At 61.4% G+C, this 113180-nt stretch carries 104 protein-coding genes, 3 tRNA genes, 1 pseudogene and 1 riboswitch (2 of these 109 running past the window's edge); of the genes and pseudogenes, 24 read left to right on the plus strand and 84 right to left on the minus strand.

From position 1 onward, the window contains the following. The 3 genes in view from PSELUDRAFT_RS02140 to PSELUDRAFT_RS02150 are tightly spaced (each overlapping or abutting the next) and all read right to left on the minus strand, a layout consistent with a single transcriptional unit that may run on beyond the window. Window positions 1–723, minus strand: the beginning of a protein-coding gene (locus tag PSELUDRAFT_RS02140) for a DUF3488 and transglutaminase-like domain-containing protein (protein ID WP_088965293.1). Its footprint begins 1221 nt before the window's first position; 723 of the gene's 1944 nt are visible here — the first part of the coding sequence; its start codon is at window positions 721–723; its stop codon lies off the left edge, out of view. Next, complete coding sequence (locus PSELUDRAFT_RS02145; protein ID WP_157724985.1) at window positions 713–1654, minus strand: DUF58 domain-containing protein; 942 nt, start codon at window positions 1652–1654, stop codon at window positions 713–715. The genes PSELUDRAFT_RS02140 and PSELUDRAFT_RS02145 overlap by 11 nt, the downstream gene beginning before the upstream one ends. After that, entirely contained in the window at window positions 1638–2546 is a 909-nt protein-coding gene (locus PSELUDRAFT_RS02150) for a MoxR family ATPase (protein WP_088965295.1), read from the minus strand. Before PSELUDRAFT_RS02150 ends, PSELUDRAFT_RS02145 begins: the two co-directional genes overlap by 17 nt. Before the next feature lie 132 nt (window positions 2547–2678). On the opposite strand from PSELUDRAFT_RS02150, the gene PSELUDRAFT_RS02155 reads away from it, so the two are divergent. Then, a complete protein-coding gene (locus PSELUDRAFT_RS02155; protein ID WP_088965296.1) occupies window positions 2679–3638 on the plus strand; it encodes a histone deacetylase family protein in 960 nt (319 codons plus the stop codon). A gap of 53 nt (window positions 3639–3691) precedes the next feature. Here PSELUDRAFT_RS02155 and def read toward each other — a convergent pair whose 3' ends face one another. Then, entirely contained in the window at window positions 3692–4192 is a 501-nt protein-coding gene (def, locus tag PSELUDRAFT_RS02160) for a peptide deformylase (RefSeq protein ID WP_088965297.1), read from the minus strand. A gap of 60 nt (window positions 4193–4252) precedes the next feature. Continuing rightward, a complete protein-coding gene (plsY, locus tag PSELUDRAFT_RS02165) occupies window positions 4253–4885 on the minus strand; it encodes a glycerol-3-phosphate 1-O-acyltransferase PlsY (protein ID WP_088965298.1) in 633 nt (210 codons plus the stop codon). 68 nt (window positions 4886–4953) lie between these two features. Here plsY and folB point away from each other — a divergent pair, with 68 nt between their 5' ends. Next, the gene (folB, locus tag PSELUDRAFT_RS02170) at window positions 4954–5313 is read left to right on the plus strand and encodes a dihydroneopterin aldolase (protein ID WP_088965299.1); all 360 of its coding nucleotides are present in this window, start codon (window positions 4954–4956) and stop codon (window positions 5311–5313) included. A gap of 89 nt (window positions 5314–5402) precedes the next feature. On the opposite strand, the gene PSELUDRAFT_RS19130 is transcribed toward folB, so the two are convergent. The 13 genes from PSELUDRAFT_RS19130 to mutY all read right to left on the minus strand — a co-directional run bounded on the left by PSELUDRAFT_RS19130 (window position 5403) and on the right by mutY (window position 17939). Further along, window positions 5403–5705, minus strand: coding sequence for a hypothetical protein (locus PSELUDRAFT_RS19130; RefSeq protein ID WP_157724986.1), 303 nt, complete (start codon window positions 5703–5705; stop codon window positions 5403–5405). Between the two features lie 111 nt (window positions 5706–5816). Beyond that, complete coding sequence (locus PSELUDRAFT_RS02175; protein WP_088965300.1) at window positions 5817–6203, minus strand: group II truncated hemoglobin; 387 nt, start codon at window positions 6201–6203, stop codon at window positions 5817–5819. 243 nt (window positions 6204–6446) lie between these two features. Continuing rightward, the gene (locus PSELUDRAFT_RS02180; RefSeq protein ID WP_088965301.1) at window positions 6447–7703 is read right to left on the minus strand and encodes a D-amino acid dehydrogenase; all 1257 of its coding nucleotides are present in this window, start codon (window positions 7701–7703) and stop codon (window positions 6447–6449) included. A gap of 89 nt (window positions 7704–7792) precedes the next feature. Continuing rightward, window positions 7793–8653, minus strand: coding sequence for a protein-glutamate O-methyltransferase CheR (locus PSELUDRAFT_RS02185; RefSeq protein WP_088965302.1), 861 nt, complete (start codon window positions 8651–8653; stop codon window positions 7793–7795). 63 nt (window positions 8654–8716) lie between these two features. Further along, the gene (erpA, locus tag PSELUDRAFT_RS02190) at window positions 8717–9067 is read right to left on the minus strand and encodes an iron-sulfur cluster insertion protein ErpA (protein ID WP_088965303.1); all 351 of its coding nucleotides are present in this window, start codon (window positions 9065–9067) and stop codon (window positions 8717–8719) included. 93 nt (window positions 9068–9160) lie between these two features. After that, window positions 9161–10204: an N-acetyl-gamma-glutamyl-phosphate reductase gene (gene argC, locus PSELUDRAFT_RS02195; protein ID WP_088965304.1), complete on the minus strand. Its 1044-nt coding sequence runs from the start codon at window positions 10202–10204 to the stop codon at window positions 9161–9163. A 255-nt stretch (window positions 10205–10459) separates the two neighbouring features. Next, entirely contained in the window at window positions 10460–10852 is a 393-nt protein-coding gene (gene rpsI, locus PSELUDRAFT_RS02200; protein ID WP_088965305.1) for a 30S ribosomal protein S9, read from the minus strand. Between the two features lie 17 nt (window positions 10853–10869). Then, entirely contained in the window at window positions 10870–11298 is a 429-nt protein-coding gene (gene rplM, locus PSELUDRAFT_RS02205) for a 50S ribosomal protein L13 (protein ID WP_088965306.1), read from the minus strand. 365 nt (window positions 11299–11663) lie between these two features. Continuing rightward, complete coding sequence (deoD, locus tag PSELUDRAFT_RS02210) at window positions 11664–12377, minus strand: purine-nucleoside phosphorylase (RefSeq protein WP_088965307.1); 714 nt, start codon at window positions 12375–12377, stop codon at window positions 11664–11666. Window positions 12378–12521: 144 nt separating this feature from the next. Next, window positions 12522–13745 carry a phosphopentomutase gene (locus PSELUDRAFT_RS02215; protein ID WP_088965308.1) on the minus strand — a complete coding sequence of 408 codons (1224 nt, stop codon included), beginning with the start codon at window positions 13743–13745 and terminating at the stop codon, window positions 12522–12524. Window positions 13746–13818: 73 nt separating this feature from the next. Next, window positions 13819–14586: a deoxyribose-phosphate aldolase gene (gene deoC / locus PSELUDRAFT_RS02220; RefSeq protein ID WP_088965309.1), complete on the minus strand. Its 768-nt coding sequence runs from the start codon at window positions 14584–14586 to the stop codon at window positions 13819–13821. 46 nt (window positions 14587–14632) lie between these two features. Further along, on the minus strand, window positions 14633–16843 hold the full coding sequence (locus tag PSELUDRAFT_RS02225) for a bifunctional (p)ppGpp synthetase/guanosine-3',5'-bis(diphosphate) 3'-pyrophosphohydrolase (RefSeq protein ID WP_088965310.1): 2211 nt from the start codon (window positions 16841–16843) through the stop codon (window positions 14633–14635). 37 nt (window positions 16844–16880) lie between these two features. Beyond that, window positions 16881–17939 carry an A/G-specific adenine glycosylase gene (gene mutY / locus PSELUDRAFT_RS02230; RefSeq protein WP_088968353.1) on the minus strand — a complete coding sequence of 353 codons (1059 nt, stop codon included), beginning with the start codon at window positions 17937–17939 and terminating at the stop codon, window positions 16881–16883. 122 nt (window positions 17940–18061) lie between these two features. On the opposite strand from mutY, the gene PSELUDRAFT_RS19985 reads away from it, so the two are divergent. Together PSELUDRAFT_RS19985 and PSELUDRAFT_RS02240 are read left to right on the plus strand one after the other, a co-directional pair. Next, window positions 18062–21214 (plus strand): THUMP domain-containing protein, encoded by a 3153-nt coding sequence (locus PSELUDRAFT_RS19985; RefSeq protein ID WP_088965311.1) that lies wholly within the window; start codon window positions 18062–18064, stop codon window positions 21212–21214. A 79-nt stretch (window positions 21215–21293) separates the two neighbouring features. Next, a complete protein-coding gene (locus tag PSELUDRAFT_RS02240; protein WP_088965312.1) occupies window positions 21294–21893 on the plus strand; it encodes a MarC family protein in 600 nt (199 codons plus the stop codon). A gap of 11 nt (window positions 21894–21904) precedes the next feature. On the opposite strand, the gene PSELUDRAFT_RS02245 is transcribed toward PSELUDRAFT_RS02240, so the two are convergent. From PSELUDRAFT_RS02245 to hppD, 5 genes are all read right to left on the minus strand, one after another. After that, window positions 21905–22906 (minus strand): HD domain-containing phosphohydrolase, encoded by a 1002-nt coding sequence (locus PSELUDRAFT_RS02245; protein ID WP_088968354.1) that lies wholly within the window; start codon window positions 22904–22906, stop codon window positions 21905–21907. A 157-nt stretch (window positions 22907–23063) separates the two neighbouring features. Next, window positions 23064–23139: transfer RNA gene (locus tag PSELUDRAFT_RS02250), tRNA-Phe, on the minus strand. A 22-nt stretch (window positions 23140–23161) separates the two neighbouring features. Then, a tRNA-Phe gene (locus PSELUDRAFT_RS02255) sits at window positions 23162–23237 on the minus strand. Between the two features lie 122 nt (window positions 23238–23359). Beyond that, the gene (gene maiA, locus PSELUDRAFT_RS02260; RefSeq protein WP_088965313.1) at window positions 23360–24016 is read right to left on the minus strand and encodes a maleylacetoacetate isomerase; all 657 of its coding nucleotides are present in this window, start codon (window positions 24014–24016) and stop codon (window positions 23360–23362) included. A gap of 278 nt (window positions 24017–24294) precedes the next feature. Beyond that, window positions 24295–25368, minus strand: coding sequence for a 4-hydroxyphenylpyruvate dioxygenase (gene hppD / locus PSELUDRAFT_RS02265; RefSeq protein ID WP_088968355.1), 1074 nt, complete (start codon window positions 25366–25368; stop codon window positions 24295–24297). 327 nt (window positions 25369–25695) lie between these two features. On the opposite strand from hppD, the gene PSELUDRAFT_RS02270 reads away from it, so the two are divergent. Further along, window positions 25696–26178, plus strand: a complete 483-nt coding sequence (locus PSELUDRAFT_RS02270; protein ID WP_088965314.1) for an Lrp/AsnC family transcriptional regulator — start codon at window positions 25696–25698, stop codon at window positions 26176–26178. Between the two features lie 172 nt (window positions 26179–26350). After that, window positions 26351–28168 (plus strand): diguanylate cyclase, encoded by a 1818-nt coding sequence (locus PSELUDRAFT_RS02275; protein WP_088965315.1) that lies wholly within the window; start codon window positions 26351–26353, stop codon window positions 28166–28168. A 244-nt stretch (window positions 28169–28412) separates the two neighbouring features. Here PSELUDRAFT_RS02275 and metF read toward each other — a convergent pair whose 3' ends face one another. The 3 genes from metF to metK all read right to left on the minus strand — a co-directional run bounded on the left by metF (window position 28413) and on the right by metK (window position 32374). Continuing rightward, window positions 28413–29249, minus strand: a complete 837-nt coding sequence (gene metF / locus PSELUDRAFT_RS02280) for a methylenetetrahydrofolate reductase [NAD(P)H] (RefSeq protein ID WP_088965316.1) — start codon at window positions 29247–29249, stop codon at window positions 28413–28415. A gap of 137 nt (window positions 29250–29386) precedes the next feature. Further along, a complete protein-coding gene (ahcY, locus tag PSELUDRAFT_RS02285; RefSeq protein WP_088965317.1) occupies window positions 29387–30787 on the minus strand; it encodes an adenosylhomocysteinase in 1401 nt (466 codons plus the stop codon). Window positions 30788–30891: 104 nt separating this feature from the next. Next, window positions 30892–30956: riboswitch (S-adenosyl-L-homocysteine riboswitch) on the minus strand. A gap of 248 nt (window positions 30957–31204) precedes the next feature. Further along, window positions 31205–32374, minus strand: coding sequence for a methionine adenosyltransferase (metK, locus tag PSELUDRAFT_RS02290; protein ID WP_088965318.1), 1170 nt, complete (start codon window positions 32372–32374; stop codon window positions 31205–31207). A 69-nt stretch (window positions 32375–32443) separates the two neighbouring features. Between metK and PSELUDRAFT_RS02295 the strand changes: the two genes are divergently transcribed. Both PSELUDRAFT_RS02295 and PSELUDRAFT_RS02300 read left to right on the plus strand, forming a co-directional pair. Further along, complete coding sequence (locus PSELUDRAFT_RS02295; RefSeq protein ID WP_088965319.1) at window positions 32444–33328, plus strand: lysophospholipid acyltransferase family protein; 885 nt, start codon at window positions 32444–32446, stop codon at window positions 33326–33328. A gap of 11 nt (window positions 33329–33339) precedes the next feature. Further along, the gene (locus PSELUDRAFT_RS02300) at window positions 33340–34206 is read left to right on the plus strand and encodes a lipid A biosynthesis lauroyl acyltransferase (protein WP_088965320.1); all 867 of its coding nucleotides are present in this window, start codon (window positions 33340–33342) and stop codon (window positions 34204–34206) included. A 283-nt stretch (window positions 34207–34489) separates the two neighbouring features. Here the strand turns inward: PSELUDRAFT_RS02300 and PSELUDRAFT_RS02305 are convergent, their stop codons facing one another. The 18 genes from PSELUDRAFT_RS02305 to tpiA form a co-directional block, all read right to left on the minus strand. Beyond that, on the minus strand, window positions 34490–34786 hold the full coding sequence (locus tag PSELUDRAFT_RS02305; RefSeq protein WP_088965321.1) for a DUF2818 family protein: 297 nt from the start codon (window positions 34784–34786) through the stop codon (window positions 34490–34492). 10 nt (window positions 34787–34796) lie between these two features. Next, complete coding sequence (gene nuoN / locus PSELUDRAFT_RS02310; protein ID WP_088965322.1) at window positions 34797–36251, minus strand: NADH-quinone oxidoreductase subunit NuoN; 1455 nt, start codon at window positions 36249–36251, stop codon at window positions 34797–34799. Between the two features lie 18 nt (window positions 36252–36269). After that, window positions 36270–37766: an NADH-quinone oxidoreductase subunit M gene (locus PSELUDRAFT_RS02315; RefSeq protein WP_088965323.1), complete on the minus strand. Its 1497-nt coding sequence runs from the start codon at window positions 37764–37766 to the stop codon at window positions 36270–36272. Between the two features lie 40 nt (window positions 37767–37806). Beyond that, window positions 37807–39855 (minus strand): NADH-quinone oxidoreductase subunit L, encoded by a 2049-nt coding sequence (gene nuoL / locus PSELUDRAFT_RS02320; RefSeq protein ID WP_088965324.1) that lies wholly within the window; start codon window positions 39853–39855, stop codon window positions 37807–37809. Window positions 39856–39891: 36 nt separating this feature from the next. Beyond that, on the minus strand, window positions 39892–40197 hold the full coding sequence (gene nuoK / locus PSELUDRAFT_RS02325; protein WP_088965325.1) for an NADH-quinone oxidoreductase subunit NuoK: 306 nt from the start codon (window positions 40195–40197) through the stop codon (window positions 39892–39894). A 20-nt stretch (window positions 40198–40217) separates the two neighbouring features. Further along, window positions 40218–40862, minus strand: a complete 645-nt coding sequence (locus tag PSELUDRAFT_RS02330) for an NADH-quinone oxidoreductase subunit J (RefSeq protein ID WP_088965326.1) — start codon at window positions 40860–40862, stop codon at window positions 40218–40220. A 9-nt stretch (window positions 40863–40871) separates the two neighbouring features. After that, on the minus strand, window positions 40872–41351 hold the full coding sequence (gene nuoI / locus PSELUDRAFT_RS02335) for an NADH-quinone oxidoreductase subunit NuoI (protein ID WP_197693963.1): 480 nt from the start codon (window positions 41349–41351) through the stop codon (window positions 40872–40874). Window positions 41352–41380: 29 nt separating this feature from the next. Next, window positions 41381–42427, minus strand: coding sequence for an NADH-quinone oxidoreductase subunit NuoH (nuoH, locus tag PSELUDRAFT_RS02340; RefSeq protein ID WP_088965328.1), 1047 nt, complete (start codon window positions 42425–42427; stop codon window positions 41381–41383). A 3-nt stretch (window positions 42428–42430) separates the two neighbouring features. Next, on the minus strand, window positions 42431–44788 hold the full coding sequence (nuoG, locus tag PSELUDRAFT_RS02345) for an NADH-quinone oxidoreductase subunit NuoG (protein WP_088965329.1): 2358 nt from the start codon (window positions 44786–44788) through the stop codon (window positions 42431–42433). A gap of 3 nt (window positions 44789–44791) precedes the next feature. Next, window positions 44792–46087 carry an NADH-quinone oxidoreductase subunit NuoF gene (gene nuoF / locus PSELUDRAFT_RS02350; protein WP_088965330.1) on the minus strand — a complete coding sequence of 432 codons (1296 nt, stop codon included), beginning with the start codon at window positions 46085–46087 and terminating at the stop codon, window positions 44792–44794. After that, a complete protein-coding gene (gene nuoE, locus PSELUDRAFT_RS02355; RefSeq protein ID WP_088965331.1) occupies window positions 46087–46587 on the minus strand; it encodes an NADH-quinone oxidoreductase subunit NuoE in 501 nt (166 codons plus the stop codon). The genes nuoF and nuoE overlap by 1 nt, the downstream gene beginning before the upstream one ends. Further along, on the minus strand, window positions 46587–47840 hold the full coding sequence (locus PSELUDRAFT_RS02360; protein WP_088965332.1) for an NADH-quinone oxidoreductase subunit D: 1254 nt from the start codon (window positions 47838–47840) through the stop codon (window positions 46587–46589). The genes nuoE and PSELUDRAFT_RS02360 overlap by 1 nt, the downstream gene beginning before the upstream one ends. Next, a complete protein-coding gene (locus tag PSELUDRAFT_RS02365; protein WP_197693964.1) occupies window positions 47833–48414 on the minus strand; it encodes an NADH-quinone oxidoreductase subunit C in 582 nt (193 codons plus the stop codon). The genes PSELUDRAFT_RS02360 and PSELUDRAFT_RS02365 overlap by 8 nt, the downstream gene beginning before the upstream one ends. Window positions 48415–48435: 21 nt before the next feature. Further along, window positions 48436–48912: an NADH-quinone oxidoreductase subunit B family protein gene (locus tag PSELUDRAFT_RS02370; RefSeq protein WP_047966924.1), complete on the minus strand. Its 477-nt coding sequence runs from the start codon at window positions 48910–48912 to the stop codon at window positions 48436–48438. Then, the gene (ndhC, locus tag PSELUDRAFT_RS02375) at window positions 48903–49259 is read right to left on the minus strand and encodes an NADH-quinone oxidoreductase subunit A (protein WP_088968356.1); all 357 of its coding nucleotides are present in this window, start codon (window positions 49257–49259) and stop codon (window positions 48903–48905) included. The genes PSELUDRAFT_RS02370 and ndhC overlap by 10 nt, the downstream gene beginning before the upstream one ends. A gap of 94 nt (window positions 49260–49353) precedes the next feature. Further along, window positions 49354–49439 (minus strand) — tRNA-Leu (locus PSELUDRAFT_RS02380). Between the two features lie 14 nt (window positions 49440–49453). Continuing rightward, a complete protein-coding gene (secG, locus tag PSELUDRAFT_RS02385; RefSeq protein WP_088965334.1) occupies window positions 49454–49798 on the minus strand; it encodes a preprotein translocase subunit SecG in 345 nt (114 codons plus the stop codon). Between the two features lies 1 nt (window position 49799). Next, window positions 49800–50546 carry a triose-phosphate isomerase gene (tpiA, locus tag PSELUDRAFT_RS02390; protein ID WP_088965335.1) on the minus strand — a complete coding sequence of 249 codons (747 nt, stop codon included), beginning with the start codon at window positions 50544–50546 and terminating at the stop codon, window positions 49800–49802. Between the two features lie 151 nt (window positions 50547–50697). Here tpiA and pstS point away from each other — a divergent pair, with 151 nt between their 5' ends. From pstS to pstB, 4 genes are all read left to right on the plus strand, one after another. Further along, a complete protein-coding gene (pstS, locus tag PSELUDRAFT_RS02395) occupies window positions 50698–51735 on the plus strand; it encodes a phosphate ABC transporter substrate-binding protein PstS (RefSeq protein WP_088965336.1) in 1038 nt (345 codons plus the stop codon). 170 nt (window positions 51736–51905) lie between these two features. After that, entirely contained in the window at window positions 51906–52868 is a 963-nt protein-coding gene (gene pstC, locus PSELUDRAFT_RS02400) for a phosphate ABC transporter permease subunit PstC (RefSeq protein WP_088968357.1), read from the plus strand. 51 nt (window positions 52869–52919) lie between these two features. Beyond that, the gene (gene pstA / locus PSELUDRAFT_RS02405) at window positions 52920–53783 is read left to right on the plus strand and encodes a phosphate ABC transporter permease PstA (protein ID WP_197693924.1); all 864 of its coding nucleotides are present in this window, start codon (window positions 52920–52922) and stop codon (window positions 53781–53783) included. A gap of 13 nt (window positions 53784–53796) precedes the next feature. After that, window positions 53797–54561 (plus strand): phosphate ABC transporter ATP-binding protein PstB, encoded by a 765-nt coding sequence (gene pstB, locus PSELUDRAFT_RS02410; protein WP_088965337.1) that lies wholly within the window; start codon window positions 53797–53799, stop codon window positions 54559–54561. A gap of 24 nt (window positions 54562–54585) precedes the next feature. On the opposite strand, the gene PSELUDRAFT_RS19565 is transcribed toward pstB, so the two are convergent. Continuing rightward, window positions 54586–54879 carry a hypothetical protein gene (locus tag PSELUDRAFT_RS19565; RefSeq protein WP_162291232.1) on the minus strand — a complete coding sequence of 98 codons (294 nt, stop codon included), beginning with the start codon at window positions 54877–54879 and terminating at the stop codon, window positions 54586–54588. Between the two features lie 42 nt (window positions 54880–54921). On the opposite strand from PSELUDRAFT_RS19565, the gene PSELUDRAFT_RS02415 reads away from it, so the two are divergent. Further along, the gene (locus PSELUDRAFT_RS02415; protein ID WP_231895284.1) at window positions 54922–56229 is read left to right on the plus strand and encodes an inorganic phosphate transporter; all 1308 of its coding nucleotides are present in this window, start codon (window positions 54922–54924) and stop codon (window positions 56227–56229) included. A 78-nt stretch (window positions 56230–56307) separates the two neighbouring features. On the opposite strand, the gene recG is transcribed toward PSELUDRAFT_RS02415, so the two are convergent. The 9 genes from recG to dusA all read right to left on the minus strand — a co-directional run bounded on the left by recG (window position 56308) and on the right by dusA (window position 65014). Next, window positions 56308–58356, minus strand: coding sequence for an ATP-dependent DNA helicase RecG (gene recG / locus PSELUDRAFT_RS02420; protein ID WP_088965339.1), 2049 nt, complete (start codon window positions 58354–58356; stop codon window positions 56308–56310). Window positions 58357–58448: 92 nt separating this feature from the next. Continuing rightward, entirely contained in the window at window positions 58449–58880 is a 432-nt protein-coding gene (locus tag PSELUDRAFT_RS02425; protein ID WP_088965340.1) for a DUF2147 domain-containing protein, read from the minus strand. A 95-nt stretch (window positions 58881–58975) separates the two neighbouring features. Beyond that, complete coding sequence (locus tag PSELUDRAFT_RS02430) at window positions 58976–59755, minus strand: metallophosphoesterase (RefSeq protein WP_088965341.1); 780 nt, start codon at window positions 59753–59755, stop codon at window positions 58976–58978. A gap of 63 nt (window positions 59756–59818) precedes the next feature. Next, window positions 59819–60664, minus strand: a complete 846-nt coding sequence (locus tag PSELUDRAFT_RS02435) for a PhzF family phenazine biosynthesis protein (protein WP_088965342.1) — start codon at window positions 60662–60664, stop codon at window positions 59819–59821. 142 nt (window positions 60665–60806) lie between these two features. Then, on the minus strand, window positions 60807–61442 hold the full coding sequence (locus tag PSELUDRAFT_RS02440; RefSeq protein WP_088965343.1) for a LysE family translocator: 636 nt from the start codon (window positions 61440–61442) through the stop codon (window positions 60807–60809). A gap of 163 nt (window positions 61443–61605) precedes the next feature. Beyond that, on the minus strand, window positions 61606–61992 hold the full coding sequence (locus PSELUDRAFT_RS02445) for a RidA family protein (RefSeq protein WP_088965344.1): 387 nt from the start codon (window positions 61990–61992) through the stop codon (window positions 61606–61608). 1 nt (window position 61993) lies between these two features. Beyond that, entirely contained in the window at window positions 61994–63241 is a 1248-nt protein-coding gene (gene hemW / locus PSELUDRAFT_RS02450; RefSeq protein ID WP_088965345.1) for a radical SAM family heme chaperone HemW, read from the minus strand. Beyond that, window positions 63238–63834 carry an RdgB/HAM1 family non-canonical purine NTP pyrophosphatase gene (gene rdgB / locus PSELUDRAFT_RS02455; RefSeq protein WP_088965346.1) on the minus strand — a complete coding sequence of 199 codons (597 nt, stop codon included), beginning with the start codon at window positions 63832–63834 and terminating at the stop codon, window positions 63238–63240. The genes hemW and rdgB overlap by 4 nt, the downstream gene beginning before the upstream one ends. 232 nt (window positions 63835–64066) lie before the next feature. Continuing rightward, entirely contained in the window at window positions 64067–65014 is a 948-nt protein-coding gene (gene dusA, locus PSELUDRAFT_RS02460; RefSeq protein WP_231895285.1) for a tRNA dihydrouridine(20/20a) synthase DusA, read from the minus strand. A 419-nt stretch (window positions 65015–65433) separates the two neighbouring features. Here dusA and PSELUDRAFT_RS02465 point away from each other — a divergent pair. The 3 genes and pseudogenes from PSELUDRAFT_RS02465 to PSELUDRAFT_RS02475 all read left to right on the plus strand — a co-directional run. Beyond that, window positions 65434–67901, plus strand: a pseudogene (locus PSELUDRAFT_RS02465) (type VI secretion system Vgr family protein); the annotation flags it as partial. A gap of 231 nt (window positions 67902–68132) precedes the next feature. Then, entirely contained in the window at window positions 68133–69773 is a 1641-nt protein-coding gene (locus PSELUDRAFT_RS02470; RefSeq protein ID WP_088965348.1) for a triacylglycerol lipase, read from the plus strand. Further along, entirely contained in the window at window positions 69770–70909 is a 1140-nt protein-coding gene (locus PSELUDRAFT_RS02475) for a T6SS immunity protein Tli4 family protein (RefSeq protein WP_088965349.1), read from the plus strand. Before PSELUDRAFT_RS02470 ends, PSELUDRAFT_RS02475 begins: the two co-directional genes overlap by 4 nt. A gap of 603 nt (window positions 70910–71512) precedes the next feature. Here the strand turns inward: PSELUDRAFT_RS02475 and PSELUDRAFT_RS02480 are convergent. From PSELUDRAFT_RS02480 to PSELUDRAFT_RS02495, 4 genes are read right to left on the minus strand one after another with little or no spacing between them, the layout of a single operon-like run. Then, complete coding sequence (locus tag PSELUDRAFT_RS02480; protein WP_231895286.1) at window positions 71513–72637, minus strand: ABC transporter permease; 1125 nt, start codon at window positions 72635–72637, stop codon at window positions 71513–71515. A 23-nt stretch (window positions 72638–72660) separates the two neighbouring features. Beyond that, a complete protein-coding gene (locus tag PSELUDRAFT_RS02485) occupies window positions 72661–73608 on the minus strand; it encodes an ABC transporter ATP-binding protein (protein WP_231895287.1) in 948 nt (315 codons plus the stop codon). Then, a complete protein-coding gene (locus PSELUDRAFT_RS02490) occupies window positions 73605–74582 on the minus strand; it encodes an HlyD family secretion protein (protein ID WP_088965351.1) in 978 nt (325 codons plus the stop codon). Before PSELUDRAFT_RS02490 ends, PSELUDRAFT_RS02485 begins: the two co-directional genes overlap by 4 nt. A gap of 15 nt (window positions 74583–74597) precedes the next feature. Continuing rightward, complete coding sequence (locus PSELUDRAFT_RS02495) at window positions 74598–74882, minus strand: acyl carrier protein (protein WP_088965352.1); 285 nt, start codon at window positions 74880–74882, stop codon at window positions 74598–74600. A 1029-nt stretch (window positions 74883–75911) separates the two neighbouring features. On the opposite strand from PSELUDRAFT_RS02495, the gene PSELUDRAFT_RS02500 reads away from it, so the two are divergent. The 3 genes from PSELUDRAFT_RS02500 to PSELUDRAFT_RS02505 all read left to right on the plus strand — a co-directional run bounded on the left by PSELUDRAFT_RS02500 (window position 75912) and on the right by PSELUDRAFT_RS02505 (window position 78148). Then, the gene (locus tag PSELUDRAFT_RS02500; RefSeq protein ID WP_088965353.1) at window positions 75912–76247 is read left to right on the plus strand and encodes a contractile injection system protein, VgrG/Pvc8 family; all 336 of its coding nucleotides are present in this window, start codon (window positions 75912–75914) and stop codon (window positions 76245–76247) included. Window positions 76248–76252: 5 nt separating this feature from the next. Then, the gene (locus PSELUDRAFT_RS19135; protein WP_157724987.1) at window positions 76253–76828 is read left to right on the plus strand and encodes a hypothetical protein; all 576 of its coding nucleotides are present in this window, start codon (window positions 76253–76255) and stop codon (window positions 76826–76828) included. A gap of 69 nt (window positions 76829–76897) precedes the next feature. Continuing rightward, window positions 76898–78148: a hypothetical protein gene (locus PSELUDRAFT_RS02505; protein ID WP_088965354.1), complete on the plus strand. Its 1251-nt coding sequence runs from the start codon at window positions 76898–76900 to the stop codon at window positions 78146–78148. Window positions 78149–78213: 65 nt separating this feature from the next. Here the strand turns inward: PSELUDRAFT_RS02505 and PSELUDRAFT_RS19140 are convergent, their stop codons facing one another. Beyond that, window positions 78214–78423, minus strand: a complete 210-nt coding sequence (locus tag PSELUDRAFT_RS19140) for a hypothetical protein (protein ID WP_157724988.1) — start codon at window positions 78421–78423, stop codon at window positions 78214–78216. On the opposite strand from PSELUDRAFT_RS19140, the gene PSELUDRAFT_RS02510 reads away from it, so the two are divergent. After that, the gene (locus tag PSELUDRAFT_RS02510; protein WP_088965355.1) at window positions 78404–79081 is read left to right on the plus strand and encodes a hypothetical protein; all 678 of its coding nucleotides are present in this window, start codon (window positions 78404–78406) and stop codon (window positions 79079–79081) included. The genes PSELUDRAFT_RS19140 and PSELUDRAFT_RS02510 overlap by 20 nt on opposite strands. 130 nt (window positions 79082–79211) lie before the next feature. Here the strand turns inward: PSELUDRAFT_RS02510 and PSELUDRAFT_RS02515 are convergent, their stop codons facing one another. The 25 genes from PSELUDRAFT_RS02515 to tssJ all read right to left on the minus strand — a co-directional run bounded on the left by PSELUDRAFT_RS02515 (window position 79212) and on the right by tssJ (window position 106629). After that, window positions 79212–79634, minus strand: coding sequence for a hypothetical protein (locus PSELUDRAFT_RS02515; RefSeq protein ID WP_088965356.1), 423 nt, complete (start codon window positions 79632–79634; stop codon window positions 79212–79214). Window positions 79635–79659: 25 nt separating this feature from the next. Next, the gene (gene tssA / locus PSELUDRAFT_RS02520) at window positions 79660–80736 is read right to left on the minus strand and encodes a type VI secretion system protein TssA (RefSeq protein WP_088965357.1); all 1077 of its coding nucleotides are present in this window, start codon (window positions 80734–80736) and stop codon (window positions 79660–79662) included. Between the two features lie 107 nt (window positions 80737–80843). After that, entirely contained in the window at window positions 80844–81530 is a 687-nt protein-coding gene (locus tag PSELUDRAFT_RS19145) for a hypothetical protein (protein WP_157724989.1), read from the minus strand. A gap of 26 nt (window positions 81531–81556) precedes the next feature. Continuing rightward, the gene (locus tag PSELUDRAFT_RS19150; RefSeq protein WP_162291237.1) at window positions 81557–81919 is read right to left on the minus strand and encodes a hypothetical protein; all 363 of its coding nucleotides are present in this window, start codon (window positions 81917–81919) and stop codon (window positions 81557–81559) included. A gap of 101 nt (window positions 81920–82020) precedes the next feature. After that, on the minus strand, window positions 82021–82323 hold the full coding sequence (locus PSELUDRAFT_RS19155) for a hypothetical protein (protein WP_157724991.1): 303 nt from the start codon (window positions 82321–82323) through the stop codon (window positions 82021–82023). Next, window positions 82320–82841: a peptidoglycan-binding domain-containing protein gene (locus PSELUDRAFT_RS19160; RefSeq protein ID WP_157724992.1), complete on the minus strand. Its 522-nt coding sequence runs from the start codon at window positions 82839–82841 to the stop codon at window positions 82320–82322. The genes PSELUDRAFT_RS19155 and PSELUDRAFT_RS19160 overlap by 4 nt, the downstream gene beginning before the upstream one ends. A 374-nt stretch (window positions 82842–83215) precedes the next feature. Continuing rightward, on the minus strand, window positions 83216–83479 hold the full coding sequence (locus PSELUDRAFT_RS02525) for a PAAR domain-containing protein (RefSeq protein ID WP_088965358.1): 264 nt from the start codon (window positions 83477–83479) through the stop codon (window positions 83216–83218). Between the two features lie 11 nt (window positions 83480–83490). Beyond that, a complete protein-coding gene (locus tag PSELUDRAFT_RS02530) occupies window positions 83491–84894 on the minus strand; it encodes a hypothetical protein (RefSeq protein ID WP_088965359.1) in 1404 nt (467 codons plus the stop codon). Between the two features lie 13 nt (window positions 84895–84907). Next, window positions 84908–87529: a type VI secretion system ATPase TssH gene (gene tssH / locus PSELUDRAFT_RS02535; protein ID WP_088965360.1), complete on the minus strand. Its 2622-nt coding sequence runs from the start codon at window positions 87527–87529 to the stop codon at window positions 84908–84910. Window positions 87530–87565: 36 nt separating this feature from the next. Next, complete coding sequence (gene tssG, locus PSELUDRAFT_RS02540) at window positions 87566–88609, minus strand: type VI secretion system baseplate subunit TssG (protein ID WP_088965361.1); 1044 nt, start codon at window positions 88607–88609, stop codon at window positions 87566–87568. Beyond that, window positions 88602–88880, minus strand: a complete 279-nt coding sequence (locus tag PSELUDRAFT_RS02545; RefSeq protein WP_088965362.1) for a hypothetical protein — start codon at window positions 88878–88880, stop codon at window positions 88602–88604. The genes tssG and PSELUDRAFT_RS02545 overlap by 8 nt, the downstream gene beginning before the upstream one ends. Before the next feature lie 9 nt (window positions 88881–88889). Next, the gene (gene tssF / locus PSELUDRAFT_RS02550; RefSeq protein ID WP_088965363.1) at window positions 88890–90746 is read right to left on the minus strand and encodes a type VI secretion system baseplate subunit TssF; all 1857 of its coding nucleotides are present in this window, start codon (window positions 90744–90746) and stop codon (window positions 88890–88892) included. A 397-nt stretch (window positions 90747–91143) separates the two neighbouring features. After that, window positions 91144–92580: a hypothetical protein gene (locus PSELUDRAFT_RS19165; RefSeq protein ID WP_157724993.1), complete on the minus strand. Its 1437-nt coding sequence runs from the start codon at window positions 92578–92580 to the stop codon at window positions 91144–91146. Between the two features lie 207 nt (window positions 92581–92787). Then, window positions 92788–92913 (minus strand): type VI secretion system baseplate subunit TssF, encoded by a 126-nt coding sequence (locus PSELUDRAFT_RS19170; RefSeq protein WP_197693926.1) that lies wholly within the window; start codon window positions 92911–92913, stop codon window positions 92788–92790. Between the two features lie 96 nt (window positions 92914–93009). Further along, the gene (locus PSELUDRAFT_RS19175) at window positions 93010–94350 is read right to left on the minus strand and encodes a hypothetical protein (protein ID WP_157724994.1); all 1341 of its coding nucleotides are present in this window, start codon (window positions 94348–94350) and stop codon (window positions 93010–93012) included. Beyond that, window positions 94343–94729, minus strand: a complete 387-nt coding sequence (locus tag PSELUDRAFT_RS02560) for a type VI secretion system baseplate subunit TssF (RefSeq protein WP_231895288.1) — start codon at window positions 94727–94729, stop codon at window positions 94343–94345. The genes PSELUDRAFT_RS19175 and PSELUDRAFT_RS02560 overlap by 8 nt, the downstream gene beginning before the upstream one ends. A 232-nt stretch (window positions 94730–94961) precedes the next feature. After that, window positions 94962–96026 (minus strand): hypothetical protein, encoded by a 1065-nt coding sequence (locus PSELUDRAFT_RS19180; protein ID WP_157724995.1) that lies wholly within the window; start codon window positions 96024–96026, stop codon window positions 94962–94964. A gap of 59 nt (window positions 96027–96085) precedes the next feature. Further along, on the minus strand, window positions 96086–97255 hold the full coding sequence (locus PSELUDRAFT_RS02570) for a DUF6708 domain-containing protein (protein ID WP_088965367.1): 1170 nt from the start codon (window positions 97253–97255) through the stop codon (window positions 96086–96088). A 1-nt stretch (window position 97256) separates the two neighbouring features. Beyond that, window positions 97257–99839 (minus strand): T6SS effector BTH_I2691 family protein, encoded by a 2583-nt coding sequence (locus tag PSELUDRAFT_RS02575; protein WP_088965368.1) that lies wholly within the window; start codon window positions 99837–99839, stop codon window positions 97257–97259. After that, entirely contained in the window at window positions 99836–100786 is a 951-nt protein-coding gene (locus PSELUDRAFT_RS02580; protein ID WP_231895289.1) for a DUF4123 domain-containing protein, read from the minus strand. Before PSELUDRAFT_RS02580 ends, PSELUDRAFT_RS02575 begins: the two co-directional genes overlap by 4 nt. Window positions 100787–100797: 11 nt before the next feature. Beyond that, complete coding sequence (locus PSELUDRAFT_RS02585) at window positions 100798–103479, minus strand: type VI secretion system Vgr family protein (RefSeq protein WP_088965370.1); 2682 nt, start codon at window positions 103477–103479, stop codon at window positions 100798–100800. Next, a complete protein-coding gene (gene tssE / locus PSELUDRAFT_RS02590; RefSeq protein WP_088965371.1) occupies window positions 103479–103964 on the minus strand; it encodes a type VI secretion system baseplate subunit TssE in 486 nt (161 codons plus the stop codon). The genes PSELUDRAFT_RS02585 and tssE overlap by 1 nt, the downstream gene beginning before the upstream one ends. Before the next feature lie 3 nt (window positions 103965–103967). Continuing rightward, entirely contained in the window at window positions 103968–104672 is a 705-nt protein-coding gene (gene icmH, locus PSELUDRAFT_RS02595; RefSeq protein ID WP_088965372.1) for a type IVB secretion system protein IcmH/DotU, read from the minus strand. 7 nt (window positions 104673–104679) lie between these two features. Continuing rightward, entirely contained in the window at window positions 104680–106026 is a 1347-nt protein-coding gene (gene tssK / locus PSELUDRAFT_RS02600; RefSeq protein ID WP_088968360.1) for a type VI secretion system baseplate subunit TssK, read from the minus strand. 66 nt (window positions 106027–106092) lie between these two features. Further along, complete coding sequence (gene tssJ / locus PSELUDRAFT_RS02605) at window positions 106093–106629, minus strand: type VI secretion system lipoprotein TssJ (protein ID WP_088965373.1); 537 nt, start codon at window positions 106627–106629, stop codon at window positions 106093–106095. A 164-nt stretch (window positions 106630–106793) separates the two neighbouring features. Here tssJ and PSELUDRAFT_RS02610 point away from each other — a divergent pair, with 164 nt between their 5' ends. The 4 genes in view from PSELUDRAFT_RS02610 to tssB are tightly spaced (at most 43 nt apart) and all read left to right on the plus strand, a layout consistent with a single transcriptional unit that may run on beyond the window. Next, the gene (locus tag PSELUDRAFT_RS02610) at window positions 106794–107666 is read left to right on the plus strand and encodes a M15 family metallopeptidase (RefSeq protein ID WP_231895290.1); all 873 of its coding nucleotides are present in this window, start codon (window positions 106794–106796) and stop codon (window positions 107664–107666) included. 8 nt (window positions 107667–107674) lie between these two features. Beyond that, window positions 107675–111652, plus strand: a complete 3978-nt coding sequence (tssM, locus tag PSELUDRAFT_RS02615) for a type VI secretion system membrane subunit TssM (RefSeq protein ID WP_231895291.1) — start codon at window positions 107675–107677, stop codon at window positions 111650–111652. A 14-nt stretch (window positions 111653–111666) separates the two neighbouring features. Continuing rightward, on the plus strand, window positions 111667–112686 hold the full coding sequence (tagF, locus tag PSELUDRAFT_RS02620; RefSeq protein WP_088965375.1) for a type VI secretion system-associated protein TagF: 1020 nt from the start codon (window positions 111667–111669) through the stop codon (window positions 112684–112686). Window positions 112687–112729: 43 nt separating this feature from the next. After that, on the plus strand, window positions 112730–113180 hold the 5' portion of the coding sequence (gene tssB, locus PSELUDRAFT_RS02625) for a type VI secretion system contractile sheath small subunit (RefSeq protein ID WP_088965376.1). The gene runs 62 nt beyond the window's last position; only the first 451 of its 513 coding nucleotides appear in the window; the start codon lies at window positions 112730–112732; its stop codon lies beyond the right edge, outside the window.

Below are 113180 nucleotides of genomic sequence, written 5' to 3' on the forward strand. Positions count from 1 at the left end.
ATCGAACTGATCGAACACCATCACCCGCCAGTACAGCTCGGCCGGGCGCGGCTGACGCCCGAAGAACTGCGCAGTAAACGCCGGTTCGCGCGAGGGAATCATGCGGCCAACGCTGCCGGGGCTCATGCTGTCGGCCAGCCCGGTGGTGGCACGCTGGTCCTGGGCCGGCATGCTCCACAGCGGCCCAGGCAGCCGCGGCATGGCCACGAACAGCACCAGCATCAGCGGGAACGACAGCAGCAGCGTCCGCGCCGCCAGCCGCGGGCTGATGCGCGCCTCCTCGCCGGCCAGCAGCACCATCGCCCAGCTCAGCAGGAACAGGCTGAATACCAGCCAGGCCGCCGCCAGCGGCCCCTGCTCGAACAACAGCGGCGTGGAGGCCAGGAAGAAACAGAGCGCCAGCAGCACGCGCCAGTCGCGCAGATTGCGCGTTTCCAGCGCCTTGCCGGCCAGCAACAGCAACAGAAAGGCCACGCCGCCCTCGCGACCAACCAGGGTGCGCAAGCTGAACCACAGGAACAATACCGAGCCCAGCACCAGCGGCAGCAGCAGCCAGCGCGACGGCAGCGGCCGCTGCTGCCACAGCAGCAAGGCGCACCAGGCCAGCAGCACGCTACACAGCGGCAGTACCCAGAACGGCAGCCACAGCCCCAGCGGCAGTGCGGTCAGCCACAGCGCCGCCAGTACCGTCAGGCCGGCGCGGCGCAGGTCGTCAGCTGGCATCGCGCACTCCGAAGCCGGCCAGTGCCAGCAGCCCGGGGCGGATGTCGCCCTCCAGCAGCAGTTGCTGCTGCGGCAGGTTCAGCTGTACCGCCTCGCCGTCCTGCTGTGCCTGCAGCAGCCGCCAGCACAGCCGCGACAGCCGCTCTTCCTGCGCCATCTGCGCCGGGTAGTCGAACCAGTCGAGCACGCGCTGCCGCCCCACCGGCTCGTAAGCGGCAAAATCGCGCGCCGCCAGGGTCTGGTTACGGGCGAACACGCGCCAGGCGATGCGATGCATGCCCCGCTCCGGCTGCCAGGCGATGAGGCCGGCAAACTCGTCGCCATCGAGCCGTCGCCACTGGCTGTCCTCGTCGCCACCGCCTTGCACCTGCGGGCGCTCATCCTGCAGCGGCCGCGGGTACACCCAGGCCGCGGCAGCCAGCCGCACCGGCGCGAAGGCGCGCATCAGCCCCAGCGGCGCCTCCGACCACACCCGCAGCGGCGGCATCGCCAGTTGGCCGCGCGCCGTGTCCGGCCAGGACAGGCAGGCACTGCCATCTTCCTGCCAGCGCTCGGCTGCCTCGCCGTTGTGCCAGCCAAGATGCAGCCGCCCGCGCTCCGCCCCCGGCCAGACCAGGCGCACCACGAAATCAGCCGGCTCGCCGGCAAACACCGCCGCCACCGACTCGGCGCGCAGCGCCAGGCCAGCCAGCTGCCGGTAGGCCAGGAACACCGACAGCAACACCAGCGCCACGATCCAGAAAGACAGTACATAAGCCAGGCTGACGGCGTAGTTGAGTGCGCCCACCCACACCAGCAAGGCCACCAGCAGCAGCAGCAGGCCGAACGGCGTGGGCAACAGGTAGATGCGGTTCTGGGTCAGGGTGACCAGCGGCGCACGCGGTGCGCGCCGTGCCATCCATGACTCCAGCGCCTTACGCCAGCGCGACATGATCCAGCAGCCGCAGGGCCAGCGCGGCGCTGTTGCTGCCGGGCAGGCGCGGGGTCAGCCGGTGTGCCACCACCGCCACGAACACCGCCTTGATGTCCTCCGGCAGCACGTGGTCGCGCTCCTCCAGCAAGGCCCAGGCCTTGGCTGCGGCCAACAGTCCCAGCCCGGCACGCGGGCTGAGGCCGTGCACGAACTGCTCGTTCTGCCGCGTGGCCTGCAGCAGCGCCAGCACATAGCCGGCCAGCGCTGGCGACACGTGCTGCGCCGCCACCTGGCGCTGCAGCGCCAGCAGCTGTTCCGGCGTCAGTGCCGGCTGCAGCTTGGGCAGCAGCTGGCGGCGGTCGCCATCCTGCAGCAGCTTGAGTTCGGCATCCGCCGGCGGGTAGCCCAGCGAAATGCGCATCAGGAAGCGATCCAGCTGCGATTCCGGCAGCGGAAAGGTGCCCTGCTGGCCAAACGGGTTCTGGGTGGCGATGACGAAGAATGGCGCCGGCAGCGTGTGGGTGGTGCCATCCACCGACACCTGGCGCTCCTCCATCGCTTCCAGCAGCGCCGACTGCACCTTGGGCGAAGCGCGGTTGATCTCGTCGGCCAGCAGCAGCTGGGAAAACACCGGGCCGGGGCGGAATTCGAAGCGTGCCTCCGCCGGCAGGAACACGCTGCTGCCCAGCACATCGGCCGGCAGCAGGTCGCTGGTGAACTGCACGCGGCGATAGCTCAGGCCCAGTACCGCCGCCAGGCTGTGTGCCAGCGTGGTCTTGCCCACGCCGGGTACGTCTTCGATAAGCAGATGACCACCGGCCAGCAGGCAGGCCAATGCCAGCCGTGTAGCCTGCGGTTTGCCCAGTATCAACGCGTTAAGTTGACGATTCGCAAAAGTGACCGATTGCATTTGCCCCCGCTTGCGCGCAGTATTATTTATTAAAAAAACATATCCAGATTATCCCTACAAAGCAATAGAGCCGGCCGTCTGCAAGCTGCAGCACTCACGTGACAACCCCGCGCCGGAAACAAGGAAACGCTCGTGTTGACCTGGCTGAAATCCCATCTGCCCGGCGGTGGACTGACCGCCTTCATCTCGCACTCCAGTTGCCTGCAGCACAATATGGGTGTCGGCCACCCGGAATGCCCGGAACGCCTGGTGGCGATCCGCGACCAGCTCAAGGCCTCGCAAATCTTTGATAGCCTCAATGAGGTGGAAGCGCCAGAGGTCAGTGAACAGCAACTGGCGCGCGTGCATCCGCCACACTATGTGGAATACATCGAATCCTGCGCCCCGTCGGTGGGCACCTTCCGCGTCGACCCGGATACCGCGATGAACCCCGGCACCCTGCCCGCCGCGCTGCATGCCGCCGGTGCGGTCGTGCGAGCGGTGGATATGGTGATGGCCGGCGAGGCGCCGAATGCCTTCTGCGCCATCCGCCCGCCCGGCCACCATGCCGAAAGCGCCAGGGCCATGGGCTTCTGCTTCTTCAACAATATCGCCGTCGGCGTGGCGCACGCGCTGTCGCAGCACCGGCTGGAACGCGTGGCCATCATCGACTTCGACGTGCACCACGGCAACGGCACCGAGGAAATCTTCAAGGACGACCCGCGCGTGCTGATGGTGTCCACCTTCCAGCACCCGTTCTATCCCTACTGCGGCGATGTACCGCTGGGTGACAATATGCTCAACGTGCCGCTAAAGGCCGGCAGCAGCGGCCGCGAGTTCCGCGAAGCGGTGGAATACCAGTGGCTGCCGCGGCTGCACGAGTTCCAGCCGCAGATGATCTTCATATCCGCCGGCTTCGATGCCCACCGCGAGGACGATATGGGTTCGCTGGGGCTGGTGGAAGCCGACTACGAGTGGGTAACCCGCCAGCTGATGCTGGTAGCCGCCCAGCACTGCCAGGGTCGCATCGTGTCGGCACTGGAAGGCGGTTACGACCTGTCGGCGCTGGCACGCAGCGTTACTGCGCATGTGAAGGTGCTGTCGGACGGCTAGTCCCGCGGCAACAGCAGCAAGACAGAACGGCACCCTCGGGTGCCGTTGTCGTTTCAGCGTGGCCGCAACCACTGCGGGTGGCGCCAGTACAGCCAGCGCTGCCGCCAGCGTGGCAGGTGGTCGATGAATACCCGTCCGGCCAGATGATCCAGCTCATGCTGGATGGCCACTGCCAGGAAATCGGCAGCCTTGATTTGCTGCCAGCTGCCATCCGCCCCCTGCGCCCGCAGCGTGATGCGGTTGGCGCGGCCAACCTTGCCGCGCACGCCGGGCAGCGACAGGCAGCCCTCGGTGTTGACGTCGTAGCCGCTGCTGTCCAGCAATTGCGGGTTGATCAGCACCAGCGGCGCATCGCGGTTATCGCTGACATCCAGCACCGTCACCGCCAGGCTGATGCCCAGCTGCGGCGCGGACAGCCCTACCGCGTTGCGGGAGGCGTACAGGGTATCGGCCAGGTCGGCCAGCAGCGGCAGCACGGCAGCGATGTCGCCTACCGGGCGTGCCGGCTGGCGCAGGCAGGGGTCTGCCAGGGAAACAATGGGGCGAACAGGCATGACGGGCACCGGCAGCCCGATCGCGCTGCGTACCGCCCCGGCACGCAGCGCAGCGGCAACTCAGGGCTGGCTGGAGTTGCCGGAAGACGATTTGCCGATCTTGTCTTCCTGGCCGGTCAGCAGCTTGATCAGGTTGGATTTATGACGATGGATCACCAGAATCGCAATGATGATGCAGCTGCCGAAGTACACGCTTTGCGGCCCGACAATAAAGTAGGCATAAACCGGCACCAGCACGCAGGCGGTAATGGCGGACAGCGAGGAGATCTTCACCACGAAGGCCATGAACAGCCAGGTGGCTACTGCCGCCAGCGCCAGCCATACGTTGAAGGCGAACAGCACGCCCACCGCGGTGGCCACGCCCTTGCCGCCCTTGAAGCCGAAGAACACCGGCCACATGTGACCGATCAGCACCGCGAGGCCGGCCATCGCCACCCCCTGCTCGCTCAAGCCGTAGGCCGGGCCGAAGGCATGTACCAGCGCCACCGCCACCCAACCCTTGAGGCCATCCCCCAGCAGCGTCAGCGCCGCCGCCAGCTTCTTGCCACTGCGCAGCACATTGGTGGCGCCGGGGTTTTTCGAGCCGTAGGTACGCGGGTCGTCCATGCCCATAAACTTGGACACGATCACGGCAAAGGACAGGGAGCCCAGCAGGTAGGCGCCCAAAATGAAGGCAAATGCTGTTGTGGTCATGTCTTATCCACTAGAATGCAAGGCTTGGCATTTTACGGTATCGGGCACTAAACCCAAAGCCCGCGACGATGGACATCATTTACTTGCGCGAAGTGCGCGCCGAAACAGTGATTGGCGTGTACGACTGGGAGCGCACCGCGTCCCAAACCGTCCTGCTGGACATTGAATACGGCATTCCCAGCGAAGTGCCCTGCCACAGCGACGACATCGGCGACACCATTCACTACGGCGAAGTGGTGGAGCGCGTGCGCGACTCTCTGGCCGAACAGCATTTCCTGCTGATCGAAGCCCTGGCCGAACACATCGCCCGCATCGTGCGCGAGGAGTTCGGCGCGCCGTGGGTGAAGGTGGCGGTAACCAAGCTGAACATCCTGCCCGACGTGAAGCACGTCGGCGTGATGATAGAACGCGGCCACCGCCCGCACTGAAATAGCGCCGCCGCAAAGCACATGGCCCGCGATAACGCGGGCCATTTGTCTTGTCGGGCCATTTGTCTTGTCAGGCCAGGTACGCAGCACTACCACGCCAGCTTCCAGCGCACTTCCGCCCGATGCGGGTCCAGCTTCAGTAACAGCCGTGCCTTGTTATCCAGCTTCAGGCTCGGTTGCAGGCTGAAGTGCCCGCTGCCGACATCTTCCGTCTCAAGGGCGAACGCGCCAGCCTGCCACAGCACATTATCCTGGTGGCTCTGCAACTGCTCCTGCCGGCCTGCATCTGCCGGGCGGGCACTGCCACACCATATGGCAGCCGGCATGCAGGCCCCCAGCGCTGGTGCGATAAAAAGGCCGGGTAATAGCAACCGGCCGATGACACGATTCATGGCGTTCGTCCCGCAAAGCGACAAACTGTCGTCACTTTTTCAGCATGGACCATCCACCAATACATGCAAGCATTGATTACAATTTCAATGCTTTATTTATGCTGGCTGATTTTACTCTTCCTGGTTCCGCATGAAGTCCGCAGTGTTGTAGAACGCCTCCAGCAGCTTGGCTTTCAGCCAGTCCTCGCACACCAGCTCGTCCACCGCCTGCTGCATGCACTTCATCCACATATCGCGTGCTTCGCTATCCACGGCAAACGGCATGTGGCGCATGCGCAAGCGCGGGTGGCCGAACTTCTCGATGAACAGCTGCGGGCCGCCCAGCCAGCCGGACAGGAACATGAACAGCTTTTCGCGCGAACCGGCCAGGTCGGCCGGATGCATGTCGCGCAGCGGCTTCACCGCCGGATCGCTGTCCATGATGTCGTAGAAGCGGTCGGTCAGCCAGCGCACCACGCCGGCACCGCCCAGGAGTTCGTATGGGGTCATTTCCTGCATTATCTCTTCACCATCGCGTCAAGCAGGGCGGCATGGTAGCACGTGCGGCCAACCCTGCTCTGCCCTGCATCAAACCAGGGCACCTCGAAACACCCGGCTTTCGTCGTGAGACTGCATTGCACGCAAAAAATGCCGCCCGGTATATCACCCTTATGCTGCGTCGGCAGTTGCGTTCGCGCCTTGTCTCGCCGCGACCTGGCCCTATTGGCACCCCGGGTTTTGCGAGGCCGCCACTGGCTGCACTCAGCCGCGCAGGAACGGGAAATCGAGCGCCGGCTGCTGCCCGCTGAGCAAGGCCGCCAGCGCCCGACCCGAGCCGGGGCCCTCGGTCCAGCCCAGCGTGCCGTGACCGGTATTCAGCCACAGGTTGTCAAAACGCAAGCGCCCGATCAGCGGCACGTTGCCGGGAGTGGCCGGGCGCAGGCCGCTCCAGAAGCGCGCCGCCTGCCAGTCGCAGGCATCGCCGAACAGCTCGCGCGCCCGGCGCAACAGCGCAGCGCAACGCAGCGGGTTGAGATGGCTGGAGTAGCCGGACAGCTCGGCGGTGCCGGCGATGCGCAGCATATCGTCCAGCCGCGAGAACACCAGCTTATGCGATTCATCGGTAATGCTGACCTGTGGCGCCAGGCTGCCGTCCAGTACCGGCACGGTGGCGGAGTAGCCCTTCAGCGGATACACCGGCAGGCGCAGGCCCAGCGGCTGCAGTAGCAGCGGGCTGTGGCTGCCCAGCGCCAGCACGAAGGCGTCGGCCGCCACGTTGTCGTAGCTGCCATCCGGCCCGGTGATCGACACCCGGGTGATGCGCCCGCCGGCCGGCTCCAGCGCATTGATGCGCGTCTGGTAGCGGAACGTCACCCCGGCGGCCACGCAGGCATCGGCCAGCTGCCTGCTGAAGCGGTGCACGTCACCGGATTCGTCGCTCTCGCACCAGGTGGCAGCCAGCAGCCGCGGCGCGATGGATGCCAGTGCCGGCTCGCGCGCCACCGCCTCGCTGACGCTGATCAGTTCGCGGCGTATACCCTGTGCGGCCAACAGCCGGCAGGCATGTTCGGCATGGCGCACTCCCTGCCGGTTGAACAGCAGCGCCAGGATGCCCTGCTGCCGGTGCGCGTAGCTGGGCGCCAGTTGCTGGCGCAGCTCGGAGAAGGTCTGCTGGCTGTAGCGCCCCAGCGCCACCATGGCCTTGAGGTTGGCCGCATGGCGGCTGTAACGACACTCGCCAAGAAAGCCGGCGATCCAGCGCCATTGCTGCAGATCGATGCGCGGGCGGAACAGCAGCGGCGCATCGCCGCGCGGCAGCCACTTGAGCACCTGCCACGGCGTGGCCGGGTGCGCCCACGGTTCGGACTGGCTGACGGAAATCTGGCCGCCATTGGCAAAGCTGGTTTCCCGCGCCGGGCCGCTGGCGCGGTCTATCACCTCCACCTCGTGTCCTGCCTGCCGCAGAAACCAGGCCGAGCTGATCCCGACAATGCCTGCCCCCAGCACCACCACCTTCATTGCCAACCCCCAAGAACTAACGGCCCGCATGGGGCCGTTTATTGTCAGACAAGGGCATAGTAATGCTGCGGGCGCAGCATGCCAAGCCGTCAGGCCTTGCCGGGCGTCAGCTGGTACACCGTCTTGCCCTTGAGGGTGAAGTAGTCGGAAGCGAAATAGAAGTTTTCGGAGTGGCCGACAAACAGCAGCCCGTGCGGCTTGATCAGCGGGTGAAACTTCTTCAGCACCGCGAACTGGGTATCGCGGTCGAAATAGATCATCACGTTGCGGCAGAAGATGGCATCGAACTGCTTGCGGATGCCCCAGCTGCTGTCGATCAGGTTCAGCCGCGAAAACTGGATCATGTCGCGCAGCAGCGGCTTGGCCTGGAAGCTGCCATCAGGCTGCTTGTCAAAGTACTTCACCGCATAGCCCGCCGGCAGCTTGGCCACTTTTTCCGCGCTGTAGATGCCCTTGCGGCCAGCATCCAGCATGCTGGTATCCAGGTCGGTGGCCATGATGTGGATGGGCGGCTTGCTGCCGGGAAACGCCTCCAGCGCCGTCATGGCGATGGAGTACGGCTCCTCGCCGGACGAGGCCGCCGAGCACCAGATATTGATCTCGCCCTTGCCGGTCAGCGAACGCAGAAAGCTGTCCAGAATGTGGAAGTGATGCTCTTCGCGGAAGAAGAAAGTGAGGTTGGTGGTGAGCGCATTGACGAACTGTTCGAACTCGCGCTTGCCGGCCAGGCTCTGCAGAAAGTCGATATAGGCGGCAAACGATGGCAGTTTCAGCTCGCGGATGCGGCGCACCAGCCGGCCGTACACCATGTCCTTCTTGGTGGGGTTGAGCGCGATGCCGGCTTCCTTGTGGATCAGCGCGCGAATGCGCTCGAAGTCGTGATCATTGAAAGCGAATTCGCGCTTCAGCTCGAACTTGGGCAGCTCGATTGGCGGAACCTTGTTCTGCATGCCGTTCTCCGCAAAATAAAAAACCCGGGCGCAGACCCGGGTTTCCGTGGTGCAAGGACCGGATTATACCGAGAACGAGGAACCACAGCCGCAGGTGGTCTGGGCATTCGGGTTACGGATCACGAACTGCGAGCCTTCCAGGCTGTCCTGGTAATCGATCTCGGCGCCCACCAGGTACTGGTAGCTCATCGGGTCGACCAGGAACACCACGCCACCACGTTCAATAGAGGTATCGTCTTCATTGGCGATTTCGTCAAACGTGAAACCGTACTGGAAGCCGGAGCAGCCACCACCGGTCACGAACACGCGCAGTTTCAGGTCAGGATTACCCTCTTCTGCCACCAGGTCGCGCACCTTGTCGCATGCAGCGTCGGTAAACATGATCGGGGACAGGGTTTCGGTTGCAGCAGTCATGTCTCAAGCCTTTCACAACGGGACAGGCCGCGCCGGCGGCCTTTCATCCTAGTATTTTAGTCGGATATTGGGCCGCTTGGCGAGCTTTCAAGTTCAAGGCAGCAGCGGCACGATGTCCAGACCGGCGTTTTCCGGCTGACCGAACATCAGGTTCATCACCTGCACCGCCTGGCCGGACGCGCCTTTCACCAGGTTGTCCTCCACCACCAGGATGATCAGCAGATCGCCATTGTTCGGGCGATGCACCGCAATGCGCGCGGTGTTGCTGCCGCGTACCGAGCGGGTTTCCGGGCAGCTGCCGGCCGGCAGCACGTCCACGAACGGCTCGCCGGCAAAGCGCTGCTCGAACAGCTGCTGATAGTCCACATCGCGGCCCTGCGGCTGGATGCGGGCGTAGATGGTGGAATGGATGCCGCGGATCATCGGTGTCAGGTGCGGCACGAAGGTTAGCTTTACCGGCGCGCCGTGGATGGTGCTCAGCCCCTGCTCGATTTCCGGCGAATGGCGATGGCCCTTCACGCCGTAGGCCTTGAAGTTGTCACCGGCCTCGGCAAACAGGGTGCCCACCTCGGCCTTGCGGCCGGCGCCGGACACGCCGGACTTGCAGTCGGCGATCAGGCTCTGGCTATCGATATACTGCTTGCCACCTTCCAGCAACGGCAGCAGACCAAGCTGCACCGAGGTCGGGTAGCAGCCGGCCATGCCGATCAGCCGCGCCTGTTTGATTGCCTCGCGGTTCACTTCCGGCAAGCCGTATACCGCCTCATCCAGCAGGTCGGTACAGCTATGCTCCATGGCGTACCACTTGGCGAATACCGCCGGGTCTTTCAGACGAAAATCCGCCGCCAGGTCGATAACCTTCACCCCGGCTTCCAGCAGTTCGCGCGCCTGCGCCATGGCCACGCCGTGCGGGGTGGCGAAAAACACCACGTCGCACTGCTTGAGATCGCTTTCGTCCGGCGTGGTAAACGCCACATCCACACGGCCTCGCAGCGACGGGAACATCTCGGCCACCTTCATGCCGGCTTCCTTGCGCGAGGTAACGGCGACCACCTCCGCCCCCGGATGGTTGGCCAACAGACGCAACAGCTCGACACCGGTGTAGCCGGTGCCGCCGACGATGCCCACTTTGATCATGCGAGGCTCCTTGATGTAAATAAATGTCGCAAAGGCGACATGTTAAGGAGTGCGACAGTGCAATGCAACAAAGAAAAAAGCCACCGCGAACGGTGGCTGCCGGCTGCGGCCAACTTGCGGTGGCGGGTACTGCCATACCAATAGCAGCGGCAGCCTTCCTACTTGTACTGTCAAGCCCTTCGCTACGCGAAAGCGCTTGGCCAAAACAAAAAAGCCACCGCAAGCGGTGGCTTTTCGAACATCGCAACAAGCAGATTAACGCTTGGAGAATTGCTTGCGACGACGGGCCTTGCGCAGACCAACTTTCTTACGTTCCACTTCACGGGCATCGCGAGTAACGAAGCCAGCGGTGGACAGGGTCGGCTTCAGCTCGGCGCTGAAGTCGATCAGGGCACGGGTGATGCCCAGGCGGATCGCGCCGGACTGGCCGGTTTCGCCGCCACCGGAAACGTTGACCATGATGTCGAACGATTCCAGGTGTTCGGTCAGCTGCAGCGGCTGACGGATAACCATGCGACCGGTTTCGCGAGCGAAATACTGGTCAACCGGCTTGCCGTTAACGATGATCTGACCGGAGCCCTTTTGCATGAACACACGAGCTACGGAGCTCTTGCGACGGCCAGTGCCGTAGTAGTATTTACCGTTCATCTATGTTGCCTCGAGAATCAGAATTCCAGCACTTTCGGCTGTTGTGCGGCGTGCGGGTGCTCTGCGCCGGCGTATACCTTGAGCTTCTTGATCATGGCGTAGCCCAGCGGACCTTTCGGCAGCATGCCCTTCACGGCTTTTTCCAGAACGCGCTCCGGGAACTGGTTTTGCAGTTCGGTGAAATTGCGTTCGTAGATACCGCCCGGGTAGCCGGAGTGACGGTAGTACTTCTTGTCCAGTGCCTTGTTACCGGTAACGCGCAGTTTGTCTACGTTAACGACAACGATGTAATCGCCGGTATCAACGTGCGGAGTGAATTCCGGCTTGTGCTTGCCACGCAGGCGACGAGCGATTTCAGCAGCGAGACGACCCAGTACTTTGTCTTGGGCGTCGACCACGAACCACTCGCGCTTTACCTCATGCGGCTTGGCAGAAAAGGTCTTCATGGAAACTCTTCCATCGTAATTCTTGAAAGTTCCGGATTCTATTACAGTGAGGTTATGGCTGTCAAACCAAACTGCCGGTTCAAGGTCTTGTGCGGCAATGGAAAAGCCGGAACGCAACAACAGGTGGCAAAAGCAAAAAAAGAGCGCAATCAGACGGTCTGATTGCGCCAAGTTCCACCTATTGAAGGAGGATGGAGGAGACAACACCAAAACGCACACTGAGGGTGAAACGTCCTGATGCGCTTTGATTATCATGCGGGCATTTGATTTTGGCAAGATTTTTTTGTGCGCCGCATCAAAAAGGTTGGCCGCATACCACATGCGGCCAACACCGGCTGCGTCAGACGTGCGGCTGCCAGGCCGGATTACAGCGCCAGAGCGGTTTCCAGCGCGATTTCCATCATGTCGTGGAAGCTGGTCTGCCGCGCTTCTGCATCCATCGCCTCGCCGGTGGGAATCACATCCGACACCGTGAGTATGCCCAGCGCCCGTGCACCGTATTGCGCCGCAACACCGTAGATGCCGGCCACTTCCATTTCCACCGCATTCACGTTCATGCCCTTGAGCACGTCCAGCAGCTGCGGCTGCACGCCGTAGAACAGGTCGGAGGAAAACACATTGCCCACCTGCACCGGCTTGCCCAGCCGCGCGGCGGCATCCACCGCGGTGCGCAGCAGCTGGAAGTCGGCAATGGCGGCAAAGTCATGGTCGAGAAAGCGCATGCGGTTGACCTTGCTGTCGGTGCAGGCCCCCATGGCGACCACCACGTCGCGCAGCCCCAGACGCGCGCCATCTACCGAGCCGCAGGAGCCGATGCGGATCAGCGTGCCCACGCCGTAATCCTTGATCAGCTCGGTGGCATAGATGCTGGCCGAGGGAATGCCCATGCCGTGCGCCATTACCGACAGCCGGCGGCCGCGGTAGCTGCCGGTGTAGCCAAACACATTACGCACTGAGGTCACCTGCACTGCGTCCTGCAGATAGGTTTCCGCGATCAGCCTGGCGCGCAGCGGGTCGCCCGGCATCAGCACGATGTCGGCGAAATCGCCTTGTTCCGCGCCAATATGCGGTGTTGCCATGTTTCAGCCTCCTGGTATTGCCCGGCGGCGCCCGTTACACGGCAGCCGCGGCCTGTGCCGCGCGGGATCGGTGCGCCAGGCACCGCCGGGTGGTCGCGCCGGGGAAACGTCCGTATCCGTCCGTGTATTTCCCCGGCACAAAAATCATGACGCCAGAAACGACGTCCCGTAGTCCATCGCTGGCAGCCCCAGCCAGGCGGCCACGCTCTGACCGATGTCGGCGAAGCTGGCGCGCTCGCCGATGCTGCCCGCCGCCACCTGCCGGCCGTAGCACAGCACCGGAATATGCTCGCGGGTGTGGTCGGAACCCGGCCAGGTCGGGTCGCAGCCGTGGTCGGCGGTGAGGATCACGATATCGTCGTCGCCCAGCCGTGCCAGCAACTCCGGCACGCGCGCGTCGAAGGCTTCCAGCGCGCGGGCATAGCCCGCCACATCGCGGCGATGACCGTAGCTGGAGTCGAAATCGACGAAGTTGGTGAAGATGATGCTGTGGCCGGGCGTGGCATCCATTGCCGCCAGGGTTTGCTGCCACAGCTCGTCCAGCCCGGTGGCTTTCACCTTGCGGGTGATGCCGATGTGGGCATAGATGTCGGCGATCTTGCCGATGGACACCACTTCGCCACCGGCCTCGGCCAGCTTCTGCAGTACGGTGGGCGCCGGTGGCGGCAGTGCAAGGTCCTTGCGGTTGCCGGTGCGCACAAAGCTGCCCGGCGCATCGCCAACAAAGGGCCGCGCGATCACGCGGCCGATGTTGTACGGCGCCAGCAGGCGGCGGGTGATGTCGCACAGCGCGTACAGCCGCTGCAGCCCGAACGTCTGCTCATGGCAGGCGATCTGGAACACCGAATCGGCCGAGGTATAGAAGATGGGCTTGCCGCTGGCCATGTGCTCCGCGCCCAGGCGGTCGATGATCTCGGTGCCGCTGGCGTGGCAGTTGCCCAGCCAGCCCGGCAGAACGGCCTCGCGCATGATGGCGGCCAGCAGTGCCGGCGGAAAGCTGTTCTCCCGCGCGCTGAAATAGCCCCAGTCGAACAGCACCGGCACGCCGGCGATCTCCCAGTGCCCGGACGGCGTGTCCTTGCCGCTGGACAGCTCGCGCGCATAGCCGTAGGCGGCAATCGGCGCCGCGCGCGCCATGCCCGCAGGGAAATAAGCGGAGGACAGCTCACAGGCATGCGCCAGCCCCAGCGCCGATAGATTGGGCAAGCACAGCGGCCCGCTGCGGCCGACGTTGGCCGCACCACTGGCGGCAGCGCGGGCAATGCTGCCCAGGGTATTGCTGCCGACATCACCGAAGCGGTCGGCATCGGCACTGGCGCCGATGCCCAGCGAATCCAGCACCAGCAGGATGGCGCGTCGCTTGCTCATGGCAGTCTCCTTGGCTGTTCTGTGCTGCTGTCATCGCGCATCATCGCGCCATGGCCAGGGTGCGGCAAGCGCCTCAGTAGCCGCGGCCGGGTGCCGCCGCCTGGCCGGCGATCACCGCCTGCAGATTGGCCAGCAGGCCGGAGGCGCCAAAGCGGAAGTGCGCCGGCGTCAGCCAGGCGGCCCCCATGATGTCCCGCGCCAGTTGCAGGTAGACGGCGGCATCGGCCAGCGTGCGCACCCCGCCCGCCGCCTTGAAGCCGGCGTCGCGGCCGCTGTCACGTATCGCCTGCAGCATGATGCGCGCGGCTTCCGGCGTGGCATTCACCGCCACCTTGCCGGTGGAAGTCTTGAGAAAATCGGCGCCGGCTGCCAGCGCGATCTCGCTGGCCTGGCGAATGGCCGCCGGGCTGGCCAGCTCGCCGCTTTCGATGATCACTTTCAGCAGCCGCCCATCGCAGGCGACCTTGCAGGCCGACACCAGCTCGGCGCCTAGCGCGGCATTGCCAGCCAGCAGCGCGCGCCAGGGGAACACCACGTCCACCTCGTCGGCGCCGTAGGCGATGGCGGCACGGGTCTCCGCCACCGCGATGGCGATGTCACCGTCGCCATGCGGGAAGTTGGCCACCGTGGCCACCCGCACCTGCGGCAGGCCGGCGGCGGCCAGCGCCTTGCGCGCGTCCGCCACGAAGCGCGGGTAGACGCATACCGCCGCCACGGTGCCGGCAGCGCTGCCGGCCTGGGCGCACAGTGCACGCACCGTGTCGCGCGTGTCGTCATCGTTCAGAGTGGTGAGATCCATCAGCGACAGCGCCAGCCGCGCCGTGTTTACCGCGTCCTGCATGTCTGCCTCCCCAAGGTTGGCCGCATGCGGCCAACCTTGTCGCACCTTAGACGCGGCGTGCTTCCTGCACCCCGCGCACTTCCATCACATGCGCCAGTACGCGGCTGATGTCGCGCACGTGGCGCACCTCCACCGTGAAGCGCAGTTTGGCCTTCTGGTTGCGCGACAGGGTGTTGACGCCGATGACGTTGAGCTTCTCGCGCGAGAACACGTCGGAAATATCGCGCAGCAGCCCCGGGCGATCGGCGGCGTGCACCTCCAGGTCGATGGGGAACACGCTGCTCTTCTGCTCGCCCCAGTCGGCGGAGATCAGCCGCTCCGGCGCATCGGCCGACAGGCGCTTGAGGGTGATGCAGTTGCTGCGGTGAATGGAGATGCCGCGGCCACGGGTGACGAAGCCCACCACGCTGTCCGGCGGCGCCGGCTTGCAGCATTTGGCGAGGATGGTCATCAGGTTGCCCACGCCTTCGATCAGCACGCCGCCGGCATCATGGCTGCCCTTGCTGCGGCGGATGATGTCGTCGGCGGTCAACTCCACCACCGGCGGCGGCGCAAAGCTTTCGATGGCGTTGACCATCGCACGCAGGCTCACTTCGCCGTGGCCGATGGCGCCGTATAGCTCGTCCAGCCGGTCGTAGCCCAGCTTCTCGGCCAGTGCCGACAGATTGGGCTGCACATGCGGGTGGCGCGCCAGCTCGCGCTCGAAAACCTGCCGGCCGCTCTCGCGCACCGCGTCGGCATTCTGCTGGCGGATGAACTGGCGGATCTTGGAGATGGCGCGCGGGCTCTTCACCCAGCCTTCGTGCAGCCAGTTCACCGACGGGCCGCCATCCTTGGCGGTGAGAATCTCCACCCGCTGGCCGTTCTGCAGCGGGGTGGACAGCGGCACGATATTGCCTTCCACCTTGGCGCCGCGGCAGCGGTGGCCCACGTCGGTGTGCAGCGAGTAGGCAAAGTCGATGGGGGTGGCGCCATGCGGCAGCGCCAGCACCCGGCCCTGCGGCGTCAGCACGTAGATGGTGTCGGAGAACAGTTCGGTCTTGAAGGCGTCGGCCAGGTCGTCCTTGTCGGAGCCGGACATTTCCTCGCGCCAGTCCAGCAGTTGGCGCAGCCAGGAGATTTTCTCCTCGTACTGCGCATCGCCCTGCCCGCCTTCCTTGTAACGCCAGTGCGCCGCCACGCCGAACTCGGCGTGCTCGTGCATTTCGAAGGTGCGGATCTGCACCTCCACGCCGCGGTCTTCCGGGCCGATCACCGCGGTGTGCAGGCTGCGGTAGTCGTTGGCCTTGGGGTTGCTGATGTAGTCGTCGAACTCGCCGGGAATCGGCTGCCACATGCTGTGGATCAGGCCCAGCACGGTGTAGCAGTCCGGCAGCCGCTCCACCAGGATGCGCACCGCGCGAATATCGTACAGCTCGGAGAAATCGAGCCGTTTCTTCTTCATCTTCTTCCAGATGGAATAGATGTGCTTGGGCCGCCCGGCCACTTCACCCTTGATGCCGGCCTTTTTCAGCTCGGCGCGCAGGGTGTCCAGCACGCGCTCGATATAGTCGATGCGCTCCAGCCGGCGCTCGTCCAGCAGCTTGGCAATCTTCTTGTACTGCTCCGGCTCGGTATGGCGAAAGCCCAGGTCTTCCAGCTCCCACTTGATCTGCCACACCCCCAGGCGGTTGGCCAGCGGCGCGAACAGGTCCAGCGTTTCCTGCGCGATCTGCCGCCGCACGCGCTCGTCCGGCACCTCGGCCAGGTAGTGCATGGTCTGGGTGCGCCAGGCCAGCTCGATCAGCACCACGCGGATGTCGGCCACCATCGCCAGCAGCATCTTGCGCATGGTTTCCGCCTGCCTGGCACGATCGTCCGGCGTAGCCAGCTTGTCGATGCGCGCCAGTTCGGTGAGGCGCTGCACACGGTTGCCGCCTTCCACCAGCGTCAGCACGGTGCGGTTGAAGCCCTTGGGCAGCCATTCCTGCCAGTCGCTGCGGTATTCCGGCACCGCGAACAACAGCGTGGCAGCAATCGCATCCGGCAGCAGGTTGAGATCGGCCACGATAGCGGCGGCAGCCACCGCGTGGCTGAACACGTCCTCGCCGGTGTGCGGCAGGGTCTTGCCGGCGTACAGCTCGCGCGCGGCATCAAAGGCGCGGGTCAGCATGGCGCGCTCCTCGCTGCTGAGCGAGGCGCCAAGGTGGGCCAGCCAGTTGGCTGGATCGGCGGCGTCGGCCAGGGTATCGGCCACGGAACGGACTACGGAAACCATGTATCAACTCAACCTTGCGGCCAACGCCGCGGCAAACTCATTCAGTAGGCACTTCACCCGACAAGGCCTGCAGCAGCAGGCGGCGCACCGGGGCCGGCACACCGGCATCCAGCGCCTCGCGCAGCGGCAGCCACTGCCAGCCATTGTCGGCGCAGACGCTGCCCGCCAGCCGGACCAGGTCCACACATTGGGGCGTGATGGTCAATTTAAAATGGGTAAACACATGCAGTAATGGCGGCCAGGCCGGGCGCAGCTCACCGTCGCCGTTGGCCGCAAGCCAGTCGGCCACCGCCAGCGTGGAATCGAACTGCGGCAGCGACAGCAGGCCGCCCCAGATGCCGGTGGGCGGGCGGCGCTCCAGCAGCACCTCGCCCTGGCGCAGCGCCAGCAGCATCACCGTTTCGCGCTCCGGCACCGCCTTCTTCGGCTTCTTCACCGGCAGTTCGGCGGTGCGGCCGTCGCGCGCGGCCACGCAGCCATCCACCATCGGGCACACGGTACAGGCCGGCTTGCTGCGGGTGCAGACCGTGGCGCCCAGGTCCATCAGCCCCTGGGTGTAGGCCACCATGTCGGCGTTGTCCAGCGGCAGCAGCCGTGCGGCCAACTGCCACATCTGGGCTTCCACCTGTTTTTCGCCGGGGAAGCCTTCCACGCCGAAACAGCGCGCCAGCACCCGTTTGACGTTACCGTCGAGAATGGTCTCGCGCAGGCCGAAGCAGAAGGCGGCAATCGCCGCGGCGGTGGAGCGGCCGATGCCCGGCAGCGTTTCGATCTCCTCGCGCTGGCGCGGGAATGCGCCGCCGAAATCGCTCATCACCTTCTGCGCCGCCTTGTGCAGGTTGCGGGCGCGGGTGTAGTAGCCAAGACCGCTCCAGTAGGCCAGCACGTCATCCACCGGCGCCGCGGCCAGCGCGGCCAGGTCGGGAAAGCGTTCCAGGAAGCGCGGGTAGTAGCCGAGCACGGTTGTTACCTGGGTCTGCTGCAGCATGATCTCCGACAGCCACACCCGGTACGGGTCGCTTACCTGCCACGGCAGGCCATGCCTGCCGTGCGTTTTTTGCCAGGCCACCAGTCTGGGCGCGAATTGCTGTTCCACCGCCAAACACCATTGCCTATAGAAATCGAACCGGCCATGGTAAACCAAAGGTTGGCACCAACCAAGCGGGGGGCGGGCGAATAGGCTAGAATGGTGGATTGTTTTCAAAGGATTACCGCTTTATGTCCACCTTCCGCTCCCGCCAGCGCGCCTCCCTGCGCCGTCAGCCCACCACGCCTGCCGAGCGCAACACCCCTGCCGCGGGGCAACAGCCGCCCGCCGGCCAGGCTCAGGGCAAGCCGCGCTTCGGCAACCCGGAGCGTCGTGAAGGTGGCTTCAAGCGCGAAGGCGAGTTCCAGCCGCGTGGCGATCGCCAGTTCGACAAGCCGCGTTTCGGTGGCAACGAGCAGCGTCGTGAAGGTGGCTTCAAGCGCGAAGGCGAGTTCCAGCCGCGCGGCGACCGTCAGTTCGACAAGCCGCGCTTCGGTGGCGACAAGCCCCGCGAAGGCGGCTTCAAGCGCGAGGGCGAGTTCCAGCCGCGTGGCGAGCGTCAGTTCGACAAGCCGCGTTTCGGTGGCGACAAGCCCCGCGAAGGCGGCTTCAAGCGCGAGGGCGAGTTCCAGCCGCGTGGCGACCGTCAGTTCGACAAGCCGCGTTTCGGTGGCGACAAGCCCCGCGAAGGCGGCTTCAAGCGTGAGGGCGAGTTTCAGCCGCGTGGCGACCGCCAGTTCGACAAGCCGCGTTTCGGTGGCGACAAACCCCGCGAAGGCGGCTTCAAGCGTGAGGGCGAGTTCCAGCCGCGTGGCGACCGCCAGTTCGACAAGCCGCGCTACGGCAACGAACACCGCGAAGGTGGCTTCAAGCGCGAAGGCGAGTTCCAGCCGCGAGGCGAGCGTCAGTTCGACAAGCCGCGCTATGGCAACGAACACCGCGAGGGTGGCTTCAAGCGCGAAGGCGAGTTCCAGCCGCGTGGCGAGCGTCAATTCGACAAGCCGCGTTTCGGCGGCAACGAGCAGCGCCGCGAAGGCGGCTTCAAGCGCGAAGGCGAGTTCCAGCCGCGTGGCGATCGTCAGTTCGACAAGCCGCGTTTCGGTGGCAACGAACAGCGTCGTGAAGGCGGCTTCAAGCGCGAAGGCGAGTTTCAGCCGCGTGGCGATCGTCAGTTCGACAAGCCGCGCTTTGGTGGCAACGAGCAGCGCCGTGAGGGTGAATTCCAGCCGCGTGGCGAACGCGAGCACGGCCAGCATCGGCAGCATGATCACCATGAAGGCGGCTTCCGTCGCAACGACGGCCTGAAGCGCGAAGGCAGCCAGCACCATCGCCACGAGTTCCAGCCACGTGGCGACCACGCCATCGAGAAACCGCGCACGCTGTTCGGCGGCAAAACACCTGCGGCCAACCCGCAGCCGGCAGCGGAAGATGCACCGCAGGAGAAGCGCTACACCCGCGACCGCGTGGCCGGCCGTGGCGGCAAGGCACACCCGGACTACGTGGCACCGCCGCCGCGCCCGGAGCAGGAAGACGCACCGGCCGCAGCAGCCCCGCAGGCACCCCGCACCAGTTTTCTGAAGCGCGTGAACGATGAACAGTCCGACGCACCGCGCGAGCAGGCGCCGCGCAGCTTTGATCAACCGCGCCACGGCGCTGGCGACAAGCCGCGTTTCGGCGGCGAGCGTCGTGAAGGCGAATTCCAGCCGCGTGGCGAGCGTAACTTTGACAAGCCGCGCTTCGGCGGCGAACGTCGTGAAGGCGAGTTCCAGCCGCGTGGCGAACGCAGTTTTGACAAGCCGCGCTTCGGCGGCGAACGTCGCGAAGGCGAATTCCAGCCGCGTGGCGAGCGCAGCTTCGACAAGCCGCGCTTCGGCGGCGAACGTCGTGAAGGCGAATTCCAGCCGCGTGGCGAGCGCAGCTTCGACAAGCCGCGCTTCGGCGGCGAACGTCGTGAAGGCGAATTCCAGCCGCGTGGCGAGCGTAGCTTCGACAAGCCGCGCTTCGGCAACAACGAACGTCGTGAGGGCGGTTTCCGCCGTGACGACGAGGTGCAGCCGCGCACCCTGTTCGGCAAAGGCCAGCAGGAAAGCGGCGAGCGTGGCGAACGCAGCGACAAGGTTGGCCGCACGGCATTCGTGAAGACCCAGTTCCGCGCGCTGCAGGAAAACGAGCTGGCGCTGTTCGCCAGCTGCCCGCGTGGCCTGGAAAAAATCCTGGCCGACGAAATCACCCAGCAGGGCGGCAGCGAACTGCAGCTCACCGACGGCGGCATCGCCTTCATCGGCAGCCGTGAAGTGATGATGCGCGTCAACCTGCATTCGCGCGTGGCCAGCCGCCTGCTGATGCAACTGAGCCAGGGCAGCTTCCGCGAAGAGCGCGACATCTACGAACTGGCGCGTGCCATCGACTGGCCGGCACTGTTCGCCGTGAGCTGCACCATCAAGGTGAACACCGACGGCCATGCGCGCCTGCGCAGCATGGACTATGTGTCGCTGCTGGTGAAGGACGCCATCTGCGACCGCTTCCGCGAAGCCGGCGGCGAGCGCCCCAGCGTGGACACCCGCCACCCGGACATGCGCATCCGCGTGTTCATCTCCGGCTTCGACGTGCAGATCTACCTGGACACCAGCGGTGAAGCGCTGTTCAAGCGCGGCTGGCGCGAGGAAACCGGCGAGGCGCCGCTGCGCGAGAACCTGGCAGCCGGCATCCTGCTGCTGAGCGGCTACAACGGCAGCCAGCCGCTGCTGGATCCGATGTGCGGCAGCGGCACCTTCCTGGTGGAAGCCGCCGACATCGCGCTGAACCGCGCGCCGGGCCGCGAGCGCCACTTCGCCTTCGAGCAACTGCACGGCCACAACGACATCCTGTGGCACAGCATCCGCAACGATGCCGTGCTGGCCCAGCGCAAGTTGGCCGCATTGCCGCTGTACGGCAACGACCGCGACCCGGAGCTGGTGGCCATTGCCCGCCGCAACCTGGCGCGCGCCGACATCGAGCCGCTGGTTACCCTCAGCTGCGGCGATGCCACCGAGTTGGCCGCACCGGCCGACAGCGGCCTGATCGTGTGCAACCCGCCGTACGGCGTACGCCTGGACGAACAGGACGCGCTGGCCGAGCTGTACCCGCTGCTGGCCACCTGGCTGAAGCGCAACTTCGCCGGCTGGTACGCGCACTTCATGACGGCCGACACCCGCCTGCCGTCGCTGATGCGCCTGTCCACCAGCAGCCGCCCGCCGCTGTTCAACGGCCCGCTGGCCTGCCATGTCTACGGCTTCGAGCTGGTGGCCGGCTCCAACCGCAAGGAAAAGCCGGCTGACGATAGCCAATCCAGCGATAGTCAATAAGACTGTTTGTAAGCTATGGTGCAAAAGGGCGTCTCGTTACGCCCTTTTTCTTATTGAGATCCCGCCAACGGAACGCCCGATGAACACATCCTTCCTGTCCGCCACCGTACTGCTAATCCTGATCACCGACCCGCTGGGCAACATCCCGCTGTTCATCTCGGCATTGAAAAAGGTGAAGCCGGAGCGCCGGCGCAAGGTGGTGTACCGCGAATGCCTGATCGCCTACATCGTGCTGCTGACCTTCATGTTCTTCGGCAAGGGCTTCCTGGAGGTGATGCACCTGACCGACGAAAGCCTGCGCGTGGCCGGCGGGGTGATCCTGTTCCTGATCGCGCTGAAGATGATCTTTCCCGGTGAAGGCGGCCAAAGCGCCAACCAGATCACCGGCGAGCCCTTCATCGTACCGATCGCGGTACCGCTGATCGCCGGCCCCTCGGCCATGGCCACCGTGCTGCTGATGTCCACCCGCGAACCGGAGCGCATGCTGGAATGGATAGGCGCGTTGAGCATCACCATGCTGGTAACACTGCTGGTCTTCCTGTTCTCCGGCAAGATTCACCGCCTGCTGGGCGAGCAGGCAATGACGGCAATGGAACGTCTGATGGGCCTGATCCTCACCGCCATCTCCATCGAGATGCTGCTGGGCGGCGTGGCGGCGTATATCAAGAAGCTGGGCTGACCCGCCCGGTATTACTGCGCCAGCCCCTGCGGCCCGTCGCGCAGCTGCAGGTAGACCGCCATGATCTCCTCGCGGGCAGCGAAGAAGGCATCCACCACCTGCGGGTCGAAATGCCTGCCGCGCTGCTCCTGCAGGTAGGCCAGCGCATCTTCCAGCGGCCAGGCCGGCTTGTAGGGGCGTGCGGAGGTGAGCGCATCGAATACGTCCGCCACTGCCACGATGCGGCCAACCAGCGGGATGGCCTCCCCTGCCAGGCCATTGGGATAGCCGCTGCCGTCGAATTTTTCGTGGTGCGTCATGGCGATGTGATAGGCCATTTCCAGCAAGGGAGAGCTGCTGCCGCGCAGGAACTCCGCGCCGCGGACAGCGTGCGACTGCATGGTGTCGAACTCTTCCACCGACAGGCGGCCGGGCTTGAGCAGCACGTGATCGGGAATGGCCACCTTGCCGATGTCGTGCATCGGAGCAGCCAACAGCAGCAGCTCCTGCACGTGCTCATCCAGCCCCAGCTGGGCGGCGATGATGCACGAATACTGCGCCATGCGTTCGAGGTGGCGCCCGGTTGCCTGGTCGCGCGACTCGGCCATGCGCGACAGGCGCATGATCAGGTCCTGCGCGGCTGATTCGCGCAAGCGCTGCTGCGCCTCGCGCAGGCGTAGCAGGTTGTTGATGCGCGCCCGCGTTTCCGCCGGCTCCAGCGGTTCGGTGAGAAAGTCGGTAGCCCCCAGTGCCAGTGCGTCCTGGCGCACGCCCTGCATGTCACTGGCGGTAACCATGACGATGGGGACATCGGCAAGCTGCGGCATGGCACGCAGCTCGCGCAGCAGGGCCATGCCGTCCATGTCCGGCATCATGTAGTCGGTCAGGATCAGGTCCGGGGTGTTGAAGCGGCACCAGTGCAGCGCACTCTGCGACTCGGTCATGGCCACCAGCCTGCAGCCGTCGATGCGGCGCACCATATGCGCCAGCAACAGCAGGTTGGTTTCATTGTCATCCACAAGCAGAACAGTCATGTCCATGACGGGCTTTCACTACGGATTGCCGGCAGCCGCTGTCACGGCAGCGCACGGCGAAGATCGCGAAATGGCCGCAAGCACCACCCCGCTGCTTCGAATCTAGTAGAGATGAAAAAAAGCCGCAATCCCTTGAGGATTGCGGCTTTTCATAATCTGGTGGCCAATCTCGGAATCGAACCAAGGACACACGGATTTTCAATCCGTTGCTCTACCAACTGAGCTAATTGGCCAGATGTCTGCTGCAGGAAAGAGTGGTGGCCAATCTCGGAATCGAACCAAGGACACACGGATTTTCAATCCGTTGCTCTACCAACTGAGCTAATTGGCCTCTTTGCCGCGCACTTGCGTGCTGCATCAGAGGGACGCATTAAAGCAGATCGAGATTTATGCGTCAAGGCTTTTCCGGAAAAAACCGCCGAAATCGACGGTTTTTTCAAATCTGCTGCTTTTTTATGCAGCATCCGGCTGCCGCGACGGATGCGCCGCAGCAAAGGCCGGCACGTGCTCCAGCCGGCCGGCAATGGCGGCCAGCAGCGGGTACGGCGCCATGTCGACATTAAAGCGATGTGCATTGAATACCTGCGGCAGCAGGCAGGCATCGGCCAGGGTGGGCACATCGCCAAAACAGTACTGGCCTGCCGTTGCGGCCAACTGCTGCTCCAGCGCGGCAAAGCCGGCAGCCACCCAGTGGCGATACCAGGCATTGCGCGCCTCTTCCGGCTGTTGCAGCTCGTTCTTCAGGTAATTGAGCACGCGCAGGTTGTTGATCGGGTGGATATCGCAGGCAATGCTCTGCGCCACCGCGCGTACCTGCGCTCGCAGCGCCGGGGCAACGGGCAGCAGGGCCGGTGTGTCCGGATAGGCATCTTCCAGGTATTCGCAGATGGCCAGCGACTGGGTGAGCAGCACCCCCTTGTCCAGCAGCGCCGGCACCAGCCCCTGCGGGTTCAGCGCCAGGTAGTCGCTGCCGCGCTGCTCGCCCTTCACCAGGCTTACCGGCTGCTGTTCATAAGCCAGCCCTTTGAGGTTGAGGGCGATGCGCACGCGGTAGGCGGCGGAGGAACGGAAATAGCCGTACAGGATGCGCGGGTTGGCGGGGTGGGTCATCGTGTTCTCCGTGGTATCAAAAAACGTTGGCCGCAAGCCAGAAGGCTGCGGCCACGCGTTCACTGCCTGAATTCGGCTGGCGGTGCCGGGCGGCCCAGATCGTCCACACCCTGCCACCGGCACCGCGGCCGAAACTTTGCGCATGCTCACAATCTGCTGCGCGTCGGCGATACCGCGTTAAAAACGGTTTCGGAATGCTCATTTACGCTGTGCAAATTCCGCTTCCTCAACCGTTTTTGCCTTGTCTCGCCCTGGCTCGCTAGATTGTGGACTCGTTCCTAGTCCGCGGACAGCACGCCGCGGCGGATCTGGTCTTCCTCGATGGATTCGAACAGCGCGCGGAAGTTGCCTTCGCCAAAGCCTTCATTGCCCTTGCGCTGGATGATCTCGAAGAAGATCGGGCCAATCACGGTTTCGGTAAAGATCTGCAGCAGGATGCCTTCCACCGGTGCGCCGTCGATCAGGATGCTGTTCTGCTGCAGGCGGGCCAGGTTCTCGCCGTGGTTCGGTACGCGCCGGTCCACTTTCTCGTAGTAGGTGGCCGGGGTGTCGAGGAAGCGGGTGCCGCGTGCCTTCAGGGTTTCCACCGTAGTGTAGATGTCATCGGTAGTCAGCGCGATGTGCTGGATGCCTTCGCCGTTGTACTGCTTGAGGAATTCCTCGATCTGGCTCTTGTCGTCGGAGGACTCGTTGATCGGGATGCGGATCTTGCCGCACGGGCTGGTCATCGCCTTGGACACCAGGCCGGTGAGCTTGCCTTCGATGTCGAAGTAGCGGATTTCCTTGAAGTTGCCGATGCCTTCGTAGAAGCCGGCCCACTTGGCCATATTGCCGCGGAACACATTGTGGGTGAGGTGGTCAATCACGCGCAGGCCCACGCCGGCCGGGTGCTGGTCCACGCCTTCCAGCGGTACGAAGTCGATGTCGTAGATGTCCTTGCTGCCGTAACGGTCCACGAAGTACAGCGCGGAGCCGCCGATGCCTTCCACTGCCGGGATGTTCAGCTCCATATAGCCGATCGGGCGGCTGTACGGTTTGGCGCCGTGCGCCAGTGCATATTCATACGCCTTGGCAGCATCCTGCACGCGCCAGGCCATGGCGCAGGCCGACGGGCCGTGCTGGCCAGCGAACACGCTGGCCGGCTGCGAGGATTCGGCATTGAGGATGAAGTTGATGTCGCCCTGGCGGAACAGGCTGACGTTCTTGCTGCGGTGGCGGGCTACTTCGATAAAGCCCAGCGACAGGAACAGGGCGGTGAGCCTGGCCACGCCGTCGGCATCGGGTGCGGTGTATTCGACAAACTCGAAGCCATCGGTAGCAAGCGGGTTCATCAGGTGCTGTTCCATCTTCATGCTGTTCTCCTCTGTACGGCCACGGGCGGCCATGTTGTGCTGGGTGAGCCAGGCGCCTGCAAACACACGGATACCAGGGAGATGAAAATGCTACACAGCCGCCAACAGCCGGAACTGCCAACGGTGCTGCACGCGGCTACCGCAAAGCGGCAGCACGGCGTTCTCCTCTTGTATGAAAGTACCCGGCGATCTGCTGTCGCCTAAGAAATGACTGGCTATGGCGCAGTATTCTAAGTAAACTTGCGGGCAATTTTCTTGCGATATAGTGCTGAGAAAATTAAAAACATAAAACAATATTCCAGAGCAAACCGACAATCAGGAGATAACATGCCCGTGGCTACCCTGGACAAAACCGACATCAAGATGTTGGCCGCATTGCAGGCCAATGGACGTCTGACCAACGTCGAACTGGCCGAAAAAGTGGCCCTCTCCCCTTCCCCCTGCCTGCGCCGCCTGAAGCAGCTGGAAGAATCCGGCGTGATCCGCCAGTACGTGGCACTGCTGGAGCCGGCCAAGATCGGCCTCGGCTTGCAGGCCTTTGTGCGCGTATCGCTGGAAAAACGTGGCGGCAGCCACCTGGAAAACTTCATGGAAGCCGTGCAGCGCTGGCCGGAGGTGGTGAACTGCTACGCCATGACCGGCGAGATGGACTACCTGCTGCAGGTGTACTTTGAAGACCTAGAGCACTTCTCCCGCTTCGTGATGGACGACCTGCTGCAGCAGCCGGGCGTGGAAGACGTGAAATCCAGCTTCGTGCTAAAGGAATTCAAGAAGACCACCGCGCTGCCGATTTCCCACCTGGGGCAATAAGCTTCGCGCGGCATCAAGTCACAAGGCCCGGCAATGCCGGGCCTTGCTGCTTCCTGCGACCGCGATGTGCATTTGGGCAGGCGTCGGCCAGTCGCTGGTAATATCATGAAGCGTTACCCGACCGACCCGACTATTGCGGCAGACAATCGCCGCTGCGCCGAGGAAGCCAGTGTTGAAGCTACCTACCTCCCTGCGTCTGCAGCTGTTATGGCGCGCCCTGCTGTTCTGCAGCCTGAGCGGCGCCCTGCTGCTGGGCCTGCTGCTGTACCAGGGCTACCGTGCCAAGCAGCAGCAGCTGGCCGATATTCCGCAGCGCATCGAACTGCAGCTGATGCCCATGCTGGCGCAAAGCGTATGGGACGTCGATCAAACTGCCACCCAGAAACTGCTGCAAAACCTGCTGCAGCAGGATGGCGTGCGCCAGATTTCCCTGCGCAGCACCGATGGCTCGGTGCTGCTGCAACTGGGCAGCCGCGACGAAACCGTTACCCATATCGTGGAGCTGCCAGTGCAGTCCGCCCGTACCGGCGACCAGCCGCTGGGGCTGCTGCGCATCGGTCTGTCGCTGGGCACGCTGGAACAACAGCTGTGGCGCGACAGCCTGACGCTGCTGCTGCTCATGTTGGCCGCACTGGCCGGGCTGACCCTGGTCTGCTACCGCTTTTTGCTGCAGCAGGTATTGCACCCGGTCCAGCAGCTGCAAGGCCGGCTGAACACACAGCCACCGCAGGAAGACAGCAGCAGCAATGAGCTGCAGCAGCTCTCCGCCTCGCTGCAACTACTGCAGCAACAGCACCAGGAACAGGACAGCAGCCAGCAGCAGCACGAACGGGAACAGGCGCGCCACCGCGATCAGCTGACGGAAATGGTGGCACTGCGCACCGCCGAACTGGAGCACCTGAGCCGCTTCCAGCACCTCGTCTCGGAACTGTCCACCGCCTTCGTCCACATGCCGCTGCACGAACAGCACCAGGCGGTGGCCACGGCGCTGGAGCGCATCGGCTCGCTGCTGGGTGTCGATCGCTGCTACCTGTTCCGCGTTACACCCGACATGCTGATCCGCGACAACCAGGAATGGTGCGCAGCGGGCATCGTGAGTACCGCCAGCCATTACGAAAGCTACCCGCTACGGCAGTCGCAGTGGTTCGTACAGCAGCTGCAGCGCCACCAGTTCCTGGCCTATGCCAGCCTGGCCGATATTCCACAGGAAGGCCATGTCGAGCGCGAGCTGTTCGAGCAGCACGGCATCCAGAGCATTGCGCTGGTAGCGCTGTCGCAGCAGGAACAGCTACTGGGCATTTTCGGCTGCGACGCGGTGTCCCACACCCGGGTCTGGCTCGACAAGGAGCTGTCGCTGCTGCGCCTGGTGGGCGAAATGCTCTCCGGGCTGCTACTGCGCCAGGAACAACAGGCGCAGCTGGAAGCAGCGCAGGCCGCTCTGAGCCGCGCCAATGAAAAGCTGGACGGCATTGCCAACACCGACGGCCTGACCGGGCTGGCCAACCGCCGGCTGTTCGACCAGCGCAAACAGCAGGAATTTGCCGCCGCCTGCGCCTTGAAGCAGGAGCTGTCGCTGCTGCTGATCGATGTCGACCTGTTCAAGGCCTACAACGACTGCTTCGGGCACCAGGAGGGCGACCAGTGCCTGCGACAGTTGGCCGCAGCGCTGACACAGCAGTTCGCAGGCGAAGAGCAGCTGATTGCCCGCCTGGGAGGCGAAGAGTTCGCCGTGCTGCTACCGCACTGCGATGCCCGCGCCGCCAGCCAGCTGGCGGAAGCGCTGCGCCAGCACATCTGGCAGCTGGCCATTCCGCACATGGCGTCACCGGTTTCCACCAACGTTACCGTCAGCATCGGCGTTGCCAGCCTGGATCGCCACCGCCACGACAGCATGGAAGACTTGCAAGCCGAGGCCGACAGCCGCCTGTATCAGGCCAAACACCAGGGCCGCAACCGCGTGATCGGGCCGGAGCCGGTTCGGCAGGCATGAAAAAACCGCCGTTTCCCGGCGGTTTTTTCATTATTTGGTAAAGCCCTGGAGCATCGCGTAAGGGCTTTACCATGAAACAGGCAGGCTGCCGATGCAGTCACTCGCCAGGAGCGGCCCGGCTTTGCCGGGTCCGGCAGCCAGGTAGCAGACGACTTGCGTTGCAGCCAGAAACCGCCGGGAAACGGCGGTTTTTACTTGTATGCAGCGCGAAGGACAAACCTGTCGCGCGGCTCGCCCTACCCGCTTACAGCCCCAGGCGCTGCCACACCGTGGACACGATGCCGGCCTGGTTCAGCGTGTAGAAATGCAGGCCCGGTGCGCCGCCTGCCAGCAGGCGGTCACACAGCTCGGTCACCACATCCAGGCCCAGCGCGCGGATCGACGCGGTGTCGTCCATATAGGCCTGCATGCGCAGACGCAGCCAGCGCGGCACTTCCGCACCGCACATGTCGGAGAAGCGGCACAGCTGGCCGAAGTTGGCGATCGGCATGATGCCCGGCACGATGGGCACATCCACGCCGCGCGCCTGCACTTCGTCCACGAAGCGGAAGTAGGAATCGGCGTTGAAGAAATACTGCGTCATCGCCGAGTTGGCGCCGGCCTGCACCTTGCGCACGAAGTTGTTCATGTCGTCTTCGGCCGAGCGTGCCTGCGGGTGGAATTCCGGGTAGGCCGCCACCTCGATGTGGAAATGGTCGCCGTGTTCCTCGCGGATGAAGGACACCAGTTCGTTGGCGTAGCGGAATTCGCCCGCCTCCACCATACCGGACGGCATGTCGCCACGCAGCGCCACGATGTGGCGGATGCCGTGGTTGCGGTATTCGTTAAGAATGGCGCGGATGTTGTCACGGGTGGAGCCGATGCAGGACAGGTGCGGCGCCGCGGCATGGCCCTCGTTGCGGATCTCCAGCACCGTAGCCAGCGTACCTTCGCGGGTGGTACCGCCGGCACCGAAGGTGACGGAGAAGAATTCCGGTTTGAATTGCGCCAGTTGCTGGCGGGTGGTGCGCAGTTTGCTCATCCCCTCCGCCGAGCGCGGCGGGAAGAATTCGAAGCTGAATGTCTGTTTGCGTTCTGTCATGGCAGTTCTGCTCGCTGAGTTCTGGATTCCCTGGGGCGCACCGGTCTACGCCGATTGTCGCCTTGCAGCCAACCTTGGCCGCAAAAAAGCGGGCAGGAAATTCTAGCTGCCTGCCCGCTTTTTACCGACATCAGATATCAATAACGATAGTGTGCCGGCTTATATGGGCCGTCCTTCGGCACGCTGATGTAGGCGGCCTGCTGGTCGGACAGCTCGGTCAGGCGGGCGCCGATGCGCTCCAGGTGCAGGCGGGCCACCTTCTCGTCCAGGTGCTTGGGCAGTACGTAGACTTTCTTCTCGTACTGGCTGCCGTTGGCGAAGATTTCGATCTGCGCCAACACCTGGTTGGTGAAGGAGTTGGACATCACGAAGCTCGGGTGGCCGGTGGCGCAGCCCAGGTTCACCAGGCGGCCTTCAGCCAGCAGGATGATGCGCTTGCCGTCCGGGAAGATGATGTGATCCACCTGCGGCTTGATGTTTTCCCACTGGTACTGGCGCAGCGAGGCAACTTCGATTTCGCTGTCGAAGTGGCCGATATTGCACACGATGGCGTTGTTGCGCATGCGCTTCATGTGCTCGTGGGTGATCACGCCGACGTTGCCGGTGGTGGTCACGAAGATGTCGGCCTGGTCGCAGATTTCATCCATGCGTACCACGCGGTAGCCTTCCATCGCCGCCTGCAGTGCGCAGATCGGGTCGATTTCGGTTACCCACACGGTGGCACCCAGGCCGCGCAGGCTCTGTGCACAACCCTTGCCCACATCGCCGTAGCCCAGCACTACTGCCACCTTGCCGGCGATCATCACGTCAGTGGCGCGCTTGATGCCGTCCACCAGCGATTCGCGGCAGCCGTACAGGTTGTCGAACTTGGACTTGGTTACCGAGTCGTTGACGTTGAATGCCGGGAACGGCAGCGCGCCGTCCTTTTCCAGCTGGTACAGGCGGTGTACGCCGGTGGTGGTTTCCTCGGTAACACCGCGGATGTGCTGCAGGCGCTTGGAGTACCACTGCGGATCGATGGCGAGGTAGCGCTTGATGGCGGCGAACAGCGCGGTTTCTTCCTCGTTGCTCGGGTGGCTGATCACGCCCAGATCCTTTTCGGCCTTGCTGCCCAGCATCAGCAGCAGGGTGGCGTCGCCGCCGTCGTCCAGGATCATGTTCGCCGGCTGACCTTCCGGCCATTCGAAGATCTTGTGGCTGAATTCCCAGTACTCGTCCAGGCTCTCGCCCTTGAAGGCGAATACCGGGATGTTGGCCGCAGCGATGGCAGCGGCAGCGTGGTCCTGGGTGGAGAAGATGTTGCACGACGCCCAGCGCACTTCGGCGCCCAGCGCGGTCAGAGTCTCGATCAGCACGGCGGTCTGCACGGTCATGTGCAGCGAGCCGGCGATGCGGGCGCCACGCAGCGGCTGTGCGTGCTGGTATTCCTTGCGGGTCGCCATCAGGCCCGGCATTTCGGTTTCGGCGATATTGAGTTCTTTGCGGCCCCAGTCGGCCAGGTTGATATCGGCAACAACGTAGTCGTTGAAGTCAGCCATCGTGCAATCCTTTTCACGAAGGCCGGGAGGGATGGCTCACCCGCGCATCCCGTGCCCGGCACGGGGTTTCTGGCCACCTCCGGTCGGAAGGTGGCAAGCGTATCAGCAGGTGAGCGCCGTTTTGAAGGTTCCGGGCCTGGGGACTAGCCTCGCAGCGCTCCCCGGAAGCCGGCGATTATACGTGTTTTTTCCGGGCTTTACCGCAGCTTGCGGCCAACCTTTTGCCGCCGGAAAAACAAAAACCGCCAGCACGGGCTGGCGGTTTGGTTTGCAGCGGAGAACCTGTTTACGATCTTGCGAGCTAAGGCGAGACAAGGCGAAAACGGCTGAGGAAGCGGAATTGACATGGAGCCAATGAGCATTCCGAAGCCGTTTTCAACGCAGTAGCGCCGACGCGCAGCAGATCGTAGCCGGTTCTTACAGACCGGCGTCGGCGCGCAGCGCTTCTACCTTGTCGGTACGCTCCCAGGTGAATTCCGGCTCTTCGCGGCCGAAGTGGCCGTAGGCGGCAGTCTTGGCGTAGATCGGACGCAGCAGGTCCAGCATCTGCACGATGCCTTTCGGGCGCAGGTCGAAGTGACGCTTCACCAGTTCCACGATCAGCTCGTTCGGCACCACGTTGGTGCCGAAGGTATCCACCGAAATCGAGGTCGGCTGGGCCACGCCGATGGCGTAGGAAACCTGGATCTGGCACTGACGCGCCAGGCCGGCGGCCACGATGTTCTTGGCCACGTAGCGGCCAGCGTAGGCAGCGGAGCGGTCAACCTTGGACGGGTCCTTGCCGGAGAAGGCGCCACCGCCGTGCGGTGCGGCACCACCGTAGGTATCCACGATGATCTTGCGGCCGGTCAGACCGCAATCGCCCATCGGGCCGCCAATCACGAAACGGCCGGTCGGGTTGATCAGGAACTTGGTTTCGGCAGTCAGCATTTCCGGCGGCAGCACCGGCTTCACGATGTCCTCGATCACGGCTTCGGTCAAGATCTTGTGATCGATGTCCGGGCTGTGCTGGGTGGACAGCACCACGGTGTCGATGCGCTTGGGCAGGCCGGTGGCGCTATCGTACACGCAGGTGATCTGGCTCTTGGCATCCGGGCGTAGCCACGGCAGGCGGCCGTCCTTGCGCAGTTCGGCCTGACGCTGCACCAGGCGGTGCGCGTAGTAGATCGGGAACGGCATCAGCGTCGGGGTTTCGTCGCAGGCGTAGCCGAACATCAGGCCCTGGTCACCGGCGCCCTGCTCCAGGTCCAGGCCCTGGCCTTCGTTCACGCCCTGGGCGATGTCCGGCGACTGCTTGTCGTAGCCCACCAGCACGGCGCAGCCGTGGTAATCGAAGCCCAGCTCGGAGCTGTCGTAGCCGATGCGCTTGATGGTGTCACGTGCCACCTTGATGTAATCGACATTGGCGGTGGTGGTGATTTCGCCGGCCAGAACGGCCAGACCGGTATTCACCAGTGTCTCGGCAGCGACGCGGGCGTATTTGTCCTCGCGCAGGATGGCATCCAGGATGGCGTCCGAAATCTGGTCGGCGACTTTGTCCGGATGTCCTTCCGATACCGATTCCGAGGTAAAAAGATATTCGCTCATTGTCTAGGTTCCAGAAAATGGCCAGTAAGTTGGTGATAAAATAGCGCGTTTTTTTGTCCGTCCAAGTCCATGACTCGACTCGCACGTGTTGTTCTGCAGGCGCTCGCCGCCTTGCCGCTGCCGTTGCTACACTGGCTCGGCAGCCTGATGGGGGGCACCATGTACTGGTTGTCGCCCAAGTTTCGCGCACTCATGCGCGCAAACATTGCGAACAGTAAAATCGCTGGAAGTTATCAGGTTTCGGAACGCCTCGTCAAACAGAGCGCCGCCGAGACCGGCAAGGGCGCGCTGGAGTTGGCCATTGCCTGGTGCCGTCCACCCGCCTACATCGACAGCCTGATCAAGGACTGCCGGGGCTGGGAACACGTGGAAGCCGCGCTGGCCGCTGGCCAGGGCCTGATCTTCGTCACCCCGCACCTGGGCAGCTACGATATTGCCGGCCGCTACATCTGTTCGCGGCTGCCGTTCCCGCTTACCGCCATGTACCGTCCGCCCAAGCAGGCCTGGCTGGAGCCGATCATGAACGACGGCCGCCAGCAAGGCGGCACCCGCACTGCGCCGGCCACCCCAGCCGGGGTACGGCTGCTGATGAAGGCACTGAAATCCGGCGAAGCCACCATCATCCTGCCCGACCAGGTGCCGGGCAGCGGTGAAGGCGTGTGGGCACCGTTCTTCGGCAAGCCGGCCTTCACCATGAGCCTGCTGCCGCGCCTGGCGCAGATGGACAACATCGCCGTGCTGTGGTTTACCGGTGAGCGCCTGCCGCGCGGCCAGGGCTTCGTGGTGCACATCACGCCGCAAAGCCAGCCGTTCTGCGGCCAACGTGAGCAGGACGCCGCCATTCTCAACGCCGAAGTGCAGCACCTGATCGCCCGCTTCCCGTCCCAATATCTGTGGAGCTACAACCGCTACAAGCGCCCCGCCGGCGCCCCGCCCGCTCCCGAATCCGTCTGAAAGAACCCTGCATGAAACTAGCACTGGCCTTTTTGTGGCTGCTGCGCCTGTTGCCCCTGCCCATCATCCACGCCCTGGCCTGGCTGCTTGGCCAGCTGGTCTACCTGTTGGCCAAGGAGCGCCGCCGCGTCGGCCTGATCAACCTGCGGCTGTGCTTTCCGGATATGAGCCCGCAGGCACACCGCCAGCTGATCCGCCGCCACTGCGTGGAAATGATGAAGTTGATGCTGGAGTACGGCGTGGTGTGGTGGTCGTCGCCAGAGCGCCTGCGCCGGCTGGTGGAGATTCGCGGCCTGGACAACCTGACCCGCCTGCGCGAAGCCGGCGAGGATGTGATCCTGTTCTACCCGCACTTCGTCTCCTTCGAAATCTGCGCACTGCGCCTGAACCTGGAGGTGCCGCTGGTCAGCGTCTACTCGCATCAGAAGAACAAGACGCTGGACGCACAGTTCTACCAGGGCCGCAACCGCTTCGACAACGCCTACATCGTGTCGCGCCAGGAAAGCCTGCGCAGCATCATCAAGGCGATGCGCAAGGAGCACACGCCCTTCCTGTACCTGCCGGACCAGGACTTCGGCCCGCGTGATTCGGTATTCGTGAAGTTCTTCGCCACCGACGCCGCCACCATTACCGGCCTGTCGCGCATTGCTTCGCTGGCCCGCGCCAAAGTGGTACCGGCCATTGCCCGCCGCGAAGGCAGCAAATTCGTGCTGGACATCCACCCGCCGCTGGAAAACTTTCCCAGCGACGACCTGACCGCCGACACCCGCGCCATGAACGCTTTCCTGGAGCAGCGCATCCTGGAAGCACCGGAGCAGTATTTCTGGCTGCACAAGCGCTTCAAGACCCGCCCGCCCGGCCAGCCCAAGCTGTACTGAGCCGGCAACAAATGCATGCGGCCAACCCTCAACGGGTTGGCCTTTTTTATTGCCTGCAGCAGACCACGGCAGGCCACGCCGTTGCGGGTTATCGCTAGCCCCCTGCGGCTGCTCAGCTTGCTCCCCAAGCCAGACACACAGCAGCGCCAGGAAGCAGTATGGCGGCTGGCGACCAACCCGCCAGGCCGCTCACACTACCCGGCCGCGGCTTGACCAGCATCCCGGCTAGCCACAAAGCAAAACAGCCCGCATGTGCGGGCTGTTTTGTGTGCGGCGGAAAACCTCAGCTGCCGCGCTTGCGCCAGAAGTAGCGTGCCACGAAGCCGGGGAAGGCAAACACCAGGAACAGGGCAACGGCAGTCACGTAAAACTGCCAGTGTTGCTCGTGCACCGGTGCCAGGCGCCCTTCCAGCAGGCGGGCCAGGCCGCCCAGCAGCAGGAACAGCGCCACCAGTTCCAGCAGATGCCAGCCAAAGTGCTTGTGGGCTACCTGCTTGATGCCGGCAACGCGGTTGCTGACGAAAGGCAGGTTGGCCGCAACAAAGGCCACGATCAGCAGAACGGTAACGCTGGTTTCCACACTTCTATCCTTACAGGCTGGTGAGCGACTGCTTCATCGCTTCGATGCACATGGCCACCAGGCGTTCCGGCATCACGCCCAGCACCAGCAGTGCCACGGCGTTGACGGACAGCACCAGTTTCATGTCGCCTGCCATGCCGATCGGGCTGTTGTCCTGCACTTCGTCGAAGTACATCACCTTAACCGCACGCAGATAGTAGAAGGCACCGATCAGCGACATCATCACCGCAACCACGGCCAGCCATACCAGCTTCACGTCGACGATAGCCTGGATCACCGCGAACTTGGCGTAGAAGCCAGCCAGCGGCGGAATACCGGCCATGGAGAACAGTGCCAGCAGCATCAGCAGCGCGTACCAGCTGTTGCGGCTGTTCAGGCCCTTCAGATCGTCCAGGGTTTCGCACTCGAAGCCGGCACGGGACAGGCCCAGCAGGATGCCGAAGCCCACCATGGAGGTCAGCACGTACACGATGGCGTAGAACATCGACGCGGAATAGCCTTCCGGGTTGCCGGCGATCAGGCCCAGCAGCAGGAAGCCCATGTGCGAGATGGTGGAGTACGCCAGCATGCGCTTGAGGTTGGTCTGGGCAATGGCGGTGATGTTACCGATAGCCATCGACAGTACCGACAGGATGATCAGCATGCTCTGCCAGTCGGCAACCATCGCGCCCAGGCCCTGCACCAGGATGCGCAGCACGAACACGAAAGCGGCCAGCTTCGGCGCGGCACCGATCATCAGTGTCAGCGCGGTCGGTGCACCGTGGTACACGTCCGGAATCCACATGTGGAACGGAACGGCACCCAGTTTGAACGCCAGACCCGCCACCACGAACACCAGGCCGAATACCAGCAGTGTCTCGTTGGCCTTGCCGCTGGCAATCACCTTGGCAATCTGCGCCAGATCCAGGGTACCGGTAGCACCGTACAGCATGGACATGCCATACAGCAGCAGGCCGGAAGCCAGCGCGCCCAGCACGAAGTACTTCATCGCCGATTCGGTGGCACGCGCGGAGTCACGCTGCAGCGCGATCAGCGAGTACAGCGACAGCGACAGCAGCTCCAGGCCCAGGTACAGGCTGACGAAGTTGCTGGCGGACACCATGAAGTTCATGCCCAGCAGTGCAAACAGGCTCAGGGTGAAGTATTCGCCCTTGAACATGCCGCGGTCGGCCACGTACTGGCGGGTATACACCAGTACCGAAGCGGTGACGCCGTACATGGCGATCTTGACGATGCCTGCCAGCGGGTCTTCAACGAACATGCCGCTGAAGGTGTAGACAACTGTCGGTTCGAAAATCTTGATCTGCAGGAAGGCAGTCACCGCCAGGGTCACCAGGGACAGGCCGTAGGTGATGGCGCGCTTCTCGTCCGTTACAAACAGATCCAGCATCAGGATGACCAGCAATGCTCCGAGCAGAAACATCTCGGGCAATGCCGGCATCAGGTTGAGATCAGCCCAATTCATTGCGTTGTCCTTGTTGGCTTAGAGCTTGCTGATCGCAACGTGCGCGATCAGGTCGTTGACGGAGAGGTGCATCTTCTCGACAAAAGCCTGCGGGTACAGACCCATGCCCAGTACGGCAAGCGCCAGGATGGCCAGTACCAGGAATTCGCGCTTGTTGACGTCGGACAGCTCGGCCACGTGGGCGTTGCCGACATCACCGAAGATCACGCGCTTGTACATCCACAGGGTGTAGGCGGCGCCGAAGATCAGGGTGGTGGCAGCCAGGCCGGCAACCCAGAAGTTCACCTGCACCGCACCCATGATCACCATGAATTCACCCACGAAGCCGGAGGTAGCCGGCAGACCGGAGTTGGCCATGGCGAACAGCATCATGAAAGCAGCGAAGATCGGCATCTTGTTGGCCACACCACCGTAGTCGGCGATGTTGCGGCTGTGCACGCGGTCATACATCACGCCGATACAGAAGAACATGGCGGCGGAAACGAAACCGTGCGACACCATCTGTACCAGTGCACCTTCAACCGCCCAGTTGTTGAGCTGGCTGCCGGAGAACAGGAACATGCCCAGGGTCACGAAGCCCATGTGCGAAATGGAGGAGTAAGCCACCAGTTTCTTCATGTCGCTCTGCACCAGAGCCACCAGGCCGATGTACACCACCGCGATCAGCGACAGGGTAATAATCACCGGGGACAGCTGCAGCGCGGCATCCGGCACGATGGGCAGCGCGAACCGCAGGAAGCCGTAGGCACCGATCTTCAGGGTGATGGCAGCCAGTACCATGGAACCGCCGGTCGGCGCTTCCACGTGGGCATCCGGCAACCAGGTGTGCACCGGCCACATCGGCACCTTCACCGCGAACGACAGGAAGAAGGCCACGAACAGCAGGATCTGCACGTCACGCGGGATCTTCGCCAGCGCCTGGAAGGCAGCGATCTCGAAGGTCTTGCCAGCCTGGAAATACAGGTAGATGAACGCTACCAGCATCAGCAGGGAACCCAGCAGGGTGTACAGGAAGAACTTCACCGACGCGTACACGCGGCGCGGGCCACCCCAGACACCGATGATCAGGTACATCGGGATCAGCATGCCCTCGAAGAACACGTAGAACAGGATGGCATCCAGCGCGGCGAACGCACCGTTGATCAGGCCGGACATGATCAGGAACGCCGCCATGTACTGCGCAGTGCGTTTCTGGATCACTTCCCAGCCAGCCAGCACCACCATCAGGGTGGTGAAACTGTTGAGCACGATGAACAGCATCGAGATGCCGTCCACGCCCAGGTGGTAGTTGATACCCAGCGATTCGATCCACGGCTTGTTCTCGACATACTGCATGCCGCCATGCAGCGTGTTGAAGTCGGTGAACAAGGGCAGCGATACCAGGAAGCCGGCCAGTGCGCCAGCCAGGGCCAGCCAGCGCGCGATGGACGCCCGCTGGTCCCCCCCGGTGGCCAGCACCAGCAGGCCGGCCACGATAGGAGTCCAGATCACCAGACTCAAGGTATTAGCAAACATATCGATAACCTATTCTTTTTACGATTCCGGTAACCGACCCTTAGCGCAGGATCAGCGGCTTCAACCAGTAGGTCATCAGCACCAGCACGCCAACGATCATGATGGCGGCGTAGCTGTAGATGAAACCGGTCTGCAGCTTGCGAACCACGCTGGAGAAGAAAGCCACCAGGCGGGCGCTGCCGTTAACCAGCAGGCCGTCGATCAGCAGCATGTCGCCCACCTTCCAGAAGAAGGTACCCAACAGGCGCGAACCCTTGGCGAATACGGCGAAGTAGATCTCGTCCAGGTAGTACTTGTTTTCCAGCAGGGTGTGCACCGGGGCGAACTTCTGCTTGATGGCGGCCGGAATCTGCGGCGCCTTCATGTAGAAGAACCAGGCAACGGCAACGCCGGCTGCGGCCAACCAGAACGGCAGGCTGGACAGCGCGTGCATGGCCATGGCCACCGGGCCGTGGAACTCGTGACCCATTTCTTCCAGTGCCGGGTGCAGTTCGTGATTGATGTGAATCACACCCTTGAAGAAGTCACCGTACAGCAGCGGATCGATGGCGAAGAAGCCGATCAGTACCGACGGAATCGCCAGCAGCACCAGCGGCAGGGTTACCACCCACGGGCTTTCGTGCGGTTTGTCGTTCGGGCCCAGACCGTGATGATGGTCATCGGACGGCTCTTCATCGTCGTGGTCACCGTGGTGAGCATGCTCGCCATGGTTCTGCATCCAGCGTTCCTTGCCATGGAAAACCAGGAAGTACATGCGGAAGGAGTAGAACGCGGTCACGAACACGCCGGCGATAACGGCGAAGTAGGCAAAACCGGCAGCCGACAGGTGCGAAGCATGCACCGCCTCGATGATGGAGTCCTTCGAGTAGAAGCCGGAGAAGAACGGGGTACCGATCAGCGCCAGCGAACCCAGCAGCGAAGTGATCCAGGTAATCGGCATGTACTTGCGCAAGCCGCCCATATTGCGCATGTCCTGATCATGGTGCATGCCCATGATCACGGAACCGGCGCCGAGGAACAGCAGGGCCTTGAAGAAAGCGTGGGTCATCACGTGGAACATGGCCACCGAGTAGGCGGAAGCGCCCAGCGCCACGGTCATGTAACCCAGCTGCGACAGGGTGGAGTAAGCCACCACGCGCTTGATGTCGTTCTGCACCACACCGAGGAAGCCCATGAACAGCGCGGTGATGGCACCGGCAGTCATGACCACGTTCAGCGCAGTATCGGACATCTCGAACAGCGGGCTCATGCGCGACACCATGAAGATACCGGCGGTCACCATGGTCGCGGCGTGAATCAGTGCCGAGATCGGGGTCGGGCCTTCCATGGAGTCCGGCAGCCACACGTGCAGCGGGAACTGTGCCGATTTACCCATCGCGCCGATGAACAGCAGGATGCAGGTTACCGACAGCAGCGACCACTGGGTGCCCGGGATCAGGCTGATGGTCTTGTTTGCCAGGGCCGGAGCCGCAGCGAACACGTCGGCGTAGTTCAGCGAACCGCCGAAGTAGGCCAGCACCAGGCCGATACCCAGCAGGAAACCGAAGTCACCCACGCGGTTCACCAGGAACGCCTTCAGGTTGGCGAAGATCGCGGTCGGACGCTTGAACCAGAAGCCGATCAGCAGGTAGGACACCAGACCAACCGCTTCCCAGCCGAAGAACAGCTGGATGAAGTTGTTGGACATCACCAGCATCAGCATGGAGAAGGTGAACAGCGAGATGTAGCTGAAGAAGCGCTGGTAGCCCGGATCTTCCTGCATGTAGCCGATGGTGTAGATATGCACCATCAGCGACACGAAGGTCACCACGACCAGCATCATCGCGGTCAGCGAATCCACCAGGAAGCCGACGGAGAATTCATACCCCCCTACCGTCAGCCAGGTGTACACAGGGCCGTTGAATACATGAGCGCTGCCATCAAGGAAGCCCTTCAGTACTCCGATCGACAGTACCGCCGATACCGCCACGCCGAGAATCGTCACAACGTGGGCAGCACGGCGACCAATCGCCCAGCCAAACAGGCCTGCAATAAGCGACCCCACCAGCGGTGAGAGCGCGATCAGCAGGTATAAGCTCTTCATATCCATGTTTGTCGTGCTTTTTAGAATTGAAATCCGGTTTTGTTAGCCTTTGAGGCTGCCCAAGTCTTCCACGTTGATGCTGTTCAGGTTACGGAACAGAACCACCAGGATCGCCAGGCCGATCGCCGATTCGGCGGCCGCCACGGTGAGGATGAAGAAGACGAAAATCTGCCCTGCCGAATCGGACAGGTAGTGCGAGAAGGCGATGAAGTTGTAGTTCACCGCGAGCAGCATCAATTCGAGCGCCATCAACAGCACGATGAGGTTTTTCCGGTTCAGGAAAATACCCAGCACGCTGATGGCGAACAGGATGCCGGCCAGCACCAGGAAGTGAGTCAGTGTAAGCACATTTACTCCCGTTACGGCCGTCAGGCCTGTTGCTCGTTATTGGACTCGGATGCGGTAGCCACTTCCGGCTTCACGGCATCCATCTTGACGATGCGAACGCGATCGTCACGACGGACACGCACCTGCACCCCCGGATCAATCGCCTTGCTGTCCTTGCGCTGACGCTGGGTGATACCGATGGCAGCCACCATGGCAACCAGCAGGATCACGGCAGCCGCTTCGAACGGCAGCAGGTAGGTGGTGTACAGCTGGCCGCCCAGCAGGCGGACGTTGCTGATCTTGGCCATGGCATCAACCGCCGGCTGTACCTTGGACAGGCCTGCTTCCGGGCTGGACAGCACCAGGATGATCTCGGCCAGCATGATCAGCGCCACAGTGGCAGCCTGCGGGAAGTTGGACCAGAAACCGGCGCGCAACTTCTCCACGTTGATGTCGAGCATCATCACCACGAACAGGAACAGCACGGTTACCGCCCCCACGTACACCAGTACCAGTGCAATGGCCAGGAACTCGGCCTGCAGCAGCAGCCAGTGGCCGGAAGCGGTAAAGAAAGCCAGCACCAGGTACAGCGCAGCGTGTACCGGGTTTTTCGCCGTGACCACGCGGAGACCCGCGAAAATCAGGATCGCCGACAGAATATAGAAAACGACAGCCTGAAAGCTCATGGGTCCCCCTTAGCGGTACTTGGCGTCCGCAGCCTTGTTGGCCGCGATTTCAGCCTCGTACTTGTCACCCACCGCCAGCAGCATCGGCTTGGTGTAGTAGAGGTCGCCACGTTTTTCGCCGTGGTATTCAAAAATGTGGGTCTCGACAATGGCATCCACCGGACAGGCTTCTTCGCAGAAACCGCAGAAGATGCACTTGGTCAGATCGATGTCGTAGCGCGAGGTGCGGCGGGTGCCGTCATCACGCTGCTCCGACTCGATGGTGATGGCCATTGCCGGGCACACGGCCTCGCACAGCTTACAGGCGATGCAGCGCTCTTCACCGTTGGCATAACGGCGTTGGGCGTGCAGGCCACGGAAGCGCGGCGAGATCGGGGTCTTCTCTTCCGGGAACTGTACGGTGATCTTGCGGGCGAAGAAGTGACGACCAGTCACCATCAGGCCCTGCACCAGTTCTACCAGCAGGAAGGTTTTGAAAAAGTTGCGGATCATTTCCATGCTAATTCACCCAAGCTCCATCACTTCCACAGCGACAGCGGAGACAACATCCACACGCCGAGTACCAACACCGAAACCAGCGTCACCGGAATGAACACTTTCCAGCCCAGACGCATGATCTGGTCGTAGCGGTAACGCGGGAAGGTGGCGCGGAACCACAGGAACAGGAACAGCACGAACGACATCTTGGCGAACAGCCACAGGATGCTGCCCGCGCCGAGCGCGCCCCACGATGCCGGGAACGGCGACAGCCAGCCACCCAGGAACATGATGGAGGTCAGTGCCGCGATCAGGATCATGTTGGCGTATTCGGCCAGGAAGAAGATCGCGAACGCCATGCCGGAGTATTCCACGTGGAAACCGGCCACGATTTCGGATTCGCCTTCCGCCACGTCAAACGGTGCACGGTTGGTTTCGGCCACGCCGGAGATCAGGTACACGATGAACAGCGGGAACAGCGGCAGCCAGTTCCAGGAGAAAATGGAACCGCCGGCAATGCCGTGGCCCTGCTGTTTCACGATGTCGACCAGGTTCAGGCTGCTGGATACCATCAGTACACCTACCAGTGCGAAGCCCATGGCCAGTTCGTAGGACACGATCTGTGCCGAGGAACGCAGCGCGCCCAGGAAGGAGTACTTGGAGTTACCGGCCCAACCGGCCACGATCACGCCGTACACGCCCATCGAGGTGATGGCCATGATGTACAGCAGCGAGGCGTCGATGTTGGTCACGTACAGGTTTTCACCGAACGGAATCACCGCCCAGGCGGCCAGCGCCGGCATGATCGCCAGCACCGGCGCCAGCAGGAAAAGACCCTTGCTCGACTTGGTCGGCAGGATGATTTCCTTCAGCAGCAGCTTGATACCGTCAGCCAGCGGCTGCAGCAGACCTTTCGGGCCCACGCGGTTCGGACCGATACGAATCTGCATGTAGCCGATCACCTTGCGCTCGGCGAGCGTCAGGTAGGCCACCGCACCCATCATCGGGGCAACGATGACCAGGATCTTCAGCAGTGTCCACACTGCGAGACCGGCATCGGCACCCAACAAGCTTTGCAGCAGTTCCATGGATTAACCTCGCTTGATCTGAATCGGTTCGAACAGGCCGCCCAGAACCTGGGTCGCCGGATGAGCGCCTGCCACGCGAGCCGCACCCTGCGCCAGCGCCTTGTCGGTGCTCAGCGTCAGGCTGACTTCGGCAGCGCCCTGCGCCACGATCACGGCCTGGCCATCCTGCAGACCCAGACGCTCGGCATCAGCCGGGTTCAGCTGCAGCTGCGGTACGGCAGCGGCGGCGGTCTGTTGCAGCGAATCGGCACGACGGCAGATCGGGTCGGCATGGTACAGCGGCACATCGCCAACACGTACCAGCTCGCCGTTGGCAGCTGCAACGTTGGCCGCAAGCACGCTCTGGCCATTGTTCAGCTGTGCGGCCAGATCGCCCAGCGCCAGCAGCTCGCTGCGCACTTCTTCGCAGGAGTTCTGCTCGAAGCCGTTCAGGTTCAGCATGTTGCCCAGCACGCGCAGCACCTTCCAGCCCGGACGGGTTTCGCCCAGCGGACGTACCACGCCGTTGAAGGACTGCAGCTTGCCTTCCATGTTGATGAAGGAGCCGGCGGTCTCGGAGAACGGCGCGATCGGCAGCAGCACGTCGGCGTAGTCCAGCAGACCGGCGCCCTTGTACGAGCTCAGCGCGATCACGGTGGCAGCCTGCTTCATGGCGGCAACGGCTTGCTGGCCGTCGTAGCTGTCGGCTTCCACTTCGTTGTTCAGCAGCACGTAGGCCTTGCGCGGTGCAGCCAGCATCTCGCGGGCCGACAGGCCGGCGGTTACGCTCTGGCCGAAGGCGCCGCGAGCCGGGTTGGCACCCGCTACATCGGCACCCACGGTGTTGGCGGCAGCGGCGGTGATGCCGAAGCGCGCACCGGTCAGACGGGCGATTTCCTGCGCCAGTGCCAGCAGTTCGGAGAACGCCGGGTGGTACTGGGCTACGTTACCCAGCACGATGGATGCGCTTTCCGCACCGCACAGGCTGTCGGCAATCGCCTGGGCCTCGGCGGAAACGTTGGCCGCAGCCAGATCGATGGCGGTTTCGCCACCTTTGGCAGCTACCACGGCCTTCAGCACTTGAGCCAGACCGTTTACCAGCTGTTGCGGTGCCACGATCAGCTTGGCGTTCAGGCTGGTGAACAGCTGGTCGTCAGCCACGTGCAGCACGTTCAGCTGGCTACCCTTCTTCACCGCCTGACGCAGGCGGGAAGCCAGCAGCGGCTGTTCGCTACGCTGGGTGGCGCCCACGACCAGGATGGACTTGCTGGCAGCCAGTTCCACGATGGAGGAACCCAGCCACAGTGCACCCTGCTGCTGCTTGGCCACGCGGGCGTCGCTGCGGCGCAGGCCGGCGTCGATGTTGTTCACGCCGAAGGCACGGGCCAGTTTCTGCGCCAGGTACAGTTCTTCGGTGCTGCTGTGCGGCGACAGCAGGAAGCCGATGGCATCCTTGCCGTGATCGGCGGATACGCCGTTCAGGCCTTTCACCACGTATTCCAGCGCGGTCTGCCAGTCGGTCTCGTGCCACTTGCCGTCGAACTTGATCATCGGCTTCTGCAGACGTTCGGCGCTGTTCAGGCCTTCGTAGGAGAAACGATCACGGTCGGACAGCCAGCATTCGTTGATGGCTTCGTTTTCCAGCGGCAGCACGCGCATTACTTCGTTCTGCTTCACCTGTACGACCAGGTTGGCACCCAGGCCGTCGTGCGGGCTTACCGACTTGCGGCGCGACAGTTCCCAGGCACGGGTGCTGTAGCGGAACGGCTTGGAAGTCAGCGCGCCTACCGGGCACAGGTCGATCACGTTGCCGGAGATTTCCGAGTCGATGGTCTTGCCGAGGAACGGCATGATCTCGGAGAACTCGCTGCGGTTCGCCATGCCGATTTCCTGGAAGCCACCGATTTCCTCGGTGAAGCGTACGCAGCGGGTGCAATGGATGCAGCGGCTCATTTCCTCGGCGGAAACCAGCGGACCCATATCCTTGCCCACCACGACGCGCTTTTCTTCCTGGTAGCGGGAAGCGGAGTTGCCGTAGCCCACTGCCAGATCCTGCAGCTGGCATTCTCCGCCCTGATCGCAGATCGGGCAGTCCAGCGGGTGGTTGATCAGCAGGAATTCCATCACGCCAGCCTGGGCCTTCTTGGCCATCGGCGAGGCGGTATGCACTTTCATGCCGTCGGTAACCGGGGTGGCGCAGGCCGGCAGCGGCTTCGGCGCCTTCTCGACTTCTACCAGACACATGCGGCAGTTGGCCGCAATCGACAGTTTCTTGTGGTAGCAGAAGTGCGGGATGTAAGTACCGGCAGCATGGGCGGCATCCATTACGGTGCTGCCCTGGTTTACTGTCAGTTTTTTACCGTCGATTTCGATTTCAAGCATCGCTCAACACCATTTGTGATCTACCAAAGACTTCTTGTGCTCGATCAGATGCTCGAACTCGTGACGGAAGTGTTTGGTAAAGCTTCGAACCGGGAACACGGCAGCATCGGCCAGCGCACAGATGGTGCGGCCAGCCATGTTGTTGCCGACGGACTCCAGCAATTCCAGATCGCCCTGACGGCCTTCGCCGTTGGCAATGCGGTGAATCACGCGATACAGCCAGCCGGTGCCTTCACGGCACGGGGTGCACTGACCGCAGGATTCCTCGTGATAGAAGTAGGCCAGGCGCTCCAGAGCGGTCACCATGCACACGTCTTCGTTCATCACGATCACCGCGCCGGAACCCAGCATGGAGCCGGCCTTGGCGATGCTGTCGTAATCCATGGTCAGTTCCATCATCACGTCGCCCGGCAGTACCGGGGCGGAGGAACCACCAGGAATCACGGCCTTGAGCTTCTTGCCGTCCTTCATGCCGCCGGCCATTTCCAGCAGGTCCTTGAACGGGGTGCCCAGCGGAATCTCGTAGTTGCCTGGACGGTTGACGTGGCCGGAAACAGAGAACAGCTTGGTGCCACCGTTGTTCGGCTTGCCGGCTTCCAGGAATTTCTGGCCGCCATCACGGATGATGAACGGTACCGAGGCAAACGATTCGGTGTTGTTGATGGTGGTCGGCTTGCCATACAGGCCGAAGCTGGCCGGGAACGGCGGCTTGAAGCGCGGCTGGCCTTTTTTGCCTTCCAGCGATTCCAGCAGCGCGGTTTCCTCGCCACAGATGTAGGCGCCGTAACCATGGTGGGCGTACAGCTCGAAGCTGAAGTCGGTGCCCAGGATGTTCTGCCCCAGGAAACCGGCCTTGCGTGCCTCTTCCAGTGCGGCTTCGAACAGCTCGTAGGCTTCGAAGATTTCGCCGTGGATGTAGTTGTAGCCAGCCTTACAGCCCATGGCGTAGCCAGCGATGATCATGCCTTCGATCAGCGCATGCGGGTTGTAGACCAGGATGTCGCGGTCCTTGAAGGTACCCGGTTCGCCCTCGTCGGTGTTGCACACCACGTACTTGTCGCCCGGGAAGGAACGCGGCATGAAGCTCCACTTCAGGCCGGTGGGGAAGCCCGCACCGCCACGACCACGCAGGCCGGAGTTCTTCACTTCCGCGATCACGTCTTCCTGCGGAATCTTGCCCTCCAGGATCTTCTTCAGAGCCTGGTAGCCGCCGCGCGCCATGTAGGCATCGATGTGCCAGCAATCCGGTGCGGACATGTCCACACCTTCGAAAATCACGCCTTTGACGAAGATAGCCATTATTCCAACTCCGCCAGTTTCTTATCGATGGCTTCTGCAGTCATGAAGCTGCACATCGAGTGGTTGTTCACCAGCAGTACCGGCGCATCGCCGCAAGCACCCATGCACTCGCCTTCCAGCAGGGTGAACTTGCCGTCGGCAGTGGTTTCTCCCAGGTGGATGCCGAGTTTCTGGCCGATGTACTGGGCAGCGTTCACGCCGCCACGCAGTGCACAGGGCAGGTTGGTGCAGACGGTGATCTTGTACTTGCCCACCGGCTTCATGTCGTACATGTTGTAGAAAGTGGCGACTTCGTACGCGGCCACCGGCGCAATGCCGATATAGTTGGCCACGAATTCGATCACTTCCGAATTCAGGCAACGCTCTTCCGGCGTTGCAGCTTTTTCACGGCGCTCGGTCAGTGCGATGCGCAGGGCACCCATCACGGCAGAACGAGCTTGATCGGCCGGGTATTTCGCCAGTTCGCGATCAATTTTTGCCAGGGATTCAGCGGATAGCATCAGCGGTCGATCTCCCCAAATACGATATCCTGGGTACCGATGATTGCCACCACGTCGGCAATCATGTGGCCGCGCGACATTTCATCCAGGGCTGCCAGGTGGGCATAGCCAGGTGCGCGGATCTTCAGGCGGTACGGCTTGTTGGCGCCATCGGACACGAGGTAGATGCCGAACTCACCCTTCGGATGTTCCACCGCGGCGTAAGCTTCGCCTTCCGGCACGTGCATGCCTTCGGTAAACAGTTTGAAGTGGTGGATCAGCTCCTCCATGTTCGACTTCATGTCTTCACGGCTCGGCGGAGCAAACTTGTGGTTGTCGGTGATCACCGGACCCGGGTTGGCTTTCAGCCAGGCCACGCATTGCTTGATGATGCGGTTGGACTGGCGCATTTCTTCCATGCGAACCAGGTAGCGGTCGTAGCAGTCACCGGTCACGCCTACCGGCACGTCGAAATCGACGCGGTCGTAAACGTCGTACGGCTGGGTCTTGCGCAGATCCCAGGCAATACCCGAACCGCGCAGCATGGCGCCGGTCAGACCCAGGTTCTTGGCGCGCTCCGGCGATACCACGCCGATGCCCACGGTACGCTGCTTCCAGATACGGTTGTCGGTGAGCAGGGTTTCATACTCGTCGATCTTTTCCGGGAAGCGGTTGGTGAAGTCTTCGATGAAGTCCAGCATGGTGCCCTGACGGCCTTCGTTCAGCTTGGCCAGTTCACGTGCGTTCTTGATCTTGGATACGGTGTACTGCGGCATGGAGTCCGGCAGATCACGGTACACACCGCCCGGACGGAAGTAGGCAGCATGCATACGGGCGCCGGAAACGGCCTCGTAGCAGTCCATCAGGTCTTCGCGTTCGCGGAAGGCGTACAGGAACATGGTCATCGCACCGATATCCAGCGCGTGCGCACCGATCCACAGCAGGTGGTTCAGGACACGGGTGATCTCGGAGAACATCACGCGGATGTACTGCGCACGCAGCGGCACGTCGATGCCGGCCAGCTTTTCGATGGCCAGACAGTAGGCGTGCTCGTTACACATCATGGACACGTAGTCCAGACGATCCATGTACGGCAGCGACTGGATGAAGGTCTTGCTTTCGGCCAGCTTCTCGGTGCCGCGATGCAGCAGACCGATGTGCGGGTCGGCACGCTGTACCACTTCACCGTCCAGTTCCAGCACCAGACGCAGCACACCGTGCGCGGCCGGGTGTTGCGGACCGAAGTTCAGCGTGTAGTTACGGATTTCAGCCACCGTAGTTCTCCTCGCGGATGATGCGCGGCGTGATTTCGCGCGGCTCGATGGTTACCGGCTGGTAGATGACGCGCTGCTGGGCAGCGTCGTAACGCATTTCCACGTGGCCGGACAGCGGGAAGTCCTTGCGGAACGGGTGACCGACGAAACCGTAATCGGTCAGCAGGCGACGCAGGTCGGGGTGGCCGTCGAACACGATGCCGTACAGGTCGAAGGCTTCGCGCTCGAACCAGTTGGCCGCAGACCAGATGTCCGAAACCGACGGCACGACCGGGAAGCTGTCATCCTCGGCGAAGATGCGTACGCGGATGCGGAAATTGTGCTTGAGCGACAGCAGGTGGTAGACCACGGCGAAACGCAGACCATCCCAGGGTTGGTCCTTGTATGCGCTGTAGTCCATGCCACAGACGTCGATGCATTGTTCGAACGACAGGGTGTCGTGGTCGCGCAGGGCGGTCATCACTGCCAGAGTGTCGGCAGCCTTGCACACCACGGTCAGCTCATCCAGTGCGATCTTGGCGCTGACGAGCTTGTCGCCCAGCACCTCTTCAACCGCCGTCTTGAGCTTTTCCATTTTCACGGACATGGTTTTACCTCAACGGGCGATGGTATTGGTTCGCTTGATCTTGTTCTGCAGCTGGATGATGCCGTACAGCAGCGCCTCGGCAGTCGGAGGACAGCCCGGAACATAGACATCCACCGGCACGATGCGGTCGCAGCCGCGCACGACGGAATAGGAATAGTGATAGTAGCCGCCGCCGTTGGCACAGGAACCCATGGAAATTACCCAGCGGGGCTCAGCCATCTGGTCGTATACCTTGCGCAAGGCCGGAGCCATCTTGTTGCACAGGGTACCAGCCACGATCATCAGGTCGGACTGACGCGGACTCGGACGGAACACGATGCCGAAACGGTCCAGGTCATAACGTGCAGCGCCTGCGTGCATCATTTCGACGGCACAGCAGGCCAGGCCGAAAGTCATCGGCCACAGGGAACCGGTACGGGTCCAGTTGATGAGTTTGTCAGCCGTAGTGGTGACAAAACCCTTTTCGAGAACGCCCTCTACTCCCATTCCAGAGCTCCTTTTTTCCACATGTATACGAAGCCGAGCGTCAGGACGATGAGGAACTCCAGCATCACGCCAAAGCCGTAAACCCCCAGTTCCTTGAACACTACTGCCCATGGGAACAGAAAGGCGATCTCCAGATCGAACAGGATGAACAGAATGGCGATCAGGTAGTAACGAACGTCAAACTTCATCCGCGCGTCTTCGAATGCTTCGAAGCCGCATTCGTAGGGAGACAGCTTTTCGGGATCAGGCCGATTGGGCGCTACAAGCCAGCCCAGTACCAGCGGACCTACCCCGACCAGCAGGCCGACGACGACAAACAACAGAATGGGAAAGTAATTTTGCAGCATTTCCCGCACACCCCTAAAAGAAAGGAGGCCACAGACCTCCTTAGACTCCAAACAAAACAGGCCACCGGAATCCCGGTGGCCTGTCTTTTGAATGTGGTGCCGACAGTGAGACTCGAACTCACACAGCCTACGGCCACTACCCCCTCAAGATAGCGTGTCTACCAATTTCACCATGTCGGCAATACTTTAGATTGTTACTCTGGAATTACTTTGCCAGAGTTTTTGTCCTTAGCTGCACCGCCCGGGATTTGCGGAGCAACTTTTTCGACTGCCGAACCCATCACGCCAAGCTTGCTGGTAGAAGCAACATGCAAATAACTGATCAGCATCAACATCGAAAAGAATACGACTGCCGACAATGCGGTAGCCCTACTCAGGAAATTTGCGGAACCAGTTGCACCAAACAGACTGCCGGAAGCACCACTACCGAAAGCGGCCCCCATGTCTGCGCCCTTGCCATGCTGCATCAGAACAAGAACGATAATGGTCAATGCCGAAACGATCAGCATGACGAGTGCAATAGTATTCAGAAGTTCCATATTATAAAGTCTTTTTAGCGGACTGACAAATCTTGCCGAAGCCTTTGATTTCAAGCGAGGCACCGCCAACCAGTGCGCCACCTACGCTTGCCAGAGACAGGATTGCGTCGGCGTTGTCAGCCTTGACGCTTCCGCCATAGAGGACGCGAATACTAGCAGACGCCCCATGGCATTGCAACACGCGCTCCAGAATCAGTTGATGCGCCGCATCAATCTGTTCGATGCTGGCCACGCGGCCGGTGCCGATGGCCCATACCGGCTCGTAGGCCACCACGTATTCCTGCCCGGCGATGGCATCCAGTGTCTTGAGCTGCTCGCCCACCACCTCGGCAAAACGGCCTGCCTCGCGCTCTTCCAGTGTCTCGCCCACGCAGTACACCGGCACCATGCCGGCCGCCACCGCGGCCTGCAGTTTCTCGCGCAGGCAGGCGTCGTTCTCGCCGAAATACTGGCGGCGCTCGGAATGGCCGACCAGCACGTAGCGGCAGCCCATGTCGGCCAGCATGCTGGCGCAGACTTCACCGGTAAAGGCGCCATCCAGCGCATAGCGGCTGACATCCTGCGCCGCAACGGCCAGCTTGCTGCCGGCGAACATGGCGGCCAGCTGTGCCAGGTAAGGGTACGGCGCGGCGATGCCCACGCCTTCGCGGTTGATATCCGCATCGTCCAGCATGCTCTGCAGCAGCGATACGTTGGCCGCATGGCGGCCGTTCATCTTCCAGTTACCCAGCACCAGCTTGGCTTGCATTGTCCTGTCTCCGTTATGGCGTTATTCGATTTGCCGCCAGTATATCAGCAAGCGTCACCCGCCCCCGCAATGTGACGAACTGTAATATTTCTGAAATCTGAAGCCACTAGCATCCGCTCCATCGAAACGCGTCCTTCACCCTGGAGCACACATGAAACTCGCTACTCGTTGGGCTGTTACCCTGGCACTGTCCACTTTTGTTGTTGGTACCGCGGCTGCCGCCGACATCACCGGCGCTGGTGCTACTTTCCCGTACCCGCTGTACGCCAAGTGGGCCGAAGCCTACAAGGCCAAGACCAACAACAACCTGAACTACCAGTCCATCGGTTCCGGCGGCGGTATCAAGCAGATCCAGGCCAAGACCGTTGACTTCGGCGCCTCCGACATGCCGCTGAAGCCGGAAGAGCTGGACAAGTCCGGCCTGACCCAATTCCCGACCGTGATCGGCGGCGTGGTACCGGTAGTCAACCTGCCGGGCGTTACCGCTGGCCAGCTGAAGCTGACCGGCGCCCTGATCGCCGACATCTACCTGGGCAAGATCAGCAACTGGAATGATGCCGCCATCGCCAAGCTGAACCCGGGCGTGAAGCTGCCGGACCAGAAAATCACCGTGGTACGTCGTTCCGACGGCTCCGGCACCACCTTCGTATTCACCAACTACCTGTCCAAGGTATCGCCGGAATGGAGCAGCGCCATCGGCTCCAACACCGCCGTGAACTGGAAGACCGGCGTGGGCGGCAAGGGTAACGAAGGCGTGGCCAACTATGTAACCCGCATCAAGGGTGCCATCGGCTACGTGGAATACGCTTACGCCAAGCAGAACAAGATCGCGCACGCTGCAGTACAGAACGCTGCCGGCACCTTCGTTCAGCCGAGCGACAGCACCTTCAAGGCAGCTGCTTCCGGCGCCGACTGGGCCAAGACCAAGGACTTCTACCTGATCCTGACCAACCAGCCGGGCAAGGACAGCTGGCCGATCGCCAGTGCCACCTTCATCCTGATGCACAAGAAGCAGGACAAGCCGGAACAGGCTACCGAAGCACTGAAGTTCTTCGACTGGGCCTACGCCAACGGCGATGCCACTGCCAACCAGCTTGACTACGTGCCGATGCCGACTAATGTCAAGTCTCTGATCCACACCAGCTGGAAGCAGATCACCAACGCCTCCGGCACCCCGGTATGGAAATAAGCTGTCCCAGCTGACAGCCAGATGAAGCCGGGAGCCCCGCTCCCGGCTTTTTATCTGAGAACCTGATTACGATCTGCTGCGCTTTGGCGATACGGCGTTTAAAGGCCTTGCTTCACCCTGGCTGGCGAGATCGTAAACCGGCTCTAAATCAAACCGCGATTGTGAGCAACATGGAAAATACCCAGAACGCAGCGCACCTCAAACGGCAGATGCTGCTCGACGCCCTGTTCCGCCTGTTGACCCGAAGCTTCGCCTTCCTGGTACTGGCCCTGCTGCTTGGTATCCTGCTGTCCCTGCTGGTAGGCGCCCTGCCCAGCATCAAGCATTTCGGCTTCGGCTTCCTGGCCAGCACCGCCTGGGATCCGGTAGCGCAAAAATTCGGCGCCGTGGTGCCCATCTTCGGCACCCTGGTCACCTCCATTATTGCCCTCTTGATCGGCGTACCGGTCAGCTTCGGCATCGCCCTGTTCCTGACCGAACTGTGTCCGCCGGTGCTCAAGCGCCCGCTGGGTATCGCGGTAGAACTGCTGGCCGGCATTCCTTCCATCATCTATGGCATGTGGGGCCTGTTCGTGTTCGCCCCGCTGTTCAGCGAACACGTGCAGCCGTGGGTACTGGAGCACATGGGCGGCCTGCCGCTGGTCGGCTTCCTGTTCCAGGGTGCGCCGATGGGCATCGGCATCTTCACCGCCGGCCTGATCCTGGCCATCATGGTGATTCCCTTCATTGCCTCGGTAATGCGCGACGTATTCGAAGTGGTTCCGCCGATGCTGAAAGAATCCGCCTACGGCCTGGGTGGCACCACCTGGGAAGTCGTGCGCTACGTGGTACTGCCGTTCACCAAGACCGGCGTAGTCGGCGGCATCATGCTGGGCCTTGGCCGCGCGCTGGGCGAGACCATGGCGGTAACCTTCGTGATCGGTAACTCCTCCACCTTCTCCACCGGCCTGTTCGATGCCGGCAACTCCATCGCCTCCACCCTGGCCAACGAGTTCGCCGAAGCCAACGGCGACCTGTACATGGCGTCGCTGATTGAACTGGGTCTGATCCTGTTCTTTATTACTTTCGTTGTGCTGGCCTGCTCCAAGCTGCTGTTGCTGCGCTTGAAGAAGCAGGAAGGCCGCGCATCCTGAGGGGGCCACATGACCATGACTGTTGCGCAAAACGACAAAGCGAAAAAGCCCATGGCTAATTCGACGCACCGCAGCCGCGCCATCTATGCGCGCCGCCGCCTGGTAAACAAGTTCAATATGCTGGCCTCCATCCTGGCCATGGCGTTCGGCCTGTTCTGGCTGCTGTGGATCCTGTGGACGCTGGTGCAGCACGGCCTGTCCGGCCTGTCCCCGGCGGTGTTCACCAAGATCACCCCGCCGCCCGGCTCCGCCGGTGGCCTGGCCAACGCCATTGCCGGTTCGCTGCAGATGACCTTCTTCGGCACCCTGATCGGCACCCCGATCGGCATCATGGCCGGCATCTACCTGGCCGAGTTCGGCGACCGCGGCTGGCTGGCACCGGCCACCCGCTTCATCAACGACATCCTGCTGTCGGCACCGTCCATCGTGATCGGCCTGTTCATCTACGAGGTGTACGTGGTGTCGGTTGGCCACTTCTCCGGCTGGGCCGGTGCCCTGGCGCTGGCGCTGCTGGTGATTCCGGTAGTAGTGCGCACCACCGAGAACATGCTGCGCCTGGTACCGGGCAGCCTGCGCGAGGCGGCCTACGCACTGGGCGCCCCGCAATGGAAGGTAACGATGTACGTGACGCTGCGTGCCGCCAAGTCCGGCGTGATCACCGGCATCCTGCTGGCGGTGGCACGCATTTCCGGCGAAACCGCACCGCTGCTGTTCACCGCGCTGAACAACCAGTTCTGGAGCAACATGAACCAGCCGATGGCCAACCTGCCGATCGTGATCTTCCAGTTCGCCATGAGCCCGTACGAAGACTGGCACAACCTGGCGTGGGCAGGTTCCATCCTGATCACCTTCAGCGTACTGGCACTCAACATCATCGCCCGCTGGCTTGGCAGCCAGAAATCCCAATCCCACTGAGGCTTGACGACTCATGACCACCAACGACATCAAGCTGCAGGTCAAAGACCTGAACTTCTACTACGGCAAGTTTCACGCGCTGAAACACATCAACCTGGATATTCCCGCCGGCAAGGTCACCGCCTTCATCGGCCCGTCCGGTTGCGGCAAGTCCACCCTGCTGCGTACCTTCAACCGCATGTTCGAGCTGTACCCTGGCATGCGCGCCGAGGGTGAAATCCGCCTGGATGGCCAGAACCTGCTGGCGAAAAACGTGGACGTGAACATGCTGCGCGCCAAGGTAGGCATGGTGTTCCAGAAGCCCACCCCGTTCCCGATGTCCATCTACGACAACATCACCTTCGGCGTGAAGCTGTACGAGAACCTGAGCCGTGCGGAAATGGACGACCGCGTGGAATGGGCGCTGCGCAAGGCGGCGCTGTGGGGCGAAGTGAAGGACAAGCTCAAGCAGTCCGGCCACTCGCTGTCCGGTGGCCAGCAGCAGCGTCTGTGCATTGCCCGCGCCGTGGCCACCCGCCCGGAAGTGCTGCTGCTGGACGAACCGACCTCGGCACTGGACCCGATCTCCACCGGCCACATCGAAGAGCTGATCCACGAGCTGAAAGAGGACTACACCATCGCCATCGTGACCCACAATATGCAGCAGGCGGCACGGGTGTCCGACTACACCGCCTACATGTACCTGGGCGAGCTGATGGAATTCGGCGATACCGACAACATCTTTACCGCACCCAAGCGCAAGGAAACCGAAGACTACATCACCGGTAAATTCGGTTAATATTACAGCAATGTTACAAAGCCCTTACGGTTTGCGCCGCAAGGGCTTTTTTCTTTTTGCATCAAATACCTGCAACGACTCCAAATACCCTTTTGTCAAGGCGGACAGGCCGCTTTCCGGCAAGTTTCCGACCGCGGACAAAAAGTTTATTACAAGCACTTGACGTGTCATGTTGCAGCCCCAAGAATCCCGGCTTTCCAAATCACTACAGCCCAAATCATGCTGGAATTGTTCTCGGGACTCGACACGTCCCTGGCAGTTGCCCTCGTTCTTTCCGTTGTCTTCGTGCTGGCTTTCGAATTCATCAACGGTTTTCATGACACTGCCAACGCGGTGGCTACCGTTATCTACACTCAGTCGATGAAGCCGCAGACCGCGGTAATCCTGTCCGGCTGCTTCAACTTCCTCGGCGTATTCTTCGGCGGCCTGGCCGTGGCCTACGCCATCGTGAACCTGATCCCCACCGAGCTGCTGCTGCACATCCAGTCCAAGCAGGGCATGGTGATGGTGTTCTCGCTGTTCGCCTCCGCCATCATCTGGAACCTGGGCACCTGGTACTTCGGCATCCCCGCCTCCAGCTCGCACACCCTGATCGGCTCCATCCTGGGCGTGGGCATCGGCAACTCGCTGATCACCGGTGACTCCATCGCCAACGGCGTGAACTGGAACAAGGCCATCGAGGTATTCACCTCGCTGCTGGTTTCGCCGATCTTCGGCGCCGGCCTCGCCGGCCTGCTGCTGTTCGCGCTGCTGAAGATCCGCCCGCTGAGCAACATCCACAAGTCGCCGTTCCAGCGTCAGCAGATCGAAGGCCGCAAGCATCCGCCGTTCTGGGCGCGTTTCATGCTGATCGTGTCCTCGATGGGCATGAGCTTCACCCACGGCTCCAACGACGGCCAGAAGGGCGTGGGCATGGTCATGCTGGTGCTGATCGCCCTGGCACCGGCTCAGTTCGTGGTGAACCTGGACGCCGAGCCGATCCAGATCGAACACACCAAGATCGCCGTGGTGCAGCTGAAGGAGATGTACCAGCGCAACCAGGCCATCATCGATGCCAAGTACCCGGCCGGCGGCAACCACACCTGCGAAGTGAACAAGGTCGTGGCTGAAAGCGCCGCGCTGCTGTCCGCCATCGGCGATGCCAGAACCCTGCAGCAGCTGCCGGAAGCCTCCCGCAGCGCCACCCGCACCCAGCTGATCTGCCTGGCCGACGCGGCGAAGAAAATCGGCAAGGTGCCGGGCATCAGCGAAGTGGACCAGAAGCAGCTCAAGGGCATGCAGAAAGATCTGGCCACCATCACCGAATACGCACCGACCTGGGTGATCATCGCCGTGGCGCTGGCCATCGGCATGGGTACCATGGTGGGCTGGAAGCGCGTGGTACACACCATTGGCGAGAAGATCGGCAAGCAGGACATGACCTACGCCCAGGGCATGGCGGCGCAGATCATGTCGGCCGCCTCTATTGGCCTGGCCAGCCTGATCGGCGCCCCGGTATCCACCACCCAGATCCTGTCCAGCGCCGTGGCCGGCACCATGCTGGTGAACCGCGCCGGCATCCACTTCTCCACGGTGAAAACCATCGCGCTGACCTGGATTCTGACCCTGCCGGCCAGCCTGTGCCTGGCACTGGGCATGTACTACTGCGGTATCAAGCTGGTGAGCTGATCGCCACGCCGCACATGACAAGGGCTGCCACTGGCAGCCCTTTTTTATTACCCCAAGGTTGGCCGCATGCGGCCAACCTTATGCTTTGAGGAAGTGCTCGCGCCCGGCCAGCCAGCGCACCAGGTGGGCGTGCGCCTGCTGCGGCCAACGTTGCAGCAGTTGCGGCGCCAGCTGGCGGGCAGCTTCCAAGAGTTCGATATCGGCTTCCAGGTCGGCAAAGCGCAGCATCGGCAGGCCGCTCTGCCGCGCGCCGAGAAATTCGCCAGGGCCGCGGATGTTCAGATCCTGGCGCGCAATCTCGAAGCCGTCGGTGTTCTCGTAGATCACTTTCAGCCGCGCCTTGGCCAGCTCCGACAGCGGCGTTTCGAACAGCAGCACGCAGGTGGATTTGGCGGCGCCGCGCCCTACCCGTCCACGCAGCTGGTGCAGCTGCGCCAGGCCCATGCGCTCGGCGTGCTCTATCACCATCAGGCTGGCATTGGGCACGTCCACGCCGACTTCGATCACCGTGGTGGCCACCAGGATGTGCAGCTCGCCGGCGGCGAACTGTGCCATCACCGCCGCCTTTTCCGCCGCCTTCATGCGGCCGTGCACCAGGCCGATGCGCCACTGCGGCAAGTCCTGCTGCAGCACCACGTGGGTATCCACTGCGGTCTGCAGCTGCAGCGCCTCCGATTCCTCGATCAGCGGGCACACCCAGTACACCTGGTTGCCCTCGCCGCAGGTCTTGTTGACATAGCCCACCACCGCGTCGCGGCGCTCGGCGCTGATCAGCTTGGTGACGATGGGGGTGCGTCCCGGCGGCAGTTCATCTATCACCGACACGTCCAGGTCGGCATAGAAGCTCATCGCCAGCGTGCGCGGAATCGGCGTGGCCGACATCATCAGCTGGTGCGGCTCGGCGCCCTTCTGCTGCAGCGCCAGCCGCTGGCCGACGCCGAAGCGGTGCTGCTCATCGACGATCACCAGCCCCAGGCGCTCGAACGACACATCGTCCTGGAACAGCGCGTGGGTACCCACTGCCAGCCGCGCGCTGCCGCTGGCAATATTGGCCGCCATCTCGCCGCGCGCCTTCTTGCGCAGGCTGCCGGACAGCCAGGCCACTTCAATGCCCAGCGGTGCCAGCCAGGCGGACAGCTTGAGGTAGTGCTGCTCGGCCAGAATCTCGGTAGGCGCCATCAGCGCCACCTGGAAGCCGGCTTCGATGGCTGCCAGCGCGCTCATGGCCGCCACGATGGTCTTGCCGCTGCCCACGTCGCCCTGCAGCAGGCGGTTCATCGGATGCGGCAGCGCCAGGTCGGCGGTGATCTCGGCCAGGACTTTCTGCTGCGCGCCGGTCAGCGCGAAAGGAAGGTTGGCCGCAAGCCGGCTGCGCAGGCTGCCATCACCACTGATTACCGGTGCGGTGCCTTCGCGCCGCGCACGGTAGGCCAGCCGCATCGACAGCTGCTGTGCCAGCAGCTCGTCGAACTTGAGCCGCTGCCAGGCCGGCAGGTTGCCGTCGGTGAGCTGGGTGGCGGAGTATTCCGGGCCGGGCCGATGCAGCAACTGCACCGCGTCGGCAAACGGCATCAGCCCCAGGCTGCGCCGCACCTCGTCCGGCAGCGTTTCCGGCAGCGGCAGCGCCTTGAGTTCGGCGTGGATCAGCCGGCGCAGCACCGGCTGGGTCAGTCCGTTCACCGTCGGGTACACCGGGGTGAGGCTGTCGGCCAGCGCCTCGCCTTCGCGCACGCTGCGCAGCTTGGGGTGCACCATCTCGTCGCCAAAGAAGCCGCGGCGGATCTCGCCCAGTGCGCGCACCCGGCTGCCCTTGGCCAGCGCCTGCTGGGTGTTGGGGTAGAAATGGATGAAGCGCAGCACCAGCTTGCCGGATTTGTCCTCGATCTGCGCCACCAGCTGGCGGCGCGGGCGGAACTGCACCTCGCACTGCGTCACCTCGCCCTCCACCAGCACGGCCTGGCCATACGGCGCCTGCGCAATCGGATAGAGGTGGGTTTCGTCCTCGTAGCGCAGCGGCAGGTGCAGCACCAGGTCGAAGCGGCGGCGGATGCCCAGCTTCTCCAGTTTCTTGGCGGTGGCGGCCGGCGCCGCGGGCGGCAGGCTGGCGATGTCGACGGGATGGTTCATGCCAGCGATTGTACCTAAGCCAAAAGCAAACGGGATGGCTGGCGCCATCCCGTTTGCCGTGCAAGGTTGGCCGCAGCCAACCAGCTGCCGCCTTACTGGCGTTCCCACACCTGGGTACGGCCCAGCAGCGAGAAGCCGATGTAGCCATGCACTTCCAGCTTCTTGCCGCCGTCGACCAGCTTGGCCTTCACGCTGTACACCTTGCCGGATTTCGGGTCGACGATCTTGCCGTTATCCCAGTTTTCGCCGTCCTTCTTCAGGCCGGTCATGATGGTCATGCCGACAATGGGCTTGCCCTTGAGGCCGCCGTCGCACTTGTCGCACACCGCGTCCGGGTTGTTGAACAGCTTCACCACCTTGCCGGTAAGCTCGCCGTTGCCGGCTTCGCTGATTTCCACCAGCGACTTGGGCTGCTTGCTCTCGTCGTCGATGGTTTTCCAGGTGCCGGCGGCGGTAGCGGCCGATGCCGCCTGGGTCGCCAGCAGCAGCGCGCCGATGGCAGCCAGTTTGCCGATTGTGTTCATCTGTGTTTTTCCTCGTATTGTGTGCGGCGCAGGCACCCCTCATGCCATTCAAACGCCGGTTTGGTGTTGCAGCTCTAGCCGCAATCGCAAAATTATCAGGCACTTGTGTCAGCGTCAATGTCCAGACCACGGCGGGTGACCATGCCGCTTTGCAGCCAGGCCGCCCAGTCATCCCTGCCGTTGTGTGCCGCCTGCGCCGCAGCGGCATTCCAGTCGTAGGCCACGCGCAGCAGCTGCACCTGCCAGCCGGCGGCTACCCGTTCGGCAATGGCGTAGCTGGCATGCGGCGCGCCGGTCTGCGCGCGGTGGTAGCCGCCGTCGGTATCGTCGTAGGCCGGCAGGCCCACGCTGCCCGGGTTGAGCACCAGCGGCCCGCCCGGCAGCTGCAGGATGCGCGGCATGTGGCTGTGGCCGCACAACACCAGCGTGGCAGTAGTAGAACCCAGCCGCTGCGCCACGGTGTCCAGGCCGGCCGGCACCAGGTTGGCCGCAGCGATGTCGTCCAGCAGGTATTGCAGATCGCTGGACGGCGTACCGTGGGTGAATTGCACATCGCCGATGCGCAAGGCGCCGGGCAGCACGGCCAGCCAGGCGCGCTGCAGCGGCGAGGTCTGCTCGTAGGCGTACTGGTCGGATGGCCCGCCGGGTTGTTGCTGGCAGGCCAGCAGCTGGCGCTCGTGGTTGCCGGCGATGGTGGGCAGGTTCAAGCCCATCAGGAGGTCGGCGGTTTCTGCCGGCCACAACGGGCCGGACAGGATGTCACCCAGGTTCACCGCCTGGCTCACGCCGCGGCCGTGCATGTCGGCCAGCACCGCCTGCAACGCCGGCAGGTTGCCGTGGATGTCGGAAACGACGGCGAAACGATCGGGTAGCATGCGGGTTCCTTCATGGAAAAAGCGGCCGTCCGGCCGCTTGATGATTGTGGAAAACGCCGCCGCTCAGGGCAAGCGGAAGATGCCCTCGCCCAGCGGCTGCACCTTGCCGCCTACCTGCACCGTGCCGTCGGCGGCCACGTTCAGGTACAGCACATTGGGGCGGCGGATCGCCTCGCCCTGCTCGATGCGCCACGACAGCGGCGCCAGGCCGTTCAGCGCGCACCAGCCGCCCAGGTTGGCACAGGCGCTGCCGGTGCCCGGGTCCTCGATGACGGCGCCCTGCTGCTCGAAGAATAGCCGCACGGTGGCCACGTTGCCCGCCGCGTGCCACAGGTAGGCGACGCTGCGCCCCGGGCGCAGGGTGGCATGGCGCACAAACAGCTCGTGCTGCGGCCGCGCCGCCAGCACCGCCTCGCGGCTGGCAAGGCGGATCAGCAGCTGCTCGCTGCCGGCGTTCACCCACATCGGCTCGGCGGCGATGTCGACAGCGGCGATGCCCAGCATGGCGGCGGCATCGTCGGCGGCAAGGTTGGCCGCACGCTGCGTGGCCGGCACCGCGGTAAGGCGGAACACGCCATCCTGGCGCCGGATCGGAATCAGCCCGGCCCTGGTACGCAGCGTGAAGCTATCGCCCAGCCCCTGCAGCGCATGCAGCACCGCGGCACTGCCGATGGTGGGATGGCCGGCGAAGGGCAGCTCGTAACTGGGGGTGAAGATGCGCAGGCTGGCCACCGCTTCGGCATCGCCCAGCAGCAGGAACACGGTTTCCGACAGGTTGAACTGGCGCGCGATCAGCTGCATGTCGTCATCGGACAGCCCTTCTGCAGCGGTGAATACCGCCAGCGGGTTGCCGCCGAAGCGGCTTTCGGCGAACACGTTGACGATCTGGTAGGGATAGCTCGCAGGCATGCGTGGCTCCATGGTAGGCGGGTGATGCCGGCATTAGGCCATGCCATCGGCAAGCAAGAAAGGGGCCGCAGCCAAACAGATTGTTTTGCCGGCCGCAACAGCGCGCCGCCGGCGTGATAATGCAAAGGTTGGCCGCAAACCCTTACTGCGCGCTGGGGCGCTGCAACAGCAGCAGGCGCAGCGCCAGGCCCAGCAGCACCAGTGCCAGTACCCGCCCCTGCCAGAGGGCGAACTGCGGCGCCGCAGCCAGCTTGCGCCCGATCAGCCCGCTGCCATGCGCCAGCGTGATATTGAACAGCAAGCCTACCAGCGACAGGATCACCCCCAGCAGCAGCACCTGCTGCGCCACATCGCCACGCGAGGCCTCGACGAACTGCGGCAGGAACACCATGAAGAACAGCAGCGCCTTGGGGTTGAGCAGGCTGTTGAACATGGCCATGCGCACCACCTGGCGATGGCTGCGCCGCGGCGCCTGCGTCAGCGCCGCCATGCCACCGCTGCGCCAGGCTTGCCACGCCAGCCAGCCCAGGTACACGGCACCGGCCAGCCGCAGCAGGTCGAACATCGGCGGCCATGCGGCCAACATGGCGGTAACGCCGCTGGCGGTGAGCACGGTCAGCACCACATCGGCCAGCGCAATGCCCAGCGCTACCGCATAACCGCCGCTCGGCCCCATCGCAGCACTGTGCGACAGCAGGAAGGCCATGTTCGGCCCCGGCGACAGGAACAGCATCAGCACGGTCATCAGGAACAGCAGCAGCGTGGATTCGGCAATCATGGCGGGCTCCTTGGCAATGTCTGCCAGTGTAACCGCAGGCCCGCCGCAGGGCCTGGTCAGCCGCCGAACACTCTGTTTTCATCCGGCATGAAAAAATCCGGGCACAAAAAAAGCGGCCCGCAGGCCGCTTTTCACTACCGGGCAGAGCCGGGCTGGCAGGCGATCAGTTGCCCAGCACCATTACCGCATCGGCTTCCACCTGCACGCCCTTGGGCAGGCTGGCCACGCCGATAGCGGCGCGGGCCGGGAACGGCTGGCTCATGTACTGGCTCATCACTTCGTTGAAGGTGGCGAAGTTGGACAGGTCGGTCAGGAAGGCATTCAGCTTCACGATCTGGTCCAGGCTGCCACCGGCGGCCTCGCACACGGCTTTCAGGTTCTTGAATACCTGATGCGCCTCGGCAGCAAAACCGCCTTCAACCACGGTCATGGTAGCCGGGTCCAGCGGAATCTGGCCGGACAGGTACACGGTGTCGCCGGCTTTTACTGCCTGGGAGTAAGCGCCGATTGCTGCCGGGGCCTTGTCGGTGTGGATGATCTCTTTAGCCATTTCAGTTTTCTCCTTCTTCGTGCAGGAACAGGGTTAACAGGTCATTCAGGAAGCGCTGGCCCTTCAGGGTTGGCCGCAGATGGGTGAGATCGTGCTCGATCAGCCCTTCCGCCCGCGCTTGCTGCAATTGCGACTGGATGCAGGATACCGGCAAACCGGTGCGCTCGCTGAACAGTCGCAGCTCGAAGCCGCCGGTGAGACGCAGCAGGTTCATCATGAATTCGAACGGCAGGTCCTTGCGGCCAACCTTGTGGCTGCTCTGCACCGGCTTGCCGTCGGCCACTGCCTGCATATAGGCGGCCGGCTGCTTGTAGCGCATCTCGCGCACGATGCCCTCGTGCGAGCTGATCTTGCCGTGCGCACCGGCGCCGATGCCGACATAGTCGCCAAATTGCCAGTAGTTGACGTTGTGGCGCGCAAAGCGGCCCGGTCTGGCAAAGGCGGAGGTTTCGTAGTGCACGAAGCCGGCGCCTTCCAGCCGCGCCTCGATCGCCTCCTGCATGTCGGCGGACAGCTCGTCGTCCGGCAGGTTCTGCGGCAGCTGCACCGCGAACAGCGTGTTCGGCTCGATGGTGAGGTGGTAGGCGGAAATATGGCTGACGCCATACGACAGCGCGGTGTCGATATCCGCCAGCGCCTCGGCCAGCGTCTGCTGCGGCAGCGCGTACATCAGGTCGAGGTTGACGTTGTCGAAGTGCGTCAGCGCGGTTTCCACCGCGCGGCGCGCCTCGGCGTCGTCGTGGATGCGGCCCAGCGCCTGCAGGTGGCGCGGGTTGAAGCTCTGGATGCCGATGGACAGCCGGTTGATGCCGGCATCGCGGTAGCCGCGAAAGCGCTCCAGCTCGAAAGTACCGGGGTTGGCCTCCATGGTGATCTCGGCATCCGGCTGCAGCCGCACGCGGGCGCGGATGCCGGCCAGCAGCGCGTCCATCGCCTCCGGGCTGAACAGGCTGGGCGTACCGCCGCCCATGAAGATGGTGCTGATCGCCCGGCCCCAGATCGACGGCAGGCTGTATTCGAAATCACGCAGCAGCGCCTCGACATAGGCCATCTCGTCGAAGCCCTCGCCCACCCGGCTGCGGCCAACGTTGGCCGCAGCGGCAATCGGGATGCTGCCGGCGCGGAACTCATGCGAGTTGAAGTCGCAGTACGGGCACTTCTTCACACACCACGGGAAATGGATGTACAGCGACAGCGGCGGCAACTCGCGTAAACCGCCTTTCAGCGCCGACAGATCGATCACGCTCATGCCAGCTGCGCCTGCAGTTTGGCCAGCAGCGCCTGCATGGCCTGGCCGCGGTGGCTGATGCCGTTCTTCACCCCGGCCGGCAGATCGGCCACGGTACAGCCGTGTTCCGCCAGCCAGAAGTGCGGGTCGTAGCCGAAGCCGCCGTTGCCGGACGGGCTGTCCACCACCTCGCCATACCAGGCGCCGTCCGCCACCAGCGGCTGCGGGTCGTCGGCATGGCGCAGCAGCACCAGCACGCAGTAGTAGTAGGCGCGGCGATTGGCCTGGCCCTGCAGGTCGGCGATCAGCTGTGCATTGTTGCGCGCATCCGATTTCGGCTCGCCGGCATAGCGCGCCGACAGCACGCCGGGCTTGCCGCCCAGCGCGGCCACGCAGATGCCGGAATCATCGGCCAGCGCCGGCAGGCCGGTAACGCGGCAGGCATGGCGCGCCTTCTCCAGCGCGTTTTCCAGGAAGGTGGCGTGCGGCTCCGGGCACTCCGGCACGTTCAACTGCCCCTGTGGAATCACCTGCACGCCCAGCGGCGCCAGCAGCGCCGAGAACTCCTTCAACTTGCCGGCGTTATTGCTGGCCAGCACCAGTTTTTCAATCATGCTTGCTCCAAACCCACCGGCCGCCTTCAGGCGCCCCGGCAGTGAAAACGCCCGGGCATGCCGGGCGGGAAAGGCATCATGTTAACAAATGGGTAGCTCGAAAAGCCCCGGTTTCCAAGCGAGACAAGGCGCGCATGAAACTACCGACGCTGCATATGCTTGATATGCAAGCAGGAACAATAGTGAGTAACGCAGTATCGCAACGAAAGCGGGCGTTTTTCGAAGTGCTCAATCAGCACACCGGCTGGCCCTGAGTCGCCAGCAGCGCGCGGATGAACAGGCCCTCGTCGGCGTCCTTCAGCTCTTTGGCGTCGGACAGCAGGCGCCGCCACTGGCGGCCGCCCGGCTCGCCATGGAACAGCCCCAGCACGTGGCGCGCGATGTGGCGCACGCTGCTGCCATCCTGCAAGCGCTCGGCCACGTAGGGCAGCAGCGCCTCCACCACCTTGCCGCGCGAGTGCACCGGGCTGGCATCGCCGTAGAAGTCGGCATCCCAGCCCGCCATCAAATAGGGGTTGTGATACGCCTCGCGGCCAACCATCACGCCATCCACGTGCTGCAGGTGGCCGGCGATCTCGGCATTGCTCTTGATGCCGCCGTTGATGATGATCTCCAGCTCCGGCCGCTCCTGCTTCAGGCGGTAGACATAGTCGTACTTCAGCGGCGGAATCTCGCGGTTTTCCTTCGGGCTCAGGCCCTTCAGGATGGCATTGCGCGCATGCACGATGAAAGTGCGGCAGCCGGCCTCGGCCACGGTATCGACGAACTCGCGCATGTAGTCGTAGCTGTCGATGTGATCGATGCCGATGCGATGCTTCACCGTCACGTCGATATCCACCACATCGCGCATCGCCCTCACGCAGTCGGCCACCAGCTGCGGCTCGGCCATCAGGCAGGCGCCGAACGCGCCCTTCTGCACCCGCTCCGACGGGCAACCCACATTCAGGTTCACCTCGTCATAGCCCCACTGCTGCGCCAGTTGCGCGCACTGCGCCAGCTCCGCCGGCTCGCTGCCGCCCAGCTGCAGTGCAATCGGGTGCTCCGCCTCGTGGTAACGCAGATGCCGCGGCACATCGCCGTGCAGCAGCGCGCCGGTGGTCACCATCTCGGTGTACAGCCAGGTATGGCGGGTGATCAGGCGGGCGAAGTAGCGGTAGTGGCGGTCGGTCCAGTCCAGCATAGGTGCAACGGACAACCGTCTGGCGGGGCGTGTAGCTTGATTCATGAAAGGGGTGGAGCAATCCGCTCCGTTAGCTGCTGTTTCGTTTCTGTTCATTCAGGCCGATTCTTGACCATTGATGCCATGCCGGTGCTACACAACGAATTACCTTGATTGCGCAGCACGGTTAACTGACTAAGCGATTGAAAACCTTGTAATTATCCCGCCCCCTATCTGCCCGGGTCAAGGAATAGTCTGTCCGTTGGGCGGCCTGCAAGCCAGTTCGGTCATATCGCGCTTCCCCGTCGTTACACCATCTCAAGGCTTTTCCTCCGGCCTCACGCAACCGCTGCGCCCAACTTCCCGACAACCGCAATGCAATCGACATAAAAAGGCCAAAGACATACAATAACCCGTTGTCATTTAAGCCCCATCCCCCCATGAACCTCCCCGACCTGCTCGCCAGCTTCGCCTCCGCCTTCAGCCAGGAGCAGCGCCTGCTCAGCCTGCAACTGGGCGACGGCAGCCGCTGGGGCGAGGCGCTGTTGCCGTTGAGCCTGACAGGCGACGAAGCACTGGCCGGCGATTACCGCTTCCGCGTCGAGTGCCTATCCTCCAGTGACAGCATCGAGCTGAAGACGCTGCTCGGCCTGCCGGTGCGGCTCGGCATCGCTGGCGCCGATGGCAGCGAGAGCCTGCGCTGTGGCGTGGTCAGCGCTGCCGAGGCGCTGGGCAGCGATGGCGGTTTTGCCAAATACGCGCTGACGGTGGAGCCTCCGTTCGCACTGCTGCGCCTGCGCCAGACTTCGCGGGTGTTCCAGGATTTGTCGGTGGATGCCATCGTGCGGCAGATCTTTGCCGAGCACGCCGCCGCCAACCCGGTGTTCGCCGCGCTGCAGAGCCTGGACTTCGTGTTGTCCGCGCCGTTGCCAGCGCGCAGCTACTGCCTGCAATACCGCGAATCGGACCACGATTTCGTCTGCCGCCTGCTGCGCGAAGAGGGCCTCAGCTGGCGTTACGAACACCTGGATGGCGACACGCCGCAGGTCAAGCTGATCGCCTTCGACGACCCGTATTCCTTGCCTGCGGCCAACCTTGCGCGGGTGCGCTTCCACCGCAGCGATGCCACCGAGGACGAAGATGGTTTAACGCGTTGGGACGGCGTGCGGCGGATCGTGCCCGGCAGCATGGCGCTGGCCAGCTTCGACTACCAGCCGGTGGCCACCGGTCACAGTGGCGATGACACAGCCATCGAGCAAGGCCTGGATGGCAGCCGCTTGCAGAGCAGCCTGCAACACTACGATGCCCCCGGCGCCTACTACGCCAGCGACGCCGAGCAGCTCAGCCACTACGCGCGGCTGCGGCAGCAGGCACACGATGCACAGGCCAAGACCTTTACCGGCGGCGGCTCGGTGCGCGGCCTCGGCGCCGGGCAGTGGTTCCGCCTCGACGAGCACCCGGCGCACGACGGCGACAGCGCCGAGCAGCGCGAATTCGTGGTCACCCGCCAGCGCTTTACCGTACGCAACAACCTGCCGACCGAGCTGGCCCGCAACCTGCCAGCGGCCTTGCGGCCAACGTTGGCCGCAGAGGATGAGGCGCCGTTCCGCAGCGAGTTCGACGCCCAGCGCCGCGGCCTGCCGCTCACCCCGCCCTACGCCGCTTCCAGCCACGCCAAACCCACCGCCCGCGGCGCACAAACCGCCACGGTAGTCGGCCCGGCCAATGAAGAAGTGCACACCGACGCCCACGGCCGCATCAAGGTGCAGTTCCACTGGCAGCGGCCGGACGAGCACCCGGACAGCGGCGCCAACCTCGATGAGCGCTCCAGCTGCTGGCTGCGCGTCGCCATGCCCTCCGCCGGCGCCGCCTGGGGCCACCAGTTCATCCCGCGCATCGGCCAGGAAGTGCTGGTCGACTTCATCGAAGGCGACATCGACAGGCCGGTGATTACCGGCGTGCTGTACAACGGCAGCCACCCGCCGCCGGCGTTCAGCGGTGCCGGCAGCCTGCCCGCCAACCGCACACTGTCAGGCATCAAATCCAAGGAACACCACGGCGGCCAGTACAACGAACTGCTGTTCGACGACACCCCTGGCGAGGTGCGCGCCAAGCTGTCATCCGAACACGGCCACACCCAGCTGAACCAGGGCTACCTCGCCCACCCGCGGCAGGACGGCAAAGCCGAGCCACGCGGGGAAGGGTTTGAACTCCGTACGGATTTGAGCGGTGCCCTGCGCGCCACCCAGGGGCTGTTATTGACCGCGCATGGCAGGAATGCCGCAGCAGGCAAACAACTGGATCGCGAGGAGCTGTTGTCGCAGCTGCAAATGGCGCTGTCCATTGCCCAGTCGCTGGCAGCACAGGCCGAGCAGCACGAGGCCGACAGTACAGACACCAAACCACAACAACAGCTGCTGGAAGACATGCAGCAGTGGGAAGGCGGAAGCAATACAGCGAAAACCGGCAGTCCGGCAGCAAAGCCCTGTTGGCCATAGCTGCCCCCCAGGGCATTGCACTGGCCAGCGAAGCCAACATCACGGTGACAGCTGGTAGCAACCATGATCAGGCGATTGCTAAAGACAACAATCTCAGTGTCGGCCAGCACTTGCGCATGCGGGTTGGTCAATCGCTTTCCATCTTCGTACAGCAGCTGGGCATGAAACTGATCGCAGCGGCAGGCAAGATTCGCATTCTGGCGCAAAGCGGTGACATCGAAATAGGTGCGGCCAAAAAACTGCACCTGTATGCCCTGGAAGAGATCGTGCTGGATGCGCCCAAAATCACCCTGCGGGCACAAAACGCTGGCGCGGAATACGGCGGGGGAATTACTACCCGTACCAGTGGTGCCCACACCCAACATGCCGCCAGTCATGCCATGGATGGCCCAGCCTCGGTATCTCCCCAGAATGCGCTGCACGCAGGTAAAGCCGACTTCGATCAGAAGATACAGTTGTCTTGGCACGGTAGTGGTGACCCCATCGCCAACCGCCATTATCGCCTGCGTCTGGAAGATGGCCGGGTGCTGGAAGGCAAGACCAATGCCAGCGGCCAAGCCGAACAACTGCAGTCTGCCATCGGTTTTGCCCGTTATAAGGTAGAGCTGCTCCCCGAACAGTCCTGAGTCCGGAATTTCATCATGGCAATTCAACAGTCTTACTCGGCCAAGACCAACAAACAAGGCCAGCAATACAGCGAAGGCTACCTGACCCCAAAGTCGGCCAACACGGTGCAAAACCATTACATGGCGCCGGAGCGGGTCATCCCTGTCATTTTCATCCCCGGCATCATGGGCAGTAACCTGCGCATGTCTCCGGAACGCCAACAGCGACTGAAAAAGAAAAACAACATCGCATGGCGACCGGACTCCAAGATGGAGGCAATCAAGCTCGGCAACGCATCACCCGCGGAGCGCCAGCTCCAGCTTGACCCCTCTGCCACCATGGTCGACTTGTACGACCCGAAGAGCAACCCCACTGGCGATAAGAAAGAAAGCGCCGCCGATCGACATGACAACGCCGATCCGGACAAAAGTACGGGGCTGAGCAAGGAAGAAGCCCGGCAGCGAGGCTGGGGCGAGGTGTTTTTTGGCAGCTATGGGCAAGTACTCAACACCTTCGAAACATTGCTGAACCGGATGTTCAGCAATGGCAAGTTGCAGCCCGACTGGAAGAAAGTCGTTGGCGTCGATCCCAAGGACTGGCAGGCGGCTAGCGCATTGCCAAAACTGAGCGAGGCCGATCTCAAGCAGACCACGAATGGTTGCTGGTTCCCGGTACATGCCTTCGGCTATAACTGGCTGCAATCCAACGGCGAAGCGGCCAAGTTGCTGGCCAAACGTATCGATGCCGTGATTGCGCGCTACCAGAAAACAGCCAAGTGCGAAAAGGTCATCCTGGTGACCCACTCCATGGGCGGGCTGGTTGGCCGCGCGATCTGTCATCCCTCCTATGGCAACCTGCAGGACAAGGTGCTGGGCATCGTGCATGGCGTGATGCCGGCCATCGGCGCTGCTGCCGCCTACCGGCGCATGCTGGCTGGTTTCGAGGGCGGAGGCATTGCCGACTGGGTAGTCGGCAATACGGGGCCCAAGGTGATGCCAGTGCTGGCCAATGCGCCGGGAGGGCTGCAACTGCTGCCCAGTACCGCCTATGGCCCGAACTGGCTGCGGATCATCGATAGCGGCGGCAAAGTGTTGAAGCAGTTACCTGCAAGAGACCCCTACGATGAGATCTACAAGCGCGCCGATGTGTGGTGGGGGTTACTCCGGGAAGGGTGGATTAATCCAGCGGGAGATAAAATTGCCGGGGTTGAAAGAACACGAAAGCTTCTCAGTGTTTCACGAGATTTTCACCAAGACATCGCCCATTATTACCATCCCTGTAGCTATGCCCACTACGGCTGCGATAACAACCGCAAGGCGTTCCAGAACGTGATGTGGGAAGTCAAGGCACGGCAGGCCGTAGCAAATCTTGATGTGCTTCAGATTGTGGATGACTCGGAGCAAGGCAATCTGCAGCTGATGAACCCGCAGGCCAAGCCAGCCGCCGGTTCTTATCCGGAAGGCATCAGTGCCTTTATCCGCCGCCCAACCGACCCCGGCGACCAGACCGTGCCCATGCTGTCGGCCGACGATCAGCTGCGCAGCGGCATATTCAAGGGTGTATTCCGCCAGACCGGCTATGAACACCAGGCCAGTTACCAAAACGACAAGGCAATCGCCTCCACGCTGTACAGCATTATCCAGATTGCCAAGCAAATGAAATGGAAGGAAGCATGAGGCGAATCGACCACCCCTGGAAGTGGCTGCTGCGCGGCGGCCTGAGCTGTGCCGCGCTTGCCATTGCCTACTATGTTTACTCGGACCCGCTCCGTAACCGGACTTACACCATGGATGCCACACCCAAGAAAATCGAAGCACTATTCCGTGATACCAAGCCCGTCTGCTTTGGGCGCTATCTGATCGACGTGCCCAAGCGGGCGGAGGTGATGTGGGGGCCGAGTGATATTGACTACGAAATTGTTTCCTATCCAGGCGAGGGAAGGAAAATATCTGCTGAAATCAGTGACAAAATCAAGGAGCTGAAAGAGGAAAAGCATCGAACGGAGCCATCGCTGTTTATTGGTGTCTTTGATGGCCCCAACCCAAGTAGCAAAATAGTGGTGGGGTATGAGCGCAGTGATGATACGTACGGTGCTAATCTCTATTCTTATATCCGTTTAGGGAACAATGCTTACGTACAATCAGCACGTGGTACTACTCTTGCAACACGGGACGATGCCGCCCCCATGGGCTTGAAGTACGACAAGACCCTCTACAAAAAGGATGTCGCCATCCTTCAAGATGTCGCAAGCCGCCTGCGCGAACGCACCGATGAAGCAGTGCCAACTGAACCCGGCATTTGCATCGAGGCTGGCTTTTTCTCCGGTATGACTCCGCAATATCAGGAGCGCGTCGCCATCGGTTTTCGCTTCCCAGAATTCCCTGATGTGAGTTTCTCGTTCTCCTCGTTCAAGACCAAGCACTACGACAAGAGCAACACCTTGGAATGGTCGCTGAATGAAGGCAAGCAGTTTGCCGACGTACTTGATAAGGGCACGCTATGGCACCGTATCGACATGCTGCAAAAGGGGCCGCGCACCATTGCAGGCTGGCAGGGCGATGAAGCGCTGGCACGCATGCCGGAAGATGGAGACACGCCGTCCCATCACCAGTTCAAGTTCAATTACGCGGGCAAGCCCACATTCGACTTCCAGCATCCGGTGGTGGATATCCGGATGGAAACCGGGGTGGTTGATGACACGGTAGGTGCGACCCACCCCAGCCTGAGCAATGACGAAGCCGTGGCGCTGTGGAACAAACTGACCTCTTCCATTCGTCTGCGCCCAACGATGGCAGTATCCAGCCAGCCGTAATACAAAATTTCGGTAGTGGCATGCCCGATATACCGCACAAAGCGGTCATTATTTGGCTCCTACCAGTTGACTGCGTCGGCCGAGATTCTGACGCTTGGCCACGCTCTAAGTTGCCCCAATAAATGGGGGTATCGATAATTAAGAAAGCCGCCGGGCATCCCCAGGCGGCTTTTTTATTTGGTGCATTCCAAAGTGCTACAGCATAAAAACAAAATCACCAATATATTGATAAGTAAAATATTTTACAAACAGTGGCGCCCATCCAGCATAGGTGCAACGGACAACCGTCTGGCGGGGAGTCTTGCTTGATTCATAAGACGGGAGGAGCGATCTGCTCCGTTAGCGGGTGTTTCGTTTCTGTTCATTCAGGCCGATTTGTTACCATTTGGATCTTGCCAGTGCAGCATAATGAGTGCCCATCACCCTGCAGCACAACCAACAGGCTAAGCAGTTGATAATTTTGCAATTATCCTGTCACTAACCGGCATGGGTCAAGGAATGCACCGACCTCCTGCTGCCCCGCAAGCAAGCCCATTGCACTTCCTTGCTCTCCCCCGCCCACGTCACACCATGATGCACCACGGCCATTCTGTATCGAATCAGTCAATCCAGTGTTTTGCGATACCGCAGCAAGCCCAGGGAACAAACCAGCAGCATGAATAGCAGGATGGGCCAGATATGCGGCCAGATTTCCAGCGCTGTATTCCCTTTCAACATAATGCCTCGTGCGATGCGCTGGAAATGCGTGAGTGGCAGCAGCAGGGCCAAAAGCTTGGCCCAGCCCGGCATACCCGAGAACGGGAACATAAAACCGGACAGCAGGATGGACGGCAGGAAAAAGAAAAACGTCATCTGCATCGCCTGCATCTGACTGCGAGCCAGAATGGAAAAGGTAATGCCCTGCGTCAGGTTGGCCGTAATGAACAGCAACAAACAGGCTGCCAACAACAGCGGGCTGCCCTGAAGCGGTACGTGGAAGATGCGCAGGGCAAGCGTCAGGATAATCCCGGTCTGCACCAGGCCGATCGCCAAGTACGGCAGAATCTTGCCGCAGATCACCTCCCACGGCTTGACCGGTGTGATCAACAGCGCCTCTATCGTGCCTCTTTCTTTTTCGCGGGTAACTGACAATGCTGTCATCAGCACCATGGTCATGGTCAGAATCACGCCCAGCAGACCCGGCACGACATTGTGCTGGGTACTGGCCTCCGGGTTATAGCGCCTGAGAATACGGCTGTCCGGGCTAACGGCAGCATCATCCGCGGTATCAAGGTGGTGTAGTCGGCGAAAGCGGGCCAGCGTTTGCCTGCTGACATGCTCGAAGACATTGACAGCGTTATTGACTGAGACAGGATCGGTGGCATCCACCTCCAGGAGCAAGATTGGCGGCAAGCCATGCATGATGTCACGGCTGGCCGACTCTGGGATCTGGATCACCATCATTGCCTGACTAGTCTGCAGGGCAAGGGAGGCCTGCCGTGGTGTCAGCGTGGTTGCACGGATATCAAAGTAGCCACTTTGGATCAGCCCGGCGGACAACAGGCGTGAGAACTCATCCGGCCGCTCCGCCACCAGCAGGGTAGGAAGATGCTTGGGATCGGGATTGATCGCAAAGCCAAAGAGCATCAGGTACATCACGGTGATGCCGATCAGCATCGTGAACGTCATTTTGTCTCGTCGTATCTGGACAAACTCCTTGTAACTGATGGCGGCAATTCTTTGCAGCATGGGCGAGAACATCCTGTAGTGGGTCAGTTTGCAGCGGGAGAGGCGTCACTCTGTTGCAGCCTCTGGAAAAACACATCCTCCAGCGAAGGCTGTTGAACCAGCCAGCCTTGATCGGCAGTCAGCTGTGGCGAATCCGGAACGTGCGTTGCTCGCAGCACCACGCGCAACTGATTGCCGCTTTGCGTAATGCGAACCACACCAGGGTGAGCAGTTTCACGCGCTGACAGATTACCGGCTGCCAGCGGCCTGCTGTACACATTCAGACCGCTGCCGGCTAGCAGCGCTTCCGGTGTGTCAAAAGCCAGCAAATTCCCGTATGACAGATAGGCTATCCGGTTACAGCGTTCCGCTTCATCCATGTAATGTGTGCTGACCAGGATGGAAACCCCGCCTTCGGCGATCTGCCTGATATGTTCCCAGAACTCCTGCCGGGACTTGGGATCGACACCAGCGGTAGGTTCGTCCAGCAGCAGCAAGCCAGGCTCATGAATGGTGCAGGCCGCCAGCGCAAGCCGCTGTTTCCAGCCACCGGACAAGGTACCGGCCAGCTGCTTACGACGCTCCATGAGATGAAAGCGGGCCAAGGCGCACTCCAGCGCCTGGGCCCGATCGGGCAAATGATGCATCCGGCAGAAGAAGGCCAGGTTCTCCTGAATGCTCAGGTCATCGTACAAGGTGAATTTCTGGGTCATGTAGCCAATACGTGGCTTGATTCGCGCGACATCGCGGCGCAGGTCATAACCCAAACATTGGCCACTGCCGGCATCCGGCCGCAGAAGCCCGCACATCATCCGGATCGCAGTAGTCTTGCCGCTACCGTTGGGCCCCAGAAAACCGCAGATCTGGCCCCGACCTATACGCAAAGATAAATCGCGAACCACCTGCCGGCCGTCGAAAGACTTGCACAATCCCTGAACGGCGATGGCATCGCCACTTTCCAGCTCAAGGCTCGTCATGGTATGCGCCATCATGTTTTTACCGTAACCGGCAGGCCTGGCTGCAACTGACATTGCCCTGTCGGGCGTAACTCAGCCTCGACCATGAAGCTCAGTTTGTCCCGCATCGCGTTGTTGAACAGTACGGGCGGCGTGTATTCGGGTTTGGCAGCAATACGCAGCACACGGGCGGGCAATTCACTCGAACAGCCGTCCACCTGCACGCTAACCGGGCTACTGGCAGACAGGCGGGAGAGACGAGCGGGTCCGGCATAAAACCGTACCCGCCATGAGCTCTCATCCAGCAGCGCCAGTACCGGCCTGCCCTGCGTCACCACTTCGCCGGCATGATAGTACTGCTCATGCACAATGCCGGTCACCGGAGCTCGTACCTGGTACTGGGTAAGCGTGTGCCGAGCCTGATTGGCGGAAGCCTCGGCAGCCAGCGCCTGGGCCCGGGCCGACGCCAGCAGGGCCGGACGACTGCCTTCGTGCAATTGTGAAAGCTGGGCCTGGGCCGCGTTCAGGCTGGCCGTCGCACTGTCGCGCCGGGTTCGCAGGTCGGTCAGCGCTGCCGGCGAAATGAAACCCTTACTGGCCAGTTGCTCGTTGCGAGCAAGATTGGAGATGGCCAATGCCAACTCCGCCTCCAGTTGATGCACTTTTGCCTCTTGAGCGCTGATTTCGGTCACGCGGCTCCCATTGGCCAGATCGAGAGCCTGAGCCTCCGAAGCCCTGGCACTCTCCCTCGCCTGTGCGGCATGAAACCGGGCGGAAGTATCGTCGACATCGAACAGCCGCTCCCCTGCATTGACGCGCTGTCCCTCCTTGACCTGAATTGCGGCCAACTGTCCGCTGTATTCGGACGCGATGTCGATCAGGTTGACTTCGATGTAGCCGCTAAGAGGCGCTACAGCCTGGTCGACACCATTACTGCAGCCACCGACAGCCAACACAAAGGCGAACATGGCGCAGCTTCTGACAAGCGGCAGAATGGGGATGGTTCTCATGATCGAGCCGGGCGCTCAAGCAGGAATACGCCTTGCGAGTAGTTCTGCTCGTAATGGATGGAAAAGCCAGTGAAAGAAGCTGTCCAGTACTTCCGGTGGATACTGTTCTTGCAGATAGGTGCTGATGCTGTCCAGCGTGCCCAGACGCGACGGATCAATTTCCTTGGGGATTTCGACACCGAGCAGCTCATGGATGGCAATAACGGCCTCAAATGCTTCCAAGGAGTCGATACCGGCCTCCTGAAACAGGTTTTGATCAGGTTGGATCGCCGAGAGTCTATCCTCGGGAATGGCAAACATAACCGTGAGTAAGTCGTTGATTTTTTATGAATCAGCTTTTCCATAATGTGTCTCTCCCAAGAAATCACCCAAAGTGAGTTGAGTAAACACAAAAGCGCGTGCTCAGTTCATTTCAACTTTTTTCTTGGCAACACATATTGATGACAATCAAATATAAACTGTAAAAATACTTGAACTGCACCTTCAATATCTGAGCAATATTGCAGCATAAAATACACGAATTTATTAATTTTATTGCCAATATTTCCGATATATCAGCCACTTCAAGGAGGTGCATTGATAAAGTATGGACTAGAGCGGCAGGCCAGTGGCGATCGTAGCTTTGATGCCTCGATCAGCTACCTCACAGCCAACCAAGAATCAGTCACAAGCAGATTTATCCGTACCGCCACAAACAGCAGTGCGGTGGTGAAGCACCACAGGCGTCGAAGCAAACTCATGACTAGCCATTGCCCCTTGGGGTCGCAAGAAAACGAAAAGAAAAAGCCACCCGGCATCTCTAGGTGGCTTTTTCTTTGGTGCATCGCAAAGTGCTACAGCACAAAAACAACAATGGCAAGATTTTGATATGTAATGGATTTCCCGATCAGTAGCGCCCATCCAGCATAGGTGCAACCGACAACCGTCTGGCGGGGCGTGTAGCTTGATTCATGAGAGGGATGGAGCCATCTGCTCCGTTAGCTGCTGTTTCGTTTCTGTTCATTCAGGCCGATTCTTGACCATTGATGCCGTGCCGGTGCTACACAACGAATTACCTTTATTGCGCAACACGGTTAACTGACTAAGCGATTGAAAACCCTGTAATTATCCCGTCCCCTACCTGCCCGGGTCAAGGCATAGTCTGTCCGCCTGATAGCCTGCAAACCAGCCAGACCATACCGCCCTCCCTTCTCGATGCACTACCTCAAGTCCTTTCATCCGGTCCCACGCTACCGTCTGCAAGCAACTTCTCAACAACTGCAATCCAATCGACATAAAAAAGCCAAAGACATACAATAACCACTTGTCATTTAAAGCCTCGTCCTCGTCATGAACCTCCCCGGCCTGCTCGCCAGCTTCGCGTCCGCCTTCAACCAGGACCAGCGCCTGCTCACCCAGCAACTGGGCGACGGCAAACGCTGGGGCCAGACACTGCTGCCGCTGACTCTCAACGGCGAGGAGGCGCTGGCCGGCGACTACCGCTTCCGCGTCGAGTGCCTGTCGCCGGATGACGGCATCGAACTGAAAACGCTGCAGGGTCTGCCGGTGCGGCTCGGCATGGCCGGCGCCGACAGCAGCGAGAGCCTCCACTGCGGCGTGGTCAGCAGCGCCGAGGCGCTGGGCAGCGATGTACAGATACATCGAGAGGGGAATGAGGAGCCATGAATTCCATGATGAAAATTTTGGCACTTACATTTTTAATCATATCTACCCAATGTTTTGCGGATATAGAAAAAATCTACTCCCCAAGCAAGGAGGAAAGCATCAATTACACTTGTGCTGATGACAATTGCTCAGCGTGGATCGAATCGAAAACAACTAAAATCAGCCTATTCAATGATTTACCAACCAGCACTATCAATGCTCAATGGCACACCCCAGAACTGGCTCGCATATCTTTCTCCTGCGGCAGCTCATGCAATGTCAGTTTCTTTTACCAGAAAGAATATGGCGCATCAAAACCTATCCGTGACATGATGGCGCTGGACAAAAAGAGAGTCTGCATATTAAAACCGACACTCGACGGCAAGGGAATTGCAGTAGAAAAAATATTCTACAAGAATGGCGAAAAATATTACTGGCAAGCCAACTATAACGATCCTAAGTTTGGTTTCTACACTCAATCAGCAGTGATATTTTCGACCATAAAAGGAAAGTTCCTAATAAATGGGCAGCTAAAACTTAGCTATTTGAACAGCAAGGGAGTCAATACGGAATTATTGATTAATCAGAAGTGCCCGGATTAGAACTAGCCTCGGCAAACCCACTATCGGAAAATTGCTAACACTATATGTAACCAAAATACTTCCCAACGTATGAACCATCGGTACACTATTATTCTCATCACCATATTTTCGCTGGCCACCACCCGGGCCAGCGCAGCCAACCAGCCAGAAGATACTTCCGTGGAGCTGAGTTGGAATACGCTGAGAATTCACGCCAACCAGACTCTGGCCAGTTCGGTACCCGGCCAATATTCTGTGAAGAACCTTTTCGACCCAGACCCAGCCAAAGCCTGGGTGTTCCACGTAGAAGAGCAGTACCACCAAGCAGAAGAAATCAAGAACCCCGCCACATTGACATTGATGCTGGCCAGACCGAGTGCGCTATTTGCCATCGCTCTGTCACCCGGATACGCCAAATCAACGACAACCCAGTTCCAGAACGCTTCACCAAAAAGTGTCACTGTCAGCCTGTACCGATCTAATGACGATAGGCCTTTCGAAACGCACCGTTTTACTTTCAGCTACCATGCACGCGAATACTCGTTGCCACAGCTAAAAAAAGAGCTGAAGAACGTAGCATTCACTGATCAGACCGGTGAGCGAATCACCGGCAAGTCAGACAACCTGCTGAATTCAGCCGAGCGTATGCTGCTGATCAATCCTGGCAGCGCTCAAATCGCCAAAGTCGAGCTGGGAATCGCCATTATGGAGCGCGGAGCCAAGTTCTCCGATCTCGCTATCAGTAAGCTCAGGCTACTTGACCGACAAGCTGATCAGAATACCGCGGAGTACCGGCTGGCCCAGTTCATCTCAGGCGATCTGAACAACGCAGCACGCAAATTGAACGACACGCCTCGTTGCATTACCTACACCGATAAAAACCCCTGGCCGCTGCTGAGTAACCACTCTTGCGCTGGCCCCTCCCCGCAGTTACAACAGGGTCAGGCTGACCAGGGCATAGATGATGTCATCCTCACCCGCAAAGACACCGCTACCCAGCAGTATCAGGTTCCCTTTGTCATCGCGCTGCGCGATGCCCTGTCCAGCGTCTCCGCTGGCAAGAAGAACCTGCACGTGTCCAGCACCGAAGTAGCAAGCCACGAACTGATCCTCAGCAAAGATAGCAGTGGCCAACTACGAGCACTATCCGGCCTGACCTTGACCCAAGCCTTTCAAGCCAATCGAGCCTCGGGTTTCAACAAGGCCTACCTACAGCCTCAGGATAACCCCTACTACTTCTTCTCCTACTCTCGCTTGCAGTTCATTCCGACCAACGGCGGCTATCAACTGGGCGTCTATGGCCCCGCTGGCAGCCAGGAGGTGCAATGGGTAACTAGGTAGAGAAATACAAGGACTTCGATTTCGGCAAATACAGCGAGGAACAGAAGTACGACATCCTGAAGAAACTATTCGAGCATCACGCTGCTGCCAACGGCAAGAACAATATCGCTGGCTTCGCATTCGAGACCGCCAATGGCCGGGTCACCCTGATCGGCGCGCGCGGCTTCGCCAAAGGTAAGGTGATGAAAGACAGCAACAAGGTGTTCGACGACACCCTGTTCGTCATCTACTAAAGATGCGTCCGGCCAAAAGAAGGTGTCGGAGTTCGAGTTCAACACCGAACCATACAGCAAGCAGAACGGCCAGCTGGCCGGCCGGGTGCTCATCAATGGCCTGTACCAGTACTGGCTGAGCAACCACAAGATATCGTCCTACCACAGCCATGTCAGCCTGGTAGAAATGGAAAGAACTCACCGCTTCGCCCAGCGCCACAACTACCGCGCATTGAGAATCGTCAAGGGCTTGGCCTTCCGCGCACAGAACACCGGCAGTGCCAAGGCCCCGGAATACGAATTCAGCCCGGATAAACCGGATGCTCCGTCGACGGCCAACGAGCACAACATCCACTACGGTGGCGAAGGTCCGAACAGTAGTACCCGCAACTGGAGTGAGGGCTGTCAGACAGTCAAGGGCCTGGACATTTACATCCGCCTGTTGAGAATCCTGGAGCAAGACTACAGCCTAGCCGGCACCATCAATAACGAGTTGGGTGCCAAACCGGCAAAAGACGGCAATCGCGCTGTAGTCTATGCGCTGCTGGACGGCCATCAGATCGCTAAAGAGACCAAGATCCAGGTCAAGTTCCTGGACCGCATCCTGCAACCGATGGTTGATGTCTGGTATGAGATTCGCCATGGCAATCAGAGCATCACGGGTAAGACTGCGATACCGGAGCGCTGTTCGGCCACGACCCCAATGACAAGATCAGCGTAAAAGTGAAGGGACCAGCGGGCAATGCCAAGGAACTGCCGCCGGTGCAGACGGAGGAAAGCGTCTTTCACAAATACCTGTGCGTGCTCAGTCCCAAAGTGTTGTGCGATGGTATGTCGCGGCCTGACGCGGATCATAAAGCACCCAACATCGACAAGACCCAGTCAAAGACCCACAACACAAGCACCACAACAAGGAACGCAAGTCGGTCTCCAAGATAGAAGTACTCAAAGATCGCAATCCGTTGGAAAAACCAATTCCGGACGACGAGTTCGAGGACTGCAATGCGCTTAGCCAGGAGCAGATCACCACTATCCTCAAGGCCAACAATCCGGTGCTGGTCGATACCAACAAGGCCGACGAACTGGTCTACCAAGCGGAGCAGAACTACAAGTTGAATCCCAAGGTGCTGCTGGCCACGATGAAACAGGAACAGGGCTGGGCCAAGAACGGCCGTTACAACAAGCTGATGGGAGTCGGCCCCGGTGGCCAGCCGACGGCGATGGAAGTGGAAATCTCGATCAACAAGTCGGCGCCGATCTACCGCAACCGCCACGGCCTATCTGGCGGCACTGCCGGCCTTACTCCGCGCGCACGTCCAACAGCTCCTGCAGCTGGCGCAGGGTGGAGTCGTCCTTCACCACGTGCTGCAGCCATTCTTCCAGGCTCATTTCCGCCCAGCGCGCGGCACGCTCCGCCAACAGAGATACCGGGCTGTGCGGCTCGTTGTGGCGGAAGTAGCGCGCCACCTCGGTGAGCATCTGCACCGCCTGCTGGCGGTTGGCGATGCTGCCGTTGAACACCACGGCCGGAGCGGCCACGGGGGCGGGGCTGGGAGCGGGCTGATTCACGGGCTTCTCCTCGGTTACGGTAGTGGCAGGCGGCGTACTGCCGGCCGGGCCGCCGCCCAGTTGCTGACGGTAGCGCAGCACCAGATCCTGGCAGGCATAGATGGCATTGCGCAGCTCGGCCAGGCTGGGGGCCTGATCGCCAAAGCGCTGCACAATGGCCTCATCCAGCGCCTCGTAGGCTTGCAGCACCGCCACCAGTTGTTCCATGCATTGCTGGAACCAGCTTGCCCCCGACTGCTGCGCAGCCTTGTCGAAGGTATCGCCGGCCAGCTTGCCTTCGGCAATGGCGGCCTCGCGCGCTTCCGGGTTCTTCAGCCCCAGGTTCTCCACTTCGCGCGACTGCTGCCACTGCAGCCAGCTGTAGCCGCCGAACTCCGGCCGCGTCAGCGGCAATTCGCGTATCGCCTGCCCCAGCTGTAGATTGAGCCATTCCAGCTTGCCCAGCCGCTCGTCCAGGTCGTGTGGGTCCAGCTCCGGGTAGCCGCTGTCCCAGTACTGCTGCAGCCAGCCACCCAGCGCCGCCAGCGCCAGCTGCAGGCCGGCCAGGCCCCCTACTTTCACCTGCGCCTCGGCGTACCACACCAGCAGCTGCAGATCCTTGCTGTGTTCGATCAGCGCCTGTTCGCTCAGCCTGACCACCCTGGGCCATTCGGCCAGTTTCAGAGTCTGCTCCCAGTCGCCCTGCGCCAGCGACGGGTCATCGCTGCGGCGCGCCTCGCGGATCTGGTCGAACAGCGCCGAATAGCTCATGTCCTCGCCAGCCGCCTGCGGCCCCGCAATCGGGGCCAGAAGTTGTTCCAGTGTCATCGTGTCTACCTGTTGCCTCCACGACAGCGGCCCCTCTTGCCATGACGCCACTTCACGAAAGCGTTGTTCATCTGACTAAGTTCAGCCCAATAGATTGCTCTTAACAATCAATTCGACAAACCATCATTCCCGCTTGACATATCAACGAACTTATATACATCTTCCGGATCAATAAACTTCACATAATACTGAATACCATCCTTACTATATGTAAGATCATGAGCAAGTAAATATGATTCAAAAACCACCCCAACCGCTATGTCGCTGCCACTCTGGAATCTATATTTTGCCTTCAAAAATTTCAGTTCATTATTTTTCCGCAATACACCAAGACATGAAGCAAACAAACTTGGCAGCTTAAAAACCTTCACACGCGCGCCAACTATCACAAGGTAAACCGCCTTGTGCCGGACTGCCGACCCACTGGCACTAGACGCTGTATCTTGAAAGCAAACAAGGTTACCAGCAGAAACGACTTCAGTATTTCGACCAAGATCTCCTGCGTTCACCGCCTCCCCTGCAAATGAACTTATGGCAGAGTCTGCAAGCGCCTTGCCATCCACAAAGAACCTACCACTCTTGACAACTACCTCCCTATTTCTTCCATGCACCACACCTCTCCAGCGAACCCTTAAACCATGCTGATATTCATCCAGGACATTAGCCTTCATCAAATACGCAGGGTCAAAATAAGGCAAGCCGATGTATCTGTAATATGCATTATAACCATGAAAAACATCGCCCGCCCATGCCACAGGTGGCAACAATAAAATCAAAAACAAAATCACAACCATCAAAAAAATCCACCATCCATCAAGAATCAACTACCTGGACATTTCACCCTTGCCCAATAAAACAACTTCATCTCATTTACCACTTCCCCTTCAGTTTCCAGCAAAATGCATTTTCCATTTTTCCGATAATAAAAATTGCACAGCTCCTTTCCAAGCGAGCAGCTCGACACCTCAACAAACCCACCAAGAATTAGCTTTCTCTCTATTTCACTATAAGGAAAACCATCCTCACCCTCTGCAACATACTCATGTTGCGTCACGAGAGGTTTCCAACCATGCCTTATCACAATATCTTTTACTTTAAGTAGTGGCATATCTTTTTGAAGATAATTTTCAGCATATACTGGCATCGACATCATAAGCACGATGAAAATCAAAACTCGCATCATTTAGCTCCGTCTGCAAACCAGCAATTTTTGGCAACCATTAGCCAGCAAGGCCTACACCGCTGCGGAGAAAACACCATCACGCCCAATAAAAACCCAACCAATTAATCCCATCGCTGAAAATTTTTCACATCTTCATATTTTTTTAGAACAATCGAAACCCTCTTGTTGCCATTGTATTTTTTCTTTAATTTCCAATATAGCACCTTCGCTTTACCACAAGATGAATTCATATTAATTTTTATTTCACGCTTATTCTCCTCAGGTAACTCTGAGCCCCACTCTCCAGACAAATGATTGCAAACCTCCGCGTTCTCCTTGAACTCTGCAATTTCATTTCCCGCAATTCCATCCGCATTGGAAATCGCATAAAAAAACAAAAGCACTACTAGCAGGTTTTTTTTCATCGTCTGTCTACACTCCAATGTGGCTTATCTTTAGCACCTTTCCAGAATTTTATCACCCCATATGATTTCCCCACCGCATGTAATTTTTCACTCATCCCAGTTTTTGGCTCAGTATCGATAGTGATAGAATTTCCAGTTGCATCACAAACAACCAAGCTTCCACTCCAGGAAACATTCATATCCACAGCTTTACGCTGCGTATGCCTACTAATAATTGCGGGAGAGGTACCCAAATGGGAGATTTCGAAAATTTCCGCCATCTCTTTAGCTGCAGCAATTGATTTACTTTCCTCACCATGACCCCATTGAATACCAACCCCCAACTTCGCAGGAATCTTGGAGGCGTTTACCTCCCCTCTCGACAAAAGGTGAGACCAATGCATCAGCCATGCACGTTCTGGGGGACGGTACGTTGCTGCAACTCTTACGACAGCCCCCGCCTCTTTCAGAGCCTCAATAAAATTGCGCAATGACTTTTGAAACTCAGGTTCTAAATCTTCAAGATTTTTGCTACCCAATCAGCGGTTGGCCCACCTTCCTCCCGAAAGCTCAGGCTCTGGTACTTTAATCTCAGCAGGAGCAACATCCGCAATCGGAGTCAACTTCGTTTGCATCTTGATCGGTGTGGTCGTCATAGTATGGAACCGTAATGGTTGCGATAAGAGCGGAAGACGCAGTCGCTTTCTTTGTCAAACCATGTTCATCTGTTTTACCAACAATTTCAAAGCCATCTTCCATCGTGATTTTGTATGGTGTATTAGGCATCGGCTTACCTGACTTATCTCCCTTCAAAAGCCAATGCATATCGTAAGAATCAATTTCTCCTGCGGCTAGATTACTATTTTTCTTAAGAGCAGGGGGTATCGTGGTCTGTGCTGCACTACTCTCATAACTAACTACGTAAAACCTCCGGCATAGTAGAAATCAATACTGCGCCGCAGCTGACCTTGTGCCCCTCCAGCGCCACCGGCTTGCCGCCTACCAGCCAGCTGCCGTCGCCTTCGACGATGGTGCAGTTGACGTGGCCCTGCTGCGGGCAGGTCACCTTGTCGCCCAGCAGCGCCACCTGTTTGCCGAACAGCGTGGTGGTGGATGCGGCGCTGACCACCTGGCCGCCGTGGCTGGTGGGGTCGCCCAGTCGAATCACTCGTTTCATGTCGTGCTCCTTCAGGCCGGCCGCGCCAGGGACAGCGCGGCGTGATCTTGCTGGAACTGCGCCAGTACCGCCGGCGCGGCCAGCCTGGCGCAGTGGGTAACCGTCAGCGCGGTAAGCAGCGCCGGCGTGGCGGCGCCGACATGGCCCCACTCGCGTACCAGGTTGCTGGCCTCGTCCACCGGATCCAGCCCGATCTGGTGGCGGGTGAGGTTACTGCCGATGGCCGCCATGCGCACGCCGCCCGCGTCGACGTCGCCGCCGTTGTGCACCAGCCAGGCCACGCTGTCGGCCTGGTTGCGCTGCGGGTCGGCGTCTTCGGCGCTGAACGGGTAGTCCAGCAGCGAGGCGTTCACCAGCGCGTTGTCCAGCAGCGGCTGCAGCTGGCGGGTGAGTTGCAGCGTGCCCGGCCGGCCCAGCGTGCCCTGCCCGGACTGCGCCAGGCAGGCCAGCAGCGGCAATGCGGCCAACCCTTGCTGCGCACCGGCCGGCACCCGGCCCCAGCCGGCGTTGACGCTGGCCGGGTCACGTTCCCAGTACGGTTGATAAGGGTCGGCGGCGGCCTGGGCATCACTGGCCGGCGCGGCAAGGCCGGCGCGCAGGAACAGCAGCAGCACCACCGCCGCCCCCGGGCGGCCCTGTTCGCGCCATTGCTGGCGGGTAGCGTCATCGGCTTCGTCGTCCGGGCTCCATGCCGCGTGCGGCGCATCCAGCGCCAGCAGCACCGCACCCGGCAGCTCCGGGTCCTGCGCCAGGAACTGCTGCACGCGATCGGCCACCGTGCCGCTACCGGGCAGGAAGCGGCAGTCGCTGGCCGGTTGCGGCGCATCGCCCTGCTGCTGTTGCCAGGCTTGCTGCTGCCATTGCTTGATGCGGCCAACCTGCTCCATGCCGCCGGTACCCGGCAGCACTTCCAGCAACAGCGGCAGTGCGGCGGCACCCGGCAGTTCCTCGTACAGCGCCGCCAATCCCTCCTCGGCCACCTGATGCAGGCTATCCAGCGGCGAACCGGCCTCCAGTTCATCTTCAGTCAGTGCTTGCCAGGCACAGGCCTCCGGCAGCTCGTCCAGCCAGGCCAGCTCGTCGCGCTGCGGCAGCGCCTGCACCCACAGCCAGCGGCAGTGCAGCACCTGCTGCCGTTCACGCAGCTCGCTATGGTGGCGCTCACGCGCCTCGTCGCGACGGGTCTGCTGCTCGGCAGCTTCGGCATCGGCCTGCGCCTGGGCGGCGGCCTGTTCCCGCCGCGCCTGGCGCTGGCGCCACAGTTGCACCAGCGCGGTGAGCAGCAGTGGCGGCAGCAGATGCAGCAGCAGCATCACGGTGGGGCTGAGCTGTTGCCAGTGCACCGGGATCAGCAGCCACAACGCCGCCCACCACAGCGTGGTGGACAGGCCCAGCAGGGCCAGCAGTTTCAACATGGTGCCCGCCCCCTTAGCTCACGCGCACCTTGAGTGCCTCGCCCTTCAGCGCCACGGCAATCTTCTTCACCGGCTTGCCGCTGGCCATGCGCGCCAGCAGGTCGCTGGAGATCTGCGCCAGCAGGGTGCGGGTGAGGATGGCGTCGGCGTTGCGCGCGCCGCTGTCCACGTCCAGGCAACGCGCAGCCATGGCCGCGGCCAGCTCGTCCGGGAACTCCACCTGCGCGCCGTGATTGCTGGCGATGCGCTGGCGGATGCGCTCCAGCTTCTGCTGCACGATGGCATGCAGCACGTCGTCGTTGATGGGGAAATAGGGCACGATGCTCAGGCGGCCGAGGAAGGCCGGCTTGAACACCTGCTGCAGGGTTGGCCGCAACACTTCCACCAGGTCTTCCGCATCGGGGTCGCGGGTTTCGCCTTCCACCGTCACGCCATGCTCGCAGGCGCGCATCACCAGCTCGGTGCCGGCGTTGGAGGTGAGCAGGATGATGGTGTTCTTGAAGTCCACCTCGCGGCCTTCGCTGTCCTCCAGCACACCCTTGTCGAATACCTGGAAGAACAGCTCCAGCACGTCCGGATGCGCTTTTTCCACTTCGTCCAGCAGCACCACGGAGTAAGGCTTGCGCCGCACCGCCTCGGTCAGCACGCCACCCTCGCCGTAGCCGACATAGCCCGGCGGCGAGCCCTTCAGCCCGGAGACGCTGTGCGCCTCCTGGTATTCCGACATATTGACGGTGACCAGATTACGCTCGCCGCCATACAGCGCCTCAGCCAGCGCCAGCGCGGTTTCGGTCTTGCCCACGCCGGACGGCCCCACCAGCAGGAACACGCCTTTGGGTTTGCCCGGGTCTTCCAGCCCGGCCTTGGCAATCTGCACCCGCTCGGCAATCTGCCGTAGCGCGTGATCCTGGCCGATCACCCGTTCTCCCAGCAGGCGCGCCAGCTGCTGTACCTGCGCCAGCTCGTTGCTGACCATGCGCCCCAGCGGAATGCCGGTCCAGCCGGAAATCACGTCGGCGATCACGCTTTCGTCCACGCACTCGAACGCCAGCGGCTGCGTCTGCTGCAGATCGCGCAGCGCGCGGCGCTTGCTCTGCAGCGGACCGGGCTTACGGCCCTTGCCGGCGCGGGTTTCGGCCGGCTGCTGGCGGGTGGCGTCGATCTCGGCCACCAGCTGCTGCTGCGCCTGCCAAGCGGTATTCAGCTGCGCCAGGTCGTCCTGCAGCTGCACGCGGCGGGTTTCCAGCTCGCCGATGCGCTCGGCGTGGCCTTCCTCGCGCTGCAGTGCGGCGATCTCGCGCTCCACGTTGGCGATCAGCACCGCCACGTCTTCGATCGGCCCCGGCTTGCCGGCGCGCGACAGCGCCACGCGGGCGCAGGCGGTGTCCAGCACGCTGATGGCCTTGTCCGGCAGCTGGCGGCCGGTGATGTAGCGGCTGGACAGGTGCACCGCCGCCGCTACCGCTTCTTCCAGGATTTCCACCTGGTGATGCTCGGCCATGGCCTGCGCCAGGCCGCGCACCATCTGCACCGCGATCTCCGGTGCCGGCTCCTCCACCTTCACCACCTGGAAGCGGCGCGCCAGCGCGGCGTCCTTCTCGAAGTATTTCTTGTACTCCGCCCAGGTGGTGGCGGCGATGGTGCGCAGCTCGCCGCGCGCCAGTGCCGGCTTGAGCAGGTTGGCCGCATCGTTCTGCCCCGCCGCGCCGCCGGCGCCGATCAGGGTGTGCGCCTCATCGATGAACAGGATGATGGGCACCGGGCTGGCCTTCACCTCGTCGATGACCTGGCGCAGGCGGTTCTCGAACTCGCCCTTCACGCTGGCACCGGCCTGCAGCAGGCCCAGGTCCAGCGTGCGCAGCGTGACGCCGGCAAGCACCGGCGGCACCTCGCCATGCACGATCTTGCGCGCCAGCCCTTCCACCACCGCGGTCTTGCCCACGCCGGGCTCGCCGGTGAGGATGGGGTTGTTCTGCCGGCGGCGCATCAGGATGTCTATCATCTGGCGGATTTCGACATCGCGGCCCAGCACCGGGTCGATCTTGCCGGCGCGCGCCTGGGCGGTGAGGTCGATGGTGTATTTGTCCAGCGCGGCGCCGCCGCGCGCCGCCCGGGGCGCCTCGGCGGCTGCTGGGTTGGCCGCAGGCGCTGCGGTGGCGCCTTCGCCGCCATGCTGGCGCAGCGCGGCATAGGCCGGCAGCAAGCGGCCGGCATCCAGCTGCAGCAGCGCCGGGCAACCACTCTGCACCGCCGGGCGCAGGCTGTCGTCACGCAGCAGCGCCAGCAGCAGGTCCAGGGTGGAAACGCTGTCCTGGCCGAACTCCGCGCTGGCCAGCAGCCAGGCCTTTTCCAGCCACTTGGGCAGCCAGGCAGACAGCACCGGGTTGCGGCTGTTGCCGCTACGGAAACCATCCAGCACCCGCTCCAGCCCCTGCTGCAGCGTGGGCAGATCGGCGCCGGCGGCCAGCAGCGCGGCGATGGCGGCGTTGTCGCTCTGGTCCAGCATGGTCAGCAGCACATGCTCGATCTCGATGTCGAAATGGGTGCGCGCCAGCGCCCGGCTGGCCGCCTGCTCGACGCAGTGGCGCGCCGGCGGAGTCAGGCGCTCGATCAGGGATTTCAAAGGTACCGACATAATGAGTCCATCCGGGTAAGGAAAAAGGAAGCGCTGCTAATGCAGCAATGCGTAGCGCACATCGTCCGGGTCCTGCTGCTGCGGCCCCAGCCAGCTGCTGGCGCCCAGCCGTAGCGGCTGCTCAGCGTCCAGACGCGCCGGCGGCACGTCGCGTTTGTCCAGCTCCAGGCACACGTCCACCGCCAGCTGGTGCCCCACTGCGTACTGCAGCAGCGCCTGCAGCGCCTGTGCGCCGCTGCCGCCCGGCAGCAGTGCATCGAACTGCGCGCGGCGCAGGCCACACAGCTTCAGCTGCAGCCGGGTCTGGCGATCCCACTGCCGGTCGCCGGCAAACAGCGACAGCCCCAGCTCGCTGTTGCTGCCGCCCAGCTGGCTCTGCTCCGCCAGCGGCACCGCCAGCCACTGGCCGGCGAACTGCAGCAGCTGCGCGCGCACGCCGAACAGGCCGGACACCAGCGTCTGCAATGTCAGCGCCGACAGTGGTTTCTGGCTCAGCAGGCCGGAGAAATAGATGAACAGCCGCTCGTCCAGCAGGCCGTCCTGCGCCGCCTGGCCGCGCAGCCGCCCCAGGCCCAGCCCGGCCAGGTCGAGCAGGTTGCGGCCGAAGCCGTCCTGCTCACCGGCCTCCTCGGCCAGCCAGAAGCGGTACTTGCGCCAGGCCTGGTAGAACAGCGCCACCGCACGGTGGCTGAACAGGTCCAGGAAGGCGTGCAGGGTGTCGTCGCGGTATTGCTGCCGCCGCTCCAGCAACAGCTCGGTGTAGGCGGTGGGCAGCGCGCCGCTGGGGCCGGTGAGGCCCATGAAGCTCACCGTCATCTCGGCTGGCGCCGCGCCCTCCTCCGCCTGCGGGCGGTACTGCACCAACTCGCTGGCAGGAAACGACAGGCTGGCCAGGGTGCGGAAACGCAGCTGCGGCGGCAGGGTGCGGCGTGCGCGGCGCGTGCCTTCGCACAGGCCGAGGATGCGCACCGCCTGGAAGAAGCTGAACTGGCTGGCGTCCTGCGCCAGCGCCTGGCGCAAATCGCGCGGCTGGCGGCGCGACAGCGGCCGTGCGGCCAACGTGGCAAGGTGCTCAGACATGGGCGTTTTTCCTCCTGCGCCGCAGCAGTGGCGGCAACAGCCACAGCAGGGCGCCGCAGGCCAGGGCAGCCAGGCCGGCAAAGTTCACCAGCCGCGGCAGCATGCCGGCGGCGGCAGCCATGCCGTAGCGGCCGTACAGCAGCACCGCCAGCGGCAGGCCGACGTACAACAGCGGCGCGGCAAGGCGCGCGCGGCCGGCGGGGACATCCGCGGTATGCAGGAAAAACCAGAGCTGGATCAGGCATGGCGCCAGCAGAATCAGGGCTTGCATGGCGGCTCCTCAGATCACCAGCGCTTCGCCGGCACGCGCCGGCCATACCACCACCGCCTCGTCGCGCTGCACGGTATGCACCCGCAGGCGGGTGAAGCTGTTGGGTGCGCAGTACAGCGCAAAGAAGCGTTCCAGCACCGAGGCGAACAGGTAGACGCTGCCGCCCACGTAGTAGTCGGCGTCCAGCGTCAGCGTAATCTCGGTGCCGCGCACGAAGCCGGCGAAGTGCCGGCCGTTGACGCGCTGCACCGCCGGCTGGCTGCCGATGCCGACAATGCCCTGGATCTGCCGCACGTTGGCCGCAGCATCGCCCAGGTTGTACAGGGTGAGCATCTCCTGCAGCGCCTCGCGCCCGGCATCGACGATGGACATGTAGTTGAGCGACAGATGCGAGATCAGCCGCCACTGCAGCGCCCGCCCCAGCGGGCTGCGCTGGCTGGCGCCCGGCTTGCGCAGCAGGCGCACGCGCTTCACCACCGAGTGCCCCGGCAGCTGCAGATCGGTACGCTGGCTGGCCTGGCTGCCGCCAAACGGAATCTGCTCCGGCAGGTCGCGGTTGCTGCACAGCAGCTCCAGGCTCAGCACCTCGCCCGCCGGACGCACCGCGTCGAACTGCAGATCCACCAGGTGCAGCGCCATGTCGGTGCCGCGGTCGCCCTGGCGCACCGAAGGCTCGCGCGTGGCATGCCAGTAGAAGCGCGGCGCCTGTACGCTGCCGTGGCGGGTGGCGTAGAACGGCGGCACCTCCTCGCTGCTGTCGCCCTCGCCGGATTTTTCCACCCTTACCACGCGGCGGATCTGCACCACCTCGTAGGCCAGCTGCTTGCGCGCGTCGGTCAGCACCGGGTAGCTGCTTTTCTGGTGCGTAACGCGAATGGGTTCGCCCGGCTGGGTGAACAGGTTGATCAGCGGCGTGCAGCCCAGTTTGAGGTGCGCAGGCTGCAGCTGGCTTTGCAGGCGGTGATGGCGCTCGCTGTCCGGGTAGTCGCGCAGCTGGATGCGCAGCAGCAGCGTGTCGCCCTGCAGCCGCGCCACCAGCGGCGCCAGGTTCAGCAGGTCGATGAACAGGAATTTGTCCGGGTAGCTGAAGTACTCCGACAGCAGCCGGTAGCCCAGGAAAGAACGCTCGTCATACTCCAGCATGCCCTCGTCGGCGCCGAAGCCCACCGCCTGCAGGCTGTCTGCGGCCAACATGCGGGTGCGCGCCGGGTCCTCGCTGCCGTCGCCTGCCTGCACCCGCAGCACGTCGGACAGCAGCAGCTCGTACAGCAGGTGCATCAGCGCCGGCTCGCCATCCAGGAAAAAGCGCAGCGACTGCAGATCGATGCTGTTCAGCGCCACCCCGCCCTGGGTCTGCAGCTTCAGCGTCAGCACCGCCGCCGCATCCGGTGCCAGGCCGCGCAGGTAGGGCGAGCCGCTGGTCAGCTCCAGCTTGGCTTCCTGCAGCTGCAGTGGGTACAGGTCCACCGGGTAGACGCTGCGGAACTTGCAGTTCACCCCCTGGATGGCCGGCGCCAGCACCTGCTGCCCGCGCTCGATACGGTAGCGCTTGCCGATCTCCGGCCGCTGCGCATCGCACTCGAACTGCACCACGGTGGCCGCCGGCATCGGCTGCAGGTAGTGCGGGTACATCACGTCCAGGAAGCTGGTGGCCACCTCGGGGTAGTCGTCATCCAGCTTCTTGTGCACCCGCGCCGTCAGAAAGGCGAATGCCTCGATCAGCCGCTCGGTATGCGGGTCTTCACACTGATCGCCTTCCAGCTGCAAGCGGCCGGCGATCTTGGGGTAACGGCGGGCGAACTCGCCCGACAGCTCGCGCAGATGGCCGAGCTCGCGTTCGTAATAGGGGAGGAGGGATTCGAGCATCACATACTTTCCGAACTTCGCCCAGAATCACTCCAGCCAGCAACAATGCCAAGTAATCCATTTCTATTCATTATTTTTGAACGCCCTATTTTTAAGCATCGATGGCAACCATAAAGAATCGCACTTTCACAAATAAACCGCCGCCATTATTAACACTAACAACCGAGGCCTCCCGACATAAAACCTTACAGAGCACTAACTCACCAAAGCATCAAAAATTACTTTCACTAAAACTATCGCTACCAACATCCGGCAGCACGCCCTTCACGTTATGACCACATCACCATTCTCACCAATATTTTACCAACCATTTTATCTTCCAAAATTTCAATTATATTCAGCACAGCGGCAGCCACCGCAGCACAGCTGTCACTCACTATTGCAACACATGAATAGATCACTCTATCTTCTTATAGGTAATAAGTCCTTGACTGCCGATTGGATTACGTATCGTAACACCTCCATCAGGATTAATATTCGCAATATTTCTATTAAACCATGGCACAGGCGTCATAGCATTTCCGTCTGGAGAGACAATAATCAAAGAACTATTTCTTAGATTTCGGGGAATTTCCACAAACCTCCAGGGCGCCCCTACATCAAATTGACGCACGGCAATTTTATACAATTTCCCCGCATAATTTTTTCTGTATATGCTTGCCCCATCCATAATCTCCGAGACAGCAACCCCTAAACTTTTTCCGTTTACATCAAGAAAATTTACTTCATACCCTGACATATCTACTAGGAAAGTTTTTTTTATATTACCGTTTTTCACGACACTAGCAACCATGGCGGTGTACGTCTTTTTCCTGCTACTCTCTGCCTCAAGCTCCCTTGGATAAACTCCAATTTTCTTTAGCCCCATTGAATTTAGCAGCTTGTATCCCCCACTATAAAAATCCCTATCGCCTTGCAAAATTAAGAAGCCGGCCTCTTCGCTCCATCGCCCTTTAATGGTTTTAGTAAAACAACATGGCACATTCCAATACCATTCATACTTTCCATTGCCATGGATATCTAGTCGACCCCATTCATTTTCATATTTCCCATCAATTTTTGTTACAAAACTACCGCCTGTAATCTTGCGATATTTACCTGAAAGCATTCCTACATCCATAGCCAGTACATCGCCAGAAATAGTCAAGTCGGCTTTTTCGAATGGAGCCGGAGTTGAACTCGAATCTATTACCTGGAAACTTACCACCCGTTTTTTTCTCTCCGTATAGCTAACAGGGTATCTTTTCCAGTTACTCTCGCCACGTGGTCTCACAGCAACATAAGACCATTCTTTAAGAATCGCAGTCGGAACACCATCTTCCTCACTACCCTCTTCACCACCCTCTGTTTTTCTATTTCCACCAAAAGAGAACTGCACGCAAATAAGATCAGAGAATTCTTTATATTTTGATGGCGCAATTTTTTCTTTACGCTTATTTTCCAAGGCAATTTCTACACCACCTGGTCCATAGTCATAGTATCTACGCCCTTGAGAATGCAGGCACACATCTATTCCATCCCAGTGCGCACCAATATTATTCACTCCAGGAGGCAATTTTTCCATATTTAATTCCTTGCCTTCCGGGACTGTTAATAAAGTTATCTTGGCCCCATCCCATGCCCAAGTCCCTTTTGCCTGATACTCTCCATCCCTATATAAACTCCATGCAAATTTATGATCTGGCGTCAACTCAAGTCGCGCTGGAAATGTATTGTCAATCCCAAAATACACTCCCGTTAAAAACTGATCGTCTACTTCAGCTGCACTAGAATTTGCAACCCACCAAAGCAGCGATAAAGCCAAAGAAAAATAATACAAGAATGACTTTCCCATATCTGACCTATATCTCAACAAAGCATTTCGTTTCCAACCCAAGAGCCATACCCCAGCACCTGCACCACAAACAGATATTCTCTACGCATATGGTGGCTGCATTGGTAGACGCTACGAAACTTGCAGTTCCTCCTGGATAGCCAGTACTAGTGCCTGCGCACCGTCAGAAAGCCAAACGCTTAGATCAGCCGCTCGGTATGCGGGTCTTCACACTGGTCGCCTTCCAGCTGCAAGCTGGCCGGCGATCTTGGGGTAACGGCGGGCGAACTCGCCCGACAGCTCGCGCAGATGGCCGAGCTCGCGTTCGTAATAGGGGAGGAGGAATTCGAGCATCTAATCGCCCAACAAATAATATCTTATCAATTCTTAACCAAATAACCGGCCACTAAATTAGTGTTCGCATCTCATTACAAAATCACATTATTAGGTTCAATTAGCCACTTTTTCATATTGCACCACTTCCATTGTTAGTGGCTCCCGAGCTATTAATGTACCATCTTCTGCCTGCCCAAAAATCAGCTCAGGCACCATTGGTTTAGTCAGTCCCCTGTCATTAATGGCAATACCCATGATACGATCCTGCCGCCGCTCGATGGGCACCTCCAACCAAACCCAAGGATCGCGACTCTTTGCACGTCGCACCGCCACCCGTGACCACTTGGCGGTATTTCCTTTCCATTTCAGGATGGCATCACCGGTTCTATCGCTTACTGCACTACCTACAACCTTTCCATTTACTTCAAACTTGGTCTCTATACCATCCGCCCCGCCAATCCCTGGAATACCGACAACCGCTATCAACTCGTCAGGTAGCGCCTGCTTTACAACATTAAGCTCTTCTTTAGCCATTACATGATAAACAGGCACTTCACTAGGCATGTGATTCTTCATTCGCAAGAAACCATTATCAACACTCCACACCCCCTCTAGGATGTACTTGTCCCGATTCATGGTTTTCCACGTGGCTGTATGATCCTCATTCAATACCAATTCTGGCTCATAGGAAAAATCCACCGCCTTATAGCGCCCAACAAGCTGCTGCTCACTTAGATGTTTACTCTCTCTGCGATATGTCAGCGTCTCATATCTAGAAATCGGCAAATCCATATTCGGTTGCAACATTTCCAGATTGCCGCCCTCTACTAGCTTCAACTTGGATTCACGAAAAACCGGGGCTACCAAGTTTGCATTTACCAATCTGAAACTCATAATATTGATAGTCCGACCCACATCACTGACCGTAAACCACTGCCAGGTCTGCTCAGACCCTCCCTGGCGCAATCCAACGCGATGCCATACCCCCCAATCTTCAGGCAGCTCCGCCACAAAAAAACCAGGCAGCTTGGTTTTTTTTGACGTCTGCCGCAGCCCCTTATCGCTCTCAAATAAAACTTCGCTATTCTCTATACCTTCACTACCAACACCCACAACATACACAGCAAGAGTATGCCCACCATCTTGCCGAGGAGTTGCTGGAACGCGGTTAGGTGCAATATTTTTATAAACAGCCTTTCCCTTATACTCATCCGCTCGTAAAAGAACATTTCCCTCTTTCACGCTCCAGGCACCATTCACCCAATGGTCACCATCACTCTGCATATACCACGTAAATTTACCAGCCGGCGACAAAATCAAACTACTTGGCACCCAACTACGGTCAGACATTACATATCTACCCGCGAGTTGACTAAGCGTCACGTCATCTGCAATTGCCAGATTTATAATGAGTATATTCAAGGCAAAACATAGCCAAGCTAACCATCTATTCATTTTTATTTCCTTCACGAGTATCTAAAAAGCTAATCTGCGTACGCAACCTGCTGCGGTAGCACTTGCCGACCTCTAGCCGCTGCGCATCACACTCGAACTGCACCACGGTGGCCTCCAGCATCGGCTGCAGGCAGTGCGGGTACATCACGTCCAGAAAGCTGGTGGCCACCTCGATGAAGTCGTCATCCAGCTTCTTGTGCACCCGCGCCGTCAGAAAGGTGAACGCCTCGATCAGCCGCTCGGTATGCGGGTCTTCACACTGATCGCCTTCCAGCTGCAAGCGGCCGGCGATCTTGTGGTAACGGCGGGCGAACTCGCCCGACAGCTCGCGCAGATGGCCGAGCTCGCGTTCGTAATAGGGGAGGAGGGATTCGAGCATGTCAATCAGCCTTATCTGGCCGCACAATGTAAGTGCCAATACAAGCCGCATAATCAAATAACTTGCGGCACACTAGAATGCCTAGAAAATCCACGGCTCCCCAGCAAAACTGGGCGCTGATAAAAAACCCGGCACTACACGTTGAGGATTTTTTCGTAAGTAGCGCATTCGCCTCATTGCGATGAAAGCATGAATTCTCAAAATGGCGTCCATTAAATAACTCACCCATTAATTACAATTTGCTTTTCATCGCAGCAATTCTAGCGACAGCAACCGCTTTTATCAGCTGTTCCCGGAAAGCAGCAGCAGCAATCAAGCTCTTTCCCTGCCGAACAAAATCGAGTTTAGCGTGCACCACATTCCACCCGCCTCCTTTTACCAAAGCCAGCATGGGGTCACGGTAGTCAAACAGCACATCACAAGTCCATTGATCTCCCTGCCGAGAACAATCCTTCTTCAAAAGGATATCGCGAACTGCAGAGACATCATCATTAGTATTTCCAACCAGAGCCTGAATAACTGGCACTTCAAAATTATCAACTTCCTTCAAAATTACAGCCTTGATGTCCGCCACTCCCGCCGGCGAGACATAAACAGGCAGAACCCCATCTTCATTCAATCTTTTATATTTCTCAATTAGATATTCTTCGCTAGCTGGGTGCACATAAAAATTCGCATCATCTCGGCTAACTTCATATGCAACATCTATTGCTCCATCATTCGTTACCAATTTTCCAATACACCCCGTGGCTCGCTCATTTTTTACATAGCCAAGTTCTTTGACAACCTTCACACCGAAATTATTTGCAGTATTTATATTTTCACTTCCGGATCTCAAAATTTGTTGTGAGATATATTTCATTTTCATGCTACCGGAAATCAAATCCACCACACGAGTATCATCACATGTCAGCGGCCGAGAATCCTTCCAATAGCTCCAGGAAAATCCAACTGCAACCAGAATTAGCGGCACTCCCAAACCAATACTAAGCCCCAACTTTATCCAAAAAATGATGAACCGATCAGCTTCACTCTTCGCCTTATCATAATCTTGCACAATACAGCGAGCATGCTCCCCTTGCTTCGTAGGTTCCCTTGACTGCTCATTGATTGACGCCAAAATTTTCTCATCAAGCAACCCTTTTTGCCGCATCCAATACAGCATTTCCCCATCATTTCTAAAAACAATATTTTCACTATCTGGAGACTGCAGCGCCTCTTTTACCCGTTCAAAATCATCCTGGGAGATGAGCCCGGAACTCAATAACCATTCAAGAAAACCAATACTCTCAGCCAATTTCCCCTCCTTGAATATTCAATTTATTTATTGCAGAAACAAAGAAGTGACTCGCCTGGTCATGCTGACAGCCGCCCCAACTGTTGCAACGGCAGGCGCCAGTCCAGGCCATGCTGCCAGGCGTAGTACAGCCACAGCCCTGCCGCGGTATACAGCGGCGGCAGCAGGTTGTAGCCCAGCAGCGCCAGCAGGGAACGGGCTTCGGATTCATGACTGGCGGCACGAATGGCCTTGGGGAAACGCGGCTCGTAGCACAGCAGCAAGGAGGCGTAGTGACCCAGCCCCCAGATGACAAACACCGGGGTCAGCACCAGTCGCAGCCACAGGAAGCTGCGCCCCAAATCGAAACCGCCGGGTAGACTAAGCCGCGACACCGTCCACATGCTGGCCAGCGGGTTGGGCCACTTGCTACGCCGGCGGCGGGGCTCCGGCACCGCATCCGGGCCATCTTCCATGAAGCGGCGGATGTACTCCCAGAACGACAGCAGATGCTGGTAGTCACGGCAGGCGTTGCCGACGAAAGCGCCATCCGCAGTAATTTGGCTATGCGGGTTCACGCCATCTCTGGTGATAGCCCCGATAACCAACATCCCTCCCACGCCTTCGTGGTTGGGCATGTCCTTTGGCAGTGCCGCATCGATCTCGTCCCAGTTATACGCAGTCACGCCCCCCAGAAAGGTTGGCCGCAGGAAATACATTTGCCGGGTCTCGCGATTGAAACGCACCACAAGCCGGCGCATGGTGAAAGCTTCAAGGCGCCAGATTTTGGCTAGATAGCGAAAAAAAACATAGGTGAGTGGTAATAAGATGACGAGACCAATCATCATCACGAAAGCATATTCCACATCTAGTGGATCACCATTCGGTGCTTGCCCAGTAGTGAGAATGGAGTGCCATTGCAAAATATCGCCATACCACCAAGGGATCAAGCCATACAACAATGCCCCCATCACCATCGTCAATAGACCGCGCTTGTCATCATTGTAAGTACAGATATCCAGATAACTCACTGTCTTACAGTAGATAGCGTAATTGTCGTCCACCTTTTCTGCTCGGCTCTCGTGGATATCCACATCCTTGACATCACCGCCGGAACTGACTCTGCTAGCAAGGCTTTTCTTTTTATTAGCAGCAAGCTTATCAGCAACATTTTTCTGAAATTTATCCTGCCATGAGCCTGGCTTATGGCGCATACGATTCAAAGCCACCGTCCATTCCAAATAGTACATTTCAGCTTACCTCCAGCACTGCAGCATCCAAGGCTGCCATTTCTTCTTTGCCTATGCCAAACCCGGCAGTGCTTCGATCCTTGCGCAAACAAGATTTGTCGCACCAGCTTTCCAACGCATCATCACTGAACATCCAAATGGCAATCGTCAATCCAATACCGGCAACAGTGAATAAACGAGCGCCACGCAATAGCAACAATGCAATACGCTCTGTAGCTAAAAATGCACTTACCTCGGTTGCCCCAGTCAGAATGACCTTTGCAAATTCACCCTTACTTCTGACCAGTAACCATTCAAAAAATGGCCCCGCCGCCCCGATGGCAATGCCCGCACCGACCAGAGCGCCGGAGATAGAAACGATCCCTCTCAGTTGATAAGCGCGGGATAAGGTAGTCCTTCGCCCACCTGCCTTTGCCATATCATCCGCCGCACTATCAAAGTCCACCACGGCACCAATAATCCCCCCAACCGCCCCCAGTGCCCCGGCACTGAGCTTGAGTGCCCCGAGCCCGACATGGCTGCCGCTGACCAGCGTGTTATTGCCGCTTTTTGCCATCCGCTCGCAAACCCCACCGGTCAACTCCAGCAGCACCGCCCCCATGCCGAGACTGGCGGCTGTGAGCTCCCATGCGGCTTTCTGACCGGGCGAGTCTTTCAGGGAGTTGCTTTTCAAGAGCACGTTGGCCATTTCCAGTACCGCCACCACAGCGCCAAAACGCAGCCCATTAAAGTCATTACCCTTGCTGGCATCGGTAAGCAGCTTGTTGATCTGATTGCGCGTGGCTTTGCTGACTGCATATGTTTTACTGTTGAAAGCCTGCGGCGAGGGGTAGGCTGCCTCCAGCTCCTTGCTCACAATCTTGCCCAGCGACAATTTGAGCAGTGCATGCAGCACGTTGGAGCGCGCTATTTGCCGGTCGATAAACTTGCCCCCCGGCAGATTGGCCAGCAGGGCATGCCCGCCCTGCACCATGAGCAGGCTGATCCCGCCTAGATGAGAAACACTGACCACCCCATTATTCTGACCACTCAGGGTGATGGCATTGGCCAGATCATTTACTTTGGCCCACAGGTCGCTCACCCCTTTCAAAGCTTCCTGCCATTTGCCGGCAGCATCCGCGATGCCGCCAGACAACCCGCCTGCCGCGACAAACTCTTCTTTGGCCTTTTTCTGGCTCAGCAGCAGGCTATTGAGCAGCAAGGTAGCGGGCTTGAGGCTTGTTGCATCCATCTGTTGGCTAAGCCACGCCTGCCCGCTCAGGCAGCTGTTGATGCCATGGATGCACATCCCGATCTGGCCAGAGCCGGCGACACCGCTTTCCAGGTGATTGTCGTCATAGAGTTCCAGCGTGTTGTGCAGCAGCGCGTCGTGCAGCCATAGCAGCTGATCATGGGCACGCTGCTCGTTGAGCACATCGCAGGCTTGCGTCGTCTGCTGGAAGCCCTGCTGCACCCCCTGATACATGGTTTTGGGCAGCAGGCGTTTGGCGTATTTGGCCCAGGCGGCGTCGCCAATGCGTTTGCCGTTCTGTTTGCGCCACTCTTCCCGCTTGCGCTCATACTCGGCACGGTTTTTATAGATGGCATCCGGCGGCGTGCCACGCAGGTCCGGCATGCTGTACGGGTGTTTTTTGGCCTCAGCGGCCAGATCATCTAGCGATACACCAAGCTTGGGTTCGCGCTGGCTGATGGCCCCCTGCCTGATCTGCTCTTCGGCCTTGTCCACCCCGGTAATGACGGCCATCAGCTGTTCGTTGCGGTACGTACCATAAAACGGCGTTGTAGCTTGCATCTGCTTGCTCAGCCGGTTGATGGAAGCATTACGCCAGTTGTTCAGCTCCTGGACGATACCCAAGGGGTCGTGCAGGACAATGGCCAGCCCTTTCTTGTTGACCAACTCCGTTTGCAGGTTTTTCAGGCGCCCGGTGTAGGGGTAGGGCTGGTTCTTTACCAGGTCGACGTCCTGCCCAAAGAACGGATGCAAGTGGTCATTGAAGCGCGGCGCCAGCTTGCGGCCATCCCCTTGCAGCGAGCGAAATTCCGCCACTGTGCCCGCCAGCTCGGCCGGCGTCACGGCATGGGGCTGCGCTACCGCCTTGGCCTGAAAGCTTTGCAGCATGCCGTGCAGCTTGCTGTCGGATTCGATTTTGAGTAGAGCAGCCTTGGTCAACGGGTCAGGCAGGAACAGCACTTTCAGCTCTGCAACATCCTCCGCCTTTTCGACGCTGATCAGCGATGCGTTGACACCATGGGTTTCCGGATTGCAGCTGAACGCCGGCGGAGGCACCACTTCGCCCAGCGGTATCCTGGCGATATAGCCCTGGCTGTTCACCGCCCAGGCGCTATCCCACTTCAGCTTGCCTTTACGCTTGGCCATGACATAAAGGTAGCCATACCGCAGCATGCGCACGGTGTAGGCGGCCGTACCCAGCTTCTTGTCGGCCACGCCCTTACCCAGGTTGCCGCTCAATTCAGCAAACTCTGAGTGCCCCGCATCGCTGGCGGCCACGGCATAGCGCAAGGGCAGCAGCAGTAGGCCCTTCTTGCCACAGAACTTGTTTTTGCACTGCGTTGGCTCGCTCACGCGATGACTCCTCTTGTCTTGTCTGCAGCTGGCCAGTGGATGGGTTTGGTCCAAAACGCCGCCCCTGCAAACAGCAGCCATTCGGTCAGGGTTGGGGAACGCTCTTGCTGGTACTGCTGCAGTTCTGCAGCCACCTCCGGGTAGCGTTCACTGCAATCCCGCCCCAACAGCAGCCAGAGCAAGGCACACCCAACCATGTCGTCCTGGCTGGCAACCCAAGGTTGCGCAGCGGCCTGACGAAGCTGTTCACATACCGTGGCAAAACCGGGCAAGCCATCCAATGTCACGGCCTCCGGATACAGCTCATGCAGGCCAGCCAGGCATCGCACTAGCTGGTGATATGCCGCGGCCAGATCCAGCGCTTGCCAGTCTTCGGCTGTCAGCACGAAATGACTACTCCGCGGCCATTGGCTGTCGGCGCTCATGCAGCGGTACTCGCCAGGGAAGGTCGCGTACCACCAGGCGTCAATCGGACCTAGCAACTGGTTGCGCTGCCCCGCCGGCAGGCCGTCATCCAGCAGTCGGGTTATCCGTGGGTCGTAGTAGCGCAGGTGATGCATCTGGCCATCCGGGTGAGGCTGCGCAAACAGGCGGCGCAGGTGACGCTGCACCTGCTCCGCAGGCTGTGCCGAATACAGCCAGCCCCCCACCATGGCATTGCCCCCCTTGCTTAGGGACTGGCGGATGCCATCCGTCCCCAACTGCGCCCAGAAGTGCTTCTGCTCTGCCGTCATGCCAGGCAAAATAGACAAGTCGATCAGCAGGGGTGCGCGCTCCGGCTCATGGGCAAAAAAAGCATCCTCAAGCACGATGGCCGCCGCAGTCGGTACGACCACGTCCTCCTCTGCCGCCAGCGGGTTGCCCTGGGTACGATCCAGCAGCAAGTACCAGCCTTGAGCACCAGAGGAAAACACCTCTGCCGGAAGCGCAGACAGGCTCATGTCCATTCGCGGCTCCATCAGAATGGGTACGGCGTACTGGCCGCCCCGGCATGAGCAGCATCAGCCGCCTGGAAGCTGCAAGGCTGCGGTGGTTTGAAAGAGGGGAATGGCACACTAGTGCTCGCCGGCCCGCTCCAGTCGTGGCTCGCCCCTTTGAAGCTCACCTTGCCCGGCGCGTGCAGTTCGATCTTGCCGTCCTTGATGCGGATGTAGGCGCCGCCGCAGGTCAGCAGCACCTCTTTCTTGCCGTTGAACAGCTGGCTGGCGCTCAGGCTGCTGATGGCTACGTCCTTATCCGCCGTCAGTTCCATCGCGTCGCTCTGCGCCTGCAGCTGCACCTTGCCCTTGGCGGCGATCAGCTTCAGCGTGACCCGGTCTTTCACCCCGGCCACGAACAGGCTGATGTGCTGGCCGACGTTGTGCAGCCAGCGTCGGCCACTGGTCTGGTTGAGATCGCGCTGCGCCACTTGGTCGATATTCGTGCCTGCGGCCAACGTCAGGGCGTTGTCAGTCGTCGCGGCCAGGCCGGCCGGGGCGCTGAGGATCATTAGCGGCTGCTGGCCGGCTTGAGCCAATCCCTCGCCTTTGGTGGCGGTCTTGCCGTCTTTATCGGTATTGCTGCCGGCTTCCCAGGCCTTGAGGGCGGCGGCGTGGTGTTGCAGGTGGCCGTCGGTTTTCTTTGCCCCTTTGCCGTTGTCGGGTTTGATTTCCTCCGGCCCGGTTTCCAGGGTGTCAGCCAGCTGCGCCGTGGCGGTGTCGGCGAGGGATTGCGCGAGGGCCAGCGCGGCGTCGAGCTGGCTTTGCGCGCCGTCGCGTGCCAGTTGTTTGCCGCCGGCGCCGGCTTGCGCTTCGGTGCTGAGCAGCAGGCCGTGCGCGGCGCGGATCGCCCCGTGCCGGTCGGTGCGCAGCTCGAAGCCGTCGCCGCGTGGTGTGGCTTTGCCGTCCTGCCGCGGGTAGGCGAGGTAGCCCTGGTTGAGCTGGGTGTGGCCGTGTTCGCTGCTGAGTTTCGCCCGCACTTCGCCCGGGCTGTCGTCGAACAGCAGCTCGTTGTACTGCCCGCCGTGGTGTTCTTTGGATTTGATGCCGGACAGCGTCTTGTTGCCTGGCAGGCTGCCGGCGCCGCTGAACGCCGGCGGCGGGTGGCTGCCGTTGTACAGCACGCCGGTAATCACCGGGCGGTCGATGTCGCCTTCGATGAAGTCGACCAGCACTTCCTGGCCGATACGCGGGATGAACTGGTGGCCCCAGGCGGCACCGGCACTGGGCATGGCGACGCGCAGCCAGCAACTGGAACGGTCGTCGAGGTTGGCGCCGATCTCCGGATGCTCATCTGGGCGCTGCCAGTGGAACTGCACCTTGATGCGGCCGTGGGCGTCGGTGTGCACTTCCTCGTTGGCGGGGCCGACCACGGTGGCGGTCTGCGCACCGCGGGCGCTGGGTTTGGCGTGGGCGCTGTCGGCGTAGGCCGGGGTGAGCGGCAGGCCGCGGCGCTGGGCGTCGAACTCGCTGCGGAACGGCGCGTCGCTGTCATCGCCGCTGGCGGCCAACGTTGGCCGCAAGGCGGTGGGCAGGCTGCGCGCCAGCTCGGCCGGCAGGTTGTTGCGTACGGTCAGCGTCTGGCGGGTGAGCACGAATTCGCGCTGCTCGGCGCCGTCGCCGTCGTGTGCCGGGTGGCCGTCGAGGCGGAACCACTGCCCGGCCACCAAGCCGCGCACCGCGCCGCCGCCGCTGAAAGTCTTGGCCTGCGCATCGTGCGCCTGCTGCCGCAGCCGCGCGTAGTGGCTGAGCTGCTCGGCATCGCTGGCGTAGTAGGCGCCGGGGGCGTCGTAGTGCTGCAAGCTGCTCTGCAGCCGGCTGCCGTCCAGACCCTGATCCAGCGCCGATTCGTCACCGCTGTGGCCGGTGGCCACCGGCTGGTAGTCGAACGTCGCCAGCGCCACACTGCCGGGCACGATCTGCCGGGCGCCGTCCCAGCGGGTGAGGCCGTCTTCCTCTTCCGTCGCATCGCTGCGATGGAAGCGCACCCGTTCGAGGTTGGCCGCCGGCAACGAATACGGGTCGTCAAAGGCCACCAGCTTGACCTGCGGCGTGTCGCCGTCCAGATGCGCGTAGCGCCAGCTCAAGCCTTCCTCGCGCAGCAGGCGGCAGATGAAGTCGTGGTCGGATTCGCGGTACTGCAGGCAGTAGCTGCGGCTGGGCAGGCTGCCTGCCAGTACGAAGTCCAGCGCCTGGCCGGCGGCGAACACCGGGTTGATTGCCGCGTGCTCGGCAAAGATCTGCCGCACGATAGCCTCCACCGACAAATCCTGAAACACCCGCGAGGTCTGCCGCAGGCGCAGCAGCGCGAACGGCGGTTCGACGGTGAGCGCGTACTTGGCGAAGCCGCCATCGCTGCCCAGCGCCTCGGCGCTGCTGACCACGCCACAGCGCAGGCTCTCGCTGCCGTCGGCACCGGCGATGCCCAAGCGCACCGGCAGGCCCAGCAGCGTCTTCAGTTCGATGCCGTCGTCCGGCGACAGACACTCAACGCGGAAGCGGTAGTCGCCGGCCAGCGCCTCCTCGCCGCTGAGTGTCAGCGGCAGCAGCGCCTGGCCCCAGCGCTGGAACCCGTTCTGGTCATGACCCAGCTGCAGGGTGAGCAGGCGCTGGTCCTGGTTGAAGGCGGACGCGAAGCTGGCGAGCAGGTCGGGGAGGTTCATCAGCCCTGCACCTTGTAAACGTTGGAAGACAGTTGCAGGGTGGCGTCAAAGCTCACCGGCGGGCGGTGCGGGTGCACTTTCAGTACCGCATCCACCCGGAAGCGCAGGTGCCGCTCCAGCTCGCGCGGCGCGTCCAGGTTCACCCGTACCCGCGACAGGCGAGGCTCGTGGATTTCGATGGCGCGGCGCAGTTGTTCGCGCAGCAGCTCGCGGTCGTCCGGGTTGAGCAGGCTGATGCCGCTGAGGTCGGGGATGCCGTATTGCAGCATGCTGTCGTTGGCCAGGGTGTGGGCGTCGAACAGCTCCGGCTGCGACATTACCCGGGTGTTAAGCAGCGACTCCAGGTCACGCGCCAGCGCACGGCGGAACTGCGGCAGCTCGTACTGCAGCGGGTCGGCGCCATGGCTGATGTCGGGCTGGTCGTCCAGTAGCCGGTCCAGCACCGATGGCAGGATGCGGGTATGCCGCAGGCCGTTGTGCTGCATGGTCTAGATGCCGAACAGCGTGTGCAGCTGGCGGCCCAGCAGCCAGTGGTAGGTGCCCCAGATGGCGGCGGCGGCCAGTGCCAGCAGTGCAAAGTACAGCCACAGCGGCAGTTCGTGGCGCACAAAGGCCTTGAAGCGCTGCGGCAGCTGCCAGTTGGGGGCGAAGTCAGCCTTGCCGCCGCGCACCTGCTGGATCTCCTGCCCCAGTTTGTGGGTGAGGTAGCCCAGCTTTTCGCTGCCCTCCAGCAGGTAGCGGCCCTGGAAGCCCAGCAACAGGCAGGTGTAGTACACCTCCAGCTCTTCAATGTACTTGGCAGGGTCCAGCCGTAGTTGCTCCAGGCGATTGAAGAAGCCTTCACCGGCCAGGTGCTCGCCGAACAGGCGCAGTTGCAGCGGCATGCGCTCCCATTCGTCGCGCAGTGCGAATTCGGACGCCAGCACGATTTCGTCCAGCAGTGCACAGAAGGCGTACTTGGCCTGGCCGATGGCATCCGGCGTTTTGCCGAAGTTGCGGGCATTGCGTTCGTACTGCTGCAGGAACTGGTCGATACGGCGGTTGAATTCCACGCTGCTGCCCGGCGTGTTGCCGTCTTTCAGCAGGAACAGCAGGTAGACGCCGTCTTCCAGCATTTCACGCAGGCTGGGGCCACTGGCGGCGACGGCGATGGTGGCGGTTTGCTCGGCGGGGGTAGCGGCTGCTTGACTCATGTTGGCCTCAACGGAAAACGGCGATCAGTTCCAGGTTCACCCCGGACAGGGTTTGCGGCACATAGATGCAGATGCTGCGCGATTGCAGCATGCGGGCGAAAATCTCGCCCTGCGGTTGCAACGCAAAGTAGTGGTTACCCACCCGTACCGGCATGGCGGACGGGGTCTGGGCGGCATGGCTCAGTGCCACGCCGCGCATGGCGGAGTTGAGGATTTTTTCCACGTCGTCCGGCGCGCCGATCTTGAACTTGAGCGGCACGTTGTCCAGGATCTGGGCCGCCGGCTGCTCGCTTTGCACCGACAGGTAGAAATCGACGTTGTCGAGGAAGCGGTCGCTCTCCAGCCGGCCGATGAAAAAAGACGCCTTGGGCGAATGCAGCGGGATGACGGCGTAGCGCGCCGATATCACCGTTTCCAGCAGCTCGCGTATCTGCAGGTCCAGTGTGGAGAACACCTGGTGCAGGTCTTCGTGCTGATAGGCCGGGATGTCAGCCAGTGCGTAACGGGTGGAGAAGGTCTGCAACTCGCCGCAGAACTCGGCCAGCGCCATGTACAGCTCCTCCGGGTGCAGCGGGCTGCTCAGCGACAGGTGACGCAGGCGGGCGAAGTTGCGGTTGACGCTATGCAGCAGCCAGAACGCGGAAATATCGCTGGCGCCATACTCCATCACGCTGCGCGCCTTTTCGCGCTGCGCGCCGGCCAGCGCCTGGCTTTTCACCAGCAGGATGTCCAGCAGGCGGCGCAGCAACTGCGGCAGCTTGCCGGCGGCGGTAATGCCCAGCAGTGGCGGCAGGTAGTCATCTGCCAGCTGCCACTGGCCGGTAGCGTCCTTCTGCAAGCGACACAGCGCGATCGCTTCGTAGCCGTCGCGGTTTTCTTCCTCGAACATCAGCCGCACGTCCGGCTCCAGCACGGCGACATCGGCTGGCAGCGCCTGGGTGTAGAGGTCGGCCAGTTCGCTGCTGCCGCCCAGGTAGCGGCACGGCCGTCCTGCCGCTTCGCCGTTGCGGGTGTTGCCGCCGTAGGGCTGCATATCGGCCAGGCAGGCATACAGCGTGGTAGTCACACCCAGCTGCGGCACGGCAGCCAGATCCCGCGACAAGGGCAGCGGCGCCGACTGCGGCGCCTGGAAGCAGCTGCCATCACGGAACAGCAGGCCCAGCGCATCCACGCGCACCATGCCGCCCTTGAGCGCCTGTTCATCCAGGCTCAGTTGCTGCACACCCCAGGCATGCCGGCTCAGCAGTTGCTGGCGCAGCACGGCATCCTGTTCAAGAAACAGCGATTGCTGCTGAAAGTGCTGCGGGCGCAGGAACATCCCCTCGCCCCACAGTACGCGTTTGGCTGCTTGCATCGTCACATCCATCACAACGGCCTTGCGGCCAACTATTCAATCCACCACGACTAAGTGGCACTCCACCTAGCGGCAATCCACCTGCTGCGTGGCCGGCTGGCCCGGCATCGGCCTGGCCGGCGGTATCAGTGCGCGCAGGTAGCAATCCTCGGCACGGAACAACAGACCCACGCGCCGCACATCGTCGGCCTTGTACAGCAGCCGCCAGAACTGGCGATCCGGCTGGCGGAACATGCCCACCAGGCCGATATAGGTGGCCTCCGGCGCCACCGTGAGCCCGCCTATCGCTGCCTTGGCACCGGGCAGCAGTGTCATCTCCTGCGAGGACAGCAGATCCGGCGCCAGCAGGTCCTTGTCCGACTTGCCTGCCATCAGCGCTTCCATGGTCAGGCGGTTGAAGGCCTGGTCCGACTTCAGCTGATAGACACGCACCACCATGGATAGCGGCTTGCCATGTACGTCCTTGTTCAGCATGGCGGCCGCCTCGCCACCAACCATTACCGGGGCATTGCCGGCACAGCCGGCAAGCAGCAAAAGCGGCAGCAGACAGCTGGCGGCCAGCAGCCAGCCAGGCAAGCGGCCGCGGAGGGTGGGCAACAGCATTTGAGTGGTCACCTCTGGAAAACATGCCAAAGTCGTATCATAATTGAAAAGCATTTTTTCTACAAAGAACGATAAAAATCGTAATTTTTATAGAAATGTTAAAAATCAAAAATTGCATTACAAAGTCATTGCTATAGGTTGAGCAAAAAATGTGGTCTGCAACTATGGCGCTATACCTGGCACCAGGCATCTGCCTATTGCTGGTCGCCCTTATCGCCTGGATAGGCATTAGATATTTCAGAAGAAATTCCTTTGAAATTGAAGAGCCTATCGTAAAAACCGACGATACAAGCAATGGACAGCCGGTGCTGAGCAGTGTGCCGCCCGCCCCGGCCACCAGCACCCCACAGCCGGCAGGCAGCACTCATCAAACGTCAATAAAAACCATAAAAAAGTACTTTGTCATTGCAAGAATGCCACTTGCATCGCTATCTTTGGCAGCAATTTCTGTAGCAATGGCATTGCATTTAAGCAGCAGGCATGAATCGTCAGAATTCATCCCCAAGGAATACTCGCACAGCTCCAGGATCAAGCTCACGCTGCAGGAAGAGCAGCTGGTGCCACCTCCGCCACTGCCGCCGGAAGCCTTCCGCGATGCCATCAACGAGCAGCCGCGCCTGAGCGGGGCGGACCGTGACTGGAGCAGGCTGGACCCGGCCTTTGTGCAAACCGTGCTTCGCGTGATGGCCAAGATGGAAGCCCGTGGCTTTCCCATGACGCTGCTGGAGGGCTACCGCAGTGCGGCGCGGCAGGATGCGTTGGCAGGACAGGCCACGCTGGTCACCAAGGCCAAGGGCGGTCAGAGCAAACACCAGTACGGTCTGGCGGTGGATCTGGCACCGGTGCGCAACGGCAAGGTGGTGATTTCGGAGCGCGACCCGTGGGCCATGCAGGCCTATGTCGCGCTGGGAGAAGAAGCCGGTGCCGCCTCGCTGACCTGGGGTGGCAACTGGAGCTTCAAGGATTACGGGCACATCGAGCGCAGCGGCTCGTTGAAGCAGTTGCTGTCGGCAAACAACAAACCAACAGGAAGGTGAACGCGGTGGTGAAAAAGGGTTGGCGTCAACATGCCAAGATAGCGTCGGCGATCGGGTTTCTGATCGTAATCGCGCTGGTATGGTTTCTCGGGGAATGGATGGGGCTGGCGACGATGGAAGCGCGTCTTGGCTGCATCATCGCCATCATGCTGCTGTGGGTGGTCAGCCTGCTGATCGGCCAACTGCTTGCCCGCCGTGCCAGCGGCCTGCTGGAAAGAATGCTGCGCCAGCAGGCGGACGATGCCGTCATCCACGCCGGCTCGGAAAAACGCGCCGAGGTCACCCTGCTGCGCCAGCGCCTGCTGGGAGCCATCGACACGCTGAAAAAGTCCAAGCTGGGCAACAACGGTGGCGGTGCGGCGCTGTACGAGTTGCCCTGGTACATGATCATCGGCCACCCGGCTGCCGGCAAAAGCTCCGCCATCCTGCAGTCCGGCCTGACCTTCCCGTTCAGCGACAAGAGCGGTATCCAGGGCGTGGGCGGTACCCGCAACTGCGACTGGTTCTTCTCCACCGAAGGCGTGCTGCTCGATACCGCCGGCCGCTACGCCACGCAGAGCGAGGACCGCGGCGAGTGGCTGGCCTTCCTCAAGCTGCTGAAAAAACACCGGCCGAAAGCGCCGGTCAACGGCATTCTGGTGGCGATCAGCCTGCCGGAACTGGCGCAGCATCACAGCGAAGGCTTTGCCCTCTACGTACGCCAGGTGCGCGAGCGTATCCACGAAGTCTGCAGTACCTTCGGCCTGCACGTGCCGATCTACCTGGTATTCACCAAGCTGGACTTGCTGGGCGGTTTCTCCGAATTCTTCCAGGATTTGCCGGAAACCGAACGCGACCGCGTGTGGGGTAGCACGCTCACTGCCAACCAGGGCAATGGTTTCGACGCCGGCAACGTGGCCAGCCAGCAGTTTGAACTGCTGTACCGCGGCCTGGTGCAGGCGGGCGAGGAGAAACTGCTGCAATACCGTGGCGACCAGGTACGCCCGGCCCACTTCGCCTTCCCCATCGAGTTTCATGGCCTGAAAGAGGCGGTGACCAAGTTCATCACCCTGCTGTACGAGGAAGACCCCTACCACGCCCGCCCGCTGCTGCGTGGTTTCTACTTCACCAGCGCCCTGCAGGAAGGCACGCCGCGCATCGTGGCCGCTGGCCGCGTGCAGGGGCAGTTCGACCTGGCGCCGTCGCAGCGCGACAAGCAGCAGGTACCGGCGTCCTACAGCTTTTTCCTGGGCGACCTGTTCCGCAAGGTGCTATTCCCGGACCAGCACCTGATTTCCCGCCAGAGCGCGCACGGCGGCAGCCGCTGGCGCCTGGCGGCCATGGCAGTGGGCGTGTTGAGCCTGTGTTCGCTGGCCGGGCTGTGGAGCTGGTCCTACATCGGCAACCAGCAGCTGCTGGCGGAAATCAGCAAGGAGCGTGCCGATGCGCGCAAGCTGGCCGGTTCGGGCCAGCTGTATGACCGCCTGCGCGCGCTACAGCAGATGCAGACCCGCCTGGAACAGCTGCAAGCCTATCGCCAGAACGGTGCGCCGTGGCAGATCGGTGTTGGCCTGTACCAGGGCAACGAGCTGGAAACCGCACTGCGCAACGAGTACTTCGCCGGCGTCAAATCGCTAATGCTTGCCCCTATCCAGCGCAACCTGGAAACCACGCTGCTGGCACTGGATCAGACCCCGCAAGCCAGCCCGGCACCGGCAGCGCCAACGCCTGCGGTAAAAGCCAAGCCCGCCACGCCACCTGCCGCAACACCGGCCAAGCCACGCACCAAGCCGCGTCCGCATGCACCAGGCCAGTCCTTGCCCGACATCCAGATCGGCGCACTGGACGATGGCCTGCGCGCCCGCCCGGTAGCGCTTGCGGCCAACGATTACAGCGCCCGCCAGGCTGCCTGGTGGCGCCATGCAGCCCATCCGGTAGCCACCAGCTGGCAGGCAGATGGCTACGCGCTGCGACCGGCCAGCTGGAACCCGGCGGCGGCGCAGAGCAAGGCGCAGCAAGTGGTAACCGACACCATGGGTGCCAGCCGCAACCTGCCGGCCGGCAGCAGCACGCCAAGCAACCCGCAAGGTACTGCCGCGCCGGCTGCGGCCCCCAAAGCGCCGCAGCTGGACGCCAGCTACAACGCGCTGAAAACCTATCTGATGCTGTACCAGCCGCAACGCATGGAGCCGGCCCATCTGGCTGACCAGCTGCCGCGCTACTGGCGCCCCTACCTGGAAGCGCAGCGTGGTCAGTACAGCAACGACGAAGTGATGGCGGTAGCCGAAAAACTGCTGGCGTTCTACATCAGCCAGATCAAGTCGCCGGACCTGCCACTGATCTCGCCCAACCTGCGCGTGGTCACCCAGGCGCGTGACGTGCTGCGCGGCTCCTTCAAGCGCATGTCGGCAGAGGAACGGGTGTTCAACGAGATCCGAGCCCGCGCCAACACCCGCTACGCCCCACTGACCGTGGCCCGCATCCTGAACAACCGCGACCTCGACATCATGGCCGGCAGCCAGATGGTGGAAGGCGCCTTTACCCGCGAAGCCTGGGATCAGTACGTCAAGGGCGCCATCAGCGAGGCCAGCAAGGGCGAGATTCGCAGCGACGACTGGGTGCTGGCCGCCAGCAGCCAGGACAATCTGGGCAAGGATGGCGACGGCGAGAAGAACCGCGCGGCGCTGGAAACCATGTACCGCGCAGCCTACAGCGCCAGCTGGAAGAAATTCCTGCAGGGCGTCACCGTACGCGACTTCACCTCCCCGGCGCAGGCCGCCTCGGCCATTACCCGGCTGGCCGACCGCGAAAGCTCGCCGATCAAGCTGATCCTGACGCGTGCCACCACCGAAACCGCCTGGGACAACCCATCCGAACTCAACCGCTCGCTGGAAAACGCCAAGCAATCGGTACTGGAGAAGACCGCCAGCCTGCTCACCGGCGGCGGCAGCACTGACACCAAGAACAACGGCAAGCAGTATGGCGAGGTGGGGCAACAGTTCGCCGGCGTAGCCCTGCTGGTAAAGGGCGACAATGCACCGCTCAATGGCTACCTCGACCAGCTGGCCAAGCTCAAGGCCAAGCTCGGCGCCATTGCCAGCACCGATGAGCCGGGCGCGCTGGCCCGCTCCACGCTGCAGGCCACTTTCAACAACAGCGGCTCCGAACTGGCCGACAGCATAGGCTACGTCGACAACGCGCTGCTGGCGCAAAGCACGCCGGACACCGCCAGCATGGTGCGCCCGATGCTGGTACGCCCGCTGAGCGGCGCCTACAGCGCCCTGCTCGGCCCGGTAAGCACCGACATCAACCAGGCCTGGGCTGCCGAGGTACTGCCGCAGTGGCGCCAGCTGGCGGCCAAGTATCCGTTCAGCGATTCCGGCAGCACTGCCTCCATCGCCGAGATCAACCGCTTCCTGAAAGCCAATGACGGCACGCTGGATCGCTTCATCAACAAATACCTGGCCGGCCTGGTGCAAAAGCGCGGTGATGAACTGGTGCCGCGCGCCTGGGGCGAACTGGGCATCAAGTTCAACCCGGCCTTCCTCAGCAGCGTCAGCAGCCTGAACGCCCTGGCCAGCGGCCAGCTGCAGGATGGCGACGGCCTGCGCTTCGAGCTGCAGCCGCAGCCCACCCCCGGCCTGTCCGAGATCGTGTTCGACATCGACGGCCAGGAGCTGCGCTACCGCAATGGCCCACAAGCCTGGCAGCCATTCACCTGGAGCGGCAACGGCCAGGGCTCGGGCGCACGTATCCAGGTGCTCAGCTACAACGGCGCCAGCAGCGTGGTGGCCAACTACGCCGGTGGCATGGGGCTGATGCGCCTGCTGGCCAGCGCCAAGGTTGTGCAGGACGGGCCGGACGGCACCGTGCTGGCCTGGCCGCTGCGCAAGGCGGAAGGCGAGGCCCAGACCGTACGCATCACCTTCCGGGTACTCAGCGGCGTAAACCCGCTGCAGCTGACCCGCCTCAACAAACTGACGTTGCCCGAGCGCGTGACGTTGTAACCGGGAATGACGCCTTGAGCTTCACTTTCAAACGCCCCCAGGAAGTCGCCGCCTCGTACTGCATCTTCGGCAAGCTGCCGCGGCGCGCCGACTTCATCCGCATCAACGCCACTCACCCGGCGGCGGCGCAGCTGGATCAGCTGCTGGCCGACAGCATCAACCTGCTGTCGACAGATGCCGATGCCGTGGCCCGCTACCGCGCCATGCCCGGCTCCTGCTTCGTGCTGCGCAGCCGCGACCGCGCCTGGCTGTCGCTGGGCGTGATCCAGCCCAGCCACGACGAAAGCGGTCGCAATTTCCCGCTGATCGCCGCCACCCAGCTGCCAGCCGCGCTGACGCTGCCGCCACTGGCGGTACTACTGCTGGCCGGCGAGCTGTTCTTCACCGGCCTGAAGGAACAACTGACCAGCGCCATCGACAACTCGGTGGAAATGCTGGCCTGCCGCCAGTTCCTGGAGGCGCAGTCGCTGTTCGGCGCCGCCTCCAGCGATGACGTGGCGCTGGCCGAGCAGCTGCTGGGCCACCACCTGGCCACCACCGCGGCACAGCAACTGGACAGCCTGCTTGCCCGCCTGCAGGGGCAATCGCTGGAAGCCACCCTGCTGGCCTTCATCTTCCACAGCCAGATGCAGCGCCGCTTCCACGACAGCCTGTGCGCGCAGACCTACCTGCTGCCACTGCCAGCCGCCGACGGCGAGGACATGTTGGCCGCAGCCACCTGGCTATCGCTATACCAGGCCGCCGCCGGCGCGCAGAACGCCGACGATGCGCAGTGCCTGCTGATCAACCGCCCGGAGGGCCGCTTCCTGGCACTGCAGCCACACTCGCCGGACGCGCACATCGTGGCGCAGTGCTGGGGCGAGCCGCTGAACGCGCGCTACGTAGTGGACATCGCCGACGAACAGGCGCCATGGCGCCGCCACCAGTCCTATGCCGAGGCCAGCTACATCCTGGGCCGCCGTCTGAACGACCCCGGCCTCAACCTCGCGCAGTTGCGCGACCTGGTCGCCAGCCTTGCCCGCAGCATCGCCTGACACCGTTCAACCCTGACAGACCGTCTTTTTCGAGAGCCATACCATGAGCAAAGAAAGCACCCAGAAAAAACTGTCGCGGGTTCGCCCGCCCCGCGTGCAGATCACCTACGACGTCGAAATCGGCGACGCCATCGAAACCAAAGAACTGCCCTTCGTGCTGGGCGTGCTGGGCGACTACTCCGGCCACAGCAAGAACCCGCTGCCCAAGATGAAAGAGCGCAAGTTCGTGCAGATCGACCGCGACAACTTCGACGAAGTGCTCAAGGGCATGGCGCCGCGCCTGGCCATCAAGGTGGACAACAAGCTGCAGGAAGACGGCAGCCAGCTGGCCATGGAGCTGAACTTCAACCAGCTGGCCGACTTCGAGCCGCAGAACGTGGTGGCCCAGGTCGAGCCGCTCAAGCGCCTGCTGGACGCCCGCACCCGCCTGGCCGACCTGCGCAACAAGCTGGCCGGCAACGACAAGCTGGAAGAGCTGCTGGATGAAGTGGTGC

The organism is Vogesella sp. LIG4 (assembly GCF_900090205.1).
GTDB lineage: Bacteria > Pseudomonadota > Gammaproteobacteria > Burkholderiales > Chromobacteriaceae > Vogesella.

Excerpts from the sequence above, each read along its gene's own strand:
- PSELUDRAFT_RS02145 (WP_157724985.1), bottom strand. The coding sequence starts at position 1,654 with ATGTCGCGCTGGCGTAAGGCGCTGGAGTCATGGATGGCACGGCGCGCA.
- PSELUDRAFT_RS02150 (WP_088965295.1), bottom strand. The coding sequence starts at position 2,546 with ATGCAATCGGTCACTTTTGCGAATCGTCAACTTAACGCGTTGATACTG.
- def (WP_088965297.1), bottom strand. The coding sequence starts at position 4,192 with ATGCCTGTTCGCCCCATTGTTTCCCTGGCAGACCCCTGCCTGCGCCAG.
- plsY (WP_088965298.1), bottom strand. The coding sequence starts at position 4,885 with ATGACCACAACAGCATTTGCCTTCATTTTGGGCGCCTACCTGCTGGGC.
- folB (WP_088965299.1), top strand. The coding sequence starts at position 4,954 with ATGGACATCATTTACTTGCGCGAAGTGCGCGCCGAAACAGTGATTGGC.
- PSELUDRAFT_RS19130 (WP_157724986.1), bottom strand. The coding sequence starts at position 5,705 with ATGAATCGTGTCATCGGCCGGTTGCTATTACCCGGCCTTTTTATCGCA.
- PSELUDRAFT_RS02175 (WP_088965300.1), bottom strand. The coding sequence starts at position 6,203 with ATGCAGGAAATGACCCCATACGAACTCCTGGGCGGTGCCGGCGTGGTG.
- PSELUDRAFT_RS02180 (WP_088965301.1), bottom strand. The coding sequence starts at position 7,703 with ATGAAGGTGGTGGTGCTGGGGGCAGGCATTGTCGGGATCAGCTCGGCC.
- PSELUDRAFT_RS02185 (WP_088965302.1), bottom strand. The coding sequence starts at position 8,653 with ATGCAGAACAAGGTTCCGCCAATCGAGCTGCCCAAGTTCGAGCTGAAG.
- erpA (WP_088965303.1), bottom strand. The coding sequence starts at position 9,067 with ATGACTGCTGCAACCGAAACCCTGTCCCCGATCATGTTTACCGACGCT.
- argC (WP_088965304.1), bottom strand. The coding sequence starts at position 10,204 with ATGATCAAAGTGGGCATCGTCGGCGGCACCGGCTACACCGGTGTCGAG.
- rpsI (WP_088965305.1), bottom strand. The coding sequence starts at position 10,852 with ATGAACGGTAAATACTACTACGGCACTGGCCGTCGCAAGAGCTCCGTA.
- rplM (WP_088965306.1), bottom strand. The coding sequence starts at position 11,298 with ATGAAGACCTTTTCTGCCAAGCCGCATGAGGTAAAGCGCGAGTGGTTC.
- deoD (WP_088965307.1), bottom strand. The coding sequence starts at position 12,377 with ATGGCAACACCGCATATTGGCGCGGAACAAGGCGATTTCGCCGACATC.
- PSELUDRAFT_RS02215 (WP_088965308.1), bottom strand. The coding sequence starts at position 13,745 with ATGAGCAAGCGACGCGCCATCCTGCTGGTGCTGGATTCGCTGGGCATC.
- deoC (WP_088965309.1), bottom strand. The coding sequence starts at position 14,586 with ATGCAGGACGCGGTAAACACGGCGCGGCTGGCGCTGTCGCTGATGGAT.
- PSELUDRAFT_RS02225 (WP_088965310.1), bottom strand. The coding sequence starts at position 16,843 with ATGGTTTCCGTAGTCCGTTCCGTGGCCGATACCCTGGCCGACGCCGCC.
- PSELUDRAFT_RS19985 (WP_088965311.1), top strand. The coding sequence starts at position 18,062 with ATGTCCACCTTCCGCTCCCGCCAGCGCGCCTCCCTGCGCCGTCAGCCC.
- PSELUDRAFT_RS02240 (WP_088965312.1), top strand. The coding sequence starts at position 21,294 with ATGAACACATCCTTCCTGTCCGCCACCGTACTGCTAATCCTGATCACC.
- PSELUDRAFT_RS02245 (WP_088968354.1), bottom strand. The coding sequence starts at position 22,906 with ATGACTGTTCTGCTTGTGGATGACAATGAAACCAACCTGCTGTTGCTG.
- maiA (WP_088965313.1), bottom strand. The coding sequence starts at position 24,016 with ATGACCCACCCCGCCAACCCGCGCATCCTGTACGGCTATTTCCGTTCC.
- hppD (WP_088968355.1), bottom strand. The coding sequence starts at position 25,368 with ATGAAGATGGAACAGCACCTGATGAACCCGCTTGCTACCGATGGCTTC.
- PSELUDRAFT_RS02270 (WP_088965314.1), top strand. The coding sequence starts at position 25,696 with ATGCCCGTGGCTACCCTGGACAAAACCGACATCAAGATGTTGGCCGCA.
- metF (WP_088965316.1), bottom strand. The coding sequence starts at position 29,249 with ATGACAGAACGCAAACAGACATTCAGCTTCGAATTCTTCCCGCCGCGC.
- ahcY (WP_088965317.1), bottom strand. The coding sequence starts at position 30,787 with ATGGCTGACTTCAACGACTACGTTGTTGCCGATATCAACCTGGCCGAC.
- metK (WP_088965318.1), bottom strand. The coding sequence starts at position 32,374 with ATGAGCGAATATCTTTTTACCTCGGAATCGGTATCGGAAGGACATCCG.
- PSELUDRAFT_RS02295 (WP_088965319.1), top strand. The coding sequence starts at position 32,444 with ATGACTCGACTCGCACGTGTTGTTCTGCAGGCGCTCGCCGCCTTGCCG.
- PSELUDRAFT_RS02300 (WP_088965320.1), top strand. The coding sequence starts at position 33,340 with ATGAAACTAGCACTGGCCTTTTTGTGGCTGCTGCGCCTGTTGCCCCTG.
- nuoN (WP_088965322.1), bottom strand. The coding sequence starts at position 36,251 with ATGAATTGGGCTGATCTCAACCTGATGCCGGCATTGCCCGAGATGTTT.
- PSELUDRAFT_RS02315 (WP_088965323.1), bottom strand. The coding sequence starts at position 37,766 with ATGTTTGCTAATACCTTGAGTCTGGTGATCTGGACTCCTATCGTGGCC.
- nuoL (WP_088965324.1), bottom strand. The coding sequence starts at position 39,855 with ATGGATATGAAGAGCTTATACCTGCTGATCGCGCTCTCACCGCTGGTG.
- PSELUDRAFT_RS02330 (WP_088965326.1), bottom strand. The coding sequence starts at position 40,862 with ATGAGCTTTCAGGCTGTCGTTTTCTATATTCTGTCGGCGATCCTGATT.
- nuoH (WP_088965328.1), bottom strand. The coding sequence starts at position 42,427 with ATGGAACTGCTGCAAAGCTTGTTGGGTGCCGATGCCGGTCTCGCAGTG.
- nuoG (WP_088965329.1), bottom strand. The coding sequence starts at position 44,788 with ATGCTTGAAATCGAAATCGACGGTAAAAAACTGACAGTAAACCAGGGC.
- nuoF (WP_088965330.1), bottom strand. The coding sequence starts at position 46,087 with ATGGCTATCTTCGTCAAAGGCGTGATTTTCGAAGGTGTGGACATGTCC.
- nuoE (WP_088965331.1), bottom strand. The coding sequence starts at position 46,587 with ATGCTATCCGCTGAATCCCTGGCAAAAATTGATCGCGAACTGGCGAAA.
- PSELUDRAFT_RS02365 (WP_197693964.1), bottom strand. The coding sequence starts at position 48,414 with ATGGAAAAGCTCAAGACGGCGGTTGAAGAGGTGCTGGGCGACAAGCTC.
- PSELUDRAFT_RS02370 (WP_047966924.1), bottom strand. The coding sequence starts at position 48,912 with ATGGGAGTAGAGGGCGTTCTCGAAAAGGGTTTTGTCACCACTACGGCT.
- ndhC (WP_088968356.1), bottom strand. The coding sequence starts at position 49,259 with ATGCTGCAAAATTACTTTCCCATTCTGTTGTTTGTCGTCGTCGGCCTG.
- secG (WP_088965334.1), bottom strand. The coding sequence starts at position 49,798 with ATGGAACTTCTGAATACTATTGCACTCGTCATGCTGATCGTTTCGGCA.
- tpiA (WP_088965335.1), bottom strand. The coding sequence starts at position 50,546 with ATGCAAGCCAAGCTGGTGCTGGGTAACTGGAAGATGAACGGCCGCCAT.
- pstS (WP_088965336.1), top strand. The coding sequence starts at position 50,698 with ATGAAACTCGCTACTCGTTGGGCTGTTACCCTGGCACTGTCCACTTTT.
- pstC (WP_088968357.1), top strand. The coding sequence starts at position 51,906 with ATGGAAAATACCCAGAACGCAGCGCACCTCAAACGGCAGATGCTGCTC.
- pstA (WP_197693924.1), top strand. The coding sequence starts at position 52,920 with ATGGCTAATTCGACGCACCGCAGCCGCGCCATCTATGCGCGCCGCCGC.
- pstB (WP_088965337.1), top strand. The coding sequence starts at position 53,797 with ATGACCACCAACGACATCAAGCTGCAGGTCAAAGACCTGAACTTCTAC.
- PSELUDRAFT_RS19565 (WP_162291232.1), bottom strand. The coding sequence starts at position 54,879 with ATGAAAACCGTTGATGAATTCGAAAGCCAGCACGAAGACAACGGAAAG.
- PSELUDRAFT_RS02415 (WP_231895284.1), top strand. The coding sequence starts at position 54,922 with ATGAAGCCGCAGACCGCGGTAATCCTGTCCGGCTGCTTCAACTTCCTC.
- recG (WP_088965339.1), bottom strand. The coding sequence starts at position 58,356 with ATGAACCATCCCGTCGACATCGCCAGCCTGCCGCCCGCGGCGCCGGCC.
- PSELUDRAFT_RS02425 (WP_088965340.1), bottom strand. The coding sequence starts at position 58,880 with ATGAACACAATCGGCAAACTGGCTGCCATCGGCGCGCTGCTGCTGGCG.
- PSELUDRAFT_RS02430 (WP_088965341.1), bottom strand. The coding sequence starts at position 59,755 with ATGCTACCCGATCGTTTCGCCGTCGTTTCCGACATCCACGGCAACCTG.
- PSELUDRAFT_RS02435 (WP_088965342.1), bottom strand. The coding sequence starts at position 60,664 with ATGCCTGCGAGCTATCCCTACCAGATCGTCAACGTGTTCGCCGAAAGC.
- PSELUDRAFT_RS02440 (WP_088965343.1), bottom strand. The coding sequence starts at position 61,442 with ATGATTGCCGAATCCACGCTGCTGCTGTTCCTGATGACCGTGCTGATG.
- PSELUDRAFT_RS02445 (WP_088965344.1), bottom strand. The coding sequence starts at position 61,992 with ATGGCTAAAGAGATCATCCACACCGACAAGGCCCCGGCAGCAATCGGC.
- hemW (WP_088965345.1), bottom strand. The coding sequence starts at position 63,241 with ATGAGCGTGATCGATCTGTCGGCGCTGAAAGGCGGTTTACGCGAGTTG.
- rdgB (WP_088965346.1), bottom strand. The coding sequence starts at position 63,834 with ATGATTGAAAAACTGGTGCTGGCCAGCAATAACGCCGGCAAGTTGAAG.
- dusA (WP_231895285.1), bottom strand. The coding sequence starts at position 65,014 with ATGCTGGACTGGACCGACCGCCACTACCGCTACTTCGCCCGCCTGATC.
- PSELUDRAFT_RS02470 (WP_088965348.1), top strand. The coding sequence starts at position 68,133 with ATGGCAATTCAACAGTCTTACTCGGCCAAGACCAACAAACAAGGCCAG.
- PSELUDRAFT_RS02475 (WP_088965349.1), top strand. The coding sequence starts at position 69,770 with ATGAGGCGAATCGACCACCCCTGGAAGTGGCTGCTGCGCGGCGGCCTG.
- PSELUDRAFT_RS02480 (WP_231895286.1), bottom strand. The coding sequence starts at position 72,637 with ATGCTGCAAAGAATTGCCGCCATCAGTTACAAGGAGTTTGTCCAGATA.
- PSELUDRAFT_RS02485 (WP_231895287.1), bottom strand. The coding sequence starts at position 73,608 with ATGATGGCGCATACCATGACGAGCCTTGAGCTGGAAAGTGGCGATGCC.
- PSELUDRAFT_RS02490 (WP_088965351.1), bottom strand. The coding sequence starts at position 74,582 with ATGAGAACCATCCCCATTCTGCCGCTTGTCAGAAGCTGCGCCATGTTC.
- PSELUDRAFT_RS02495 (WP_088965352.1), bottom strand. The coding sequence starts at position 74,882 with ATGTTTGCCATTCCCGAGGATAGACTCTCGGCGATCCAACCTGATCAA.
- PSELUDRAFT_RS02500 (WP_088965353.1), top strand. The coding sequence starts at position 75,912 with ATGAACCTCCCCGGCCTGCTCGCCAGCTTCGCGTCCGCCTTCAACCAG.
- PSELUDRAFT_RS19135 (WP_157724987.1), top strand. The coding sequence starts at position 76,253 with ATGATGAAAATTTTGGCACTTACATTTTTAATCATATCTACCCAATGT.
- PSELUDRAFT_RS02505 (WP_088965354.1), top strand. The coding sequence starts at position 76,898 with ATGAACCATCGGTACACTATTATTCTCATCACCATATTTTCGCTGGCC.
- tssA (WP_088965357.1), bottom strand. The coding sequence starts at position 80,736 with ATGACACTGGAACAACTTCTGGCCCCGATTGCGGGGCCGCAGGCGGCT.
- PSELUDRAFT_RS19145 (WP_157724989.1), bottom strand. The coding sequence starts at position 81,530 with ATGGTTGTGATTTTGTTTTTGATTTTATTGTTGCCACCTGTGGCATGG.
- PSELUDRAFT_RS19150 (WP_162291237.1), bottom strand. The coding sequence starts at position 81,919 with ATGATGCGAGTTTTGATTTTCATCGTGCTTATGATGTCGATGCCAGTA.
- PSELUDRAFT_RS19155 (WP_157724991.1), bottom strand. The coding sequence starts at position 82,323 with ATGAAAAAAAACCTGCTAGTAGTGCTTTTGTTTTTTTATGCGATTTCC.
- PSELUDRAFT_RS02525 (WP_088965358.1), bottom strand. The coding sequence starts at position 83,479 with ATGAAACGAGTGATTCGACTGGGCGACCCCACCAGCCACGGCGGCCAG.
- PSELUDRAFT_RS02530 (WP_088965359.1), bottom strand. The coding sequence starts at position 84,894 with ATGTTGAAACTGCTGGCCCTGCTGGGCCTGTCCACCACGCTGTGGTGG.
- tssH (WP_088965360.1), bottom strand. The coding sequence starts at position 87,529 with ATGTCGGTACCTTTGAAATCCCTGATCGAGCGCCTGACTCCGCCGGCG.
- tssG (WP_088965361.1), bottom strand. The coding sequence starts at position 88,609 with ATGTCTGAGCACCTTGCCACGTTGGCCGCACGGCCGCTGTCGCGCCGC.
- PSELUDRAFT_RS02545 (WP_088965362.1), bottom strand. The coding sequence starts at position 88,880 with ATGCAAGCCCTGATTCTGCTGGCGCCATGCCTGATCCAGCTCTGGTTT.
- tssF (WP_088965363.1), bottom strand. The coding sequence starts at position 90,746 with ATGCTCGAATCCCTCCTCCCCTATTACGAACGCGAGCTCGGCCATCTG.
- PSELUDRAFT_RS19165 (WP_157724993.1), bottom strand. The coding sequence starts at position 92,580 with ATGGGAAAGTCATTCTTGTATTATTTTTCTTTGGCTTTATCGCTGCTT.
- PSELUDRAFT_RS19170 (WP_197693926.1), bottom strand. The coding sequence starts at position 92,913 with ATGCTCGAATTCCTCCTCCCCTATTACGAACGCGAGCTCGGCCATCTG.
- PSELUDRAFT_RS19175 (WP_157724994.1), bottom strand. The coding sequence starts at position 94,350 with ATGAATAGATGGTTAGCTTGGCTATGTTTTGCCTTGAATATACTCATT.
- PSELUDRAFT_RS02560 (WP_231895288.1), bottom strand. The coding sequence starts at position 94,729 with ATGCTCGAATCCCTCCTCCCCTATTACGAACGCGAGCTCGGCCATCTG.
- PSELUDRAFT_RS02570 (WP_088965367.1), bottom strand. The coding sequence starts at position 97,255 with ATGTACTATTTGGAATGGACGGTGGCTTTGAATCGTATGCGCCATAAG.
- PSELUDRAFT_RS02580 (WP_231895289.1), bottom strand. The coding sequence starts at position 100,786 with ATGGACATGAGCCTGTCTGCGCTTCCGGCAGAGGTGTTTTCCTCTGGT.
- PSELUDRAFT_RS02585 (WP_088965370.1), bottom strand. The coding sequence starts at position 103,479 with ATGAACCTCCCCGACCTGCTCGCCAGCTTCGCGTCCGCCTTCAACCAG.
- tssE (WP_088965371.1), bottom strand. The coding sequence starts at position 103,964 with ATGCAGCACAACGGCCTGCGGCATACCCGCATCCTGCCATCGGTGCTG.
- icmH (WP_088965372.1), bottom strand. The coding sequence starts at position 104,672 with ATGAGTCAAGCAGCCGCTACCCCCGCCGAGCAAACCGCCACCATCGCC.
- tssK (WP_088968360.1), bottom strand. The coding sequence starts at position 106,026 with ATGCAAGCAGCCAAACGCGTACTGTGGGGCGAGGGGATGTTCCTGCGC.
- tssJ (WP_088965373.1), bottom strand. The coding sequence starts at position 106,629 with ATGCTGTTGCCCACCCTCCGCGGCCGCTTGCCTGGCTGGCTGCTGGCC.
- PSELUDRAFT_RS02610 (WP_231895290.1), top strand. The coding sequence starts at position 106,794 with ATGGCGCTATACCTGGCACCAGGCATCTGCCTATTGCTGGTCGCCCTT.